Here is a 115,343-nt window from a genome sequence, read left to right on the forward strand (position 1 = left end):
CCTGCGACGCGTCGCTGGCCAGCGAGCTGGCGTGCTGGGCGTTTGAGGTGTTTTGGCGCACGGTAGCGGTAAGCTGCTCCATGCTGGCGGAGGTCTCTTCCAGCGATGCCGCCTGCTGCTCGGTGCGGCTGGAGAGATCGATGTTGCCGGTAGCCACTTCTTTCGCGGCGTTATCGATTGAGGAGGCCGCATTCTGGATATCGGAGACCACGCGGGTGAGCTGAGCCTGCATTGTCGCCAGCGCCTCGATCAGCACGCCGGTTTCATCACGGGAGTTCGCCACCAGACGGGTGGTTAAATCGCCGGTGGCGATGGCCTGTGCCGCCAACACCGCGCGTTGCAGCGGCGCGGTAATAGCGCGCGTCAGCAGGTAGCCCAGAGTGATGGCAATCGCCAGACCGAGCAGGGAACCCAGAATCAGGGTGAGGGTGGTTTGCGACGTGGTTGAGGCGACGGCTTCCTGACGCTTCGCCAGCAGACCCTGCTCCTCGCCCGCCATTTCGCCGATAATCGTCCGCATGCCATCCATCTGCGTTTTGCCGGTGTTGGCTTCAAATTCGCTGATAAAGAGATCATACGGCATCGTTCCGGCCGTGACCGCACGACGATTTTCTATCAGACGCGCGGCGAAATCCTGTGTCCAGTTCTGCTGCTGCTGAAGCAGACGCGCCAGGCGATCCTGTTGCACTGGGTTATCCGAGGTCAGCTGTTTCGCTTTCTCCAGATGCTCCATAAACGCTTTCTGTCCCAGCGTGAAAGGCTGGAGCATATCTTCCTTACCGTTGAGCGCGTAACCACGCAGGCCCGTTTCCATATTGACCAGGCTTTCCACCAGACCGCGACTTTCGTCGATCACCTGGTAAGTGTGCACATTCCAGTCATTTGCTTTCACGATACGTGAAAAATTGCCATAGAAAGTGGCGCAGATAATCAGCATGACTGCAATGACCGCACCGAAAGCGAGGATGAACTTTCGCCGTATAGTTAAATTTTTAAACATAATGAATTACCTGCGTGTTGTATGTGGATCCCGTTATCTATCCAGGGGACGCCTGGATATCGGCGTTGGCAGGCAAATCTTTAGCTCAGCACGTGTAAGCCATTGTGAATGGCGCAGAAGCGAGGCGGCTTCAGTTTCGTCGCTGCTTTCCGTAGGCGGCGGGCGTGACGACGAGGGGGCGGAATGAGGCTGGCTAGATACGCGGAAAGGTGGCTGCCAGATGATCGATAAACGCCCGTACCGCGGGCGGCAGGCCCCGGCGCGTGGTAAAAACCAGATGCACGATCCCGGCCTGTCCGCGCCAGGGACGAAAAACCTGCACCAGCTCGCCGCTGTTCAGCTGGGCGGTGCAGCTGTGGTCCGGCAGCAGGGCGATGCCTAAGCCACTGACTGCCGCCGCGCGCACCGCCAGAAAATCCCCACAGCTCATGCGCGGCTCGTGTTTGATCAGGCGGCGCTCCCCCTGATGGTTTTCCAGCGGCCAGGTCAACTCGCCCGGCTCATCGCTGGTGCCAAGCGTGGGCCATTGATTCAGCGTATCGATATCATCGCTCAGACGCGCGGCAAGCGTCGGGCTGGCGACCAGAATGCGATGTGACACGCCGAGCGTGCGCATGATCAGATCGGCGTCGCTGGTCAGCTCCGTGCGCACCCGCAGGGCGATATCGATACGCTCGTGAATCAAATCCACCGGGCGATCGAGGGCGATGATTTGCAGCTTAACGTGCGGGTAGCGCGTCAGAAACGCAGGCAGGTGAGGTTGAATCACCTCCACCAGGCCGGTCGGACAGCTGAAGCGCACGCGTCCATGCGGCTCGGCCTTCGCTTCCGCCACGACTGCCTCCGCCTGTTCTGCGTCCAGCAGCAGAATGCGGCAGCGCTCATAGAACGCCTCTCCCACCTCCGTCATCCGAAAGCGTCGGCTGGTGCGTTCGATCAACCGCATCCCCAGACGTTCTTCCAGCGCGAAAATACGGCGGCTGAGGCGTGATTTCGGTACGCCCAGCGCCCGGCTCGCCGCAGCAAAGCCGCCATGAGAAATCACCTGCGCAAACCAGTAGTAATCGTTAAAATCTGCCCGCACTGTCGTTCTCCTTATAGAACGCTGCATCTTAATTTTGCCGTCTGTTCCCTCATCGTTGCACATATATGCTTTTCTTCAAGACGAAGGGTCGTCCTTACAGGAGAAAAATCATGAACGGCACATTCAGCAATAAAGTGGTTATCGTTACCGGCGGCACCAGCGGCATCGGCCTGGCGACGGCAAAGGCGTTTGCGCAGCAGGGCGCGGCAGTGTTTATTACCGGCCGCCGTCAGGAGGCGCTTGACGCCGCCGTGCGCGAGATTGGCGGACAGGTGACCGGCGTGCGCGCCGATATGAGTCGTCTGGAGGATATCGACCGCCTGTATGACGCGGTGCAGCAGCGGCATAGCCATATCGATGTGATTTTCGCCAACGCCGGCGGCGGCGATTTCTCGCCGCTGGGCGCCATCAGCGAGGCACATTTTGACAGCGCTTTTAACACTAACGTCAAAGGCGTGCTGTTTACCGTGCAAAAAGCGCTGCCGCTGCTGCGCGACGGCGGATCGGTGGTGCTGACCGCCTCCACCACCAGCATTTCCGGCACGCCCGCCTTTAGCGTGTATTCCGCTACCAAGGCGGCGGTGCGCAGCTTCGCCCGTAACTGGATACTGGACCTGAAAGATCGTCATATTCGCGTTAATGTCGTCAGCCCCGGCGTGACTGAAACGGCCGGACTGAATGGGCTGTTCGGCAGCGGCGAGGAGGCAGAGGCGTTTAAGTCTTCTCTTATCAGCCAGATACCGTCGGGCCGGGTAGGGCAGCCGAAGGAGATCGCCAACGCGGTGCTGTTCCTGGCATCTGAAGAGGCGAGCTTCATTAATGGCGTCGAACTGTTTGTCGACGGCGGCATGACGCAGATCTAACCTGCGTTAGAGAAAAGCAGGAGTGAGCAAGTAAAAATCACAGCAATATTAAGATAAATTTACTTTAATCCCGGAGTCCCTCTTTTATTATCAACGGGCTTGTTACCTTTATTAATAACAGGCTTGTTACCCTGCGCGTCAAATAATGGCGCGCAGGGTAATGTCCTTCCAGAAAAAAATTAATTCATCTCTTAAAAGGATTTTGAGTTATGAAGAAAACCACGCTGTTCGTTCTGTTATCGTCGTTGTTGACAAGTGGCGCCGCACTGGCCTCGCATCACTCTTTTTCTGTTGGGTACGCGCAGAGTAAAGTGGAAGACTTTAAGCGTATCGGTGGCCTGAACCTGCAATATCGCTATGAGTCTGTTCTTCCGGTCAGCCTGATCGCCGCTTTTAGCTGGCAGGAAGGCAGCGACAACATCGGGAATGGCAGCGGCTCGTTTGACGTTATAAATAAGCGCAGCGAAATCGATATAAAATATTACTCCCTGCTGGCGGGACCGGCTTACCGTATTAACAGCCTGATCTCACTTTATGCGGTCGGTGGTTTCGCGCGAACAAAGGCGACGGGTAATACGCAGCGACAGATGAATAACAACAGCATTAAACGACGTGCTCTTTACGGACGCGAAACGTCGTTTGCTTATGGCGCAGGGATTATTATTAATCCACGCGATTATTTAACCGTTAACCTGGGGTATGAAGGAACTCGCATCAATATGGCTGACGATCACCGCATCAATGGTTTTAATATCGGCGTGGGGTATCGTTTTTAAGTAGCCTGTAGTAAATTTTCTAAAAAACAAAGGCGGCCCTATGCGGTCGCCTTTGTTTTTTATTCAGGTGATAAGCAGATGGATAACAGTCGTTTCGTATAAAAATTCCAGTTGCGCTATTCAGGGTTCGGTGTGGAACTATCAAAGACGTCAAGAAAAGTATTAACTTTAATTTGAGATAACGGGTTGACAGATAATAACGAGGCAGACCGCCATCCTAAAAGGCATGGCTGAAAAAAGTGAGTTAAATAAAAACACTGTCGCATGAATAAGGTCAGCTCCCTCCGAAGGTAAGAAAAATGAAATTATTTTTATAAAACAGATTGTTGGCGATGAAATTTCTGAGTTTTATATTTGCCGGATAAAAGTTGAAGCCAGCTTTAGATCTGGCATTTGACATTGTCGGCGTTGGCGTTTTATTTTAATAGCGCATCGATAAGCAGATGGTCAATTAACGAAATTTTAACATAAATAGGGTTGGGTAGCTCTCCTTTGTCCGTTTTTTGAGGAGGCGGATTTCGTCGTTTTCCCCACACAAAGCGGCGTTTTATAGTGTCATACAACATTTTCATATTTTAGAGTTTCCATCCTTCCTCTGATGGATGCGTAAATAAATTAGCGCTTATTTCCGCGAATTTTTTTCATTTATTTAGATATTATTTTCTGTAAGGTTATGTCGAAATGGAATTCAACCTTCTCTTGCGCAGAAAGCAGTATCTTCTGCTGTCGGTCTGTTCAGTAATGGCGTTTGCTGTCGCGCCGCCTCTCCGCGCCGCTATCGGCGACGAACAGTTTATCCGACAGCAACAGCGCCAGCAGGCGCTGGAAGAGCAGCTGATCCCACCCGTTCCCGATGTGCGCTTATCTGCGCCAGCGCCTGATGCCATGCAGATTGTTTTTCCGGCCGAAAGTCCTTGCTTCACCATTCATCACGTGATGCTGGAAGGCCAGCAGGCGCTGCCGCACTGGCTGCCGTTACAAAAACTGGCGGATCGCGCGGTGGGAAAATGCCTCGGCGCGCGGGGAATTAACCTGCTGATGAGTTCGCTGCAAAACCGGATGATGTCCCACGGCTGGACCACCACGCGCGTGCTGGCTCCCGCGCAGGATTTGAAAAGCGGCCGTCTGCGGCTGACCATTCTGCCGGGTAAAATCCGCTACGTGGCCATGACGCCGGATAGCAGCCGCCGGTTCTGGCTGTACAGCGCTTTTCCCGCTCACGACGGCGATCTGCTTGATTTACGCGATATCGAACAGGGGCTGGAGAACCTGCAACGCCTGCCGACCGTCCAGGCGGAGATGGAGATCGTTCCGGCGGATCAAGCGGGCGGGAGCGACATTATGATTTCCCGTCGGCAACGCAAGTTCTGGCGGCTTGGCATGTCACTGGATGATTCCGGCACCACCGCCACCGGGCGCTATCAGGGCGGTTTGACGCTCTCCCTTGATAATCCGCTGGCGCTTAGCGACCTGTTCTGGGTTTCGCTCTCCCATGATTTGCAGCCAGGACATGAGAAGAGCAACCAGAATCTCAGCACGTACTGGTCCGTTCCGGTTGGCTGGTGGTCGTTTTCGCTGACCGGCAGCGACTACCACTACCATCAGACGGTCGCCGGTCTGACGGAGGATTACCGCTACGGCGGTAAAAGCCAGAGCCTTAGCGCCCAACTTAGCCGGATGCTGTACCGCAACGACGCGCAAAAAACCACGCTGACGTACGAAGTGCAAACCCGCACTACCCGCAATTATATCAACGATACCGAAATAGAGGTGCAGCGCCGCCACGTCTCCTCATGGAAGGCGGGGCTTCAGCATCGTCACTATATCGGCCCGGCGACCCTGGACGCGGGCATCAGCTACCAGCGCGGCACTCGCTGGTTTGGCGCGCAGCCTGCGCCGGAAGAGCTGTTTGGTGAAGGCACCGCGCTGAGCCGCATACTGCGTACCGAAGCCCGCCTGAGCCTGCCGTTTGTTCTGGCCGGAGAAGGCTTTCGTTATGACGTGGCCTGGCAACGCCAGACCAGCAACACGCCGTTGACCCCTCAGGATCGGTTTTCCGTCGGCGGTCGCTGGACCGTGCGCGGCTTTGACGGCGAGCGCACCCTGAGCGCCGATCGCGGCTGGACGGTGCGCAACGATTTATCCTGGCGCCTGCCGCTGTCGGACACCAGCCTGTTTAAAACGCACCCGCAGCCGGAGGCGAGTTACCTGGTAGAAACCGATCCGCGCTTCACCAATAACAAACAGTGGCTCGGCAGCGATTATATGCAGAACGCCTTCTCGCTGAACGGCGATAATATGCACAAACGCCTCGGCGACGGCTATTACGAGCAGCGGCTGGTGCGCGAGCAAAACATTGCCCTGACCGGGGGCCGTTATCTGGCCGATTACCGTGACGATGAGGCGCAGTTTAAGGGACTGATGAACGCGGGTATCGCTTTCGGTAAGGAACATAACCTGATACCGGGGGTGGCGCTGACCGCAGAGCAGATGAGCCTGCTAACGGAAGATATGGTGTGGCTGGTGAACGCCGATGTGGTGCTGCCGGACGGAACCCGGCAGACGGTGTTGGTGCCGCAGGTGTATGTGCGGGTGAAGGAGGGGGATATCGACGGTTCGGGCGCGTTGCTGGGTGGGCGACAGGTGGCGATGAACCTGAGCGGCGACCTGCTGAACAGCGGCGCGATAAACGGGCGCGAGACGGTACAGCTCAGCGCGGAGAATATCACCAATAAAGCGGGCGCCATTAACGGGGCGGATGTCAGCCTGCTGGCGCGTACGGATATCAACAATATTGCCGGAATGATAACCGGTAATGATTCGGTGCTGGCGAGCGCCGGACGCGATATCAATATCGTCACCACCACGCGCAGCGCGCAAAGCGCGGCCGGGCAGAACAGCTTTGCCCGCACCACTCTGGACCGGGTGGGGGGCATTTACGTTCAGGGCGAAGAGGGCAAACTTTCGCTCAGCGCCGGACGGGATATCACCCTGACCGGTGGGCAGGTCGTCAACAGCGGAAGCCTGAGCCAGACGGTGCTGAACGCCGGACGCGATCTGAACCTTAACGCGGTGGCGACCGCCGTCAGCGATAATCTGACGTGGGACAAGGATAACTGGCTGAAACAGTCCGCCACTCAGCATATGGGCAGTGCGGTGAACGGTGCGGGGTCGGTGTTGCTGACTGCCGGGCAGGATGTGAAGGCGCAGGCGGCGACAGTCAACGCAGGCGACAGTCTGGGAGTGCAGGCAGGACGGGACATCAGCCTGACCGCCGCGACGGACAGCAGCAACTTTGCGTCGCATCATAAATCTACCGGCGGCAACGGCGCATTATCAAAAACCACCGTCACCACTCATGATGTGGTCAACCGCGAGACGGCGCAGGGTTCAGCGTTCAGCGGCGCCAGCGTAACGATGCAGGCGGACAACAATCTGCTGATTCAGGGAAGCAGCGTAGCGGGCGATGATGACGTGCGTCTGGCGGCTGGCCATAACCTGGCCGTCACTACCGCAGATGAGCAGAGCGAGGAAAGCCATCAGCGTCAGGAGAAAAAATCGGGTCTGTCCGGTACCGGCGGCCTCGGACTCACCTGGGGGAATCAGAAGCTGAAGGTGACGGATACCGCGCAGGACGTGACGCAGCAGGGCAGCACCGTCGGCTCGGTGAATGGCAACGTCTCGCTGACTGCGGGTAATGAACTGACCGTGAAGGGATCGAACCTGGTGGCTGGCCGGGATATGGCGCTCAGCGGGAAGCAGGTAAATATCCTGGCGGCGGAAAACCAGAGCAGCCGGACGCATTCGGTGGAACAGAAAAGCAGCGGACTGACGCTGGCGCTGTCCGGCGCGGCGGGCGGCGCGATTAATCAGGCGGTGACGCAGGTGAAGTCGGCGAAGCAGGGGAGCAGCGGACGGCTGGCGGCGCTGCAGGGCATACAGGCGGCGCTGAGCGGTGTGCAGGCGGGTCAGGCAGTGGCGATGAACGCGGCGCAGGGCAGCAACCCGGATAACAATAATGCCATCGGGGTCACGCTCTCCTGGGGCAGTCAGTCATCAAAATCGGAGCAGACGCAGAGGCAGAGCATCTCGCAGGGCAGCAGCGCGATGGCGGGGAATAACCTGACCATCCGGGCCACAGACGGGGACATTACCGTCCGGGGAAGTGAGCTTCAGGCGGGGAATAATGCACTGCTGGCCGCCAGCCGGGATATCAATATGATTTCCGGCGAGAACACCTCTTCGCTGAGCGGAAAGAACGAAAGCAAAGGCGGCACGGTGGGCGTGGGGATCGGCGCAGGTTCAGGCGGCTGGGGTCTTCAGGTATCGGCAAGCGTGAATAAAGCCGGCGGTAAGGAGAGCGGTAACGGCACGACGCATACAGAAAGCATGCTGACCGCCGGTAATCACGTCACGCTGAAAAGCGGGCGCGACGCGACGCTGACGGGCGCGCAGGTGAGCGGGGAGAAAATTACCGCCGATGTGGGCCGTAACCTGACGCTGACCAGTGAGCAGGATACGGATAAATACGACAGCAAACAGCAGAGCGCCGGCGCGGGGGCACGTTCAGCATCGGCTCAATGAGCGGGGCGGGCAGCCTCAGCCTGAGCAAGGACAGGATGCACTCGACGTATGCGTCGGTGCAGGAGCAGACGGGCCTTTTTGCGGGCAGCGGCGGGTTTGACGTGACGGTGGGCGGACACACGCAGCTGGACGGGGCGGTTATCGCCTCCACGGCGACGGCGGAGAATAACCGCCTTGACACCGGCACGCTGGGATGGCGTGATATCGGGAACCGGGCGGACTATAAGGTCGAACATCAGGGCGCGGGCATCAGCACGGGCGGCAGCATTGGCAGCGAGTTTGCGGGGAATATGGCGAACGCCCTGCTGACCGGGGCAAACGGCAGCGGCAGCGCCAGCTCGACGACCCGTGCAGCGGTGAGCGGGGGCAACATTGTCATCCGCGACGCTGAAAAACAGCAGCAGGATATGGCGAACCTGAGCCGGGATACGGCGCATGCGCACGGGGCGTTAAGTCCGGTATTTGACAGGGAGAAAGAGCAGACCCGGCTGCGGGAAGCGCAGCTGATTGGGGAAATCGGGAATCAGGTGAGCGACATCGTGCGCACGCAGGGGAAAATCGCGGCGACGAAGGCGGCGACCGAAAAGATGGCGACTGCGACCGACGCGGACAGGGCGAGGGCGAAAGCGGACCGGGAGAAGGCCCATCCGGATAAAACGGCGACGGCGGAAGATATCACTGCTCAGATGTACCAGAATTTCTATAATCAGGCGTTCGCGGAGACCGGGCTGGGCACGGGCGGCGCCGTCCAGCAGGCGATACAGGCCGCGACGGCGGCGGTACAGGGTCTGGCGGGCGGCAATCTCGGCCAGGCCATCAGCGGGGCGGCGGCGCCGTATCTGGCGGAGCAGATACACAAGCTTGCGCCGGACGAAGCCAGCCGCGCCATGGCGCATGCGGTGGTGGGCGCGGTAACGTCCTGGGCTGCGGGCAACGGTGCGGCGGCAGGCGCGGCGGGCGCCGTGACCGGAGAGCTGATGGGGCAGCTGGTCATGGACCAGCTGTATCCGGGTAAAAAAGTCAGTGAGCTGACGCAGACGGAGAAGCAGACCATCAGTGCGCTGGGTACGCTGGCGGCGGGCCTGGCGGGCGGGCTGACCGGAGACAGCACGGCGGGAGTGATGGCCGGGGCGCAGGGCGGGAAGAATGCGGTTGAGAATAATGCGCTGGGCAGTGTGCTGGCAGCGGCAAATAAACAGAAACCCGGAACCACAGCGAATTACGAATCGGGAACACAGGCAGCAATAAAAGAAGCCTGTAGTGGAGGAACACCGGTATCCTGTCAGTTGGCTGTCGCAGCGATGGGAACAATAATATCTCCATGGATCCTCCCGGAGGCTGTGGCTATATCTGGAGCTATCGGGACTGGGGCTGTCGGTGCCATTGATTATGGATTAACCGGCTCTGTTGATCCTAAAAATGTTATAGGCGCTTACTGGACTGGCGCTTTAACCCGATACACCGGATTTAAATCAACAGTAGCTATAAATGCTGCTGGCGGCGCTATAACCAGTTATATAGATGGTAAAAATCCTTTCCTTTACGGCACGATTAGTGGAGTGGGTGGTGCGATTGGTTATGGAATAGGAAATAAAATCATTACACCAATAGCAGATGATATCTTCAATCCGACATGGAAAACTTTACGTTGGGATGATATTGGAATGGGAATATCTAGACCTTCTACATTGAATCCTATTCCTGCTATCACAGGAACAGCAGGTGGAGGTTTAGCTGGGGAAACTTTCAACGTTCTTACTGATCCAAACGCCTCACTTGGAAACGAAAAGGAAATTCGTAATGAAAAGTAAGAAATGGATATTATTATTATTTTTATTTTTGCTGCTATCAATTTTAACCATGAACTTCATAGGGTTGGTTGTATATGCCTTTGCAAAAATATATCTGTATTTTGTCCGTGACGTTCCCTTTCTGACATATTTGCCCGGGCTATATAAAATCATCAGAGGCGCTTCGTTTGGAGGTATAGTGGTTGGAATAGGTTGTTGGTACGTTTATTATCGAAATGAACATTCATAATGATCTTCAATAAGTTCAACCTAAACCTTAGGTGCGATGACTAAATATAAATTCTCCGCTCTCAAAAGCGGGGAGTTTTACTTTATAACCAGCACGTTATCTTCTTCGCGGCATATCTACTCCTCCCCGAGCAGCCGGATGATCAACTGGCCCGGCCCGGTGATCACTTCGACAACCGCTTCAGACGTGGACGAGGAGCTGCTGAACCGCTGCCTGGTGCTGACGGTGAACGAGTCCAGAGAGCAGACGGAAGCAATACACGCGCAGCAGCGGCGGGCGCAGACGCTGGAAGGCTTACTGGCGCAGTCGGAAAAGGGTTATCTGGCCCGGTTACACCGGAACGCGCAGCGGCGGCTGCGCCCGCTGAAGGTGGTGAACCCTTACGCGGAGCAACTGACGTTCCTGAGCGACAAAACGCGCACCCGGCGCGACCATATGAAATACCTCACCCTGATACAGAGCGTTGCGCTGCTGCACCAGTACCAGCGGACAGTGAAGCGGACGGAGCATCGCGGCAGCGTTATCGAGTATATCGAGGTGCAGCCGTCAGACATCCGGCTGGCGAACCGGCTGGCGCATGAGGTCCTGGGCCGGACGCTGGACGAGATGCCGCCGCAGACGCGGAAGCTGCTGCTGCTGATACAGGCGATGGTGCAGGAGACTGCGCAGCGGCAGAACTGCCTGCCTTCAGAGGTGCGGTTCACGCGGCGGGACATCCGGGCGTGGACGAACTGGAGCGACAGCCAGCTCAAGCACCACTGCCTGCGGCTGAGTGAAATGGAGTACCTGTTAACCCACGGCGGCAGTCGCGGTCACCTGCTGCGCTATGAGCTGCTGTGGGACGGCGGCAGCGGTGAGGAAAGCCACCTGTGCGGGCTGCTGAGCGTGAATGAAAAAGCCGGAGATGACGAAGGCGGTAAACGTAAGTTCGGGCCGGAAGAGAGTAAGTCCGCCTTAAGTTCGGGTCAGGTTCGGGATAAGTTCGGGCCGGGAAAATCGGCGTCAGGGCAGGCAGGAGAAGGCCCGGCGGGTGAAGCGGTTCGGGTTGCTGAAAACGCAGTAATAAGAGAGAAAAAGAAAACCCCGCTGCCGCCTTCGCCTTCGTCAGTCAGCCTTCCTTCTTAGCCGCCTGCCGCAGACAGCGCCCGTTCTGACAAAGGAGTGTCATCATGGCCAACCGCAAACCCCGTTCAGACCGCCTGCTTACCGTCGATGAAATCTACCGCCAGCCGGTTGGCCCGGCGTCCGACCCGAAAAGCCTGTATGCGCTGCTGCGGTTCGTGCGGTGGCGGCGGGAGCGCAACTGGTCAGAGACGACGCTGAAGGTGCAGACGCATCACAGTTATCGCTTTATCTGCTGGGCGGATGAACGGGGTATCCGGTACGCGGCGGAGGTGACCCGTCCGGTGCTGGAGAGCTGGCAGCGCTGGCTGTACGGCTACCGAAAAACGAACGGGGAGCCGCTGAGCAGCCGGACGCAGCGGACGGCGCTTCAGCCGCTTCAGGTGTGGTTCTCCTGGCTGACAAAACAGGGGCTGATACTGGCGAATCCGGCGGCGGACCTGGAGCTGCCGCGGCTGGAGCGGCGGCTGCCGCGCACGATACTGAGCGTGGAGCAGGTAGAAGACATCCTGGCGCTGTGCGACCTGACGACGCTTCAGGGCGTGCGCGACCGTGCGCTGATGGAGCTGCTGTGGTCAACGGGCATCCGGCGCGGCGAGGCGGCCAGGCTTGAGATATACAGCACGGACTTCGTGCGGCGGACGCTGAGCTTACAGGGCAAGGGAAACCAAGACCGGGTGGTGCCGGCGGGAGAGCGTGCGCTGTGGTGGCTTGAGCGCTACCTCAGCCAGGTGAGGCCGGAAATAGCTGTCACGCCAGGCTGCCGGGCGCTGTTCCTGGCGATGGACGGCGTGGCGGGGCTGACGGCGAACGGCATCACGCAGGCGGTGGTGCCGTACCTGAGAGCGGCGGGCATCGACAGGGGAAGCTGCCACCTGTTCCGTCACGCAATGGCGACGCAGATGCTGGAGAACGGCGCGGACCTGCGGTGGATACAGGCGATGCTGGGTCACAGGAGCGTGGAGAGCACGCAGATATACACGCAGGTGAGCATAAAGGCGCTTCAGGCGGTCCATGCGTCAACGCATCCGGCAGAGCAGCGGGACAACCAGAAACCAGACAGGATGGAGTAAAGGTGATGATAAGGTATATACTTGGTCAGTACTTAAGCAGAGTGGGAGAAAGAGCCATGCCTAAAGAAGCGGTGTTCACGATGAAGCTGGAAAGCTCGCTGCGGGAAGAGTTCATCGCCGCTGCGAAAGCCAGTGACAGACCGGCCTCGCAGGTAATACGCGAGCTGATGCGGGAATACATCCGTCGCCAGAGCGAGAGTCGGGCTTACGATACTTACCTGGCGCAGAAAGTGGAGAGAGGACGGCAGGATATACGAGCAGATAACGTTGTGAGCAACGAAGAGGCTGAAGCGCAGTTCGCCGCGCGTCGGGCAAAACTGGCGGGGAAAGCGTGAAGGTGCTGTGGGCGCAGGAGGCGCTCAACGACCGTACAGCAATATGGGATTACCTCGAGGAACGAAACCCGCTGGCTGCGGCGGAGATGGATGAGCGGTTCAGTGAAGCCGCGGCCAGGCTGGCAGAGCAGCCGCTGATGGGTGCGCCGGGAAAAATAGCGGGTACGCGGGAGCTGATACCGCATGAACATTACCGGCTTGTGTATGAGCTGGATGAAGAAGCCGGTATCGTCTGGATAGTGACGCTGATCCACACGGCCCGATGCTGGCCGCCGGTCTCGCCGGAAAGTTAGCAGAGTTAGCGGAGCCCTCTGTAAGCCGGGCTGTTCGCTGTGCGGCAGGGCGCGCCATCCGTGGCGCGATCTGCCTTCATCCTGTTCCGTGCGTCGCGGGGTAAATGGCCGTGCGGCGGCCGGTCCGCTGTGCAATATGCAGGTACGGGATGGCCGCCGCGCGTCCATTAACCATAATGCGGGAGATTACACGCACTCTCGCGATTCACACCTGACTCCTTCCTGAAACAACGTCATGCGCTCGTATGCGTATAATCTGCATTATGGCGTGCGCCCCGCGTTCAGCGCCGGGGTGCGGCCGCCATCCCAGGCGGCGTCAGCCGCGTCATCGCCGGTAAGTAACCCCAGAGGAAGTCGGCCTGACGGCCTCCGCTAAAGGGCTTAATGCCCGCCCGGCGTCGTCTGTCTGCGACGGCTCGCACTGCGCTGCGCTGCGTTGCTCGTACCCGCCTCGCCAGCTTCCGCTTCCCACCCCGGCCTGGTGTGGCCATGCAAACCCGTTCGTTCCCTCAGCCTTCCGTGCCTCAGAGCGCTGTACAGCGCTTGCGGGCTTCGCCAGCCCGCGCCCGGCAGACGGTTCACCGGGTCACAGCAAGCTGTGACCCGGCTCCCGCCGCGCTGGACCGGTAATGACAGGGGAGAAGATGCTGTTAAAATGCGCAGCAGGATAACGCAGGGAAAGCGGAATGAAACGGATAAGGAAAGCCCTCACATGGATGCTGTGCGCGGTGATGCTCAGTGGTGCGGTAGCGTGTACGGGCGAAAAAGGCGCGTCGGGGCAAAAAGTTGTAGCTCAGGAAATGCCTCAGCCAGAATCATCTGTAAGTGGCGGAAAGAACAGGGAAAAAGCGGTTGCGGCGGCTGACTGTACAACGGAAGAAGTTGTTGTTGAGAATAATTTACTCGGCGGTAGTGAAGATGCTCAGGCTGCATGGATACGCCAGCATGGCGTCGATATGGCGACCTGTTCTGACAATCCGAGTGGGGCCGCATGTCAGAAAGCAATGAATGAACGTGATGCCGTAGGGTTGGCGCTTGCTACAGGTAGTGTTGCCCTGTTACCGGGTGGCGCTCAGGCTATGTGGGGTCTTGGAGCCGGTGCGAATGCAGGTATCAGTTATCTGGCGGATAGCACGATAGATCCGGCGAATGCGGCTATTGCTGGCTGGGTGAACGTTATCAGCATGGGCAATGGCCTGGCGGGTACTGTTGGCTGGAATGCTGCGGGCGGTGCACTGGGTAACTGGCTGGATGATAAAGCTCCACTATCTGGAGCAATAACAAACGGTGTTGGTGCAGGCATTGGTTACGGTATAGGAAAGGGTATTTCTTGGGGGACTAATACAGGGGCAAACTGGTGGAAGGAGGGCTGGGATCCGAAATTCAATTCAACCTTACAGAAATATACAGAGATAAAAGGTGATTTTGGCATTTCGAAGGAAATGACACCAAGTAATTTCCCTGGTTTGATTGGTGATATTGGGGGAAGTATCACTTCAGAGTTAGGGGGGAAGTATACAGAACAAAAAATGAAGCAAGAGGGAAATAAGAAATGAGGTCAATATTACTTCTTGTTTTCTTTGTTTTGATTAGCATGCTTTCTATCTTCCTGACTGGTCTTGCTTTATATGCCTTTGGAGAGTTTTTCTTCCTTTTTTATAAACAGATTCCAGTATCTTTTACTACGTATAAATTTTTTCTCATATGTAAAATCAGTGTTTATGTTGGTGGCTTTGTAGGAATGGTTATGTGGGTTGCAAGGTTATTAAAAGTAAAAGGTTTTTAACATTTGTAAAAGCTCCCCGACCCCTGAGTCGGGGAGCTTACTTTATAGTGGAGAATAACTTTCTTGGAGCAACATCCTCAGACAAACTCGATAAGGCCGTTGAGAAAATTAAGAATGGTGACAAGTCATTAGCTGCTGCGAATGAGCTGATTACGCTGGAAAATGCCGATAAGCGCAGCGATGCCCTGGTGTCTAAATTTACTAAAGACCCTTCACAAATGAGCAGCACGGAACGCGCTGAACTGGCGGGATATCAGCGGGTTTATGCGGCTGAAATGGAGAAGAAATACGGTTCCGCCGTCTCGCAGGAGCTGGTTAAGGGACTGCTGTCAGGCCAGGACTATATAAAACATAATCCTGACTCTGAGGCAATGGCGAAGGCGCAGAGCATCATGAACACCTGGGGCTACCATAAATCGAATGCCAGTAGTGGGGATGCACCGCTGATATTTGGCGGAAGTGTGCTGGGTCTTACCGTGAAAGAAATGACGACGAATGCGGCAATCGGTGTGGAAGTTAATACTGGTGTTCAGCTTGCCGGAAAAGATCCGTTCAGCTATGTGGATGCGATTATGGCGGGGGTAACAGCGGCAGCAACGACAGGAAAAGGGATCATAGCTTCAACTCCTGTCAATATGGGCGGGGCGGCAATCGGAAGCGGATTTAAGGGAGAAGAACCACTTAACTCTATGGCTGGTGCGGCTGCGGGTACTGTCGTTGGTGGCTTAGGCGGTGAAATAATAAAAGGAGTCGGCTCAAAGCTTGGAAAAGATGCAGCGTCTGATTTAACAGGTACGGTTCTTGGAGGCTACATCGGCGAGAAAACAGGGAGTGCTGTTAAAGATGAACTCGATAAGAAGGATAAAACCGATGCTAAAAAATAATCTTTTTAGTTTGGTCAAACTGATATTGAGTTGCCTGATTTTATTACTCATTGGCGATGTTGTAGCTGAACTACTTGCATCAGTGATTATTTATTTTAAAAAGGGTTTTTTCCCCTTTAATTGGGGTGATGTTTTTGCCTCTTTCTTTGAATCTGGATATGTTGGTGGCCTTATTTTGGGTATCGGGATTTGGATAAAAATCTGGTTAAAGGAGAGAAAAAGCCGGAAAACTCCACCTGAATGAAAGTTCTATCCCAACCCCTGCTGCGGGTCTTGTTGTTGAGAATAACCTTCTGGGCGGCAATGAATGGACGCAGGGAGAAAAAGCCAGGGAGCATGGTAAGGATGTGCTGTCATGTGCAAACAATCCTTCAGGAGAAGCCTGCCAGCGAGGCCTGGCGGAAAACAAAGCCTATGCGGGAGCGCTGGCTACAGGAGGCGTGGCGTTATTGCCCGGTGCCGCGCAGGCGATGTGGGAGTTGGGCACAGGGGTAAACGCAGGTGCTCAGTATGCTGAAGATGGCAAGGTGAATCCGGTTAACTCTATTGTTGCTGGCTGGATAAACGTTGCCAGCATGGGGAATGGCTTATGGGGAACAGTGGGCTGGAATGCAGCCGGTGGCGCGCTAAAAAAAGCACGATAAAGAGAACAGCTTAAACCCATGCCAAATAAAGCCGGTGTTGATGCGCAAAAAAACGGCAGTACAATAGCCGGACATGAGGATGCGTTTTCCTCTCCTGACCGCAGGCTGCCATGATCTCCATAAAAACCTTTTGTCTGAGCTTTCTTTGCATTATTTTGCTTTCGCTTGTCGCCAGCCTTGCCCAGGCCATGCATCAGCGGGATTCGCGCCAGCTGGAGGGCTGGTGGTCTGCCCGACGTGATTCCGCCGGAATAGCGCCCAACGCCCGGCAAAATGCCGGACTGGCGATTGTCCAGGTCTATGCCGCGCCTACATGGGGCTGGAAAGGCGTGGTGGCAGTCCATCCGTGGATCATTTTTAAACGCGCCGGTGAAACGGAATATAATCGCTACGAGGTGATCAGCTGGGGCGCGGGAATAAAAGTGCGTCGCAATCGCAACGCGCCGGATGGTTACTGGTATGGCGCAAAACCTCGCCTGCTGGTGGATCATCGTGGCCCAGAGGCTGAAGCGATGATTCCGCAGATTGAAGCGGCCATCGCCTCTTACCCGTGGCCGGATACCTACCGCGCCTGGCCCGGACCTAACAGCAACACCTTTATCGCACATATCGGGCGCGAAGTACCCGCTCTGAAACTGGATCTGCCAGCCAATGCGGTAGGCAAAGATTTTCGCTCGCTGCTTAATCCCGTTGGCCTGCCGCCGTCGGGGCGTGGATTGCAGGTTTCGGTGCTGGGCGTCGCCGGCATCACGCTGGGGGCAGAGGAGGGGTTCGAGGTCAACGTGCTGGGGCTCAATCTGGGGCTGGATTTTTCGCCGCTGCGTTTACGACTGCCGTTTATCGGCGGGCTGGGACGCGATAATTTGCAGAAGAAAGATCCGGTCAGCCCGGAGTGATAGTGAAGTTTAACCGGCTCGATAAAAGAAAAATCCACGCGCCTGCGTGGATTTTACAGCGATGGCGTGTTTATAAGATTTCTACTCATTGCCCCATTGGTTGAGGAACTCAGCGATCTCATCGATACGTCGCGCGTCAATGCCGGCTTCGCTGGCCATCTCCTGCTGCGCGTCCTCACCAATCTCTTCGTTATTCATTAAGCGGGTAATCAGTAGCTGGAAATAGCGCGCCAGGGGCTCGCGTTCTGATTCACCCACTGCTTTTGCGGATTCGGTCGAGTACTCATCCACGATATCATAATATTTCAGTGGTACTTCATTGTTCATAAGGCGTCTCCTGGGGTATGCCTGTATCAGGTGAGGGCTGCTGCATCTGTCTGGCCGTTGCCAACCCTTCTTCCATGAACGGGCGCAACATATCGTCTCAGTGAAAGCCTGAAGACCCTTTCACCGATACGTATCGCAAAAGCGTTCATTACCACATTAAATCATCGGGCACTTTAAAATCAGCGTAAGGATCTTCCTCATCCTGCGCTTCCTGGCTCAGTGCGCTATTTAAAACAATACTGTTAGCATCGCGCTGCGCGATTTTGTCGGCTACGCTTGCGGGAATAATAGCGTATGTACTCTCATCGCTGTTATCAGCGGCCAAACGAGCAATGGCGAGACGTCCGCTAATCAACTGAGCCTGTGTCGCCTTATCCACCATCATTTCCTTAATTAACTTCCCATCGGTGAAGTTAAAGCGAATCGTCCCTTTTACAATCTCGATCTTGTTCATTTCAATGAGCTGCTTCACCTGAGCTTTATACGCTTTAGACAAGGCAGCCTGTTTTTGCTGTTCGTTTAGCTGCTTATCTCGCTCAAGCTGCGCTTTTTTGTTTTCTTCTACAGCCGCTCTTGCCTCACGTGCCTGAACGCGTGATTTTTTCGCCGTTCTTTGCACTTTTTCCATTTTCTTGCTGGTTACTAATCCAGCCTTGAGCATCTGTTCCTGTAGGGTGAGTTTTGTCATCTTCGTTTCTACACCAGTTAAATAATTGTGGAATGATACCTGTTATTTTTGTAACCGTATCAGGTTGCAGAGCCTGAGCGCCGTGCGGCTTGCATGTGCTGCCGAAAGGGGGAAAGCGCCCTCTGGCGAGGCTTAACGCGGTCTGTAAGCGATGCCGAAACCCTGCTTATGAGCGATGCAGAATTTCGGCAGGATCGGGCCGGGTGATTCAGACCTTGAGCAGCTTTACCGTGCTCTCTATATCGATCTCATCTTCCGAGAAGATTAAGGTCGTGCCCTGAAAGGTGGTGATCGCCAGTTTTTTCACCGAGCGCATTTCACCGGGCTTCTCAGCGCTTTTCGGCCTGATATTGTTCATCAGTATGCCCACCGACAGTATCGGCTTTTCTTTATCGATGCCGCTCGCGACAGGCTCCTCTTCGCTGTAAACCACGTAAGATTTAATTGAGGTAAGCTTAAGGCGTTCGCCCGCGATATAGATGTATTTGCTTTCCGGGATGACTTTCACAGCATACGCTGATAAACCCTTATTGTTGGTTGTCGGTTCAAAAGTCACCGCCGCATCTTTCTTAATCAGTTCCGGGTTGGCGACCTTAATCACATGAAAATAACGGTTATCGCCGTTTTCATCTTTGATAAATCCAAAACCTTTATCCTGAAACCAGGTTGTGATCGTTCCTTTCATCGCCGTTACCGCCTACTTAATCGTTTATTAACTGAGATTTTGCAGCGCGCAGTGTAAAACACAACGCCGGTGCAGACTACGCCTTTGGTTTAAGTCTGGCTGATAAATTTTGTTCCGGCGAGCGGCGCTGCTGTTCGTCAGACTGAATAGCCTGTGCGCTTATTTGGCGCCGTGCTTTTATGAAAGGGTGAGGGCATAAAATGAAAAATCCACGCAGGCGCGTGGATTAGCTGTTGCTTGATTCCATGCCGGGCATTACCGCAGCGCATTCCTGCTGAACTAAGTCAGGTTCTGAGAGAGCGCCTTACGTACATTACTCGCTTCAGGTGCATCAAGCGGTGTGACCATGGCATAGTTATAATGTTCGTCGCTCCAGTATTGCGCCATAACATTTTCTGCTTTACGCTCCCCTTGCGATATTTTATTCTGGCTAAGCGGCCGGATATACCAGGCGACACGGATGCCGCGTGGATCCTGATACATCACCACGGCGGCTGGCCCCTGCGCCGTCGCCATCAGGCGAGCGCCGAGCGGTTTAAAGCCATAGCGTTCAAGGTTGGGCGGCAGCGCGCCGCGAATAAAATAGCGCGTCACCCAGCCTGCCAGCTCTGCATGCTGACTGGCGCTCACGTCGAGCGGAAGCGTTGTCTCATCGCCAAACAGTTTATAGGCCTGAACGGCATCTTCCATTGGCAGAGGCGCTGACATTTGCGCATCTTTAAGTTGCCATCCGGTCATTCCGCCGACGCTGAGGGAGAGAACAAACAGACAGGCCAGCGCCACCTTTCTTTGCCGCTGCTCTCGCACGCGGCGATGAAAATAATGGGGTTCGACACTATTCATGTGCAACGGCTGCCGGTTTATTGCATGACGTAGATGCTGCATTTCATGACGCAACGCGGCCATTTGTGCGGCAACCTGGGGATTTTCCGCCAGGTAGCGCTCTACCTGCTGCGCCGTCGCCTCATCAAGCTCGCCATCCATCCAGGCGTGCAGTTGCTGTTCGTCGGGGGTCATTTTAGCCTCCTCAGTGACATCGGACTCACTTTGCCTTCCGATTTCTCATGTAACAATTTACGCGCCCGGGAAAGACGAGACATGACGGTTCCCAGCGGGATATTCAGTGCCATAGCGGCCTCTTTATAGGTGAGCTCTTCCACGCTCACCAGCAACAAAACAGCGCGATAGTCGGTCGGCAGCGTAGCAAACAGCGCCAGCGTATCGTCGGCTATTGCCATCGCTTCGACAGAGGGGCCCGGTAGATCTTCGCCGGTGAAAAAAGCCAGAATCGCGTGGTAGCGTTTTCGTCTGCGTTCCCCGTCAATAAACTGCCGGTAAAGCACAGAAAACAACCAGGCGCGCAAACTCTGGTCACGGGTATTTTGCGCCCTGTGGGTCAGGGCTTTCATCAGACAGCTCTGCACCAGGTCGTCGGCGCTGTGCGGATTACGGGTCAGCCACAGTGCAAATCGCTGCAAATGCGGCATCATCTCCCGGATTTCATCATCAGTCAGATTTGACACAGCCGCCTCTCAAGGTTTGCGCTGTCCGGTCATACTCTCAAACACACCGTCACGCAGTATTAGCGCATGCAGTAATGCCGCCGCCAGATGTCCCATGATGGTCACAAACAGCAGCAGAGCGACGAGAGAATGCAGCGGACGTAACAGAGCATAGACATCATTATTAACCGGTAACAGTGGCGGTAAAACAATTCCAGCACCGATGGTGATCGGATAGCCTGCCGCCGACAGCATCGCCCAGCCAATCAGCGGCTGAGCCAGCATCAGCGCATACAGTATCCAGTGTGAGAGATGCGCCAGCCCGCGCTGCCAGCCGGGAATCGAGCGGGGCAAGGGGGCGTTGCGGTAAAGAAGCGTAACCATAAACGCACTAACACCAGCAGCAATATCATCAGCCCGAGTGGTTTATGCAGAGAGACCAGCAACGCATGCAGTGACGACACAGTGGAAACCATCGCAACGCCAATAAACAGCATAGCCAGTATGGCGGTAGCCATTAGCCAGTGCAGCACGCGCAGCGCGGGATGAAAATGCGTAACCTGTTTCATAATGAGTGCCCTGACTGTTCAGACTGCTCGCGGGTGCGAAGATTGTAAGATTTGGCATAGGCAGCCGATCGCGCATTAAGGAGCGGATCGCTGGAAGCGGCTATGCCATCCGGCAGAATCAACGGATCGTAATTAATGTCATTACAGGCTCCCTGCTGTTGCGGCATGGCGCGAGTGACTGTCAGCGTTCCGGCATTAATCGTCTGCCGATCGGCGGGCCAGACTTTGGAGGCGTCGTTCTCTGGATCGCCCGCTCCGGCTACCGTGATAATCAAATCCCATCTAAGCGGCGCGCTGGCGAGGCGTTGCTGCAAATCTTCCTGCAAAAACTGTTTATCCGTTCGCTGCGCCGCGGTTATCGGCTGACGCGGCATTCGCGGCACCATGCTCCAGCGGACCAGATGTTTATTATTCGCTTTATCGACAAAGAAGAAGGCGTTAAGGCTATTAAACTGGTCACTTCCCCAACTGGAGGAGGGAACATAATGCTTTAACCAGCTCAGGAAGGGGACAATTTCTGGATGCTTATCAATAAGGTTTTTTATATTTTCTGGCCTGGGTTTTCCGGTTGCGGGATCGGGTCGTGAAGCGACCTGCTGGTCGTAAAATCCCTGCACCGTCGCTACCGGAAAAAACGGAATGGCATTCATCCCGGTACGCCATTGTTCTCCATCTGCTAACTGGAACAGTAGCGCCATACTGCGAACAGGAACGGCATAATCGGGCGCATCTGCATTACCGCCGGCAAACGCCAGTCGTCCTGTCACCGGGGTCGTCATCCCCTGAGCAAAAAGCGCTGCGTGGGAAATCGCGCTGGCGTTGCCACTGGAAATAAAATTGCCCACCACACATACCCCTTTGGCATGGTTACGACGGTAACCAGGATGTTTTCCGCCGGATTGCTCCAGCGTGACAATCAGCTTATCGGCGGAGAGACGTTGCGGGGTCAGCCATCCTCCTGCCCATAAAATCAGGAAGGTGAGTGACAGCGGAACGGCGGCAATCAGTGAAAGGCGCGTCAGTTTCTGCCTGAGTAAAAGAGAAGAATGCGGCATGTTAAAGGCTCATCTGTGTGCTAAGAATGCATAAGACGAACCACAGGAAGAGTTATTCCCGTCGCCAGATAATTTTTTTGCGCTATTTTGCGCGGGCTGCGTTTTAGTGCTGAGGTGTCTGTTAAACCCGTGACGATTCACGTTACGGTAAATGTGTTACCAATGCGGTAGGCCAGCCTTTCAACATCACCTGGAAAGATTTGGCAGCGTGTAAACGTTGGAAGTCGGATGTGATGCGACGCAAGCTGCTTTTGCACATGTTACAGAGACTGGAAAGTCAGGCTGTATACGATTACGTTACCAGCCATAAGGGCGTTTGTGCGCTAGAGCATGATGGATTTGTTTCTTATGAATAGATCACTGACTGGTCCCATCCATACCTTTTGATTGAGAAAAAGCATTAAGGGGAGCCACTCAGTCAATTACAGCTTATCCGGGTTGATAAACTAGACGGGACATTTAGCTCTTTCATGATGTGCATAGCCAGCAGGTGATCCTGGCCTACTTCAGCGAGAAACTAGCTTTTAATTTATATTTTTTCAGCTGGTTACATTCAGTAATCTACTACATTTCCTCATTATCAGCTTCTCCGCAGCAAAATCGCCCACAGCTGCACCCAAAAGAAATTGTCACTATTATTAGCCGAGAGGTACTGGCTGTGGGCTGGAAAGCGTTAAGAGGGCGACGAACCACAATATATACCCCTTTTGTTACTTTGATACGATTGCTCAAAATGGGTGGGACACTAAGATCGTTGATATGACTGTATGTTACATTCTTACTTTTGTTACCGTTGAAAACATCAAGTAGGAGAGCTAAATGGATTGGCCAAAGGAGTACAGCAAGACGACTCAAGCGGTAAGAGATGCGGCGTATAAACGCTACTATGTTGAAGCAATCACCCGGTCGGTTCTGCTACCGGGACAGGCGAAAACCGCTTATCACGATGGACTAATAACGACGGATTATTATCTTTTCCTGTTTACCAGCAGGGAGAATCCGAAGCTTAAAGGGTATTTTACCTGTGGCTTGTACGCTGCAAAGGGGTGGTTCGATTTGAATGGACAGCGACCTGAGGAAATTCCATCATACAACCCCCTTACGGGCGAGTCCTCTGGTGGTAGTAAAAAGAGTGGCTGCGGGATTACTAAACCGCTGAAAGCTGAATCAGATCCAAGAATGAAACGTCTTATCAGGGTACTCCAGACGTTCATTTCTCTGACGGACGATGAGAAAAGGAAAATCAAAGGCGAATCAACCACACTGACTATCCTACAGAAGCTCATAAAAGCGTCAAAAGATGCTCCCAGCACGTCAAATATCAGAGCGGTAAATACCACTCTGTACAAAGCGCTCAAAGATGGTCGTCATGGTGGTGCTCGTACATTCACTCAACTAGTTGAGCATTACGAGGTCCTTCTTAGTGTGACTTTCAAGAAGATATCTATTGATGATTTCAATCAGGAGATCGACGATACCCGCAACAAGTCAGCGACATATCCGTATATCCCTTTGGCTTCATTCTGAAATGAAGGGCTACGGCCCTGTCTGCTATTGGCCCATCGATCAAGCGCAGTGGGCGAAAGCTCTGCTAGGAGCGAGGGGCAGGGCACCGCTTCTGGTACGAAGCGGCCGAAGTCACTGAGCAGAAGGTCCGCTGTGAGCGAAAAGCGGACGTTTAGCTCATGGCGTTTGAGTATGCCCATTACATCAAACATAACACCCCGGCAACGAAATCTATCTCGAACGTTCTTGGGCATTCAGCGCCAGTCGTAGATGATGCTCTATAAAGTTCGCTTTAAGCGCGCTATAGCGATGAACATCGTTTTTACTGAGTAATGCTGCCGAGAGTTTTATCTCAGCATACTCCCCAGCAATGACTCTGTTTTTTCTTAGGTAATCACGGAAAGCAAGATGTCTTACTACCTGCATATCACCAACAGCAAACGCATGCACTTGATGACTACGCTGATCACCGCCCTTAATGAAATATCTACGTCCCGAAATCCCGTTCTCACCGCGAGCAATATACCCGGCGTGGTTCATTGCAGAGTTGTATCTATCCAGTTCATTAATGTCGGAGACTTCCAGCAGTATGTCGATTACGGGTTTTGCTGAAAGACCAGGCACAGATGTACTGCCAATATGATGGATGCTTTTAGCCACTCCACCGAGCAATGTCTTTAACAATAAACTTTCAGCTTCAAACATCTCAGGCCATTTATCATCGTATGGCACAACAATAATTGTCCGCATATACACCTCTTCCTTAGCCCTGAGTATTTAACATTAGATTTCGCTCACGAATCCCACATCAATCCTCACTATGTTATGTTTAAAACCCTTCCAGAACATATAGGTAGAAACATGATTGTAAGAACATGGCACGGATGCGTACCAGTCAAGCATGCAGAAGGCTTTGCAAACCATTTACAAAAAACCGGTGTTGAACATTCAGAGAGGACACCGGGAAATCTGGGGACATATGTACGCAGAGAGACGCAGGGTGATTGGGAGCATTTCTTCCTGGCAACTTACTGGAAAGATCTTGAGGCAGTGAAAGCATTCGCAGGCGAACAGTACCAGATTGCAATTACCTATCCGGATGACGAGCAATTTCAGCTGCTATCCGATCCTTACGTCTTCCAGCATAACGTCCAAACCGTATCCCCTTTATAGTAATTTGCTGGCTGATGCCATGAGGCGGCCTCTTCCCTTTTGGGGGAGCCCGGTACTCATATCTTACATAACAGTGTGGGTGCCTACAGTTGATATGAACGTCCGCTTTTGGCACAAAGCGGACAATTGCGAAGGTCCGCTTTGAGCGAAAAGCGGACCATATGACCGTTATTACAACGCTCAACCCTCAAATTTCAACCACATTGCTACGCGCCGCGTTGGAATGAAACCTCTCTCCATTTCCTCTGCTTTCTGTCTTATCAGATGCAGTGGACACGAAGGGCCTTCAACAATTTCAAAACCCAGCCTGGCGTAAAATCTGGCATTGAAGGCCGCTATATTATCTGTGGTGAGTGTGGCGCCAGCCAGACCGCGTTGCTGCGCGGATGAGAGCAGAGTCTGCATCAATAATCTCCCGATGCCACGGCGCTGCCAGTGTGGATGCACATCCATTTCAGCAATGTGCAACCATATATCCTGGAATTTGCCCGCGATAAACCCTACGGGTTGAGAATCTGGCGCAAAGGCGGCAAGCAGCAGACCGTCGCGGCTGAAAACACAAAATTCTTCCAGACTATTTGCGACAGCCTGACCTGTTACCGCACCCGCTTCACGCAATGTTTCAAAAGCAGCCAACTCAATGGCGCGCAGATCGGCAAAATGTTCAGGCTGTGCAGCGCTGATAGTGATGTCCAACTGTACGTTCTCCCTGTGCTTTATCCATTCAAACAGCCCATCATAACTGGCCTCTTTGTATAACGGAAAATTGTGTTGCTGGCACGATGCGGCCAGACAGAAGGAAGGCAGGGCAAAGCCCGCTTTGAGCGAAAAGCGGACATTATTGTTAGGGCTGGATAGTCGCGGAATGTCGTACCCTTTATTATCTCACTGCGTCGAACAATACAGCTACATAATGAGGTGCCAACGTCAGGCAGTTTTTCTCAATGATCTGCCGACAGGCTCGCCATAATAACTAGTAAAAAAATTAACAGGTTACTTTAGTTATACTGCCTTTTCTCTGGCCGATAATATCAGTATCGTTATCTTTACTCACAGGGAGCAATTATATCAGGCAAATTATTTAAAAGCCTGCGCCTGTTTAGGAAGCCAGGTTACCGGTATTACCTAAGGTGCCAGCTGTAGAGCTATGGCCGGACAGTACGTTATCCGCCGCTATTAGCTTCAGCGAAAACCTGTAGGCTCAACTCCATAACGCTCCGTAAACTGCCTGCTAAAGCTCGCTGCAGAGTTGTATCCCACCCGTGCGGCGATAGTTTTTACCGGCAACTCCGACGTCATCAGCAGCCTGAGCGCTGCACCAATACGTGCATCCGCAATGACTGAACGCAGGCTAGTAGATTCGCTCGCAAGATGGCGGCGAAGCGTTGGTCCACTGAGACCCGTAATTTCCTCTATTTCCGCAGCGGTCCATGAATGACCCGGTTTTTCGGCTACCATCTGGCGGATCTTCATGGCCAGGCTGGGCTGCCTGGCACGCAATAATGCATGGTGTCCCATGGCATACAGCCACAGCACAACCTCAACCATTGCATGCAGGGAGAGCGGCCGCTTTCCTTCACGCATAGCCTGAGTCCATCTGGTCAGAGGGGAAAGCAGTGACGACACTGAAACAGCTGCAATACTGCCAGTATCCTGTGGGGGCGGAGCCGACAGCAGCAATCTTGCTGCTTCAAGCTGCTCTTCGGTAAGAACCACGCTCAGGGCAACGAATTCACCGCTTTGATCAGACGGCGCATATTCGATATCAATACTGCGTGCATTGGGGATAACAAGGATCTCACCGGGAAGCACGCTGCGCCATTCGTCGTTTTCACGGTAACGAAATTCCCCCTCAAGTGGGAAGGAAAGGGTAGCGCCTTCTACTTCGAATTTTTTTACCTGATGCGTCTGCTCCGCTCTCAGGCAGTCACAGGGTAATGGAAAGTGTGAACGTGCCAGAGTAAGAAGCTCGGCAAGTAGGTCATCTACAGGAGAGTCTGATAATTTTACAGTTTGCATGCTCATCGGGAAGATATTCAATTTTGCCTCAATTTTAAGCCGCCATATGGAAAAGCATAGAGCGGCTGGTGCGATTGCCTATTCCCGGATGACAAAAACCAGTCCGACAACGGTTACAGCCATGCCTGTCAGCATAGGTAACGTAATAGCTTCCCCAAACAGCAGCCAGGCTTCAGCCGCAGTCAGTACGGGTACCAGGTAAAAATAGGTCGCCACTTTTGTTGCTTCACCACTACGAATCATAAATATAAGAAGCATCACTGCCAGAACTGATACGCCAATAACCAGCCAGGCAAGCCCCAGCGCAAATGACAAACTCCATTGTGTAGATGTTGATTCAAACAGCAGGCTTATCAGGCCCATAGAGACGGTCAGCGTGACGTACTGTAAAAACGTGTTAGCGAAGATATGGCCTTCGCCCTGTGCGCGACGCTGATAAAGCGCACCAATGGTCACACCCAGCAGACCGATAATTACTGATCCAAAAGCCGCTGGATTTAATGAAAAGCTGTGCTGGCCAGGTGAGAGAACCAGATATACTCCGGCAAAGCCGACCGCAATTCCGGACCATTTACGCGGGCGGAGGTGCTGACGTTGCAGCACTGATACCAGTATGGCCGTCAGCACCGGCTGAAGACCCGTGATAAGAGCCACAATCCCTGCCGGCATACCCCGGCGAATCGCGTAAAAACACCCTCCGAGGAAAAAACTCTGCAGAAACAGTCCTACAATCAGATTGCGCACAATACCTGCACGGGAAGGGAAGTGTGACCTGAATGCCAGTGCAAGTAACAGGAATATCAGGCAGGAAAACGCCCCGCGTAAGAACAGCAGGTGAAAGGGCCCGCTGAACTGAACTGTGAATTTAGCTGCAACAAAGCCTGTGCTCCAGAGAAAGACAAACAGCCAGGGCGTTATGGCAATAAGCCAGTTCTTTTGTGAGGATGTCATATTCATGAGGTAACAGAAGATATCCGGGAAAGGAGCCCTCCCCGGCGGCTCTGCCGCACAAGGAAGGCGGAAGGTCAGACTGCGGGTGACCAGAGGTCGTAGTTCAGTGCATAGCTGCTGCCGTCACGTACAACCTTACCGGTCGTCGGCAGGTTAAAATGCATTCCACTCACAGCCAGATTATCACTCGCCGCACGGTCAAGCAGTTTGCCGCGAACAGCAGCAGCGGCAACAGGATCGCTGTCGAATGCGATGGTGACCTCAGGCTGAGCAATCTGGACATGTGGGAAATGTACAATATCGCCCCAGATGAGCAGAGACTCTTTTTCATCGCCCAGTAGGTATCCGCTGTGGCCCGGTGTGTGCCCAAACAGTTCTACAGTCTGAATGCCCGGCAGGATAGCTTCCTCACGGAACGGCATCAGCTTGTCGCCGTAAGCGTTAAAAGCGTTTTTGGCTACTTCAAAGAAAGGTTTAAATACATCAGGTGCGCCAGCTGAAATAGTTTCGTCTCGCCAGAATGCGAGCTCTTTCTCATGAACATAAAGCTGCTGAACATTACGAAAAACCGGCGTCTGCAGAGGACCGGCAAGGCCACCAATGTGGTCCGGGTGCGCATGAGTCAGCAGGATGGTATCAATAGCGAGCGGGTCAATACCTGCTGCTGCCAGGGCAACCTGAAGACGACCTCCCCAGCCATTAATACCGCCTGCGCCACTGTCTACCAGAATGGTACGCTCAGGTGTCTGGATGACATAAACATTGATATTGATACGAGGCAAGGCCGGAGCGCCGCGCTTCTGAAGTAGCGCTTCAGCACGAGAGCCATCAATGCCAGACAGCAGCTCAAAGGATACGTCCAGGTAACCATCACTGAGCATAGTCACAGTCATGTCGCCCACTTTTTTGCGATTTATGGCCGGTGCCTGCCAGTTAAGTTGTGAAGTCATGTGTTACTCCGTTTCGATGATGTGATTACAGGGAAATTACCGGGATAATCGTACCGTAACTGATAAAAGAAACTGCTCAACATGGTACGTGAAACGCTCAAAGTGGAATGCCAAAGCACTGAGCACTATCATAATGAGGGCAAGATAAAGCAGCTGAATTGATAAAGTGCTGCTGGTCAGGATGAAGAAATAAGAAGCATTGCAGCCTGCTGCAGCCAACACACTATTTCTGCCGTCAGCACTGAAATCATCATTAAAAAAGCCCGAATATTTCCGGGCTGCAGCAGGTTTATTTATAAATTTCAGCCGTGCCGTAATAGCGGTTACCGGCCAAGGCTGACGTCAGCCTGAAGCTTTTCGCTCGATGGGCGACTCCGCCGCATATGTCGCTGAAACAGATAATAACTAGGTAAATAATACGATCGGTGAGTTCAGATTTTTCATAGTGGATTAGCTAATCACTCAACGACCACGATGATTTTGCCTACCTGCCCGTTAGACTCCATGTAGCGCTGTGCGTCTGCAATGTCTTCAAGCGGGAACGTTTTATCAATGACAGGCTTCAGTTTGCCGGAACGTAAGCCTTCAGTAACGAACTGCTTTGCACGCGCCATTTTTTCAGGGTTCGTTGTGATTTCAAACAGCTCATACCCACGCAGAGTCAGATGCTTGCCGAGAATATCAAATACGGGCACAACCATGTCACGGCTGTCGAGCGCGCCATACTGGAAGAACATGCCCTGCGGTGCCATCACCTTAGTCAGTTTTGCCACGTCAGGGCCGCCAACGGGGTCAAAAACAATGTGAGCGCCCGCGCCATCTGTCACACGATTGATTTCAGCAACCATATCCTGCTCCGCAGTGGCGATGACAGCGGCGGCACCGGCTTTCAGAAGCATTTCGCTTTTTTCTGCAGTGCGCGTCAGCGCAATGGGTTTTGCACCCAGCATATTAGCTATCTGAATAGCAGCCAGGCCAACACTGCTGGAAGCTGCGCGGATCACGACATTCTGTCCGGCCTGAAGGTTGCCATATTCAACCAGCGCGCCATAAGCAGTGACATACATCATCCAGCTTGCTGCAGCTTCTTCAAAGGAAAGGTTTTCAGGATGCTTCACAACTGCGTGCGCAGGTGCATTAACCAGTTCGCCGTACATGCCATACTCGTTAAACATGAATGAAGGGATCACGCTGACCAGATCGCCAGTAGCAAACTCTTCAACATTCTCACCCACAGCCTGAACAATGCCAGCTGCTTCATAACCAAGACGAGCAGGGAATTCCGGCTCAATTACATATTGCCCGTTGCGGTACATTATTTCTGCCCGGTTGAGGCCTATCGCTCGTACGCGGATCTGTACTACTCCCGCAGCTGGTGCGGGCACATTTACATCAACAACTTCCAGCACTTCCGGACCACCGGTGCGGTTAAAGGTAACTACTCTGGACATATTAAGCTCTCATCTGGTTAGTGGCACGTCTTCAGAACAGTGTTAAAGGCGTGCCCGAATCATTTACGAACAATCTACGTTGTTCTAAACGCACCAAAAATAGCTGACAGAGAACTTCAGTATTAATTATCGATTAACAATCTGTCTGTCTCAGCTGATCTGTTTAGCCAGAACGTTACTGAACCAGTCGATAAAGACCCGTACTTTTGGAGACAGGTAGCGCCTGTCCGGATACATCACTGAGACAGGCTTAGATACTGAAGGGTACTGCGGAAGAACTTCTTCAAGAGCGCCGGAAGCGATATGGGGGGCGAGGGCGTCAAATGTGGCCTGGATAATGCCTAAACCGGCCAGGCCACAGGAAAGCAGAATATCGGAGTTATCAACCAGTATGCTGTTCACAAGGCGTCGCGATACGATGCTCCCGCCTTCGATAAACGTCCATTCCATCACGTCGCGACTATGAACGTTGAAAAAGTTAACCGCCCGATGCTGCTCCAGATCCGCAAGTGTTTCCGGCCTTCCGTGCTGTTGCAGGTAAGAGGGAGCCGCGCATGTGACCATTCTGATATAACCAATGCGCCTGGAGATGAAGCTTGAATCCTGAAGCACGCCCAGTCGAACAAGGCAGTCTACGCCTTCCGTAATTAAATCAGTTTTTCTATCCGATGAAACCAGCACTACTTCAATATCCGGATAGAGTGTCTGGAAATGCTTGAGGTTTGGGATTAATACAGTATGAGCCAGCGCCAAGGGAACATCCAGCCTGAGGCGTCCTCTGGGTGGAAGAAAGGGAGAGAAACTGGCCATCATGTCGTTAACTTCGGCCAGAACGTGCCTGGCATGATGATAAAACTCGTCCCCTTCTGCCGTAACGCTCAGTTTGCGGGTTGTACGATGAATAAGTTTTACACCCAGATCATGCTCTATTTGCTGTATCGCTTTGCTCACGGTGGGGCGATGGATTTGAAGCACGTCAGCGGCTTTAGAGAAACTCCCCTGTGAATCGCCACGGGTTTAACAGACACCTCAGAGTCATTTAAGATGGCTTAAAGAGAGGTGCCCATGAGCGGTAAGCGTTATCCCGAAGAGTTTAAAACTGAAGCAGTCAAACAGGTTGTTGATCGCGGTTATTCTGTTGCCAGCGTTGCAACACGTCTCGATATCACCACCCACAGCCTTTATGCCTGGATAAAGAAGTACGGTCCGGATTCTTCCACTAATAAAGAACAGTCAGATGCTCAGGCCGAGATCCGCCGTCTCCAGAAAGAGCTGAAACGGGTTACCGACGAACGGGACATATTAAAAAAAGCCGCGGCGTACTTCGCAAAGCTGTCCGACTGAGGTACGCCTTTATCCGTGACAACTCCTGTTGCTGGCCTGTTCGCCTGCTCTGTCGGGTGCTGGATGTTCATCCCAGTGGTTTTTACGCCTGGCTTCAGCAGCCGCATTCACAACGCCATCAGGCAGACCTGAGACTGACAGGACAGATTAAACAGTTCTGGCTGGAATCGGGATGCGTCTATGGTTATCGCAAAATCCATCTGGATCTGCGTGACAGCGGGCAACAGTGCGGAGTAAACAGAGTCTGGAGACTGATGAAACGTGTCGGAATAAAGGCTCAGGTCGGATACCGAAGCCCGCGGGCACGTAAAGGCGAGGCCAGTATCGTGTCACCCAACAGGCTCCAGCGACAGTTCAATCCGGATGCTCCTGATGAGCGTTGGGTAACGGACATAACCTACATCAGGACCCACGAAGGCTGGCTGTATCTTGCCGTTGTTGTTGATCTGTTCTCACGCAAAATTATCGGCTGGTCCATGCAATCCCGGATGACAAAGGACATTGTCCTGAACGCACTGCTGATGGCTGTATGGCGGCGTAATCCCGAAAAACAGGTGCTGGTTCATTCGGATCAGGGCAGTCAGTACACAAGCCATGAGTGGCAGTCGTTCCTGAAATCACACGGCCTGGAGGGTAGCATGAGCCGTCGCGGTAACTGCCATGATAATGCGGTTGCAGAAAGTTTTTTCCAGTTGTTGAAACGTGAACGGATAAAGAAAAAGATCTACGGAACGCGGGAAGAAGCCCGCAGTGATATTTTTGATTACATCGAAATGTTTTATAACAGTAAGCGTCGGCATGGTTCCAGCGATCAGATGTCACCGACAGAATATGAAAACCAGTATTATCAACGGCTCGGAAGTGTCTAGATTATCCGTGGCGATTCACTGCTCAACAACCTGGATGAAAATATTTAGGTATTCAATCATGTTGGTATGCACGTGATTACCCGGCTCAATTTAAGTTGTTTGTAGTTGGCATTGTAAAGTAAACAATTCCGATGGGCATCAAATTAAGGGCTTAATGGCTTTCAAAATGTCCGCTTCTGGCACAAAGCGGACAATTGCGAAGGTCCGCTTTGAGCGAGGAGCGGACCTAAAGCCTCATTGATAACAGCGTAGAATTAAATTATTCCGAAGCAGTGCTGATAGTACGATTTAACATCAAATGATATGGTCATGTTACCCGGACTTTTATAAACAGGAGCGTATGTGAACATTTCAGAGAAGCAGGAGTGGCATAAGGATAACTATCTTGTAAGTACAGACAGGAAAAAACTGGATGTGCAGGCCATCCATCGCTATCTGACGAGGTCGACCTGGGCTAAAGAGATTGATCTGGCTACTGTCAATGTATCAATCGAAAACAGCCTTAATTTTGGCGTTTATCATGATAAAACCCAGATAGGTTTCGCGCGTTTGATAACAGATTACGCTACGTTCGCTTACCTTTGTGATGTTTATATTCTGGAGAAATATCAGGGAGAGGGGCTGGGAAGATGGGTGATGCAGTGTATTCATCATCATCCTGTCTTTGAGCAGCTTCGTAGAATTATGTTGTTTACAACGACAGCTCCCTGGCTCTATGAAAAATTTGGCTACGAACCTGTTAATCGGAAAAACTACGCATGGAGCATTACCCGGCCTGATATTTATAACCACGAAAAAAAACCTGACTAACCTGCGCTCATACTCATCTCCAGGCTGGCGTATTAGCTCCTGAGTTTGCATAGTCCGCTTCTGGCACAAAGCGACCTTTGTCATGAATCCTGACTCACTGTCTGAGGCAGGAGCAGGCCCGCTGAATGCGGCTTTAGCGGCAGGAAGCGTTAGATAACGTTGAGCTGAACGGCGCCGTAAGCCCGGCTCCGCCGGTTATATTCTGATATATGGCGCTCCCCATTCCTGTCAGTGTATCGAATCTCACAGGTGAACCAGCCGCAGACTGCTTCCATAGGCTGCAGGTTAAAACGTTTGCTTACTTTCTGAATCATGAGGGCTTTTCTGGTGGCCCAATATCCGGTTAACGATAACTTTCAGAAAATGAACCCTGCCTCTCTGGGATGATTAGGATTAACTAATCATCTTATGGAATTGTAAAATCCCGTATGAAATTAAAAAATCTGTGCGGGATTGCCGTTTTATTAAGGCTGCACTGCAGTCAATTAAAGAGAGGGAGACTGAATATGCGTGTTCGCCTGACCACTGAAAACGATGCTATATCCCTGATTACTATCGACATTGTTGCCCAGAGCCAGCCAGAAGGTGCGGCGCAAATCCGCATCTGGTGTGCCTGGTCTGTCTGTTATATTGCCGAACTGCAGGGAATAGCGATGGGATATGGCGTGCTGAACTACCATTTCTTCGGCTACGGCTTTATTGAAATGCTGATGGTAGGGGAACACTACCGCCGCAGGGGTATCGGTCTGGCGTTGATTGCAGCATTGAAGTCCCGCTGCCAGCACCCGAAGCTGTTCACCTCCACCCATCGTTCTAACCTGCCAATGCAACGGCTGCTGTTGAACGCCGGATTTATCCCCAGCGGTCAGGTCGACAATCTCGATGACGGGGACCCGGAAGCGATATTTTTTATTCCAGCCTTAACGTAGCGCAGAGAGAAGGGTACACAGACACCCATATCCAGGGTGCCAGGCTCAGCGAGGCCAGGGTTTTAGCGACCTCTGTATCTAACGGGAAGTGCCTCTCTGAGAAGGTTCTGGCAGTGAATCAGGCAAAAACTGGCCGGGTGTAAGGTAAATCATCTTTCTGATAAATCGGGTCTTTACCTTCAGGCTGCGTCTGAGATTGCTGCCGATAATTGATAACTGTTTTACGCAAATATTCCCGCAACGCTACCGGCTGCTGCCGCTCGGCTTGATGCGGCATGATCCTGACCTTTTCCCGGCTGTCTTTGACCGTCATCCCCGGCCAGCATTCCTCAACGTATCCGATAAGAAACCTCCCGATTGCCTTGCTGTCGATTGCGTTATCAATCATGGCAGCTAAACTTAGTTGACACTTACCCGGTAGGGCAGCCACACCTTTCCGGCCGCAAGCAGGAGAAGATCATGAAAGCAGTTATTTACAACGGTCCCTATGATGTAAAAGTTAAAGACGTGCCGGATGCAAAAATTGTTCGCCCCACCGATGTGCTTGTCCGCATTACCACCACCAATATTTGTGGATCGGATTTGCACATGTACGAGGGTCGGACCAGCTTTGAGCAGGGACGTATTTTGGGGCACGAAAACCTGGGTGAGGTGGTTGAAATTGGCTCAGGAGTGGAGCGTGTTAAGGTCGGTGACTATGTCTGTCTGCCATTTAATGTCGGATGCGGTTTTTGCGAGAATTGTGAAAAAGGTCTGACCGGTTTTTGCCTCACCACCAATCCCGGTACTGTGGGCGCGGCCTATGGTTTTGCTGAAATGGGCTCCTGGGAGGGTGGTCAGGCGGAACTGCTTCGGGTCCCCTTTGCAGACTTTAACTGCCTGGTGCTTCCGCCTGACGCAGTAGAAAAAGAAGATGATTATGTGATGCTCTCTGACATTTTCCCTACCGGCTGGCATGCGACAGAACTCGCCGGATTAAAGCCTGGCGAAAGCGTAGCCATTTACGGCGCGGGGCCGGTGGGTCTGATGGCCGCACACTCAGCCATGATAAAAGGCGCTTCACAGGTATTTGTAGTGGATACACACCAGGACCGTTTAGCGCTGGCAGAGAAAATGGGGGCGACGGGCATCAATGCGACCGGCGATGAAGCCGTGCAACGAATTCTCGACTTAACTGACGGACGCGGCACTGACTGTGGCTGTGAATGCGTGGGCTATCAGTGCTGTAACAAACATGGCCATGAAGATAATTCGGTCACTATGAACAGCCTCGTTGCATCAACCAAAGCAACCGGGGGAATTGGTGTGGTTGGCGTGTTTATCCCGCAGGATCCGGGAGCTGCATCAGACCTTGCCAAAGAAGGTAAGATGCCGTTTGATTTCGGCAGTTTTTGGTTTAAAGGACAGTCAATCCGCACCGGCCAGGCGAACGTCAAAGCCTATAATCGTCAGCTGGCCCGTCTGATCCATCAGGGTAAAGCCAGCCCGGGCGGCATAATCTCACACCGTCTTTCACTTGCTGAGGCGCCTGAGGGATATAAGCACTTTGACGATCGCGATGAGGGATGGACGAAGGTTATCCTTAAGCCTTAACTGACGCTGATCGGTTATAAAAGTTAAATCGGAACAATTAAACCGGAACAATGTAGAAATATCGACGGGATACCATTGCGTATCCTGTCATAATATTTATCTTCTGCTGCCAGGCTCGCCCCTGTATCTATTGTGATGTTTAATGACGCATTATGAATATTATCAGGACCTGTGAATAGCGCCCGATCTTCTTCAGGCATAAACGAAATAAACGCTATTCATGTAATAACGATGAGAGTGGGTGAGAATGAAGTGCGATATTATAAGGATTCTATGTAACATCATGTCGGGATAGATCCAGAGTCAAAGCCACCTGAGTATTACAGGTGGCTTTTAAACGATTCTGAGCTGCGTTTTTACCTTAAGCTGGTTTTGAAAAACTGTTCAAACCTGGCAAAAGGGATCTTACCTGCAGCGTTGTCGTATAAGTCCACGTGGTTTGCGCCGGGGACGATCACAAGCTCTTTTTCAGTGCTGCCAACCGCTTTGTAGGCATCTTCTGCAAAATAGCGCGAGTGCGCTTTTTCACCTGTAACAATCAACACAGGAATAGTGATTTCATTTGCGTAGCTAAGCAGCGGCATATTCATAAACGACAAGGGCATCGTTGCATTCCATGCGCCATTAGAGTTAACAGAACGCCCATGGAAGCCGCGTGGCATTCTGTAATAATCAAAAAACTCTTTCAGTACCGGGTGTGGATTCGCGGGTAATGTTTCCGGCAGAATTCGCTCAGAAGCGCTTACGCTGCCATTCTTATCCACATTAATATCGTGACTACCGCGGGCGATAGTTCCGCTTTCAGCATCTTTCCAGCGCTGCTCGTTCAGGTACTGTAATACGGCACGGCGATCGGCTGTTGAATAACGGTCTTTGCCATCACCAACGCCATGTCCCATCGCCCGGCTCATGTCGTACATCACGCTGGTCGCAACTGCTTTTACGCGTGTATCCATCGCCGCCGCATTGAGTGCCATGCCTCCCCAGCCGCAAATACCGAGTAATCCAATACGATGGCGATCCACCTCTTTTTGTAATCCAAGGAAATCAACCGCCGCGCTAAAGTCCTCAGTGTTGATATCCGGAGAGGCAACATTACGCGGATAGCCACCACTTTCACCCGTGTAAGAAGGATCGAATGCCAGCGCAACAAATCCCTGTTCGGCCAGGGTCTGTGCATACAGGCCGCTTGATTGCTCTTTGACCGCACCGAAAGGACCACTTAATGCAATCGCAGCCAGTTTACGTTCGCCCCGGTTTTTGGGGATGTAAAGATCCCCTACTAATATGATCCCGTAACGGTTCTGGAATGCCACCTTGCGATGATCAACCTTATCGCTCTCTGCAAAGGTTTTATCCCATTTTTCTACCATTGAAACAGGCGAGTTCGGATTAGATGTGTCAGCATAACTCATTGTCGTAACTCCACTTAATGATACGCATAGCAGCGTAGCGGGTAGCGCGGCTGTCAGCTTTCTGGTGAAAACATTCATTTAAATTCCCCTGAAAAAGAAAAGTGAGGTACCGGTTTCATACGGAGAGTACTGCTGTGCTTTGATGCAATGCGCTCATTATAGGTAGCAGAAATAGTGCTGATTAGAGGGTAAAAATTGCTAGGATTAATAGCATATTGTTATAAATGAAGGGCCGCAGCAGACATCATTTGCGGCCAGATATTCTGAGGACGCGCAAATGGCAAAACGGGAAAACTATAATGAGCTCTACTTGTTTATGCAGGTGGTGCGGGAGGGCAGTTTCACTGCAGCGGCACATCGTCTTGGACTTGCACAATCAGGCGTTAGTCGTTCTGTCCGTGAACTTGAAGAAAGGCTGGGTATACAGCTTCTGGTTCGCACTACGCGCAGGCTGTCGTTAACACAGGCAGGTGAGCAACTGTATCAGACAACAGAATCCGGATTTGATGCTTTAGATACGGGTCTTGCCACGCTGGCGTATTACCGGAATACCCCGTCCGGTACGGTACGCATCAATGCCAGCCAGCATGCTATTGATAAAGTTCTTTTACCGAAGCTGGCGCTATTTAAGCACCGTTACCCCGATATCAGGCTTGAACTCATCAGTGAAAGCCGGTTCGTCGATATTATCGCTGAGCGGTTTGATGCCGGCGTGCGGCTGGGGCCGGAGGTAGGACAGGGCATGGTCGCGGTGCGTATTACACCTGACATGGAGATGGTTGTTGTAGCTACGCCCGAGCATTTTCGTCGCTATGGCTTTCCACAAACACCGGCTGATTTAGTGATTCATCCTTGTATAGCCTACCAGTTTGCCGATGGTAGCCTTTATCAGTGGGAACTCCTTCAGGACGGTAAAAAAATAACGCACCGACCACAAGGACAGTGGGCCTTTTCTGACAGCTACATGGAAGCAAAAGCAGCCAGACTGGGGCTGGGGCTGGCTTATGTCCCGGAGGAACTGGTCGCTGATGATTTAGAGCAAGGCAATCTTATCAGGGCGTTGCCACGTTACAGCCAGCGCCTGGAAGGTTCATTCCTGTATTATCCTCACCGCAATGTGTCGCCGGCACTGAGAGTCGTCATTGATATACTGAAAATCTGAAGTTTAGCTATTTATATTCTTCGTTGTTCCGCTCTTTGTTATCGGAATAACGTCCGCTTATGGCACAAAGCGGACGTTATTGTTCCAGCATTGCTCCTTTGCCGTGGCTATACAGCGCGTATTCTAACCTCAAAACAGCAACTGCCATGCGTCTGTTCAGCCAGTGGCGCAGAGAAACTTACAGGCTGACCCTGTGGCAGCAGGTAAACTACACCTGTTAAGTCGGGTGATAAAACGAAGGTGGCTGGCCCGTAACCCGACGGAACATTGTCGCGAAGGAGGAGCCATTTTCATAACCGAGCGACAACGCGACTTCATTCACCGGTGTGCCCGTTAGCAGCAATGACAGCGCGCTGACCACACAGGCTCGCTGACGCCAGGCGGAAAACGACATGCCGGTTTGCTGCCGGAAATGGCGACGAAATGTGCTGCCACTCATAAACAGCGCGCTGGCCCAGCGCTCGGCCTGATCGTGGATGGCTGGCGCGAGTAAAAAAGCCTGACACAGCGCCAGCAGCGCGGGCTGCTGCGGCAAAGGAATATCGAACGCGCGCACCGGCATTGCCGCCAGTTCAAGCAGCATCAAATCTGTCAGCGCCCGATCGCGTACACTGTCATAGCGCGGCGGCAAATCCACCGCCTCCAGCAGTAGCTGCCGCAACAGCGGCGATACGCCAATCACTTCACAGCGGCTGATGTTACGCAATCTGGCCGCGCATGCGGGTTCGATATACAGGCTACGCGTAGTGACGCCCACAAACTTTACGGCATGCAGGGTTTTGGGGGGATCCATACCGCATGCTGGGGCGGCACCACCCATTTCCCGTCACGGGTTGAGACGTGCATCAGGCCGGTTGCGCCATACAGAAGCTGCGCGCGGCGGTGCTGGTGTTGCGGCAGGATAAATCCCTGCGCATAGTCGTTGCCGAGCGCCACAACCTCCCGATCCAGCCGATCGAAATCGTCAATTTTTCCGTTTCGCACTTCCGCCTCCATCTGACCAGTTTGCAAGGGTAATTGAGCGCTGCGCAAATGGGAAGCGGGGCGCTGGCGCGATAAGCTACTGCCTCATTTTCAAACGGGACACTTCTTTGAACGATCTGATGATTATTGCACTGGCCGGTTTTACTACCGGCATAACAACGGTACTTTTTGGTTTCGGCGGCGGCTTTGTGGTGGTGCCCTTTGTTTACCAGTTGCTGGTGCGGCAGCCGCAGCTGGCAGGCAGTGCGATGCATATTGCCGTCGCCACCTCGACTGCGGTGATGATTTTTAACGCGGGCTGGGTCAGCTACCAAAACTGGCGTGCGGGCAGGCTTTCTTCATCCATCTTGTTCCCGCTGCTGTGGTTTATCGCCATGGGCGCGGTGGCCGGTTCGTGGCTGGCGGGAATATTGAGCGAAGCGCTGGTTCGCGCGCTTTTTATCCTTTATATGCTGGCGACGATTGGGGACTGTCTGTTGCGCAAAGGTTTCTTCAGCGGCAGTGCGCCGCGTCGCTTAACACTTTTAACGGTCACCGTTGGCGGTATGCTAATCGGCATGATTGCTGCACTGCTGGGCGTGGGCGGCAGCGTAATGACGGTGCCACTGTTACGACGACACGGCCATGCGATGCGCGCGTGTATTAGCGCGGCCAACCCGCTTTCCCTGCCGGTGGCGCTGTGCGGTGCGGTGACCTATGCGATAAGCGGCTGGCACAAAATTCCGGCAGGCGGCTTTGTGGGATTTATCAGCCTGAAAATCCTGGGCTTGCTCCTGGTTACCGGCTGGGCGGGTATAGTTTTCAGCCGCAGGACGATCCCCGCCGTCCCCGATGTCTGGCATGCGCGAATCTACGTGATGCTGCTGTGCATAGTACTAATGGCAATGTTGCTTTAAACAAACCCTGTGTTGCGAGTTCGGTTGCTATTACAGCAGCAATATCTGCATGAAGAGTTGCTTCTGGCACAAAGCGGACCTTGAGGAATGAGTTCTATGCTCTTGGCTCACTAAATGCAATAAGTTCTAACTGAATTCTGCTGCCCATTTGTCCAACATATCAGCCCAGTCCTGCATCATCACTTTACGTTCATCAAGATAGGTTGCATGGTTGTATGTGCGACGAACATTGTTGGTATCAGCGTGCGCAAGTTGGGCCTCAATAGCATCAGGCCGATAGCCCATCTCGTTTAAACGGGTACTTCCTGTGGTTCGGGTTGCATGCGGGCTATAATGGCGATCAGCTCAAAGGTGTTAGAAGCGTCATTGACCTTGCGGATCTTATCTAGCTAACGAGCCCTTGCCGGGCTAACTCCATCCGCGACTTGCTTACGAGCTTGCTCACATTTCTACGAGCTTTACTGCTGGATACTCACCCAATGCAAACATGCTTGATTTGCCATTGAGCTTGAATCGGTAATGCCTCGCCTTTTTGCCGTTGGGTTTGACTTCAAGGTATAACCCATTGAAATCGTTGAGGCGGTAGAGCTTTTCTTTGGTTTTGCTGTACGGCATTGAGTATCTGTGAGCATAACGATTCCTTGTATATTTATTATACCGTTATTGTACTCACTTAAAATGAAGATGAAAGTTTGATGTACTTACCTGCGTACTCATTTTGGAATGCGCTTCTACGAAACCATTTGCGACACTATGAAATGAAAAATCCACGCAAATGCGTGGATTTAATCAATTTTTGTGAAAGTCATGAGATTCAATGAAACCTCATGAACAACAAAATTTATTTAGACGTTAAACAGGAAGTTCATAATATCGCCATCTTTAACGATATACTCTTTCCCTTCAGAACGCATCTTGCCCGCTTCTTTCGCGCCCTGTTCGCCTTTGTAGGTGATGAAATCTTCAAATGCGATGGTCTGCGCGCGGATAAAGCCTTTTTCGAAGTCGGTATGGATTTTACCCGCCGCCTGCGGCGCGGTAGCGCCTACCGGGATGGTCCATGCGCGCACTTCCTTCACGCCTGCGGTGAAGTAGGTTTGCAGGTTCAGCAGCGCATAACCCGCGCGGATGACGCGGTTCAGGCCCGGCTCTTCCAGACCCAGCTCCGCCATAAACTCGGCGCGATCTTCATCGTCCAGCTCGGCGATATCTGACTCAACGGCGGCACAAACCGGCACCACGACGGAGCCTTCCTGTTCGGCAATCGCGCGCACCTGGTCCAGATACGGGTTGTTCTCGAAACCGTCTTCATTAACGTTGGCGATATACATCGTCGGCTTCAGCGTCAGGAAGCTGAGGTAGCGAATCGCCGCTTTCTCTTCAGCGTCCAGCGGCAGAGCGCGCAGCATGCCGGCATTTTCCAGGTGCGGCAGGCACTTCTCCAGCACCGCCTGTTCCAGTTTGGCGTCTTTATCGCCGCCTTTCGCTTTTTTCTGCACGCGCTGCAGCGCGCGTTCGCAGGTGTCCAGGTCGGAAAGCGCCAGCTCGGTATTGATGACGTCAATATCTTCCGCCGGGTTTACTTTTCCTGAGACGTGAATGATATTGTCGTTTTCAAAGCAACGCACTACGTGGCCAATCGCTTCGGTTTCACGGATGTTGGTCAGGAACTGGTTGCCCAGGCCTTCACCTTTGGAGGCGCCTTTTACCAGACCGGCAATATCGACAAATTCCATCGTGGTCGGGATGACACGCTGCGGTTTGACGATTTCCGCCAGCTGGTCGAGACGTGAATCAGGCATTGGCACCACGCCGGTATTTGGCTCAATGGTACAGAACGGGAAGTTAGCTGCTTCGATGCCCGCTTTGGTTAACGCATTGAACAGAGTGGATTTCCCCACGTTAGGCAGGCCCACGATACCGCATTTGAATCCCATGTTTGAATCACCTTAATTGCTGAGATAACCGGACAATAACCGTTGCCGGTAATGACATGAAAAATTTGCCGCTAGTATACACGTAATTATGGCCCGAATGCGGCTGATTTCATTTTCCGGGCGCGGGAAAAAGCGTTTTAAATCTGCAATTCCGCAGATTGTTGTTGATACTATTCATGAGGCGTAACGTGAGCAAAGAGGCGCAACCGGTTTTATGATGACGTTGCAACAGCCGCTGGAAATAATGTGCGATGTGCTGCATACGCCGGAAGGCCGTATTGTTGCGCTCGATCTGCATTACGATGAGCCGCATAACGGTTTATTCCAGCGTGTCGTGCGGCTGCAACTGGAATCGCTGACGACGACGCAGCGCGAAGAGCGGCTGATCCATCAGCTGTTGAGCCTGGAAAGCATGGCTGGCCTGCTGCGCGAACGGCAATGGCTCTGCACGATTACGCTCGATTTTACTCTGGCGCAGATGGTAACCGAATCCACCTTTATTCGCCAAATCCTGCATCAGCTGCCGTTTTTACGCCTGTCGCTGTCTGAGGCGTTTCCCAACCTGCATGACGGCATGGATAACCCGCTGATCCGCGCCCTGTGCGAGCAGCTGAATATTTTGTGGCTCAACGATCTCGGCGCTGGCTACGCGAATCTGCATGCGGTGCAGAGCCAGTTATTCGAGGCGGTCAGGCTCGATCGACGCTTTTACGCGGAAAACGTGCATAAATCGGTGTTTATTATGCTGCTGCGGCAGATTATGCAGATGACCAGCCGGCTGATAATCGAAGGCGTTGAGAATGAAACCCAGCGTGAAATGCTGGCGCAGCAGGGGGTATGGGCATTGCAGAACTATCGCTACGCGCCGGTGCCGCTGCGCCAAATCGGCGGCCTGCCGCATTAACGGCAGGCGCCGGCATCAGCCCGCCTTATAACTGTGCAGGCGGTTCATCGCCTTCAGTAAATCGTCTTTTAGCCAGACTTCGGTGCAGCGCGCCGCTTCATCCACCGCGTTGTCGATCAGCGTTTGCTCCGAGGCGGGCGGCTTGCCCAGCACAAAACCAACCACCTTATTGCGATCGCCGGGATGACCGATGCCGATGCGCAGGCGATGGAAATTTGGGTTATTGCCCAGCTTGCTGATAATGTCTTTCAGGCCGTTGTGTCCGCCGTGGCCGCCGCCCAGCTTAAACTTCGCCACGCCCGGCGGCAGATCCAGTTCGTCATGCGCCACCAGAATTTCTTCTGGCGCGATGCGGTAGAAAGTCGCCATCGCCGCCACCGCTTTGCCGCTGAGGTTCATAAAGGTGGTGGGCACCAGCAGGCGCACATCTTTGCCGCCGATATTCAGCCGCGCGGTATAGCCAAAAAATTTACTCTCTTCTTTCAGGGACTGATTATGGCGCTCTGCAAGCAGATCCACATACCAGGCGCCGGCGTTATGGCGCGTTGCGGCGTATTCCGCGCCGGGGTTGGCAAGGCCAACAATCAGCTTAATCTCACTCACGGTGGTTATTTCCTGCTAAAAACCGAAGGGCGATAGTGTAGCGGCCTGCGTGGGAGAATACAAAGCGTCGAAATGGTTTAATTACGGTCGGAAATAATAAGATTTCTATATAAATACAGCGGGTTAGCCGTAAAGAAATGTCAAACGGCAGTTAAAATGTGTGATCGCACACGCAACGAACAGTCGGGTCATCTCCTAAGCTTATGGTGATTTAGCACTCTGTGCTGTACAGCCGCTAACAAGGAGGCGAAAGATGAAACGCAAAACTGCCATGGTCGCAGGCAACGTATTGATGGGGCTGGGTTTACTCACGATGATTTCGGGCATCGGCTATGCGGTGCTGAATCAGCTGCCGCAATTGCAGCTTTCCTCTTTGCTGACGCAAGCCTCTATCCTTGGCATCTTTATCGGCGCGCTGATGTGGTTGGTCGGCGCACGTATCAGCGGACGGGAGAAGGTCGCGGACCGCTATTACTGGCTGCGTCACTGCGATGAACGCTGCCGTCGTTCTTCACACCATCATTCCCACACGCGTTAATTTTTCCCGCTAAGGCGCCGCAGGCAGCGGCGCTGGCGCGATCGTCTCCGTGCGGTTGCGTCCGGCCGCTTTGGCCTGATAAAGCGCTTCGTCTGCCGCCATCATCAGGGATGAAAAGGTATGCGGAGCGTAGCCAGCGGCGATCCCGACGCTTACGGTATACTCGATATTATCCGGCCGCGAAATCATTGCCAGCAAACGGATCTCCTCGCACATCGTCTGCGCTTCCTGCACGCTGCCGCTAAACAGCGCGGCGAACTCTTCACCGCCAAGGCGTGAAAACGTGCACTCCGGCGGCAGGATCTTTTTTACGATACGGCAGAAATCGAGCAGTACCCGGTCGCCCTGGCTGTGGCCGAAACGATCGTTGATGCTTTTAAAATTATCCAGGTCGAATATCAGCGCTGCCAACATCTTTCGTTGCTGACGGGCGTTCTTTTCGGCTATTTTCGCCTGGGCGAACAGCGCGCGGCGGTTCCATACGCCGGTTAGCGGGTCATGCAGCGAGGCCTGTTTATAGCGGATCTGCGTGCGTTCATTCACCATTGCCAGAATCGTCAGGGTCAGCCCGATGACGAACAGAATTGATTCCAGAATCACGTAGCCTGAAAAGGTGCTGCCGCCAATAGCGCCGTGGTCATGGCTGGGCGTTCCGCCGTCAAAGCACATGCGCGTCAGGTGAAATCCAAGGTGGATCCATAACAGCAGCTGCGCGGGCCAGAAGGTGATTTGCAGGCAGGCGCGCGAGCGGGTCAGCAGAATGATTAACGCCGCGGTATAGCTGATGCAGAGCAGACAGCTCACCATAATGCGCTTCGGCATAGAGTTGAAAAAAGAGGGAAAACAGCAGAGCAGCACCCAGAGCAGGGCGCCAAACAGCCAGCTGAAGCCTGGCCGTCGTCCGGCGAAAACGCGAAACGCGCACAGCAGCATGCCGTACGCCAGCATCACCAGCGTATTGCCGACCACAACAGGCAGAAACAGCTGCCCCTGGCTGCGCAGGCTGCTGAGCCAGACGGCGGCCATCGTTGCTATAATGCCGATGGCCGTATAGCCGAGCACCCGATCGTATTGCGCGCCGCTCCATGCGAAAAGCATAATGATGCTCAGGAAGCCCAGCACATAGAGTTCACAAATAAAAAGTGTGTAGACATCAAGTGCCATAACGCGCTTCTCCATAAAAAACCGCAGCAAAATAGCATGAGTGACCAAGAGTAAAAAGCGGTGGTTAACGCAGCGGTAAAAAAAAGAGAATATCGATAACATTACGCCCTTTGCTGGCGAACGATCGGGAAATTAGCCATGCTGTCGACAGGTTTATCTGCGGATGGGGCAGAAGCGAGGGCAAAAAAAACCGGGCCTGAGCCCGGTTTTCGACATTTCAGCGATTAATGTTCAAACATCGCAGAGATGGATTCTTCGTTGCTGATGCGGCGAATCGCTTCAGCCAGCATGCCGGAAAGCGTCAGCGTACGCACGTTAGGCAGCGCTTTGATCTCGTCGGCCAGCGGGATGGTGTCGCAGACCACCACTTCGTCGATCACCGAGTGACGCAGGTTTTCCGCCGCGTTGCCGGAGAAGATCGGGTGAGTGGCGTAGGCGAAGACGCGCTTGGCGCCGCGCTCTTTTAGCGCTTCCGCCGCCTTGCACAGCGTGCCGCCGGTATCGATCATGTCGTCAACCAGCACGCAGTCACGGCCAGCCACGTCACCGATAATATGCATCACCTGAGAAACGTTGGCGCGCGGACGACGTTTATCGATGATAGCCATATCGGTATCGTTCAGCAGTTTGGCGATAGCGCGGGCGCGCACGACGCCGCCGATATCCGGAGACACCACAATCGGGTTCTCAAGACCAATCTGCAACATATCCTCCAGCAGGATCGGGCTGCCGAAGACGTTATCAACCGGGACGTCGAAGAAGCCCTGGATCTGTTCTGCGTGCAGGTCCACTGTCAGCACGCGGTCAACGCCGACGCTGGAAAGGAAATCCGCCACTACTTTTGCGGTAATCGGCACGCGCGCGGAGCGCACGCGGCGGTCCTGACGAGCATAGCCAAAGTAGGGGATCACAGCGGTAATACGACCGGCGGAAGCGCGACGCAGCGCGTCTACCATAACAACCAGCTCCATCAGGTTATCGTTGGTAGGGGCACAGGTGGACTGGATGATGAAAATATCACCACCGCGTACATTTTCATTGATTTGTACGCTCACTTCACCATCGCTGAAACGACCGACGGCGGCGTCGCCCAGGCTGGTGTAAAGGCGGTTGGCAATACGTTGTGCTAGTTCCGGGGTGGCGTTACCAGCAAAAAGCTTCATATCAGGCACGAGAAGAACCTCAGGCTTTGCGTCCAGAGAATGCACACAGGCGAGCGGCAACGGGCGCGCTCTGTCCGTCGCGTGCGTGCATACGAGTGTATTAAAGCGCGATGTGCAGCGTCAGGAACGGGGTGACGCTGTCACATTCACGCCAGTTGCCCTGAAAGTATGCGGTGAAGAGGCGAAAGGTTTACGCCCTGCGCAACGAATCCCTGCATCCAGTTCGGGGCCAGCTCAAGCACCTGACGGGCAGCGGACTCGGTGTCGAATTCTGCAAACACACAAGCGCCGGTTCCTGTCAGGCGCGACGGCGCGTATTCTAGCAGCCAGGAAACAAGCGCATCAACCTCACGAAAACGTTTTCTTACGACTGACTCACAATCATTGCCGAAAGGCGCCTGTAACAGCGCATCAAATGAGCGTACCGGCGAATTTCGCGTCAGCTCCGGGTCGCCAAAGACCTGCGGCGTGGAAACGGCCACGCCGGGATGGGCCACCAGATACCATTTTTCCGGCGGCGAGGCGGGCCGCAGCGCCTCGCCGACCCCTTCGGCAAAGGCCGCGTGGCCGCGCACGAACACCGGCACGTCGGCGCCGAGTTTTAAGCCGAGCGCGCAGAGCGTCTCGCTATCCAGTCCGGTATTCCAGAGATGGTTCAGCGCCACCAGCACCGTCGCGGCATTCGACGAACCACCGCCGAGACCGCCGCCCATCGGCAGACGTTTGTCAACGGCGATATCCGCGCCAGCCTGCGGCGGCAGGGCGCCGCGTTCGGCCGCGGCCTGCATTAACAGCCGCGCGGCGCGTACGATCAGGTTATCCTCGTGCGCCACGCCGGGCACCGGCGTCAACAGACGAATCTCGCCGTGTGAACACGGCGTAATATGCAGGCTGTCGCCGTAATCGAGGAACTGAAACAGCGTCTGTAGATTATGATAGCCGTCGGGACGACGGCCGGTGATATATAAAAACAGATTCAGCTTCGCGGGCGCGGGCCAGGTGGTCATCATTGTACGGTCCAGCTGTCCATGCGCAGTTTGATGCGTTTGTCGCCCTGTTTCAGCTCAATGCTGGCGGGCAGCGCCGGTTTAACCTTGCTGTCATAGCCCTGGATATTGACGTCCCACGTCTGACCGTTGCGGCTGTAGCGCAGGCTGCGCAGCTGATACTGGTCGTTGAGAGTGAAATCGGTGGCGTCGCCCGGCAGGCCGAGCATCCACTGACGCAGGTTGGCCAGCGGAATATCCATGCCTGTCAGCTGTGAGATCATCTTTTCGGCGTCGTTGCTGACGTAGCGCTTACCTTTGTTATCGACCAGCTGCACCACCGAGCCCTGCGCGTCAAGTTGCAGCTCGGTGCTGCCGAGCGGGTTGGTCAGCAACAGGCGATAGCGGTCGGGCGCGGTCTGCTGCCAGTTAAAGCGCGCGTAAACTTTCTGCTGGTCGGAAAGCCAGGCGAACGCGCCGCGCGTTTGATAACGCGTGATCTGTTGTACGGCCTGCTGGTGTTGCTGCCACTGCGGGGAGGTGGGGCTCTGGCCGGGGCCTTGCGGTTTATTGACGGTACAGGCCGCCAGCAGCACGCTGGCCAGTGGGATCAGCCGCAAAGAACGGCGGGTTAGCGAATCAAACACCAGGTCATCTCCTCAGACACTTTTTTCTATCCAAACGGTTAACGCTAATCATTCGCCTTTTAACCGTCAACGTTGAATTGCCGAAATTCAGTCTTATCAGCTATATCTTATTACAGTCATAGTCTTTGTATGGCTTTTCTTGATCTCCCGCATCTTGTAGAATGCGCACCATAAATCCCCAACAACATTGGGATAACCCGATCTGATTCACCATGACGCTGCTGGCCCTCGGAATAAATCATAAAACGGCACCTGTTGCCCTACGCGAACGCGTTACCTTCTCGCCGGATACGCTGGACGAGGCTTTAAATAGCCTGCTGGCGCAGCCGATGGTGCAGGGGGGCGTCGTGCTGTCTACCTGTAACCGCACGGAACTTTATCTTAGCGTAGAAGAGCAGGAAAACCTGCAGGAGCGTCTGGTGCAGTGGCTGTGCGAATACCACAACCTGCGCGAAGACGAAGTGCGTAAAAGCCTGTACTGGCATCAGGGCAATGCCGCCGTGAGCCATCTGATGCGCGTCGCCAGCGGACTTGATTCGCTGGTGCTGGGCGAGCCGCAGATCCTGGGGCAGGTGAAAAAAGCCTTCGCGGATTCCCAGCGCGGCCATTCGCTCTCCAGCGAACTGGAGCGCATGTTTCAGAAAACTTTCTCTGTCGCCAAACGGGTGCGCACGGAAACGGAGATCGGCGCCAGCGCCGTCTCGGTCGCCTTCGCCGCCTGTACGCTGGCGCGCCAGATTTTCGAGTCGCTTTCAACCGTGAACGTGCTGCTGGTCGGCGCGGGCGAAACCATCGAACTGGCAGCGCGCCATCTGCGCGAGCATAACGTCAAAAAATTGATTATCGCCAACCGCACCCGCGAACGCGCGCAGCTGCTTGCCGATGAGGTGGGAGCGGAAGTGATCGGCCTGACGGAGATCGACACTCGCCTGGCGGAAGCGGACATTATTATCAGCTCCACCGCCAGTCCGCTGCCGATCATTGGCCGCGGCATGGTTGAGCGGGCGCTGAAGGCGCGCCGCAATCAGCCGATGCTGCTGGTGGATATCGCCGTGCCGCGCGACGTGGAGCCGGAGGTCGGCAAGCTCGCCAACGCTTATCTCTACAGCGTGGACGATCTGCAGGCGATCATCGAAAACAATATGGCGCAGCGTAAAGCGGCGGCGGTGCAGGCGGAAACCATCGTGGCTCAGGAGAGCAGCGAGTTTATGGCCTGGCTGCGCGCGCAGAGCGCCGTCGAAACCATCCGCGACTACCGCGATCAGGCCAGCCAGATACGCGCTGAGCTGGAGGCCAAAGCGCTGGCCGCATTGCAGCAGGGCGCGGATGCGGAGGCGGTGCTGCACGATCTGGCCCATAAGCTGACCAACCGGCTGATTCACGCCCCTACCAAATCCCTGCAGCAGGCCGCACGCGACGGCGACACCGAACGCCTGCAAATCCTGCGTGACAGCCTCGGGCTGGACTAGATAATTCCTATACCAATACAGGGTAAACCATACCAGATGAAGACTTCTATTGTTGCCAAACTGGAAGCCTTGCAGGAGCGCCACGAAGAAGTGGAAGCGATGCTCGGCGACGCCAGCGTCATCGCTGAACAGGAGCGTTTCCGCGCGCTGTCGCGTGAATATGCGCAGCTGACCGACGTTAGCCAGTGTTTCCGTCAGTGGCAGCAGGTGCAGGAAGATATCGCCACCGCCGAGCAGATGCTCAGCGACGCGGAAATGCGCGACATGGCGATGGACGAGCTGAAAACGGCGCGCGCGCAGAGCGAACAGCTGGAGCAACAGCTGCAGGTGCTGCTGCTGCCGAAAGATCCTGACGACGAACGCGACTGCTTTGTGGAAGTGCGCGCCGGCGCGGGCGGCGACGAAGCGGCGATTTTCGCCGGCGACCTGTTCCGCATGTACAGCCGTTACGCGGAAGCGCGCCGTTGGCGCGTTGAAATGATCAGCGCCAGTGAAGGGGAACATGGCGGCTACAAAGAGGTGATCGCCCGCGTGAGCGGCGACGGCGCCTACGGCCGACTGAAATTTGAATCGGGCGGCCATCGCGTACAGCGCGTGCCGGAAACCGAATCGCAGGGGCGCATTCATACCTCCGCCTGTACCATCGCGGTGATGCCGGAGCTGCCGGAGGCGGAAATGCCCGATATCAACCCCGGCGACCTGAAGATCGATACCTTCCGCTCCTCCGGCGCGGGCGGCCAGCACGTCAACACCACCGATTCCGCTATCCGCATCACCCATCTGCCGACCGGCATCGTGGTAGAGTGCCAGGATGAGCGCTCGCAGCATAAAAACAAAGCCAAAGCGCTCTCGGTGCTGGGCGCGCGTATTCATGCCGCCGAAATGGCGAAGCGCCACGCGGAAGAGGCTTCCACGCGCCGCAACCTGCTGGGCAGCGGCGATCGTTCCGACCGCATCCGCACCTACAACTTTCCGCAGGGCCGCGTGACCGACCACCGCATCAACCTGACGCTTTATCGTCTGGACGAAGTGATGGAAGGGAAGCTGGATATGCTGATTGAACCTATCGTGCAGGAGCATCAGGCCGATCAGCTGGCTGCGCTTGCCGGGCAGGATTAATGGATATTCGCAGCTGGTTGAAAGCCGCCTGCGCCACGCTGTGCGGCGGCGAAAGTCCGAAGCGCGACGCTGAAGTGCTGCTGTCGTTTGTCACCGGCAAACCGCGCAGCTGGCTGATCGCCTTTGACGACGCGCCGCTCAGCGAAGCGCAATTGGCGCAGCTCAATGTTTTACTGGCTCGTCGCGCCCGCGGCGAGCCAGTGGCGCATCTTACCGGCGAGCGCGAATTTTGGTCGCTGCCGCTGACCGTCTCGCCGGTTACGCTTATCCCCCGTCCCGATACCGAAATCCTCGTTGAACAGGCGTTGGCGCGCCTGCCTGACCACGCGGTCGATATTCTCGATCTCGGCACCGGCACCGGCGCCGTGGCGCTGGCGCTGGCCAGCGAACGTCCTGACTGTCGGCTGGTGGGCGTCGATCGGGTGCCGGAGGCGGTGACGCTGGCGCAGCACAACGCGCGTAAGCTCGGCATCGACAATGCGACTTTCTTAACCAGCGACTGGCTCAGCGCGCTGGCGGAGAGGCGCTTTACGATGATTGTCAGCAATCCGCCCTATATCGACGCCGCCGACGCGCATTTGCAGCAGGGCGACGTGCGCTTTGAGCCGCTCAGCGCGCTGGTGGCGCCGGAAGAGGGATTAGCGGATATCCGCCATATCGCAGAGGCTGCGCGCCGTTATTTACTGCCGGGCGGCTGGTTAATGCTGGAGCATGGCTGGCAACAGGGCGAAGCAGTGCGTAATATTCTCGCTGCCCATGATTATCAGGCAGTAGCAACCTGCCAGGACTATGCGGGTCACGATCGCGTGACTCTCGGCACATATTAACAGGGAGAGCATCATGGCTGCTTACTACGGCGTGATTAAACACCTTCACCTGCTTACCGTCGCGATTACGGTAACGCTGTTTATCCTGCGTTTTATCTGGCTGCAAAGCGGCTCGGCGATGATGACGCGGCGTTGGGTACGCATCGTGCCCCATATCAACGATACGCTACTGTTTGTGACCGGCATCTGCCTGGTAATAATTACCCATTTTTATCCGTTCACGCCGCAGGGTAACTGGCTGACGGAGAAGCTGTTTGGCGTTATTATCTATGTCGCCCTGGGCGTTGTGGCTTTCGGCCGTCGCCCGCGTGAGGCTAAAGTACGCTGGATTGCCTTTATCGTGGCGCTGGCGGTGCTGGGCATCATTATTAAGCTGGCCGTCACCAAACTGCCGCTTTTGGGGATTGTATGACATCAGTAGCAAATATCGATTTTAGCGAAGCGCCGCTCTGTGAAATGGTGATCGCCACGTCGCGCGCCATCCGTAACGACTTTCCGGCGGATGCGGTCAATGCGCAGCTGCAGGCGCTGGTCGAAGAGGCGCGCGACTACGTCTCGTCGGTGGACGGGCCGGATCTCCGGCTGGAAAAGCTGCTGGAGCTGTTTTATAAAAAGTGGAAATTCGGCGGCGCCAGCGGCGTCTACAAACTGTCGGACGTGCTCTGGCTGGATAACGTATTGAACACCCGCCAGGGCACGGCGGTTTCGCTTGGCGTAGTACTGCTGCATATCGCGCACCAGCTCGATCTGCCGCTGATGCCGGTGATTTTCCCGACGCAGCTTATTCTGCGCGCCGACTGGATGGATGGCGAAATGTGGCTGATCAATCCGTTCAACGGCGAAACGCTCAGCGAACATACGCTGGAAGTCTGGCTGAAAGGCAATATCAGCCCCACCGCAGAGCTGTATGAAGAGGATCTGGACGAGGCGGAGCCTTCCACCGTTATCCGCAAAATGCTGGATACGCTGAAAACGGCGCTGATGGAAGAGAAGCATATGGAGCTGGCGCTGAACGTTTGCAATCTGCTGCTGGAAATCGATCCCGACGACCCATATGAAATCCGCGATCGGGGGCTGATTTACGCCCAGCTGGACTGTGAGCATGTCGCCCTGACCGACCTGATCTATTTTGTCGAGCAGTGCCCGGAAGATCCGGTCAGTGAAATGATTAAGGTTCAGATTCACTCAATTGAACAGAAACAGGTGACGCTGCATTGAGCAGCGTCTCCCTTCAATAAAAAGGCGAAGGCATGAAAGAAAAAGTTGTCAGCATCGGTGATATTCAGGTCGCCAACGATCTGCCGTTTGTACTCTTTGGTGGAATGAACGTACTGGAATCGCGCGATCTGGCTATGCGCATCTGCGAGCACTACGTTAACGTGACCAATAAACTGGGTATCCCGTACGTATTCAAAGCCTCTTTCGATAAAGCGAACCGTTCCTCTATTCACTCCTACCGCGGCCCAGGCCTGGAAGAGGGCATGAAGATTTTCCAGGAGCTGAAGCAGACTTTCGGCGTGAAAATCATTACTGACGTTCACGCGCCGGAGCAGGCGCAGCCGGTGGCGGACGTCGTGGACGTCATCCAGCTGCCCGCCTTCCTGGCGCGTCAGACCGACCTGGTAGAAGCGATGGCGAAAACCGGCGCGGTGATTAATGTGAAGAAACCACAGTTCGTCAGCCCTGGGCAGATGGGCAATATCGTTGAGAAATTCGCCGAAGGCGGCAACGATAAGGTGATTCTGTGCGATCGCGGCGCGAACTTCGGCTACGACAACCTGGTTGTGGATATGCTGGGCTTTAACGTGATGAAGAAAGTCTCCAACAACAGCCCGGTGATTTTTGACGTGACGCATGCGCTGCAAACGCGCGATCCGTTCGGCGCCGCGTCCGGCGGTCGTCGCGCCCAGGTGGCGGAACTGGCGCGCGCGGGGATGGCGGTGGGCATCGCCGGTCTGTTTATCGAAGCGCACCCGGATCCGGCCAATGCGAAATGCGACGGCCCGTCCGCGCTGCCGCTCGACAAACTGGAGCCTTTCCTGGTGCAGATGAAAGCGATCGACGATCTGGTGAAAAGTTTCCCGGCGCTCGATACCAGCAGCTAAGCCTCTGGCTGGCGCAATAAAAAAAGCAGCGGGGTTGCTCCGCTGCTTTTTTTTTATCCTGACATTTGACGGAAATCACCCGTAAAAGCGAGAAAAGGCGTATTTCTCCGTGAGGTGCTTCCATGACGCCGCTGACGCCTGCGCGTAAAAAGGCGGCGGGAGCGTTACAGCATAATGGTCATCAAATAGCCGACGAACAGCGCCAGGTGGGCCGCCCCGTTCAGCACATTAGTGCGCCCGGTCGAGAACGAAATATTACACAGGATCAGCACTGCGCTCATCATTACCATATGTGGCGGTTCCAGACCAAAAATCAGCTCCTGTCCGGTCAGGGCGGCGATCAGCGTGACCGTCGGCACCGTTAAGGAGATTGTCGCCAGCACCGAGCCGAAAAAGAGGTTCATCGCGCGCTGCACCTGATTGGCCAGCACCGCTTTTATCGCGCCCAGCCCTTCCGGCGAGAGGATCAGCAGCGCGACCAGGAAACCGGTGAACTGTTGCGGCGCGTTCAGCTCGGTCAGCAGATGCTCCAGCGGCCCCGCATTCATTTTCGTGACGCTAATTACCGCCACCAGATGAATCAGCAGCCAGAAAGTATGCCACAGGCTGCTGTGCGCCGAAGGCTTGCCGTGATGCGGATCGCCGTCGTCGCTTTCATCTTCATGCTCGTAAACAAACAGGCTCTGGTGCGTTTTAGTTTGGATCAGCAGGAACACGCCATACATCGCTGCTGAAATCGCGGAGATCATCAGCGCCTGAGCGGTGGTGAAGTTGCCGTTCGGCAGGGCGTTAGGGAAAACCAGCACCAGAATGGCCAGTGGGAAGATAGCGATCAGATACTGCTTTACCCCGGCGAGATTCACATACTGCGTGGCGAATTTGCGACCGCCCAGCAGCAGCGCAAAGCCCACGAGACCTGCCGTCACGATCATAATGATAGAGTAGAGCGTATCGCGCATCAGCGCGGGCGCGGCGCCGCCGGTCGCCATCAGCGCGGAAATCAGGCTGACCTCCAGAATCACCACCGACAGGCTTAAAATCAACGAGCCGTACGGCTCTCCCAGCCGGTGCGCCAGCACGTCGGCGTGGCGAACGACGCTAAAGGCGCTGCTGAGGATGCCGACCAGCGCCAGCAGGTTAATGGCGACCACCAGCGGCATTGAGGTGGTATCGCCGTAAAACCACAGGACGGCCAGCGCCGCCAGAGGAAAAAAGAGCGAATATTCGGTATGGCGGGTTTTTTTGCTGTCATGCGTCCCCATAGGCAACGTTCTCCTGTCTGTTGCATTACATCCTGAATTACAGAAATCTCATTGCGGATCCCTAAAGATTAAGTGCTGTTATTATTTTCACCAGCGCGCACAGTTTAGCCAGCTGAAATAAATCCGCATGTTATTTTACTTTATTTTACTTATACGCTGAAAAAGGATGAAGTGGCGCAATAAACACAATAAATTAAATAAATGCCTCATTTATCAATTTATTATTTTCTCTCTTCTTTAAGTAAAGGCCGCGTTAAGGCCGCTTTTTTTCTGAGAAACCATGCTTTTCCGTAGGGGATTTTATCGTTTCGACGTCATGTAAGCGGCTAATGGCACTGGCGAAATATCGCCGCTGAGCCACACTTTATCTGTACGAAAAAAGGAGGAGCTATGCCCTACAAAGATCGAAGTTCACTGCCCGATAACGTGAAAAACGTTTTGCCGGCGCACGCGCAGGATATTTATATGGCCGCGTTCAACAGCGCCTGGGATGAATATCAAGATAAGAAAGAGCGTCGGGGCGACGAATCGCGGGAAGAGGTGGCGCACAAAGTGGCCTGGGCGGCCGTAAAAAGCAAATATGAAAAGGGTGACGACGATAAGTGGCATCCTAAAAAGTAGCCTCTGGGCCGGGCGCGTCGGTGGCCGTACCAGACGCGTCCGACATAGCGGTGCGCCAGGCGTGCGCCCGCGCATTTTCTGCAAAAATTCCCCTTAAATCACTCAAGAGTTGCCTTGAACCGCCGATGCTTTTTATAGCGTCATTTCCTTTTGTGATCGGTTTCACACTTGAAGGCGAGAGCAAAAATGAATAAGGTCATTTAACGTTAGCGAAACGACAGATAAGCCAGCGTTCTGGCTGAGGATAGCGTCTGTTCGTCACCGGGACGTGGTGATGCGGTTGAGGAGGCAAGGTTGTTAACACGCGAATTCTTATTAAAAGCAGACTGTAAAACCGCTTTTGGCGAGATTGAAGAGTCGCTGTTATGGACCTGTGAGCAGCGCGCGGCATCGCTGGCGGCGACGCTGGCCTGTCGGCCTGATAACAGTCCGGTATGGATTTTTGGCTATGGTTCCCTGATGTGGAATCCGGTATTTGAAGCGGAGGAAATCGCCGCCGCCACGCTGCCGGGTTGGCATCGCGCTTTTTGCCTGCGCCTGACGGCGGGACGCGGCACGGCGCAGCAGCCAGGCCGCATGCTGGCGTTGAAAGAGGGCGGCACCACCACCGGGCTCGCTTTTCGCCTGCCGGACGATCGATTGCATGAGGAGCTGGAGCTGTTATGGAAGCGTGAGATGGTCACCGGCTGCTATCTGCCCAGCTGGCGCGAGCTGACGCTCAACGACGGCCGTCAGGTGACGGCGCTGGTGTTTGTTATGGACCCGCGTCATCCGCTTTATGAGTCCGATACCTGCACCCGGACCATCGCGCCGCTGATTGCGCGCGCCAGCGGTCCGCTGGGCACTAACGCGCAGTACCTCTTTTCACTGGCGCAGGAGCTGAACCGACGCGGCATGGAAGACGCGGCGCTGACCGATCTGGCGGAGCAGGTGCGGGAATTACAGGTTTGCCATCATCATTTGCAGGGCTAAAAAAGCCGCCCGGGAAGGGCGGCGAACAGACCTTTACTTATCGCCGCGAGGCGGGTTGATCAGCCAGGTCCCGGCGCGATTAATCTCCAGCTGCTGGGCATGGACGCCGTCCTGCTGCTGCACCTCGATGCGGTAATTACCGGCGGCCAGGTTCAGCGAGGCATAGCCGTTATTGCTCGGCTTCACGTCCAGCACCTCTCCGTTCAGCTTCACCGTTTCATTACTGCGCAAACGCAGATAGACGGTCGCCAGCGTCGGCCCGTTGCCCTGCGGCGGCGAGGTTTGCGTAGCGGCAGGCTGGGCTTTGACGGCCGTGGCGGCGGGCTGCGTCTGCTTATCGCCGCTATTGAGCAGCACGGCAATGGCGATCGCCGCCAGCAGAGCGCCGCCGCTCAGCAAAATCAGCGGCAGTGAAAGGCGGCGCGGCGGGCGCGTAGTGAGCGGCTCGGCGCTGGCGGCGCCATGGTTGACCGCCAGCACCACCGGCTCCGGCGTTGTCTCGATCGGCTCTGGCTCCGGCGCTTTCTCCTGCGCGACGCTGACCGCGCTCACCAGTTCCTGCACATCGCTGACCGGTAGCGAGATCAGCGTCGCCAGCTCATCAATGGACTGCGGACGTTCGGCAGGCTTCATCTTCAGCGCGCGATCCACCGCATGCAACAGCGAAAGCGAGTAGCCGGCGGGCTGACGCTGCGCCAGCGGTTGATAGTGATCCTCAATGCAGCGCACCACGCTGGCTGGCGGCGGACTGCCGGTAATCAGCGTGTGCAATACCGCGCCAAGCGCGTAGATATCGGTCCATGGCCCCTGTTCGTTGTCAGCCTCTTCGCTGTACTGCTCTATCGGCGCATAGCCGGGCTTCAGCATAATCTCCGTCTCATCGGAGAGGTTGCCGATCTCCTTGCGCGCTGACCCGAAATCGAGCAGCACCGGCAGCTGGTTATCCTGGATCTGAATATTGTCGAGCGCGATATCGCGATGCAGGTAGCCTGCCTGATGAATCGTGCTGATGGCGCCGAACAGCGGCGGCAGCAGCTGACGAATCCAGGCTTCATTAATCGTATCGGGATGCTGCTGTTGCCACGCCTTCAACGACATGCCGCTGTACCATAGCGTGCCCATATAGGCGGTGCCGTTTTCTTCCCAGAAGCGCAGCACATGCAGCAGACCGGGATGGTTAAAGCGCGCCAGCAGGCGCGCCTCCTGAATAAAGCTGTTCAGCCCGGCGTTAAACAGTTTGCCGAAGCGTTCGCTGCGCAGGCCCAGCGAGAGATCGTCATTACGTACCGCCAGCGACGCGGGCATATACTCTTTAATGGCGATGGTGCGCTCCAGCAGATGATCCCAGGCGCGGTAGACGATGCCGAAACCGCCGCCGCCAATCACATCCTTGATTTCAAACTCATTGAACCGGTGGCCCGCCGGCAGGGCGCCAACCACCATATTCTGTTCTTCTTTTGCCGACATAGTTGCCACTCTCTGAGCGTTTACGGCCTGTTTACTGCAGGCACGCGCCTGCGTTTAATTTAGGGTGCGGTATGCGCCAATCGCCGGATCGGCGAGATCGGGATGGAGCGCATCCACCAGCATCACGGTAATCTTCTGGCTGGCTGGCAGCTGGCTCGCCCAGGCTTTGCGCGCCGCCTTCACGCGATCCCTTACCGCGCTCAGATCCTGCGCCGCGCTTTTATCCATCTGTATCAGCAGCGTGCCGTTAAAGCGCCAGATGTGCAGCTGGTTATCGAACGGCAGCAGCAGCCAGCTGGCTTCCGCGCTATCCTTCGCGATCACCATGCGCTGATTATTAATGCTGACCACGCTTAGCGTCTTATCGTTAGTCTTCAGCCCGGTCAGGGGATAGCCCTGCCAGAACGTCACCGCCACCGGCTGACTTTTGCCGTTATTGACCAGCGTCAGTTCGCTGTCGCCCTCCAGCCAGCCTTCGGTCGAACAGCTGGCATTGCGGTTATCGGGAATAAACAGCGACTGACCGTCATCGTCCCACCAGGTACGGAAATGGCAGCCGCCCGGCAGCTCAAAATGTTGCAGCGGCTCGCTGTTGGCCGGACGCGACAGATCGAGCGGCGCCGCGTTGTTGGCATTCGCCGCCGCAGTGGCGTCGGCGGTCACCACTGGACGCCAGTTCTGCGCTTTTACCGCGGTGCCGCTGGCCAGCGAAGCGCCCGCCTTATCGGTCATCTCCCACGGCAGCTCCTGTAATTTTCCGCACTGATTGGCGAGCAGGGTACCGACACGCGGTAAAAAAGTCGTTAACACATCGGACGTTTTGCTTTCGCCGGAAACAATACGCAGGTGCAGCGTATCCTGACACCAGTCCTGCGGATCGTTGCTGGCGACATTATCAATAAACACCTCCAGCGCCATGCTGGGGGAGTAGACCACGCGATAATTCTCCGCGCTGGCTGCGGAAGCCAACAAAAGCGTAATTACGCCGGACAACCAGTATTTCATAACGTTCCTTGATGTTAACCGCGAGGCGGCAGCAAGCGTGCCGAATCAGCCAGTGACTGTAATAAAGTGGTTTCCTGAGGCGATCCGATCCAGATGGCGACCGCGCTCAGATTGTCATTTTTCCGCGTCCTGTCAACGGCCTGCTGCATCAGGGTCAACCACTCTTCGCAACTGTTCACCATCCGCAGCGCCTGTTCCATCTCGGCGACGGCCAGATGAAGCCAGAAACCGTCGCTGCAGACCAGAAAAGCATCGCCATCCTCCAGCGCGACTACGTCGCTGTAGCTGGCCTCGCGCATCGTTTCGGCGCCGAGCGCATTATAGAGTAAATTACTGTTAATGCCGGTATTTTCATAACCGGCATCCTTCATTCTCTGCGCCAGGCTATGGTCGCGCGTCACCTGTTTCAGGTAGCCGCGACGGAAGTGATAAATACGGCTATCGCCCGCGTGCGCCCACCAGGCGAGCTGTTGCTCCCGGTCGATAAACAGCGCCGCAAGAGTGGTGCTCATACGCTGCAGTTTCGGATTAATCTGCTGCGCTTCGCGGATGGCGCGATCGCTCTTTTCGATCGCCTGACGACTGTCGTCGGCGCTGAAGCGATCGGTGGTCGCCAGCGTTTCCAGCAGCGTATCGCAGGCGATATGCGCCGCCTGCTCGCCGCCGGGCAGACCCGCTACGCCGTCGCACACCACAAAGCAGGCGTTGCGGTCGGTAAGTCTGTGTCCGACCCGGTCCTGATTATGGCTGCGCTCGCCCTGTTGCGAGGTAATGGCAAAGGCGATATTCATTCGTTCTCCATCCGCATTTGAGAATCTTTATACTGGTTTACTTCCATATCATAGGCGTGCAGGAAGGCTTCGCCGAACAGTGAATGGAAATCGTCCTCCAGCTCGCCCGCCGTGCGCTGATAGCTGCGCATAAAGTAGTCCCAGAGCGCCGCCTTGCGGTGCGGGGTAAAGCGCATTTTCGGCAGCTGTCCTTCCTGGCGCGCATTCTCCTCCAGGCGCTGCGGGTTAAAGGATTGCAGCATGGCGGCGATAATCGCGCGGATGCCGGCAATCATCCCCAGCTGGTGCGCCTGGAGGTCGACCAGCGCGTCGCGCACCGCCTGTTCCGGCTGCATAAAGCCGGGCATCTGGCTCTGGTACATCTGCATCAGCACCGTTTTGCCGGAGGGCAGAATTTTAAACGGGTTATTCGCCTCATTCAGGATCATGGTCATCTCCGCTTTGACCCCGCGTTTCAGGATGGAACGCGAGGAGAGCAGCGCCACGGTGCCTTGTGAAAACAGGCTGAGCATACGTCCCGTCATGCGCATTTGCTCTTCCGTCAGCCCTTCATTGCCGTGATTATCCAGCCCCATGCCGTCCAGCAGCGCCCGAATCAGCTTTTCATCGCTGGGCGCCTGTTGGTCGCTCCGTTCGCTGTGCTCGGCGCGCTCCACGCGATCGCGCGGTAGCGGATCGATATCCAGGCGCGCGCCGCTGTGGGCACTGGCGCGACCGGCCGCGCTTTCCGGCGACAACGGCTCAAGCGTGGCGGTGGCCACCGGCGCCGCGTCGTTTTGCAGGATGCCGAGCGGATCGCCGCTCAGGCTCTGCTGCTGGAACAGCGACAGCGGATCGAGGCTGCTGGCGAGATTCTCGCTCATCGTTTCATGCTGCGGATCTTTCACTTCAATCTGGTAATCGCCGATGGTCAGCATATCGCCATGATGCAGCGTCACCGGACAATCGCGCTCCAGCGGCTGGCCGTTCAACACTACCGTGGTGACGCTGCCGCGATTGGTAAGGCGACATTCGCCCTGCGCGGAGACATGCACCACCGCCTGCAGGCGCGAAATCGCCCGCGCTTCGTCCGGCAAAACCAGATCGTTATCCTGACTGCGGCCAATGGTGCCGCCGGGCGGTAAAAAATCGACCGTCTGATGGGGCACGCCTGTCTGTTGCACAATGGTAAATCGCATGATGGTTCCTGCATCAAAAGTCGGGATAAAAAGCGCTACTCAAACATCGGTGGATAAAGGCCGTTACGCCCCGGCTGCGCGCCGGCCGCCGGGTTAAACAGCAGGGAAAACAACTGCGCGTTCAGGATGCCGCTGTGCTTGTGAGTGGCATGCGGAAAGCCGTCGCTGCGGTTGCTCCACCAGTAGCTGATAAAGTGCTGCGGATTAAAGCGATCCCCGACTTCGCGCCAGCTCAGCGTACAGGGCAAATCCTGATAGCCGATCACATCCATAATCGGCGAACGCGCTTTTTCCGGCGCGGGCAACGGCGCCAGCGCCAGCAGGTTCTGCTCCAGCGTCTCGACCGCCAGCGGCTCGCGCACCGCCTGCAGCAGACTGGCGCCCAGCTGACGATACCAGTCGCCCGCGATAATCAGCTGCGCCGGATGCCACTGTTCAGGAGTAAAGGTTTTCACCGCCACCAGCGGCCAGATGCGGCCGACGCGATCGCGCGAGGGAAGCAGGCAGCCCATCTGAATGCGCTGAAAACCGGGCGTAACGGGTATCACGAAATTCCACACCGGCGCGCGCAAAAAGGCGTCCGCGTCGGCCGTCTGCTGATGCCACTGCGTGACGCCCTGTTGAAACCAGTTAGACCAGCCGGTGACCAGGCTCTCCGCCAGCCGCCGTTGCAGGAAATCGCCGGTGACCGGTAGTTTGCCATACCAGCCCGGCGCTAATTTCTGCGCCATAACAGTTACCTCACTGATACCGATTGTCCGCCGCTGGAGGTCGGCGCCTCGGCGGCCGCAAACCTGTTGCCGTCACGGCCCGAATCGGCCAGGCTGGCGGCCAGCTTGCGCATCATCAACGCATTGTCGCGTGCGAAAGGCGACGACTGAATCTGGCGATCCAACAGCTGGCTGAGATGCCAGTCAAGCTGCTGCAGATCGTGCGTGGTGACGCTGGCAGGCAGGGTCCGCTGTAAGTTTTGCATCAGCCAGCCGCGCAGGAATTCGCCATCATAGTTGCGCGGCTGATAGAGCATCTGGTAGGCGCGCAGCGCATTGCGGCTGAATTCGCTGTCGCCGCCCTTATCGCTGCCCAGAATGCGCGTGATTTCCTGTGCCACGCGCGGCAGCAGCAGCGATTTCAGCGCATTCTGATACAGCACCCAGGCGGCGTCGCTCACCTGATCGCCGCGGTAAAGCCCGGCGCGCATGCTGAGCGGCGGATTGTCGAGCGAAAAGCTCTCCACCTGCGGCAAATTCACCAGGCTGTTCAGATAGGGTAGCAGATCGAAAATGGTGCCGGTGTTTTGCCGGGCAAGTTCCGCCCCCTGGCGCGTCAACGGTGGAACACGTTCGGCAATCTGCTGTAAATAGTGCTGGTTTTGATAATAACTGGTGAACCAGAAGCCGCAGGCCAGCACCAGCGCAGCGGCCATCGTGCCGTAGCTGAACCAGTGCAGCAGGCGATTGCGCTCTTCCCAGCGGCTGTCGCTGCCCGCCAGGCCGCTCTCTTCAAAAATCAAATCGCTCAGCAGATGGCGAATAAAGTAGCTCTGTCCCTTGTTGCCGGGGATTGGCGCGGCGCGATTAACGCTGTCCCAGGCGGCGATGGAGTGCTCGCCGGTGCGCGGCAGTTGCAGCTTGCGCGTCAGCTGACCCATGATGCGATCGAACGGCAGGCCTTCCTGCGTGCCGCTGGTGAAGAACAGGCCGCGCGGCGACCAGCCGACCGCGCCGCCGACCGGCGCGAAGACGATCTCAAGATATTCCGCCAGCAGCGGACGCAGCGAGGCGAACTCCTGTGGAAAGAGGAAGCAGTCGGCGCGCTGCACTAAATCGTTCTGCTGGTCCATGCGGTGCGCCACGTCGCGCTGCAATTGCTGCTGCAACAGGGTGAACTGCTGTTCAAAATGGGCGTTCAGCGGCTGGTTGGCTTCGCGTCCCGGCTCCCAGGGGAAAGTAAAACCCCAGATGCGGTCGCGCTGCTGCTTATCCAGCGTGGCGAAATAGCCCATAAAGCCTTTCAGCAGGTCGGTTTTGGTCACCATGATATAGACCGGGAATTGAATTCCGGTGTGCTGGTGCAGCTCCTGCATGCGCTGCCGCAGCGCGGTGGCCTGGGCGTAGCGCGCCTCCGGCGCGTCGCTGAGCAGATCGGCGACGCTGATGGTCATGATCACGCCATTGACCGGCTGACGCGCGCGATAGCGCTTCAACAGAGCGATAAAGGTTTGCCATTCGCTGGCGTCGCGGGCGCGCTGGCTCTCCTGCAACGTATAGCGTCCTGCGGTATCCAGCAGCACCGCGCGGTCGGTAAACCACCAGTCGCAATGGCGCGTGCCGCCAATGCCGCGCACGGCGCTTTTGCCGAGGCTGTCGGTCAGCGGGAACTCCAGCCCGGAGTTGAGCAGGGCGGTGGTTTTACCGGCGCCCGGCGCGCCGACGATCACATACCAGGGAAGTTGATAGATCCAGGGGGCGCTGTAGCGCTGTAAGCGTCCGCCGCGACGGCGGCCGAACTGCGTTTTTTTCAGCAGCGTCATCGCTTCGTTAAAGCGATCGGTCAGCATATTTTCCGTGGCCTGCTGCTCTGCCGGATCGAGCGCCGCCTGCTGTTGCAGGTTGGTCAAAAGGCGACTATTAAACCAGGCGTTATAAAGCCGCGGTATCAGTTGCAGCAGTATCCACAGGAAATAGCCGAGACCGATCGCCAGCTGGCGGTTAAACACCGACTCCAGCGGACGGCTGTTGCCGATGGTCAGCAATGGGCCGACAATCCAGATCAGGCAGGCGAAGGCGCTGATGCTGATAAATCCCCAGGCCAGACGGCTGGCGAACAGCGGGGGCCAAACCTTCTTCATTACGGCGTCTCCTTTTGCGCATGGTTGACCGGCGCCGGAGCGGCGAACAGGGTAATTTCGATACGGCGGTTGCGGGCGCGGTTCTCTTCGCTGTCGTTGGGCAGCAGCGGATCGCTGTCGCCGCGTCCCTCCGCTTTAATCTGGCGGCCCGGCGGCAGTTGCTGATCGAGCAGGGCGCCGATCGCTTTGGCGCGCGCCAGCGAGAATTCATAGCTGGAGGAGAAGCGACTATTGCGTGACGCGCGGTTATCGGTATAGGCCGAGACCAGCACCGTGCCTTTGATATCCTGCATCGCGGCGGCAACGCGCATCAACAGCGCGCGTCCGACGCTGTTCAGCGCAGTAGCGCCGGGATCGAACAGTTTATCCGCAGGCAGAATGATTTTGCTGCCAAACGGGCCGTCGCTCACCTCCAGCTGTCCGGCGGCCAGCACGTCGCTGAGACGCTGACGCAGATTAAGCAGCGACTGCGGCGTATCGGCTGTACGTGACAGTGTCACTTCAGGCAGCGGCGCCTGATAGATGGCGCGCAGCAGTGGTTCCGCCTGATTGCCCAGCCGCCAGTTCAGTCCGCTGTAGATCAGGCTGGCAATCAGCGCGGTCATAATAAGGCAGGCCCATATCGGCACCGGCGGGCGCCAGAATTGACTGGCGAGCGGGCGGGTTTCAATTGTGACGCGGTCGGGCGCGGCGCCGCCCTGACGCGTTTCGTCGATCAGCTGGCCGAGACGGGCAACAATCGTGTCGCGCTGCTGGCGACCATTCTCCATGCCGCGATAGCGGCCTTCATAGCCGAGCAGCAGACAGTAGTGAATCACCTCCAGCAGCGCCAGATGCTGGGCAGGGGTTTGCGAAAGCCGGGAAAGCAGCTGAAAGAATTTTTCGCCGCCCCAGCTTTCGTTATGAAAGGTAACCAGCAGGCCGTTGCCCGACCAGACGCCGCGAATGCCCCAGGGGGTTTGCGCCGCGGCCTCATCAAGCGCGCTGCACAGACAATAACGGGCGCCGATAATGGTTTCAAACGGCAGGCCCGCGCGCTTGCAGCGGTTTTCAAACAGACGCACTTCTTCGACCAGTTGCAGGCGCAGCCCGGCCGGATCGTCATGCGTGGCGGCCATACGAATATGCACAATGCTATTCAACAGCGGCGAAGCCGCTGCCAGTAATATGTTCTCATTGCTCGTGTTGTGTGCGTCACGGGCAGCGTCTACAGGCGTCATTGAATCACATTATTCCAGACTGAAAATATCCCATCTTCAGCAGTAACCGGGAGTTCCTGCCGGACTGCGCGCCGGCAGGCGTTGCTTAATCGAGGATCCAGGTGGCGGTATTCGCTTTGCGACAGGCTTTGCTGGCGCCGCCTACATCAACACAGACCTGCTTACTGGCGCGACGCGGACGCGGACGATCGTTGCGCAGCGCCTCTTCGTAGCGATCGGCGGCGACTCCCGCTTTCATCGGCACGTAGCCGATAAGCTGGGTATCATCCGCGTCGGCGATCGCCAGCCAGTTGTTTTCCACCTTGCCCAGCACCTGGAAATGTTTGCCGTTTTCCAGATAGCGCACCACTTTTCCGCCGTAGTCGGGCGAGGTCATTACGGAGGCGTCGTAGAGCGCGCGCCAGGTCTCATCAACCGGCGTGAACTCCGCGGGCGGATTCACCGCATGACGATGCACCAGCGTCACGCCGTTGACGGTGCTGCTGACCAGCGTATCGTCATTAACGGGCGGCGGCGGCGGTTTACAGCCGGCGACGGTCAGAACAGCGAGCAATGTCAGCGCGAAACGAATTTTCACTTTGATCCTCACGATCTCATCAGGTTATCTGGACAAAAGCCAGACCGGGTAGCGCAGAAACGCGGCGGGCAAGCCTGACGCTTGCCGGGCTGTGACGCGGCTGGCTGGAAAAAATTGCTCAGATTTACAGAAAGATAAAACCAGGCTCAGTCTACCTGACACTTTTGAGATTTCAAACTATTGCACGGGTCTGTTTCTCATGTTATTTGCCGCCGCGCGCAAGGCGGAACGGCGTTTTATCAGGTAACGCTTTGCGAAGTATAGTCAAGGCGTCAGGCGCAGCGCGGGCTTAATCAGGGGAGTGAAAAAAGTGGACAGAAGAAAAGGCGAGACGGCGATAAAGCGTCCCGACGACGCGGGCGCGTAGTCGGGCCAGTAATTTCAGAATTTACAGACGGAAGTGACCGGCGGTTTCCGCCAGCTCGTTGGCCTGGAACTTCAGCGCGCCGGCGGCAGCGGTTGATTCCACCACCAGTTCGGCGTTCTGCTGCACCATTTCGTCGAGCTTGCCGATCGCCAGATGCACGCCCTGAATGCCGCGCAGCTGCGTTTCGCTGGCGTGGGTGATGCTCTCCATAATATCGGAGACGCTGGCGACGCTGCTGACGATATTGGTCATGCTTTCGCCCGCCATACGCACGTAGCGCGAACCGGCCGCCACGCTCTCCGTGGTGCTGTCGATCAGGGTTTTGATCTCTTTCGCCGCCTGGGCGCTGCGCTGCGCCAGATTACGCACCTCGCCCGCCACTACCGCGAAACCGCGCCCCTGTTCGCCCGCCCGCGCCGCTTCCACCGCCGCGTTCAGCGCCAGAATATTGGTCTGGAAAGCGATGCCGTCGATCACGCTGATAATATCGCCGATTTTACCGGAGGCCTGTTCGATCGTCTCCATGGTGGCGATCACGCTGGAGACCACCTCGCCGCCGCGCCGAGCGGCCTCGGACGCCGAGGCCGCCTGCTGATTGGCCTGCATCGCCGACTGGGTAGAGTCGGTCACCGAATGACTGATGGCGTCCATGGCGCTCACCGTCTCGCGCAGGTTGTTGGCCGCCTGTTCGGTGCGCCCGGAGAGATCGGCGTTGCCGCTGGCGATCTCATTGGCCTCGACCTGCACCGAGGCGCTGGCGTCGCGCAGCTGCGTCATCACCGTCGCCAGCTTGTCGGTAAAGGCGTTAAAGGCGCTGGCGATCTGCGACACCTCATCATGACCGGTTACCGGCAGGCGTTGGGTCAGATCGTCGTCGCCGGAGCTGATGGCGCGCATCGCATCGCGAATAGAGATCAGGCGGCGCATCAGCGCGCCGATCAGCAGGCCGATGATCAGCGCCGCGACCACGACCAGCAGCACCAGCGATACCGCCGAGGTGGAGAGCAGGGAGCGCATCCCGGCGGAGGCTTCATTTTTATCCAACGCCACCACCAGATACCAGTCGGTGCCGTTGACCGGCTTCGCCAGCAGCAGCTTATCCACACCGTTAAGACGTGCCGTCATCGGCTTCTGGCTTGCCAGCAGAGCGGGCACGTCAAGGTCGGGCAGCAGGTTTTTCACCGGCTTCAGCGCCATGCCAGCATCGCTGGTGGTGACGATGGTGCCGTTTTTATCAATCAGCAGGCCGCTGCTGGCGGGCGTCGGCCGGATCGCGCCGACGTTCGCCACCACGCTGTCCATCGCCACGTCGCCTGACAGTACCGCCTGCAATGTACCGTTCTGCACGACCGGCACGGCAAAGGCGACCACCAGCTTGCCGCTGGCGACATCGATATAGGGCGGCGTCACGATCGGTTTGCCCGCCGCCTGCGCCTGCAAATACCACGGACGGCCGGTCGGATCGAAATCGGGCGGAATGCCCGCCGCCTCGGAGAACTTCGCCACTTTGCTGGCATAGCCGGCATAGACGTTGGTAAAGCCGCCCGCCGCGGCGATCTGCTTAAAGGCGGGCACCGGATCGGCGCTGAGCGCTACCGGCGTTAGCGAGGCGATCATCGTCGACTTGCTGCTTACCCATTCGGCAATCGCCGCGTCATGGCTGTTGGTGACCGCTTCCAGCGTATCGGTAATCGCCTGCTGGTTATATTTTTCCGCCACCAGATAGTTGAGCGTGGTGTTGATGATAAGCGCCACCACCACGCTGGCAGTAGTAATGGCGACGAGACGAGCGCGTATTGAAGAGAGCATGGTGAAGCCTCATGTCACAGGGTTTTACCTGATATCGGTCGATAGTGAAGCCAACTTGAGGCAAACATGCCGGATATAAGTAAATGTTATCGCTGCGTCACAACGTTAAGTGGCACGCACTTTGCTTAATCTGAATCATCAGGGCAACGGAGCAAAAGATGATGAATACCATGGGGTACGCCAGGCGTTATCTGTCGGCATCGCGTGAAAGCGAGCTTTCCGCCCTGCGGGAATTGCTGACCAGCGGCGCGTTGCTGAGCGGCATCAGCGCGCTGATCCATGCATTACAGCGCGAACGCGGCGCCTCGACGCTCTGGCTCTGCGCTGAAGCGAGCCTGACGGCAGAAGCGCTAACCGCGCGTCGGCAGGAGGCGGACCAGGCGCTGGCCGCGATGATCGACCTGCTGCCGACGCCGCAGCGGCGCGCCGACGGCAGCCGATTTTACAACCGCGCGGCGCTGGCGCTGCATGCATTGAGCGGGCTGTCGACGCTGCGCGCGCAGGTGCGCCAGCGCCAGCTGCCGCACGCGGAGGCGATGCAGCAGTTCAGCGAAATTATCCGCCATCTGCTGCACCTGATTGTCGAGGCGGCGGACACCGCCAGCGACCCGCAGATGTCGCGCGCGCTGCTGGCGCTGTTCAGCTTTATGCAGGGCAAAGAGCTGGCCGGTCAGGAGCGCGCGCTCGGCGCGGCAGGGTTCGCCGCCGGTACGTTCAGCCGCACGGCGCAGCGGCAGTTGATCGCGCTGCTGGAGGGCCAGGATCGCAGCTTCGCCACCTTCGTTCAGTTCGCTGACGACGACAGCCTGCGGGCATGGCGCGCCGTGGCCGAAGCGGGACAGGAGATTGAAAAGCTGCGGCGCATCGCCTGCGGCGGCATGACGACGCGCGGCGTCGAGGCGCAGCGCTGGTTCCGCCTGCTGAGCGAACGGCTTGATGCGATGAAGCAGATTGAAGAGCGTCTGGAACAGCGGATTCTGATCGTCTGCCGCCGCTGCATCGAAAGGATCGACCAGGCGGAAGACGACGACTGGCCCACTGCGCACGTCGGGCTGGGCTACAGCCTCTACGTGGCGGCCGCACCCTGGCTGGAGGAGGGCGACGGCGCGCTGGATGCGGGCGGCGTCGCGCCGCAGCTGAGCCGCTCGCTGCTGACGATGCTGGAACAGCAGGCGCAGCGGCTACAGGCGCAGAGCGACGAGCTGGCGGCGATGCGCGTCGCGCTGACGCAGCGTAAAGAGATCGAGCGCGCCAAAGCGCTGTTGATGCAGCATCACCAGTGTGATGAGGAGCAGGCGTGGCATACGCTGCGCAAAATGGCGATGAATCAAAATAAACGGGTCTGGGAGATCGCGCAGGCGCTGGTGGCGGTCTCTTCCGCTTTTTCGTTAACTCAAAAGAGTTAGCTGCACAAACAATGTGCGTCCGCTGTGCCACGAAAGTGCGCCAGAAGACGACAGCGGCGGCAAAGCGCGCGCTGTAGGCCTGAAAAAGCTGGCACGCGGTTTGCAACCTCATGAAGACACTATGTGCATTTGTTTCGCCAACGGCGGTGAGATGAGTGCTTTGGATAAAGGCGTCCGGTCGCAGGGTTCAGGCTCTGCGGCGGACGCCTTTTTTTATTCCTTTTGCTGGAGCCACTGAATGAGCAACGCGGATTTTATGTCGTCACGCCGCCGCTTTCTGATTGGCGGCGCTTTTGCGGCGGGCGGGCTGCTGATGCCGGGATTGCGCAACGCGGTATGGGCCGCTGGTTCCGACGCGCCGGAAAAGCGGTCGCTGCGCGTCGGCTTTATCCCGTTGACCGACTGCGCGCCGCTGGTTATGGCGGCGCTGAAGGGCTTTGATAAAAAACATGGCGTCAGCCTGCAGCTGTCGAAAGAGGCGAGCTGGGCGGCGGTGCGCGACAAGCTGGCCTCCGGCGAGCTGGATGCGGCCCATGCGCTCTACGGCATGATCTACGGGCTGCATCTTGGCATCGCCGGGCCGCAGCGGGCGATGGCCAATCTGATGACGCTCAACAACAACGGCCAGGCGATCACCCTGTCGAACCAGTTAAAGGCGCAGGGCGTCACCGACGGTGCAGCGCTGCAAAAGCGCGTCGCCGCCAGCGAGCCGGGCAGCTATCGCTTCGCCCACACCTTTCCGACCGGCACCCACGCAATGTGGCTCTATTACTGGCTCGCCAGCGTCGGCATCGATCCGTTTCGCCAACTGCGTCTGCTGGTGGTGCCGCCGCCGCAGATGGTGATGAACATGAAGATCGGCAATATGAGCGGCTTCTGCGTCGGCGAGCCGTGGAATCAGCGCGCCATCAGCGACAACGTCGGCTATACCGTCGTCACCAGCCAGCAGGTTTGGCCCGATCACCCCGAAAAGATCCTCGCCACCCGCGCGCAGTGGGTCGGCGAGAACCCAAACAGCGCGCGCGCCCTGACCGCCGCGGTGCTGGAGGCGGCGCGCTGGATAGACGCTTCCGAGGCCAACCGGCGCGAAACGGCGCAGGTCATCGCCGGGCGCGCCTTTCTCAACACCAAAGCGGAAACCATTACCGGGCGCATGCTCGGCCACTATCAGGATGGATTGGGGCGACGCTGGCAGGACGCGCACGGGCTGCGCTTTTTCCACGACGGCGCGGTCAACTATCCCTGGCTCTCCGACGGCATCTGGTTTCTCACCCAGTTTCAGCGCTGGGGCCTGCTGAAGCAGCAGCCCGACTATCTGGCGGTGGCGCGCGCCATCAACCGCACCGACATCTACCGCCAGGCCGCCAGCGCGGTGGGCAATATCGCCGTGCCGCAGAGCGAAATGCGCAGCAGCACCCTGATCGACGGCAGAGTCTGGGATGGCAGCGATCCTGCCGCCTGGGCCACCGGTTTCGCCATTAAACGCTGAGGAACGCCGCATGAAAAATGAAGCTCAGATCGTCCCCCTGACCAGCGAACCGACGCGTCGCGCGGCGCCGGTGATAGCGCTGCCGCCCGCGCCGCCGCGTCCGCGTCGCCGCGACAGATCCCTGAAACCGTTGCTGCGGCGGCTAATCCCGCTCGGCTGCGGCCTGCTGCTGCTGCTGACCGTCTGGCAGATCGCCGCGATGAGCAGCAGCGGCTTTCCCACGCCGCTGAAAACCTGGCAGGCGGCGCTGCCGCTGTTCGCCGATCCCTTTTATGACGGCGGTCCGAACGATCGCGGCATCGGCTGGAATGTGATCGCGTCGCTGACGCGCGTGGCGGTCGGCTTCGGCCTGGCGGCGCTGGTGGGCATTCCGATGGGCTTTTTGATTGGGCGCTTTCGCTTTCTCGCCGACATGTTCAACCCGTTGATCGCGCTGCTGCGTCCGGTCAGCCCGCTCGCCTGGCTGCCGATCGGCCTGCTGCTGTTTCAGCGTGCCGAGCCCGCCTCAAGCTGGACCATTTTTATCTGTTCCATCTGGCCGATGATCATCAACACCGCCGAGGGCGTGCGGCGCATCCCGCAGGATTACCTCAACGTGGCGCGGGTGCTGAACCTGCCGGAGTGGACGGTGATGCGCAAAATCCTGTTGCCGGCGGTGCTGCCGGCGATATTGACCGGCGTGCGACTGTCGATCGGTATCGCCTGGCTGGTGATCGTCGCCGCCGAGATGCTCACCGGCGGCATGGGCATCGGCTTCTGGATCTGGAACGAGTGGAACAACCTCAACGTGGAACACATTCTGATCGCCATCTTCATTATCGGCGCGGTGGGCCTGCTGCTGGAGCAGGGGCTGATGCTGCTGGCGCGTCGTTTCAACTGGGATAAATAGGGGGCCGCACATGCAACACATTCTACAGGTGCAAAACGTCAGCCAGCGCTTTACCACCAGCGAGGGCGAATTTCTGGCGCTGGACCGCGTATCGTTCGATGTGCGCATTGGCGAAACCATCAGTCTGATCGGTCACTCCGGCTGCGGTAAGTCGACGCTGCTGAACCTGATCGCCGGTCTGACGCTGCCCAGCGAGGGCGTGCTGCTGTGCGACAACCGCGAAATCGCCGGGCCGGGGCCGGAGCGGGCGGTGGTGTTTCAGAACCACTCGCTGCTGCCGTGGCTGACGGCGCACGAGAACGTGGCGCTGGCGGTGGATCAGTTGTTTAAGCAGAGCATGAGCCGCGCGGAACGGCAGGAGTGGATCGCGCATAACCTGGCGCGCGTGCAGATGAGCCACGCGAGCCATAAGCGGCCCGGCGAGCTGTCGGGCGGCATGAAGCAGCGCGTCGGCATTGCGCGCGCGCTTGCGATGAAGCCGCGCGTTCTGCTGATGGATGAGCCGTTCGGCGCGCTGGACGCCCTGACACGCGCCCACTTGCAGGAGAGCGTGATGCGCATCCAGCAGGAGCTGAACACCACCATTGTGCTGATCACCCATGACGTCGATGAGGCGGTGCTGCTGTCGGATCGCGTGCTGATGATGACCAACGGCCCGGCGGCCACGCTGGGAGAAACGCTGACCATCGATCTGCCGCGTCCGCGTTCGCGCGTGGCGCTGGCGGATAATGCGCGCTATCACCAGCTGCGTCAGCAAATCCTGCATTTCCTCTATGAGAAGCAGAGCCATGCGGCCTGAGGAGCGGCAGATGCCTGAAGAACTGGTGATTATCGGCAACGGCATGGCGGCGACGCGACTGCGGGAGCGGCTGCTGACGCTGGCGCCCGAACGCTGGCGCATCACGGTTATTGGCCGTGAGGCGCAGGCGAGCTACAACCGCATTCAGCTGTCGCCGGTGCTGAGCGGTGAAAAGCCGTTTCACGCTGCGCTGCTGCGGACGCCGGACGAAGATGCGCGGCAGGGCGTGACGCTGCTGCTGGGGGAAAGCGTGCTGGCGATTGACATCCGACTGCGCACGCTCACCACCGACCGTCGCCGCCTGCGCTGGGATCATCTGGTGTTCGCCACCGGCGCCGAGCCGACGCTGCCCGCCATTCCCGGCGTCGCGCAGCCGCACGTCGGCGGGTTTCGCACCCTGCGGGACGTAGAGCGCATGCTGAGCATTCCTGGGCCGGTGGTGGTGCTGGGCGGCGGGCTACTCGGCATCGAGGCGGCGGCGGCGCTGCGCCTGCGCGGACGCGAAGTCACGCTGGTGCATCGTCACGGCTGGCTGCTGGATCGCCAGCTGGACGCCGCCGCAGGCGACCTACTGGCGCAGGCGCTACAGCGGCGCGGCATTGTTTGTCGGCTGGGCGAGAGCATGGCAAAGATAGATATTGACAGCGTCACTTTAACCAGCGGCGATCGGCTGACGGCGGCACAGGTGTTGATCGCCATCGGCATCACGCCAGCGGCCGCGCTGGCGCGCGCGGCAGGCGTTCCCTGCGGACGCGGCATCCTGACGGATCGCCAGCTGCGCAGCGCCGTGCCTGGGGTATCGGCGCTGGGCGAATGTTGTGAAATCGACGGCGAGACCTTTGGACTGGTAGCGCCCTGTCTGGCGCAGGCAGAGGTGCTGGCGCATCGACTGGCGGGCCTGGCGACGGCGGATTTTCACTACCGGCCGCCGGGGACGCGGCTTAAGGTCACCGGCATCGATATTTTCAGCGCGGGTGAAACCAACGATGCGCCGGGCAGCCGCGTGCTGACCGCCCTCGATCCGCTCAGCCAGCGCTATCGACGGTTGACGCTGCGCGACGGTCGTCTGTCCGGCGTCATCCTGTACGGCGATACTTCAGCGGCGGGGCCGCTGCTGCAAAAACTGCAACGCGGCGCGGCGGTGGACGCCTCCACGCTATTTGATTTCGATAACGATGGGCAGCCTGAGGCTGTGGAGAGTAAAACGATGAGCAAACCGGTTCTGGTGGTGATTGGTCACGGCATGGTTGGCCACTATTTTCTTGAACAGCTGGTGCAAAAAGAGCTGCATCTGCGCTATCACATCGTGGTGTATGGTGAAGAGCGGCACAGCGCCTATGACCGCGTTCATCTCTCCGACTACTTCTCCGGTCGCGACGCTCAGGCGCTGTCGCTGGTCAGCGAAAATTTCTTTGCCGAACACGGTATTGAGTTACGTTGTCACGAAAAGGTTATCGCCATCGATCGTCAGCGCCGCTGCGTGCGTGATGAAAAAGGCCGCGAAATGGCCTGGGATCGGCTGGTGTTGGCCACCGGCTCTTACGCCTTCGTGCCGCCGATCCCCGGCCGCGAGGCGCAAAACTGCTTTGTCTATCGCACGCTGGACGACCTCGACGCGATTAAAGCGCGAGCGGCACACGCGCGAAGCGGCGTGGTGATCGGCGGCGGCCTGCTGGGGCTGGAGGCGGCGAACGCGCTGCGGATGCTGGGGCTGGAAACGCACGTAGTGGAATTCGCGCCGCGCCTGATGGCGGTGCAGCTGGACGAAGGCGGCGCGCAAATGCTGCGGCGTAAGATAGAAGCGCTGGGCGTGACGGTGCATACCCAGACCGAAACGCGCCAGATCGAACCGCAGGCGGACGGCTCCCTGCTGCTGCGCTTCGCCGACGGCGCGACGCTGCAAAGCGACCTGGTGCTGTTTTCCGCCGGCATTCGTCCACGCGACGACCTGGCGCGCGCCGCCGGCCTGACGCTGGGGACTCGCGGCGGCATCGTTATCGACGACAGCTGTCTCACCAGCGATCCGGCGATTGCGGCGATCGGCGAATGCGCGATCTGGCAGGGGCAGATTTTCGGTCTGGTGGCGCCGGGCTATCAGATGGCGCGCGTGCTCGCCAGCAACCTGGCGCAGCAGCCCGCCGCCTTCAGCGGCGCCGATATGAGCACCAAACTGAAGCTGCTGGGCGTGGAGGTGGCGTCGCTGGGCGATGCGCACGGGCGCAGCGCAGGCTGTCAGAGCTATCTCTGGACCAACGGTCCGCAGGAAATTTACAAGAAAATCGTTGTTTCCGCCGACGGCAAAACGCTGCTGGGCGCGGTGCTGGTGGGCGACAGCAGCGAATACAGCGAACTGCAACAGATGATGCTGAACGGCATCGCGCTGCCGCCGCAGCCGGAAAGCCTGATCCTGCCGCGCAGCGCCGATGCGCCGACCAGAGCATTGGGCGTGGCGGCGCTGCCGGATACGGCGCAGATCTGCTCCTGCCATAACGTCAGCAAAGGCGATATCTGCCAGGCGGTCAGCGCGGGATGCGGCGATATGGCGTCGCTGAAAAGCTGCACCAAAGCCGCCACCGGCTGCGGCGGATGCAGCGCGCTGGTGAAGCAGGTGATGGAACATCAGCTGGCGGCGCAGGGCGTCGAAGTGAAAAAGGATATTTGCGAGCATTTCGCCTTCTCCCGACAAGAGCTCTATCACCTGGTGCGCGTCGGCAATATCAAAACCTTCGACGCGCTGCTGACGAAGCATGGACGCGGCCACGGCTGTGAAATCTGCAAGCCGCTGGCGGCGTCGCTGTTCGCCTCCTGCTGGAACGAATATCTGCTGAAGCCGCAGCATCTGCCGTTACAGGAGACGAACGATCGCTACTTCGCCAATATCCAGAAGGACGGCAGCTACTCGGTGGTGCCGCGCATTCCCGGCGGCGAGATCACTCCGCAGGGACTGATCGCCATCGGCCAGATCGCCGAACGCTTTAACCTCTACAGCAAAATCACCGGCGGTCAGCGCATCGACCTGTTCGGCGCGTCGCTCGACAAGCTGCCCGCCATCTGGCAGGCGCTGCTCGACGCCGGTTTCGAAACCGGCCACGCCTACGGCAAATCGCTGCGCACGGTGAAATCGTGCGTCGGCAGCAGCTGGTGCCGCTACGGCGTGCAGGACTCCACCGCTTTCGCCATCCGGCTGGAGAACCGCTACAAGGGGCTGCGCGCGCCGCACAAAATTAAAATGGCGGTTTCCGGCTGCACCCGCGAATGCGCTGAGGCGCAGAGTAAAGATATCGGCGTGATCGCCACCGAGAAGGGCTGGAACCTCTATGTCTGCGGCAACGGCGGCATGAAGCCGCGCCACGCCGATCTCTTCGCCAGCGATCTCGACGATGAAACGCTGATTCGCTATGTCGATCGCCTGCTGATGTTCTACATCCGCACCGCCGATCGCCTGCAACGCACCAGCGTCTGGATGGATAACCTCGAAGGCGGGCTGGCGTATCTGCGCGAAGTGGTGATCGGCGACAGCCTCGGCATCGGCGCCGAGCTGGAACGCGAAATGCAGCAGGTGGTGGAGAGCTGGCAGTGCGAATGGCGCACCACGCTCGCCTCGCCGGACCGGTTACAGCTGTTCCGCGCCACCGTTAACGACGAGCGCCCGGATGAAACCCTGCGCTGGCGTGAGGAGCGCGGCCAGATCCGGCCTGCGGGCGCGCCGCGCGTCAACGCGCCGTCGCTGCCCGCCGAACTCTGGAGTGATATCTGCGCGCTGGAGGCGATTCCGCCTCAGGCGGGCATCGGCGCCCGGCTTGGGACGCAGCGCATCGCGCTGTTCCGCTTTGACGACCGGGTTTACGCCCTTGACGACCGCGAGCCGGAGAGCGACGCCAGCGTGATGTCGCGCGGGCTGTTGGGCGATGTGGCGGGCGAGGCGATCGTCATTTCGCCGCTCTATAAACAACGCTTCCGCCTGCGCGACGGCATGGCGCTCGACAGAGATGATTTACAACTGCGCTGTTGGCCGGTGCGCATCGTCGGCGGGCGGGTGCTGGTCGCCAGCGCGCCGCTGGCGGTGGAAGACCTGCGCGTGGCGGAGGCGTCATGAAAACCACCTGTCCTTACTGCGGCGTCGGCTGCGGCGTGGAGGCGAAGCGGGAGGGCGAAAGCTGGCGCGTCAGCGGCGACGGCGACCATCCGGCCAACGCGGGCCGCCTCTGCGTGAAAGGCGCGGCGCTGGCGGAGACGCTGACGCCGTCGGGGCGGCTGCTCTGGCCGCTGGTCGCCGGACGGCGCGTCCCCTGGGAAAGGGCGCTGGATGAGGTCGCTCAGCGGCTGCGCGCCATTATTGCGCAGCATGGCCCGGATGCCGTCGCCTTTTACGCCTCCGGTCAGCTGCTGACCGAGGATTACTACGTCGCCAATAAGCTGATGAAAGGCTTTATCGGCAGCGGCAATATCGACACCAACTCCCGGCTCTGCATGGCCTCGGCAGTCAGCGGCTACAAACGCGCGCTGGGCGCCGATGCGGTGCCTTGCTGCTATGACGACTTCGATCGCGCCGATCTTATCGTGCTGATGGGTTCGAATGCCGCCTGGACGCATCCGGTGGCGTTTCAGCGGCTGGTTCAGGCGAAACGGCTTAATCCGGCGCTGCGCGTGGTGGTCATCGATCCGCGCCGCAGCGCCAGCTGCGATCTGGCCGACCTGCATCTGCCGCTTACGCCCGGCAGCGACGGCGCGCTGTGTAACGGTCTGCTGCGCTGGCTGGAGGTGCACGGCGGCGGCGACAAATCCATGTTGCCGCATCTTGCCCAGGTGGAGGAGACGCTGGCCGCCGCCGCGCCCTGGACGCCGGAGCGGGTGGCCGCCGCCTGTCAGCTGCCGCTGGCGCAGGTCGAGCAGTTTTACCGTCTCTTCGCTGACAGCGAACGGACGCTGACGCTCTGGTGCATGGGCATCAATCAATCCGCCAGCGGCAGCGACAAGTGCAACGCCATTCTTAACGCGCATCTCTACAGTGGCAAAATCGGTAAGCCGGGCTGCGGGCCCTTTTCACTGACCGGCCAGCCCAACGCCATGGGCGGACGCGAGGTGGGCGGCCTGGCGAACCAGCTGGCGGCGCATATGGATTTCACCCCGGAAAATGTCGATCGTCTGCGGCGTTTCTGGCGCAGCGATCGCGTGGCGACCGCGCCGGGGCTGAAGGCGGTCGATCTGTTTCAGGCCATCGGCCGCGGCGAGGTGAAGGCGGTCTGGATCATGGGCACCAATCCGGCGGTGTCGCTGCCCGACGGTCACGCCGTGGCGCAGGCGCTGCGGCGCTGCGAGCTGGTGATTGTCTCCGACGTGATGCGCAGCACCGATACCGGCGAATTTGCCGATATCCTGCTGCCGGCGCAGGCGTGGGGCGAGAAGAACGGCACCGTCACTAACTCGGAGCGGTGCCTCTCGCGCCAGCGCAGCTTCCTGCCGCCGCAGGGCGAGGCGCGGCCCGACTGGTGGATGCTGGCGCAGGTGGCGCAGCGGCTTGGCTACGGCGACGCCTTCGCCTGGCGTCATCCGGCAGCGATTTTCCGTGAACATGCCGCGCTTTCCGGTTTTGAAAATCACGGCAGGCGCGCCTTCGATATCAGCGGGCTGGCGCAGTTGAGCGATGAACAGTGGGATCGGCTGACGCCGGTCCAGTGGCCGGTGAACGCCGATTACCCGACCGGCTGCGCTCGTCTGTTCAGCGCGCGCCGCTTTTATCATCCCGACGGCAAGGCGCGTCTGCTGCCGATGACTCCCGTCGGGCCGCGTCAGGCTGTAAGCGAGAGATGGCCGCTGACGATGAATACCGGCCGCATTCGCGATCAGTGGCACACCATGACGCGCACCGGACTGGTGCCGCGCCTGATGCAGCACGACGCCGAACCGTTTGTTGCGCTGCATCCCGACGACGCGGCGCGCTACGGCATTCAGGCCGATGCGCTGGCGCGTATCCAGTCGCGTCACGGCTGGATGCTGGCGCGGGCCATTCTGACGGAGGATCAGACGTCCGGCTCGCTGTTCGTGCCGATGCACTGGAACCAGCGCTACTGCGCGGAGGGCAACGTGGGGCGCCTGGTAGCGCCGTGGCGCTGCGCCATTTCCGGCCAGCCGGAAAGCAAGCAGACGCCGGTGCGCATCCATCCCTGGCGCTGCGGCTGGCAGGGAATATTATTTGTTAGTGACAACGTCACGCTGCCGCCTGTGCAGTGGTGGTGCCGTATTCCGATGCCGGAGGGGGTCACGCGCTTTAGCCTGGCGAACGATGGGGACCCGCGCCGCTGGCTTCAGGCGCTGCTGCGCCCTGACTGGATTGTGCAGCAGGCGGAGGACGGCCAGGCGTTTCACCATCTGATCGCCTGGCGCGAAGGTAAGGTGATGCTGGCGTTTTACAGCGCCGCACGGCGACCTCAGACCGACGATGCGCTCATCGCCGCCGCCTTTCGGCAGCCGCCCGATACGCCGGAGGCGCGTTTCGCGCTGCTTGCCGGGCGCGCGGCGCAGGGCGAGGCGCGCGGCAAAACCATTTGCAGCTGCTTTGGCGTCGGGGAACGGCAGATCGCCGCCGCCGTGCGCCAGGGAGCGCTGACCTGCGCTGCGTTGGGTCAGCGGTTGCAGTGCGGCACCAACTGCGGCTCCTGCATACCGGAGCTGAAAAAACTGATTGAGCATTACGCGCCTCAGCAGGCTGAGGCGGCAGAGGAGAGAGGATCATGACGCAGCGGCTACCTTTACTGAACCAACTGTTAAACGGCCCGGAAGAACGGGCGCCATCAGCGCAGGGCTGCGTCTGGCTTGTCGGCGCCGGACCGGGCGACCCGGAGCTGTTGACGTTAAAGGCGCTGCGCCTGATTGGCGAGGCGGATGTGGTGGTCTACGATCGGCTGGTCAGCGAGGAAATTTTGGCGCTGATCCCGCCGACGACGCTGGCGCTCGATGTGGGCAAGACGCCCGGCTTTCACGGCATGACGCAGCAGCAGATTAGCCAGCTGCTGATCGACCTGGCGCGCAGCGGACGACAGGTCGTGCGGCTGAAGGGCGGCGACCCGTTTATTTTCGGTCGCGGCGGCGAAGAGATGCAGCAGTTGCAGACGGCGGGCGTTCCCTGTCATATCGTGCCGGGCATCACCGCCGCCATCGGCTGCGCGGCGGCCTGCGGCATTCCCCTGACGCACCGCGACTACGCGCAATCGGTACGCTTCATCACCGGACACGGCAAAGCGGGCCGCCCGCAGCTGACGGGCGCAGGCTGGCAGGACGCCAGCCAGACGCTGGTGTTTTATATGGGGCTGACGTGGGGGCGGAGTTGAGCAGCCAGTTACGTCAGCATGGGCGCGCGGCGGACACGCCGGTGGCGATTGTCGAACGCGGCACGCGACGCGATCAGCGCGTGCTGATCGCCACGCTGGCGACGCTGGAAGAGACGCTGCACCGGGAGCAGCCACAGTCGCCCGCGCTGATAATCGTCGGCGAGGTGGTGTCGCTTTACCGGGCAGAGGCGGAACCGCGGATGGAAAGTATGGCGGTGCGAAACTGATCATCAATGCCGCGATTTATTATCAGAACAGCGCGTTTTTCGGAGCCACGCCGCGCCGGGATAATCATGATCCAGTTCACAATTATGCTAAGCTAAGGGCTTACTCAACGCTGGACGGCCACCCATCATGAGAGATTAAGCTAATCCTGACGCCGCTATGTTATTAACGCATCGACTGATAAAAACCACCTTCACACTGCTGCTGAGCAGCGCCGCCTGGCTGCCTGACGCCCTGGCGTTCCAGACCGAGACGCGGGTGCCCGACGCGCCGTTCGACGATCCGGCGCGCTTCAGCACCATGCAGCAGCAGCTGCCGACGCTGGGCGTGGCCGACGATTCTCACGCTTTCTCCACCCGCCTGGCGCAGATCGCCAAAAGCATCGGCGAGGCGAGCAAAGAGGCGAGCGATGTCTCGTTCGGCGAACAGGCGAGCGTCTGGGCCTTTAACCACTTTCGCGACGAGATCGCCGACCGGCTGGTGAATGAAGGGCAGTCGCTGCTCTCTCCCTACGGCACGGCGCAGCTCTCGTTACAGGTGGACAGGGAAGGCAACTTTAACGGCAGCGGCGGACAGCTGCTGACGCCCTGGCAGGACAACTATCAATATCTGACCTTTTCCCAGCTGGGCGTTACCCAGACCGATGACGGTCTGGTCGGCAATGCCGGACTGGGGCAGCGTTGGGCGGCGGGCAAATGGCTGCTGGGCTATAACGCGCTGGTGGATCGCCAGTTCGATTCCGGCCTGCAGCGCGCGTCGCTCGGCACCGAGGCCTGGAGCGATTTCCTGCGCCTGTCGGCTAATTACTACACGCCGCTCAGCGGGTGGCGCAACAGCAGCCTTACCCAGCAGAGCCGCATGGCGCGCGGTTACGACATCACCACTCAGGGCTATCTGCCGTTTTATCGTCAGCTCGGCGTATCGGTCACCTGGGAGCAGTATCTCGGCAATAATGTCGATCTGTTCAATAACGGCAGCCCGGAGAAAAATCCGGTGTCGGTGAAGGTCGGCGTCAATTATACCCCGGTGCCGCTGCTCACTTTTACCGCCTCGCATAAAGAGGGCGAAAGCGGTCAGTCGCAGGATCAGCTGGGAATGCGTATCAACTATCGTCCCGGCGTGGCGTTGAGCAAGCAGCTTTCCGCCGACAACGTGGCGCAGGCGCGCTCGCTGCGCGGCAGCCGTTACGATCTGGTTGAACGCAACACCACGCCGGTGCTGGAGTTCCGCCAGCGTAAAACGCTGTCGGTGTTCCTGGCGACGCCGCCCTGGCAATTAAGTCCCGGTGAAACGCTGCCGTTGAAATTACAGATCCGCGCCGCCAATCCCATTACCGCCGTCAGCTGGCAGGGCGACACGCAGGCGCTGAGCCTGACGCCGCCGCCCGATAACCGCAGCCCGCAGGGTTGGACGGTGATTATGCCCGCCTGGGACAGCACGCCGGGCGCCAGCAATCAGTATCGCCTGTCGGTTACGGTGGAGGATAATAAACAGCAGCGCGTCACCTCAAACTGGATCACGCTGCAGCTGACGCCGCCGATGGCGCTGGAGTCAGGGCACGATCGCTTCGACCTGATGGCGCCCGCGGCCGACGCCGCGCCATCGCTCTGAATGCGCTGCAATAGCAGACATAAGAGAAGGGCGATCGCCCTTAAAAAAGCGGGGCCGCTGTGAAACGGCCCCGTTGAGTTTAATGCACTTTTAGTCCCGCTGCGGTCATCAACAGACGGAACAGGCTGGCGACGACAAACAGCGCCAGCACGCTGCCCGCCCAGATCGCCGCCATCCACAGCAGCCGCCGCCAGAGCGGCTGCTTCGCGGTTTTACGCGTCATGCGTTGCATTTCCATCCTTTCCTCCTGTCAATGATAACCCTGCTCAGGATCGATCTTGCCGCGGAACACGTAATAGCTCCAGAAGGTGTAGACCAGGATTAACGGGATAATAAACAGCGCGCCCACCAGCATAAAGCCCTGGCTCTGCGGCGGCGATGAGGCGGCGCGGAAGGTGATATCCGGCGGGATCAGGTTCGGCCAGATACTGATGCCCAGCCCGCTGAAGCCGAGGAATACCAGCGCCAACGTCAGGATAAAGGGCGCATAGTGCGCATCCGGCAGCCAGGCGTTGCGCCACAGCGCCCACGACACCAGCAGCACCAGAATCGGCACCGGCAGGAAGAAGAACAGGTTCGGCGTTGTGAACCAACGATCGGCGATCGCCTGGTGCGTCAGCGGCGTCCAGACGCTGACGATGGCCATCACCACCAGCAGCGCCAGCAGCAGCGGACGCGCCAGCTTGCGCATGGTTTGCAGCAGATGCCCTTCGGTTTTGATAATCAGCCAGCTAGCGCCCAGCAGCGCATAGGCGACGACCAGTCCCAGACCGCAGAACAGGCTGAACGGACTGATCCAGTCAAACACGCCGCCCGCCCATTCGCGGCCCTCCACCGGGAAGCCGTTCAGGAAGGCGCCCAGCACCACGCCCTGCGCGAAGGTGGCGAGAAAGGAGCCGGCGATAAACGACTTATCCCAGAAGGCGCGGTGCGATTCGGTCGCCTTGAAGCGGAACTCAAAGGCGACGCCGCGGAAAATTAGCCCGATCAGCATAATCGTCAGCGGGATCGCCAGCGCGTCCAGAATCACCGAATAGGCGAGCGGGAAGGCGCCGAACAGTCCCGCGCCTCCCATCACCAGCCAGGTTTCGTTGCCGTCCCAGACCGGCGCGACGGTGTTCATCATCACGTCGCGGTCCTTGCTTTCGCGCACCATCGGATAAAGCAGCCCGATGCCGAGGTCAAAACCGTCCATCACCACGTACATCAGAATGCTGAACACGATGATGATGAACCAGATCAGCGGAAGATCGATACCCATTATTTAATTCCTCCCAGTTCATCTTTCTTACGCTCATCAAGCGATTCATCGGCGGCGGAGAGCGGGCGCGCAGGGGTGCGCGGCGTGCCTGGACCGCCTTTCGGCGGATGATCGACGAACGGCTGCGGGCCACGGCCAATCAGCTTCAGCAGATAGACGACGCCGACGCCGAACACCGAGGCGTAAACCAGAATAAAAGCCAGCAGGCTGAGCGACATATGCAGCGTGCCGTGATGGGAGACCGCGTCGCGGGTGCGCAACAGCCCGTAAACCACCCACGGTTGACGTCCCACTTCGGTGGTGAACCAACCCGCCAGGATGGCGATAAGGCCGGAAGGTCCCAGCAGCAGCGCGAAGCGGTGGAACAGGCGCTGGTCATACAGGCGACCGCGCAGACGCAGCACCAGACTCCAGACGCCCGCCAGAATCATCAGCAGGCCCATCGCCACCATAATGCGGAAGGACCAGAAAACGATAGTGGAGTTCGGACGATCTTCCGGCGGGAAGCTTTTCAGCGCCGGGATCTGCTTAGTCAGGCTATGGGTCAAAATCAGGCTGCCCAGCACCGGGACTTCGACAGCGTATTTCGTTTCTTCCGCTTCCATATCAGGCAGGCCGAACAGGATCAGCGGCGTCGCTTCGCCCGGCGGGTTTTCCCAGTGGCCTTCAATCGCGGCGATTTTCGCCGGCTGGTGCTCCAGGGTATTCAGGCCATGGGCGTCGCCGATGCCCGCCTGAATCGGCGCGACGATCAACGCCATCCACATCGCCATCGAGAACATACGCTTAATGGCCGGGCTTTTATTGCCGCGCAGCAAATGCCATGCGCCCGATGCGCCGACGAAGAAGGCGGTGGTAAGGAAAGAAGCGGTCGCCATATGCAGCAGACGGTAAGGGAAAGAGGGGTTAAAGACCACTTTAAACCAGTCTGCCGGAATCAGCTGACCGTTAACCACTTCATAACCCTGCGGCGTGTGCATAAAGCTGTTGGAGGCAAGGATCCAGAAGGTCGACATCAGGGTGCCCAGCGCCACCATACAGGTAGAGAAGAAGTGCAGCCCTGGCCCGACGCGATTCCAGCCGAACATCATCACCCCAAGGAAGCCAGCTTCCAGGAAGAAGGCGGTCAGCACCTCATAAGTCAGCAGCGGGCCGGTGATACTGCCCGCAAAGGCGGAGAATCCGCTCCAGTTGGTGCCGAACTGATAGGCCATCACCAGACCGGATACCACCCCCATACCAAAGTTCACAGCGAAAATCTTCAACCAGAAATGATACAGATCGCGCCAGGTTTCATTACGGGTTTTTAGCCACAACGCTTCCAGCACCATCAGAAAACTGGCGAGGCCAATGGTGATTGCCGGAAAGATAATGTGAAAAGAGACCGTGAACGCGAATTGTATCCTTGCCAGTTCGAACGCGTCTAAACCGAACATAGCCACCTCGAAATGTTCATTATTTAACTTCCAAAAAAGGATGAGTCCTTGCCATAACACAACAAGTGTAGAAGAGGGTTCAGTAAAACACAGAAATGATAGGTATAACAGACACAGAAAATAACGAATCAGCTATAACAGTAATCGGTGGCGTTGCACCATAGCGAGGCATCACGCCTTTTTATCGCGCCTGTTTTGCCCTGTTTTAACAGCAAATGTTATTCAGGATCACAAAAGCAATATTTTATTTTCTCTCTGCATAATTCCGCTCTCGGATCTCCCGCCAATGCCGACGCCTCAGATAATTATTCACTATTTATGCATTAAGAGTGAATATCGCTGGGTTGTAAGTGATTGATTTTAGGTGTGGCGGATCGGTTTATGCATTTATAACGCTGGCTGGCATGAAGCGTGCAATCTAGAGTAGAGCTGCAATGAATCATTTCATTAACATAATTTAAACTTTTGATTCACCCTTGGGGTGATGCTATGAGGCCGCTATGCAACAGTCAGTTTCTCGTCAGGATTTTGATCGCTGGATGGTTCCCGCTTATTCTCCTGCCAGCTTTGTGCCCGATCGCGCTGAAGGTTCGCGTCTGTGGGATCAGAACGGCAAGGAATATATCGATTTTGCCGGCGGCATCGCCGTGAACGCGCTGGGACATGCGCACCCGGAACTTCAGCAGGCGTTGCAGCAGCAGGCGGCCAAACTTTGGCATACCGGCAACGGCTTTACCAATGCGCCGATTCTGCGCCTGGCGAAACAGCTGATTGACGCCACCTTCGCCGATCGCGTCTTTTTTTGTAACTCCGGCGCGGAAGCGAATGAAGCGGCGCTGAAGCTGGCGCGTAAATATGCCCATGACCATTTCGGCCCGGAGAAAAGCAATATCGTCGCGTTTAAAAACGCTTTTCATGGCCGCACGCTGTTTACCGTTACCGCTGGCGGCCAACCCGCCTATTCAAAAGATTTCGCGCCGCTGCCGGGCGGCATCGATCATGCGGTGTTCAACGATCTCGATTCGGCGGCGCAGCTGATCAATGCGCAGACTGCCGCGGTGATCGTCGAGCCGATTCAGGGCGAAGGCGGCGTGCTGCCGGCGGAACCCGCTTTCCTGCGCGGCCTGCGCGAGCTCTGCGATCGTCACAACGCGCTGCTGATTTTTGATGAAGTGCAGAGCGGCGTCGGCCGCACCGGGTCGCTCTACGCCTATATGCACTACGGCGTGACGCCGGACGTACTGAGCACCGCCAAGGCGCTTGGCGGCGGTTTCCCCATTGGCGCGATGCTGACCACGGAAAAGCTGGCGTCGGCGCTGAATGTCGGCAGCCACGGCACCACCTACGGCGGCAACCCGTTGGCGGGCGCGGTGGGCGGCAAGGTGCTGGAACTGATCAACCGCCCGGAGGTGCTGGAGGGGGTGCAGTTGCGCCACCGCTGGTTTACCGAGGGGCTGAACGCCATCAACCAGCGCCTGCGCCTTTTTAAAGAGGTGCGCGGTCTCGGTCTGTTGATCGGCGGCGTGCTGAACGAAGATTTCAGCGGCAAAGCGAAGCAGATTAGCCTGGCGGCAGCCGAGGAGGGCGTGATGGTACTGATCGCCGGCGCCAACGTCGTCCGTTTCGCGCCTGCGCTGATTATCAGCGAAGAGGATGTGAAAGAGGGGCTGGCCCGTTTTGAGCGCGCCTGCGAAGCGATAGTAAAAGGAGGCGCCTGATGATGTATATCCGTCCCGTTGAGCGCGACGATCTGCCGCAGCTGATGGCGCTGGCGGGTAAAACCGGCGGCGGCCTGACCTCGCTGCCAGCCGACAGCAAAACGCTGGCGGCGCGCATCGAGCGCTCGATTCAGACCTGGCAGGATACGCTGCCGCGCGCCGAGCAGGGCTATGTCTTTGTGCTGGCGGACAGCGAAACCCACCTGGCGTGCGGTATCTGCGCCATTGAGGTGGCGGTCGGTCTGCAGGACCCCTGGTACAACTTTCGCGTCGGCACCCAGGTGCACGCCTCGAAAGAGCTGGATGTTTATAACAACCTGGCGACGCTGTCGCTGTGCAACGATCATACCGGCAGCAGCGAACTCTGCACGCTGTTCCTTGACCCGTCGCGGCGCGACGGCAAAAACGGCTATCTGCTGTCGAAATCGCGCTTTCTTTTTATGGCCGCCTTCCGCGATCGCTTTATGACCAAAGTGGTGGCGGAGATGCGCGGGGTAAGCGATGAGCAGGGGCGTTCACCGTTCTGGGAAAGCGTGGGCAGCCACTTCTTCTCGATGGACTTTACCCAGGCCGATTTTCTCAGCGGCACCGGACAAAAGGCGTTTATCGCCGAGCTGATGCCGAAGCATCCGCTCTATGTGCATTACCTTTCGCCGGAGGCGCAGGCGGTAATCGGCCAGGTGCATCCGCAAACCGCGCCCGCGCGCGCGGTGCTGGAGGCGGAAGGTTTCCGTTATCAGAACTACGTCGATATTTTCGACGGCGGTCCGACGCTGGAGTGCGATATTGACCGCATCCGCGCGGTGCGCAAAAGCCGCCTGATGACCATGGAGGAAGGCGAGGCGAGCGGGGACGATCTGCCGCTCTGCCTGGTCAGCAACGACAACTATCACCACTTCCGCGTGCTGCTGCTGCGCGCCGATACGCAGCAGAACAGGCTGCGCGTGCCGGCGGACGCCGCGGAAATTTTACGCTGTCAGCCCGGCGACGCGCTGCGGGTTGTACCACTGTGTGGCGAGGAGAAAAAAGCATGACGCATTGTATTAATGGACAATGGATCGCGGGCGGCGGCGAGAGCTTCAGCAAAGCCGATCCGGTGGACGGCGCCCCGCTGTGGCGCGGCAACGCCGCCGACGCGCAACAGGTGGCCGCCGCCTGCGACGCCGCGCGCGCCGCTTTTCCCGCCTGGGCGCGGCTGCCGTTTTCGGCGCGTCAGACCCTGGTAGAAGCCTTTGCCGCGCAGCTGGAGCAGCATAAAGGCGAACTGAGCGAGACCATCGCACGCGAAACCGGCAAGCCACGCTGGGAGGCGCAGACGGAAGTGCAGGCGATGATCAACAAGATCGCCATTTCCGTGAAGGCGTACCACACGCGCACCGGCACCCATCAGGAGGCGGAAAGCGCGCTGCGCCATCGGCCGCACGGCGTACTGGCGGTGTTCGGCCCTTATAACTTCCCCGGCCATCTGCCCAACGGTCATATCGTTCCGGCGCTGCTGGCGGGCAACTGCGTAGTATTTAAACCCAGCGAGCTGACGCCGCTGACCGCGGAAAAAACCGTGCGTCTCTGGCTGGAGGCGGGCCTGCCTGCGGGCGTGCTGAATCTGGTGCAGGGCGGCCGCGAGACCGGACAGGCGCTGGCGCAGCAGCCGCAGATTGACGGCGTGCTGTTTACCGGCAGCGCCAACACCGGCTATCAGCTGCATCGCCAGTTCGCTGGCCAGCCGGAGAAGATGCTGGCGCTGGAGATGGGCGGCAACAACGCGCTGATTGTCGAGGATGCGCCTGATACCGACGCGGCGGTCTGGATCGCCGTGCAGTCCGCCTTTATTACCGCCGGTCAGCGTTGCACCTGCGCGCGTCGGCTGCTGGTAAAGCGCGGCGCGGAGGGGGACGCCTTCCTGCAGCGGCTGGTTGAGGTGACGCAGCAGCTGCGCATCGGTCGCTGGAACGATGAGCCGCAGCCTTTTATGGGCAGCGTAATTTCACCGCAGGCGGCGGAGCATATTTATCAGGAGTGGCAAAAACGCATCGCCCTCGGCGGCAAGGTGCTGTTGAAGATGCGCTGGCCGGCGCGCGACAGCGCGCTGCTGACGCCGGGGATTATCGATCTCACCGGCGTGAAGCAGGTGGCGGACGAAGAGGTGTTCGGGCCGCTGCTCGCCGTGGTGCGCTACGACAGTTTTGACGAGGCGATTCGGCTGGCGAACGCCACGCGTTACGGTCTGGCGTGCGGGCTGATCTCGCCGCAGCGCGAGAAATTCGACCAGCTGCTGATTGAGGCGCGCGCGGGCATTGTCAACTGGAACAAGCCGTTGACCGGCGCCGCCAGCACCGCGCCTTTCGGCGGCATTGGCGCCTCCGGCAACCACCGTGCCAGCGCCTGGTACGCGGCGGACTACTGCGCCTGGCCGATGGCCTCGCTGGAAACCCCGGAACTGACCCTGCCCACCACGCTGGCGCCGGGCGTTGATTTCAGCCATCGCCAGGAGACGCGCTGATGAAAGCCAAAGAAGTCAACTTTGACGGGCTGGTGGGGCTGACGCACCACTACGCCGGACTGTCGTTCGGCAATGAAGCCTCCACGCGTCATCAGCATCAGCTCTCTAATCCCCGCCTGGCGGCGAAGCAGGGCCTGCTGAAAATGAAGGCGCTGGCGGACGCCGGTTTCGCGCAGGGGGTGATCCCACCGCATGAGCGGCCGAATCTGCCGGTGCTGCGCCAGCTCGGTTTCAGCGGCACGGACGCGCAGGTACTGGAAAAGGCGGCGCGTCAGGCGCCTCAGCTGCTCTCCGCCGTCAGCTCCGCCTCGGCAATGTGGGTGGCGAACGCCGCTACCGTATCGCCTTCCGCCGACAGCGCCGACGGCAAAACGCACTTTACCGTCGCCAACCTGAACAACAAATTCCACCGGGCGATCGAAGCGCCGACCACCGGCGCGCTGCTGCGTGCGATTTTCCGCGACGATCGCTATTTCGCTCATCATCATGCTCTGCCGCAGGTGGCGCTGTTCGGCGACGAAGGCGCGGCGAACCATAACCGCTTCGGCGGCGATTACGGCGAGCCGGGCGTGCAGCTGTTCGTTTATGGCCGTGAAGAGGGGCACAGTGGACTGGTGCCGGCGCGCTATCCCGCACGTCAGACCCGCGAAGCGAGCGAGGCGGTGGCCCGACTGCATCAGCTCGATCCGGCGCGCACGATCTTTACCCAGCAGAATCCGGCGGTGATCGACCAGGGCGTGTTCCATAATGACGTTATCGCCGTCAGCAACCGTCATGTGCTGTTTTGTCATCAGCTGGCGTTTCTGCATCAGGAACGCCTGCTGGCGGAGCTGAGCGAAAAAGTGCCCGGTTTTACGCCGGTGATCGTCCCCGATGAGCGCGTATCGGTCGCCGACGCGGTTTCTACCTACCTGTTCAACAGTCAGCTGCTGAGCCGCGACAACGGCGATATGCTGCTGGTGCTGCCGCAGGAAGCGCGTCAGCATAACGGCGTCTGGCGTTATCTTTCCGAACTGGTAGAGAACGGTGGGCCGATTCGTGAGATGATGGTGTTCGATTTACGCGAAAGCATGTGCAACGGCGGCGGGCCAGCCTGTCTTCGCCTGCGCGTGGCGCTGAACGCCGTTGAGCAGCAGGCGGTGAACCCGGCAGTGATGATGAACGATCGTCTGTTCGACACGCTGAACCAGTGGGTCGACCGTTATTATCGCGATCGGCTCTCTCAGGCTGACCTGGCCGACCCGCAACTGCTGACCGAAGGACGTGAAGCGCTGGACGCGCTGACGCGTTTGCTAGACTTAGGAAGTGTTTATTCATTCCAGCAGGAATAAAATCGATGCGGCGGCGTCTGGCCCGACGCCGCCGGCTTCCGCGTCACAGGAGATGTCATGCAGGATCTGTTACAACAAACGCTCTCCGGCCATGCGCCGGCCGTTACCAGCGGGACGCTGCCGCATCTGCGCTGGCAGTGGCTGGATGAAGGCATTCTTGAACTGACCCCCCTGACGCCAACGCAGCACGCGGTGGCGATTTCCGCTGGCATTCACGGCAATGAAACCGCGCCGGTGGAGATAGTTAATCAGCTTATTACGCAGCTGCTGCAGGGCGAGACGCCGCTGGCGGTGCGGCTGCTGGTGCTGCTGGGCAATCCGCCTGCGCTGCGCGCCAACAAGCGCTATCTACGCTGCGATCTGAACCGGCTGTTCGGCGGCCGCTGGCAGCAGTTTGAAGAGTGTCCCGAAGCGCAGCGCGCCTGGCGTCTGGAGCAGGCGCTGGAAACCTTCTGGCAGGCGGGCGCGCATCAGGAAGTGCGCTGGCATCTCGATCTGCATACCGCGATTCGCGGCTCTTACCATACGCGCTTCGGCGTAATGCCCCACAGCCAGCGCCCGTGGCCCGACGATTTTATGCACTGGCTGGCGGCGGCAGGCATGGAGGCGCTGGTGTTTCATCGCGCGCCGGGCGGCACCTTTACCCATTACAGCTGTGAACATTTTCAGGCCGCCAGCTCTACGCTGGAGCTGGGCAAAGCGCTTCCCTTCGGGCAGAACGATCTGACCCAGTTCGCGGCGGCGCAGCAGGCGCTGGCCGCGCTGCTGTTCGGCGACGCGCTGCCGGATGGCGCCGCGCCGCCGCGCCGCTATCGCGTATCGCAGCAGATTACGCGCAACAGCGAACGTTTCGCTCTCCATATGGGACCGGAAACGCTGAACTTTACCGCCTTTCCGCAGGGAACCCTGCTGGCGGAGGATGGCGAAACGCGCTATTTCGTGCAGCAGGCGCGGGAATATGTGCTGTTTCCCAATCCCAACGTGGCGACAGGGCTGCGCGCCGGACTGATGCTGGTGGAAGATAACGCCCACAACGCCTTGCTTAGCGGCGAAAGCCTGAAATAACCACGCCGCCGGACAGGGCGACGCTGTCAGCCGGGCGGCAGGCTCGCCGCCGAAAAACGGGCGCTGCCTTTCTACTCAGCGCGCGTTAACTTTTTCTTTCCTCAATTCTGTCCCAGGGGTTACACTTCTCCACAATTCCCGCCAAATTCCGCACAGTGTCATATTTTTTTGCAATTCCTCACCTTAATCTTCTTATTCTCTCCAGGATTGCTGCATTTTTATCTTCTATGCTTTCAGGGCTTTACTCATGAACTGAGTACTTGACGTTAGGTGTCGTAAACTCATTTCCGTAGCAGCGACACAGCCTGTCGTCATAAAACTGATAAGTAAGGATATTATTATGCGTAAACTGACATCTCTTTTTGTAGCGACTTCCCTGGCTTTCGGCGCAGCAAGCATTGTTCATGCAGCGGATACGCTGACGCCGGCGCCGGCAGGCAGCGAAAAACCGATGCATCATAAAGGCCCAATGCAGCATGGTCCGATGGGGCTGTTTAAGAATCTCAATCTGACCGATGCGCAGAAGCAGCAGATGCGCGATATCATGAAAGCGTCGCACAAAGAGATTAAGCGTCCTTCTCTGGAGGAGCGCCGCGCTAATCACCAGATTATCGCCGCCGACAGCTTTGACCGCACCAAAGCGGAAGCGCAGGCTGAGAAGATGACCGCCAATGCGAAAGAAAACGCCGTGGCGATGATGGAGGTGCAGAACAAGATGTATAATGTGCTGACGCCGGAGCAGAAAAAACAGTACAACGCTAATTTTGAGAAACGTCTGACTGCAAAAGAGAACCATGACGGTAAGATGACGCCTCCGCCAGCAGATGAATAATCGCCGCGCGGCATAGATATTGAGACCGCCGACGTTGCCCACAACCATTTGGCCGTGGGCAGCGTCGGCGGTTTTGTTATATCAGAAGGTACCGGTGCCGCCGTCGGAGCACCAGACCTGGCCGGAAGTGAAGCTGGTTTCCGCCGAAGCCAGCGTGACGTAGAGCGGGGCGATCTCCGCCGGCTGACCCGGACGGCCAAACGGCGCTTCTTCGCCAAACTTCATCACTTTTTCCATCGGCTGACCGCCGCTGGACTGCAACGGCGTCCAGTAAGGCCCCGGCGCGACCGCATTCACCCGAATCCCTTTTTCCGCCACCTGTTTCGCCAGCCCTTTGGTAAAGGCGACGATCGCCGCTTTGGTCTGCGCATAGTCAAGCAGAATCGCGCTCGGTTTGCCCGCCTGTACCGACGAGGTGTTGACAATGGCCGCGCCCGGTTTCAGATGGGCCATCGCCGCCCTGGTGATCCAAAACATGGCGTAGACGTTGGTTTTAAAAGTCTTGTCGAATGACTCGGTGGTGAGATCGGTGATCGATTCCACATACTGCTGGCGACCGGCGTTGTTGACCAGAATATCCAGCCCGCCCAGCTGCGCGGCGGCGTCGTTGACCAGTTTCTCGCAGAAGGCTTCGTCGGTAATATCGCCCGGAATCGCTACCGCCTTACGGCCCGCCGCTTTGATCAGCGCGATCACCTCTTTGGCATCCGATTCCTCTTCCGGCAGGTAGTTGATCGCCACGTCGGCGCCTTCACGCGCGTAGGCGATGGCAACGGCGCGGCCGATGCCGGAGTCGCCGCCGGTGATGAGCGCCTTGCGTCCGTTAAGTCGGCCGCTGCCGCGATAGCTCTCTTCGCCATGATCAGGACGCGGCACCATTTTGCTGGCCAGTCCCGGCGGGTCCTGCGGCTGACGTTCGAAAGGGGGTTTTGGGTAGAGCTCGCGCGGGTCTTTGCCGGTTTGAGGCGGGGCGCTGCTTTGCGACGCACCGCCGTTTTCTGCGGCGCTGGCGCTGCCCGACATCGCCATGCCGGTAACCGCCATGCTGCCCATCAGTCCGCCAACCACCTGGCGACGAGAAAATCCACTGTGATCGTGTTGAGACATGCGTTCTCCTTTTCATCAGTAAAAGTGCCCAACAAACGGCGACACAACTGATTAAAAGGTAGACGCGGATCACCTATGGCGCGAAGCGAAGCGGCAGGGCGCTTACAGCGGAATCACGGGATATTTGCCGCTCAGCAGCGGACGGCAGAGATATTTGTAGCCGTCGTTATCAAACCCTTTCGGCGGGCTGGTCAGGTTTTTCGCCTCGTCGAGATGACTGACGGAGCCGAGATAAAACCAGTTATGAATAATATGCATCTGCGTCTCTTTCGGACCTTCCTCTACCAGCGCCACGGCGCCAGGCCACGGCCAGCAGACGACGCGCACTTTCTCCAGCGCCTCCAGCAGACGGCCATGATGGTCGCCGATCGGCTCTTTGCCGCAGCAGGCGCCGGCGCAGCGGCCCAGGCTGGCGCGGAAGCAGGCGCGGTTTTTACTGTGGCTCTCCAGCCCCAGCAGGCTGTAGCAGAGCTGACGTTCGTCAGCGATCTTCTTCAGCGTCTCCAGCGCGGCGCGGCGACTGGAATAAAGCCCGAACAGATCCGGCGAAGCGGAGAAATCGAGATCGCGCGCGTAGACCACATCCGGTCGTCCCACGCCGTCCCACTGTAAGGAGCAGAGCTGCCGGTTACGTCGCAGACGCTTGTTAAACAGCGGCTGCTGGTTTTTGATCATCTGCGCTTCCAGCAGCAGGGCGCCCAGCTCGCCAGCGGTGGTGATCCAGCTGATGCGGCGCGTCAGGCGCAGCATTTTCGCTTCATCCGGCGTGCGGAAGTGGGACATAACGCGCGTGCGCAGGCTGATGCTTTTGCCGATATAGAGCGGCATCACGTCGCTGTCGCCGTGAAAAATATAGACGCCGGGCAGATTGGGAATATCGGCCAGGAAAGAACGCAGATGTTCGGGATATTCATAAATAGCCGCTGGTTCAAATTCCAGGCGGTGACTGGCAGCACGTCTTACCACAGGTGACTCCGTTTTACTGGTTGCATATCCAGTTTATCAGCCGGAATGGAAATTGAACAGTGCGAAAAATCGGCGCTGAGGCGCAGTGAAAACCGCTGGAGCGGCGGGCTGACGCGATAAGTTCACAGTGCGCCCCGTTAAGCGGCGGCGTAATTCATTCCCTTGGGACATCAGAAAAAAATGATGCCCGCAGGCGGAAGACGGGTCTGCGCAGACAAGCAACAGGGCGGGAAAAGAGAGGAGCGCAACAGAATTCTGCGTAACGTTAAAGCGGAAATAAACGGGGCGGACGGGCGATAAAAGAGCGGACCGACGGTCCGCTCGCGCAAAATTTATTTCTTCCAGTAGTCGTCAAATACGGTCACCGGCAGGCGGCGCTTATGCTCGGTTTTCTGATACCAGCCTTCAATGGTTTTAGCGGCGGACTCCTCGATCTGCTGCCCTTCCAGATAGGCGTCGATCTGACCGTAGCTGACGCCCAGCGCCACTTCATCCAGCAGGCCCGGACGATCGTCTTCCAGATCGGCGGTTGGGTGTTTCAGCCAGAGATGCTGCGGGCAGCCCAGCTCTTTCAGCAACATTTTGCCCTGGCCTTTATTCAGGCGATGAATCGGGTTGATGTCGCTGCCGCCGTCGCCGTACTTGGTAAAGAAGCCGGTCACCGCTTCCGCGGCGTGATCGGTGCCAACCACCAGCCCTTTGGTCATCCCGGCGATGCTGTACTGCGCCTTCATACGCTCGCGCGCTTTCTCATTGCCGCGCACAAAATCGGAGAGTTCAATGCCTGCCGCTTTCAGCGCGCGCTCGCTCGCCTGCACCGCCTCTTTGATATTCACCACCAGCACGCGATCGGGCTGAATGAAATCGAGCGCGTCCTGACAATCTTTCTCGTCGGCCTGCACGCCGTAGGGCAGACGCACCGCGATAAACTGATATTCCTGGTCGCCGGTCTCTTCACGCAGTTCGCTCATCGCCAGCTGGCTCAGCTTGCCGCACAGGGTGGAATCCTGACCGCCGCTGATGCCCAGCACCAGCGTTTTAATAAAAGGGTGGGCTTTCAGATAGGATTTCAGAAACTCAACGCTGGTACGGATCTCTTGTTTGGCATCGATGGTGGGTTTGACGCCCAGCGCCTCAATGATTTCCTGCTGCAGTGACATAAACCTCTCCTTGAATCAGTAGCCTGTTGGCTCGTTGCGAATGCATATTCTGTTAAAACTAACGCGCATCCGGCAAAACGACAAGCCGGTTTGCGCCTGAGCCGGCTCAGGCGCGGCGATTTCAGACAGTCTGCGGTTTTTTCGCCAGCAGCAGAAACATCGTGATGGCCAGCAGGTAGCAGCCGAAGATGGTCAGCGTCATGGTCAGCACCGAGGTGCCGCCAATGCCGGTGACCGGCACGCTGATGGCGCCCAGCGTGAACATGGTAACGCCAATCACCGCCGACGCGCTGCCGGCGCGTTGGCCCTGGCTCTGCATCGCCAGCGACGCTGCGGTCACCGAAATTACGCCGTTGCTGGCGACGCTGAAGAACAGCGCCGTCAGCACCAGCGGCAGGGCGGCGCCGGACAGACCGGCCAGCACCAGCGTGCCGGAAGCGATAAACGCCAGCGTCAGGCCGCCCTTCAGCACGCGATATTCGCCCCACAGCGGGCAGAGGCGCGCGCTGGTCTGCGAAGCGATCACCAGCCCCAGCCCGTTAAGGGCGAAGCAGAAGCTGAACGCCTGCGGCGACAGGCCGTAGATCTGCTGCAGCACGAACGGCGAGGCGCCGATATAGGCGAACATGCCGGACATCATAAAGCCCTGCGTCAGACAGAAGCCCATAAACGGACGATGGGTGACGACCTTGCCCAGCGCCGCCCAGGCGGAAAGCAGCGATCCCTGGCTGCGACGTTCCTCCGGTAGCGTTTCATGCAGCTTCAGGCGCGCCAGCGCCAGCAACAGCAGGGCGATCAGCGCCAGCGCCATAAACAGGCCGCGCCAGTCGAGAAACGTCATCAGCGCGCCGCCCATTACCGGCGCGGCGATCGGCGCCAGGCCGTTAACCAGCATCAGCATGGCGAAAAAGCGGGTTAAGTCATGGCCGCTGTACATATCGCGGGCAATGGCGCGCGACAATACCGCGCCGCCCGCGCCCGCCAGGCCTTCAAACAGCCGCGCCAGCAGCAGTTGGTTGATATTCTGCGCCAGGGCGCAGCCGACCGAGGCGATAAACAGCAGGATCAGCGAAAGCGTCAGCGGGCGCAGACGGCCGGTTTTATCGCTGAGCGGCCCAAAAATCAGCTGACCCGCGCCCAGCCCCAGCAGGCCGGCTGTCAGGCTGAGCTGGGCGGTCGCCGTCGGCGTTTGCAGGTCGGCGGCCAGCGCCGGCAGCGCCGGCAGGTAAAGATCGATGCAGAGCGGCCCCAGCGCCGCCAGTAAACCCAGGCTGATGGCATAACCAATACGGTTAGGATGAATAGAGGTCATGGTGTTGTTTGTCTCCCTGTCAGGAATGGTGAGGCTCTGTTGCGCGCGGATTTCTTAAGATCCGCGTCAGGCTGTGATGTCGGGCGGCCGAATTATACGAAGAAGCGCCGCCTCGCCCTACGGTTTTCCGCCGCGACAATCGCTGCGGGCAATCACCGCTGCGGCGGAAGCGCGCGTAAAAGACCGAATAAAGAAAAATGCACGCCATAAATTTGATAAATCAGCAATTATGTTCCACGCTTATGCCTACATGGACAATAAATGAGGAACAACAAGATGAAAAAATTCACAGGATTAGTTGGTGCTGCTGTGGCTCTGGCCGTGTTATCTGGCTGTAGCGCTTACGATCGTGCTGAAAGCTATGTGACTCAGCCGGTTGTTAAGGATGTGAAAAAAGGTATGACCCGCGAGCAGGTACGTCAGATCGCGGGCCCGGCGTCGACGGAAATCACCATGGTGCACGCGCGCGGCACCTGTCAGACCTATGTGCTGGGTGAGCGTGACGGCAAACCGCAGACCTATTTCGTCAGCTACAGCGATACCGGTCGTGTAATGAACTACGGCTTCCAGAGCTGTAAAGAGTACGACACCGATCCGCAGGCCAACCAGTAAGGCCGGATAGCACATTAATGGGGGCGGTCTGCAAAGGCCGCCCCCGTTGTTTTACGCCTCGTCCGTTTACAGTCCCGGCGGTCGCGGCACCTCAAGATATTCTCCATCGATATTGCGTTCATAGTAGTGCCCATCCTGCACATAGTAACGACGCCCGTTGTAATCCAGCGCGCGCATCGCATCGCCCATCGTCATCCGCTCCGTTGGCGGCTGCACCATGACATAAGTCTCGCCCTGACGCTGATAGACATTGCCGTTCAGCAGATAGTAAGTCAGCCCGCCAATCAATACCGCCGTTGCCGCCTCAGGCAGAAAGCGGAAGGGCGCAGGACGTCCCCAGCCGTGTCCGCCCCATTCGCCGCCGTGACGCCAGCCGGGGCCAGGAGCGGGACCATAAGGGTGCGCGACGGCCACGGCGGGCGCCGTCAGGGTCAGAGCCAGTAGCGATGCGATAACCTTTTTCATGGTGATTCTCCTGCATTAACTGCTGGCAGGATTGACGCGGTAGCGGAAAAAAACAAGCGTAATCAGGCCGTTTTTGCGGCTGCTTACCACGCTTAACGCTTCCTTAACGCTTGGGGGAAATTGTGAAGAGAAAAGGCGGGCCGGGCGGCCCGCCTGAGCATCATCAGGCTGGCACGCTCAGTGCTTTCTGACTACGCGACCAGATGCGGTGCGCGCCGAGAAAAGCGATAAATTCGCTCATCAAGACGCCTTCCGCTTTTACATCTTCGATCACGCCTTCTTCAGGCTCATCGTCGCCAAGACCGAACTGCGCCTTAAAGCGACGCGCGTCGCCGCTCAGGGCAATCACTTTCAAGTGCTTATAGGCTTCAAGCAGATAGTAGCGGGCGTCGCCGCTCAGCAGCAGCGCATCGATATTGCCATCCGGCACGATAACCGCATCGACCGTTACCGACGGCAGGCCGCTGAAGGTGCCGTCAATGGGCAGGGTAGAGCCGTCGTCAGCGCGTACCTGGCCCATATGCGCCGCCAGCAGCTTAGCGTGCACGCCGTGCGCCTTCAGCTCTTGCAGGATCGCCAATACGTCGGCGGCCTTAACGCCGTCGCTCAGCAGCAGGGCCACCTGGCGGCCTTTAATGTTGCCGCTCGGCACCGCGTAGAGGCTCAGGCTGGCGTCTTTGCGCAGGCCATTGACATCTTTCGGCGGCGCCGTGTGCAGTTTATCGTCCGACAGCGCGATACCGAGGTTCTGCGCCACGCCGTGCGCCAGCGACACGTCGATATGCAAAAGGTGATCGACCACGCGCTCGCGGATGTAGGCGCGCGCCACTTTACCCAGCTCAAACGAAAAAGCGTCGATAATATGCTGCTGCTCTACCGGCGTCTGGCTCAACCAGAACAGGCGCGGCTGCGAATAATACTCGCCGAAAGAAGGGCTGCGCTCGCGCACCTTATGGCCTTCGATTCGCTCCTGATAGCTTTCAAAGCCGCCGCGACGTGGCTGCGGAGGCGTTTCTCGCGGCCAGTTATCGTTAATCGAGTTTGGCTCATAATTTGCCGGGTTGGTGTCGATATCCATGCGATGCATGCCCTGACGCTGAAAATTATGGTAAGGGCAAACCGGACGGTTAATCGGGATCTCATGGAAGTTAGGGCCACCGAGACGGCTGATTTGCGTATCGGTGTAAGAGAACAGGCGTCCCTGTAGCAGCGGATCGTTGGTGAAGTCGAGTCCCGGCACGATATGGCCCGGATGGAACGCCACCTGTTCGGTTTCGGCGAAGAAGTTGTCTGGATTGCGGTTCAGCACCATTTTGCCGATCAGCTCTACCGGCACCAGCTCTTCCGGGATGAGTTTGGTGGCGTCAAGCAGATCGAAATCGAATTTAAACTCGTCCTCTTCCGGGATCAGCTGTACGCCCAGCTCATATTCCGGGTAGTCGCCCGCCTCGATCGCTTCCCAGAGATCGCGGCGATGGAAATCGGGATCGCGTCCGGTCAGCTTCTGCGCTTCATCCCACAGCAGAGACGCTTTGCCCGCCACCGGCTTCCAGTGGAAGCGCACAAAGGTCGCTTTGCCCTGCGCGTTGATCATGCGGAAGGTGTGAATGCCGAACCCTTCCATGGTGCGGTAGCTGCGCGGAATGCCGCGATCGGACATTGCCCACATCACATTGTGCAGCGTTTCCGGCTGGAGCGAAACATAGTCCCAGAAGGTATCGTGCGCGCTTTGTCCCTGCGGGATCTCGTTATGCGGTTCAGGTTTTACCGCATGGACAAAGTCAGGAAATTTATGCGCGTCCTGAATAAAAAATACCGGCGTGTTGTTGCCCACCAGGTCAAAAACCCCTTCCTGGGTATAAAATTTAGTGGCGAAGCCGCGAATATCGCGCACGGTGTCCGCTGAGCCAGCGCCGCCCTGAACAGTGGAAAAGCGGACGAATACCGGCGTGATCTGATCGGGATCGCGCAGAAAATCCGCTTTCGTCACCTCGCTCATGGAGCGATAGGGCTGAAAGTAGCCGTGGGCCGCCGAACCGCGCGCGTGTACGATGCGTTCCGGGATGCGCTCATGGTCAAAATGCGTGATTTTTTCACGCATAATAAAATCTTCCAGCAGCGTCGGGCCGCGCGTGCCGGCTTTCAGGGAGTTTTGATCGTTGGCGATGCGCGTACCCTGATTAGTGGTCAGCGGGAAATTCTCGCCCCCTTTACGGTGCGCATCCAGCTGATCGAGCTTGGCGTTGCGCGTATCAGGCGACTTCAGGCTGCCAGGGGCGGTAGGCTGTTTGCCCGGCGGCGTCGGTTCGGCAGAAGGCTTATGGGAACCATCCTCAGGGGCCAGGGAATCAAGGCCAGGCTTGGCGGATTCAGGACCTGTAGCCGGCGCGCTGTGGCTCAGTTCCTTATTATCAGTTTCTTTCGACATTAGCATTGCTCCTGTTGATGTCGTTCAAGGCTTCATTAACTATAGAACAGCACGCAAGGTACGCCTGGAGTTTCCGGGGATTTGTGTTATATCAGGCAGCCTTTCGGAATCGCGGAAAAGACGAAAAGGGAAGGCGGAGACGAAAAAAAAGGGCCGGATTATCCGGCCCTTAGCGTGTTGATGCGGATTTCGCTGGCGTTAGCGATGCACCAGCTCGCGATGCTCATCACTGTTGAGCAGCGCGTTGTCAGTCTGCTTCATCCAGCGGCTGGTCAGAGAACCTGCGGTCATTGAACCGTTCACGTTCAGCGCGGTGCGGCCCATATCGATAAGCGGCTCGATAGAGATCAGCAGGGCGACCAGCGTCACCGGCAGGCCCATCGCCGGCAGCACAATCAGCGCGGCAAAGGTTGCGCCGCCGCCCACGCCCGCCACGCCGGCAGAGCTGAGCGTCACGATACCGACCAGCGTCGCAATCCAGACCGGATCGAGCGGGTTGATGCCCATCGTGGGCGCAACCATCACCGCCAGCATTGTCGGATAGAGACCGGCGCAGCCGTTCTGACCGATGGTGGCGCCGAACGAGGCGGAGAAACTGGCGATCGATTCCGGCACGCCCAGACGCTGCGTCTGCGCCTCCACGTTCAGCGGAATGCTGGCGGCGCTGGAGCGGCTGGTAAAGGCGAAGGTAATGACCGGCCACACTTTGCGGAAGAAGCGTAGCGGGTTGATGCCGTTGACCGAGAGCAGCAGGGCGTGCACCGCAAACATCATCGCCAGACCGAGGTAAGAGGCAACGACAAAGCTGCCGAGCTTGATAATATCCTGCAGGTTGGAGCCAGCCACCACTTTGGTCATCAGGGCCATCACGCCGTACGGCGTCAGCTTCATGATCAGACGCACCAGCTTCATCACCCACAGTTGCAGGGTGTCGATCGCTTTCAGTACGCGTTCGCCTTTTTCCCGATCGTCCTTCAGCAACTGCAGCGCCGCCACGCCGAGAAACGCGGCGAAAATCACGACGCTAATGATGGAGGTCGGGTTAGCGCCCGCCAGATCGGCAAACGGATTTTTCGGAATAAACGACAGCAGCATCTGTGGCGCGCTCAGATCGGCCACTTTGCCTGCGTAGTTTGACTGGATAGCGGAGAGACGCGCCGTTTCCTGCGCGCCCTGCACCAGACCTTCGGCGCTCAGGCCAAACAACGTGGTGACGAAAACGCCGACCAGCGCGGAAATCGCGGTGGTGAACAGCAGCACGCCGATGGTCAGCACGCTGATTTTACCCAGCGAGGAGGCGTTATGCAGACGGGCCACGGCGCTAAGGATAGAAGCGAAGACCAGCGGCATGACGATCATCTGCAATAGCTGCACATAACCGTTCCCTACCACGTTGAACCACGCGATCGATTCTTTCAGCACCGGCGCGCTGTCGCCGTAGATCAGCTGAAGCGCCAGACCAAACAGCACGCCGATCACCAGGCCGACCAGTACTTTCTTCGACAAACTCCAGCCGTTGCGGCCCAGCCTGGAGAGCACCACCAGTAAGGCGATAAACGCCAGGACATTAAGAATAAGCGGAACAGTCATCCTGTTTTCTCCATAAATATGCCCCACAGCGGGGCGGTAACGCCGCTGTGAGGCAGGGTGAAGATATTTTTATCCACGCATTAAGTGGCGTAACTGACGGAATGGTAACAGCCCGGAACGAAACAGGATTAGATCCGAATGGAATGGGTTATAACTTTTTGCATTGATTCGTCTAAAAATCAGCCTGCCCGCAGGCTAATTAACCGATCGATGCCCGACTGAACGTTATTCATTAATTTGGCGGGCCAGTCCTCCGCGCCGAAATGAGGCATGCCGGGCGGAAACCACAAGGCGCCCATCACCAGCGCCAGGCAAAAAATGCGCTCCAGCTGGTTTCCCGCTTTGGTGGTCAAGAGCGGCAGACGAAAACGCCAGCGGCAGGGCCAGAGCAGCGGCACGCCGGCGGGCGTCAGCATATCGGCGGCGATATGGCTCAGATAGCCCAATACCATGCCGTGCATGGCGTCGGTCGGCACCGGCCAGCCGTGCGGTAGATTCATCCGCAACAGCGTGACGCCGCCCAGCACCGCCAGCAGGCTATGGGTAAAGCCGCGATGGCCGAAGGCGCGCGCAATGGGCTGCGATATCCAGCGAAAGCGCTGGCCCAGCGTCGAACGAGGATGATCGATATCAGGCAGCAGGCAGGTCAGCAACACCGCCGGAATAATATGCCACCAGTCGCCGTTGGCCAGCTCTGGCGTTAACTCTGCACGTTTGGCAAATATCGCGCTGGCAATGGCGAAAATAACGTGGCCTTCGGCCGTCATGAGGATAACCTGAATACATAACTGTCAATGTATCCAGTATAGGGGATTTATACAGTAGATGGGAAGTTGTGACGCTGTAACCAAAAGTGAATATCGGACGGAGCCAGGCCCCGTCCGGTAAGGTTTAGCGCGCCAGCCAGCCGCCATCGACCGCCAGCGTATAGCCGTTTACGTAATCAGAAGCGGATGAGGCGAGGAACACCACCGGCCCCATCATATCGTCCGGCTTGCCCCAGCGCCCGGCCGGAATGCGACCGAGAATTTCCTGGCTGCGGCCTTCATCGTTGCGCAGCTGTTCCGTGTTGTTGGTCGCCATATAGCCCGGCGCGATGGCGTTCACATTGATATTATGCGCCGCCCACTCGTTAGCCATCAGGCGCGTCAGGCCCATCACCGCGCTTTTCGATGCGGTGTAAGAAGGCACGCGGATGCCGCCCTGGAAAGAGAGCATCGAGGCGATATTGATAATCTTGCCGCCGTTGCCCTGCTTAATAAACTGACGCGCCACCGCCTGCGACATAAAGAATACCGTTTTGCTGTTGATATTCATCACGTCGTCCCAGTCTTTTTCGCTGAACTCAATCGCGTCCTGACGACGGATGATGCCAGCGTTGTTCACCAGAATGTCGATGCGGCCAAAAGCCGCCACCGCCTGTTCCACCACCTGCGGAATGCAGCTGCTGTCCATCAGATCGGCATTAATGTTGACGAAGCGGCGGCCGGTCGCTTCAACCAGACCCGGCGTGTCGTCGGCGCCGGAGTGGTTCACGCCGACAATATCGCAGCCCGCCTGCGCCAGCCCGACGGCCATGCCCTGGCCCAGACCGGTGTTGCAGCCGGTGATCAGCGCGACTTTGCCTTCCAGATTAAATGCATTGAGAATCATGAGTTCGCTTCCTTCTGTCACCATTAACGCAGTTCACTGACTTTGACGTGATCCATATCGTCAAACACCTGGTTTTCACCCACCATACCCCAGATAAAGGTATAGCGTTTGGTGCCGACGCCGGCGTGAATCGACCAGCTGGGAGAGATCACCGCCTGTTCGTTATGCACCAGCAGGTGACGCGTCTCCTGCGGCTGGCCCATCATATGAAACACCGCCGTTTCATCATCCATATCGAAGTAAAAATAGACTTCCATACGGCGTTCGTGGGTATGGCAGGGCATGGTGTTCCACAGACTGCCTTCATCCAGTTTGGTGAGGCCCATGGTCAGCTGACAGGTGGGCAGCACGTCCGGCACGATAAATTTGTTGATGGTGCGGCGGTTGCTGGTGGCGGCGTCGCCCAGCGTCGTGGGAGAGGCTTCCTCCAGCGTGATTTTCTTGTCGGGATAACGCGTATGCGCCGGCGCGCTGTTGTAATAGAACTTCGCGGGACGGCTGGCGTCGATGCTTTTAAACACCACGGACTGCGCGCCCATGCCGACATAGAGCGCCTGCTCGTTGCCGATCTCCCAAGCTTTGCCGTCAACCTCGATCAGGCCCGGCCCGCCGATATTGATTACGCCCAGTTCGCGACGCTCCAGGAAGTAGCTGACGCCGAGCTGCTTGCCCACTTCGCTGCCGATGGCGACGCTGTTGCTGACCGGCATCACGCCGCCGACGATAATGCGGTCGATGTGGCTGTAGGTCATGGTGTAATTATCGGCATCGAAAATCTTTTCGATGAGGAATTCACGCCGCAGGCCAGCTGTATCAAGCTGACGGGCATGGTCGCTGTGAATGCTTTGACGGACTTGCATGTCGATGCCTCTCTGACGTTACAAACGTGTAAAGGTGATGTGTAACCTGTGTCGTGAGCAGCATGATAGGCCCGACGGGAACGCAATTCAATAAAAATGAAATGCTGTTTTATTTATTTTGTATGCTGGATCATATTTGCGAGAAAAAGTCCCGGCGGCTTATCTGAAAACGGGGCAGAGCGGAGGAGAGGCTGATTACCGGCTGCGCTGAAAAGAAAATCCCGCCTGTCTTGCGGCAGACGGGAACAGAAAGACGATTAATAACCTTTGATATGCTGCGGGGTTAACGCAACAAGCGAATCGAGTTTGACATCGGCCAACGCCCAGCGCGGATCATCGCGGTACTCTTCCGCAGGCACCACGATAGATCGCATACGCGCCGCTTTGGTAGCGATCATGCCGTTAAAGGAATCCTCCAGCGTCACGCAGTTTAACGGATCCACGCCCAGCTGGGCGGCAGCGTCGAGATAGACCTGCGGATGCGGTTTGCTCCAGGGCAGCGATTCCGCCGAAGCCAGCGTGTCGAAATAGTCGCGCAGATTAAACAGCGTTAGTACTTTCTCCAACATATGCAGCGGCGAAGCTGAGGCCAGACCTACTTTCAGCCCCTGCGCCCGGCAGAGCTGCAGCGCCTGCTCTACGCCCGGCAACAGCGGTTTTTTCTCTTCTACCAGATTGATGGCGCGCGCAATGATGCGATCGGTGACTTCCTGTTGGCTCGGCCCGCTCCACGGCAGCGTTTCATACCACATGCGCACCACCTGATCGATACGCAGCCCCAGCGTATCGGGCAGTTCGCTCCGGCGCGACAGATCCACATTCAGGGTGGCAAATACGTCCAGTTCGGCCTGATCCCACAGCGGTTCAGAATCGATCAGCAGGCCATCCATATCAAATATTGCAGCCAGTACAGGTCGGGTATAGGTCATACAAAGCTCCGGTTGACAGTTTAATTCACCATAGCATGAAGACCATCAGCAGGCATGCCTGTCGAAGCAGGATAAAAGTGTTTGTCGGCGTTTTTTTCAGGCACATTTCACTGACAGCAGGTAGACTTACTGCCAGACAACAGGTGCAAGGAGAAACCATGACTTATCAACAGGCTGGCCGTGTCGCCATTATCAAACGCATGGTCGGCTGGATTATTTTTATTCCGGCTTTTATTTCCACGCTGGTATCACTGCTGAATTTCATGTTCAGACACAGCGAAAAGCGTCCCGGCATCGATGCGGTGCTGATGGATTTTATTCACGTGATGATCGATATGATCCGCTTTAACACGCCTTTTCTTGGCTTTTTCTGGCGCAATTCGCCGGTGCCCGATTTCAACGCTGGCAGTAATATCGCCTTCTGGCTGATCTATATTCTGATTTTTGTCGGCCTGGCGCTGCAGGCGTCCGGCGCGCGCATGTGGCGTCAGTCGCGGCATCTGAAAGAGGGCGTTGAGGATATGCTGATTCTGGAGCAGGCGCGGGCAGCGAAGGCCGCACCCGCCAGCAGCTGGAAGAGAAGATAGTCGTGCCGCGACATACTATCTTCCTGCAAATTTTCCCGCTCTATATCCTGCCGGTGATTATCGCCGTCGCAGGCTACTTTGTGCTGTCGCTGCTCGGCTTTGTCTGAGCGCGCCGCCGGGCCTCAGGCCCGGCTTTTTTCCCGCTCATCCCGTTCCAGCAGCGCGCCGACCGCGCGTTGCGCCTCCTCAAGCCAGCTGCCGCCAAACACGTTCGCGCGGTTAAGCAGATAGTAAAGCTGATAAACCGGCTGACGCTGTGGGTAATCTGACGGTAGCGGCCAGACCGACTGATAACCTTCCAGCACCTTTTCCGCCAGCGCGGGCGCATGGGAAAGCATCGCCAGTTCGCATTCACGATCGCCCCAGTAGCAGGCGGGATCGTAAATCCACGGGCCGCTGTCACTGCCGGCGCAGTTGGCGGGCCACAGATCGCCATGCAGCAGCGAAGGCTGCGGATGATGCGTCGCCAGCGCGCGCTGAACGCAGTCGATAATCAGCTCGATATTGCCGTACTGAATCCCTTTTTCTGCCGCCAGCTGCAGCTGCCAGCCGATGCGCTGCTCTGAGAAAAAGCGCGACCAGCGTCGCTGCCAGCCATTAGGCTGCGGCATGCTGGTGATGTTGTTATCGAAATCGAGGCCGAAGTGAGGCTGTTCGCTCCACTGATGCAGGCGGGCAAGCTGCTGGCCGAGCAACAGAGCGCTCTCCGGTTGCAGCGGCCGTACCGGAATATATTCCAGCAGCAAAAAGCTGTAGTCGCGATCGCTGCCGATGCCGTAGACCTTCGGCACCCGCACTGTCCGGCTGCGCGCCAGCAGCGCCAGCTGATCCGCCTCGGAGGTAAAGGCGGGCAGCATCTCCTGGTCATTGCATTTTACAAATACCCACTGTTCGCCATAGCGAATGCGCCAGGCGGCATGGACTTCGCCAGCCGGCAACTCTACACGATGGCTGATTTCAGCGTTCCCTAACTGCTCACTCAACAGACGACTTATGGCTGACCACATGGGGTTATCCTCATTTTCGCTGCGTAATGATCATTTTAACGGGTAAAGGTTGCGTAAACCTGGCGCAAACGCACAGGCCGAACGTTATGACTTAAAACGGTTCTGCTGACGATATTCGTCGAAAGTTTGCACCTCGACTTCCGGCGTCGTCTCCAGCGTAGCTTCGCCCACGCCCAACGCCTGAGCGCGGATCTCCGCAGCGCTTTTCGCGCTGATGATGCCGTAGCTGTTGGTGCCCAGCTCGTGCGCATGGCCCTCATCGTCGTGCAGCGTGGTGGAAAAACCGGCGCCGGTCATGGCGCTGTTCAGTGCGAGACCGGCCGCCAGACCGGTATCCTGGTAACGAAAGGTAACAACATAACGGGTTACGCCTGAAGGAGCCATATTCACCTCATTGTTCCCGAAAGAATTTTCAGCTTAGACCACCTCTGTCAAAGGGGCGAGTCGATAATAAAAGCGGTTTGATAATGCAATTAATTATCATTACTATTATGGCGCTAACCTTATGAATAATAATCCAACAGGCGACGCCTGTAACAAGGAGAACGATGTGCATCGCGCGATTAAAGTTTCTGTTTCCGTTTTGATGCTGGCCGCTTCCGCCTCGGCCGTTGCGACAACTTATCCAATCACGCTGACGGATTTCGACGGACAGAAAATCACCCTGAAGAAGGAGCCTGAGCGCATTGTGGTGCAGGATGGCCGTGACATTCTGGCGTTGGCGCTGCTGGATCGGGCGAATCCTTTTCAACGCATCGTCGCCTGGAATAACCTGTTAAAGAAAAGCGATGGCGAAACCTGGCGGCTGATGCTGAACAAATGGCCGCAGGCGGCGCGCATTACCGATATGGGCTTCAGCGATAAAGGCGAAGTGAATCTGGAAAGCGTGATCGCGCAGCAGCCGGATCTGATGATTGCGCAGCTGCGATCCAAACCCTCCCTGACGCAGACCGGCGTGTTGGAAAAGCTGCGGCAGCTGGGCATTCCGGTGATGTTTATCGATACCTTTAACAATCCCGTTAAAGATGCGCCCGCCAGCATCACGCTAATGGGTGAAGCGCTTAACCGCGAGCAGGAAGCGCAGCAGTACACGCAATTCTACCAACAGCACTATCAGGCGATTCAGGAGAAAGTGCGCGCCGTTTCACCGAAGCCGCGCGTCTTTATCGAAGCCAAGGCGGGGCTGGGCGGCCTGGAGTCCTGCTGCTTTACGCATGGTCATGTTGGCTGGGGGGCGATGGTGGAAGCGGTCGGCGCCGCCAATATTGGTTCAGAGCTGTTGCCGGGCGCCACCGGCGACGTGTCGCTGGAGAAAGTGATCGCCATGAAGCCGGACGCTTATATCGTTTCAGGCTCCCAGTGGGCAAGTAAAAATAATGCGGCGGTGCCGTTTGGCTACGGCGTGACCCAACAGCAGGTGGACCGCGCTTTTGATCGTATGAAGCAGCGTCCGGGCTTTGCCGAGTTGCAGCCGGTGAAAGAAGGGCGCTTCTACGGCGTATATCACAACTTCTACAACCATCCGTGGAATATCGTCGGCATCGAATATCTGGCGAAATTCATCTATCCGCAGCAGTTTGCGCAGCTTGATCCCGCAAACAGCTGGCATGAGATCGTCACCCGTTTTACCACCATTCCTGAAGGAAAGGGCGTATTAGGCGCGCAGGCGCCGCGATCCTGATAAAGAAGCACGCCGCTCGGCGTGCTTCTTATTGATAATTCATAGAAAATTCTATTTATTCCTGCCCTGATGCGCTTCGCCTGAATACCCTTTATAATGCGCGCCGTTAATAAGAAAATTCCCATTCGTAGTCCTTTCTCATCAGGATGTTTAGGAATTCGGGCTGTTTAACGCTTGTTTACAAAGTTTACGGTAAATGACGTTGATCGCCGCGTAAAACGCTTCAGACTCTCCCTTTTTTAAAACTGTCGTACGGATCACACATAATGAAAGTGTTTAATAAGCTCTCTGTTGCGCTGCTGCTTTCTGCGGGCGCGTTTGGTCACCAGGCCATGGCTGATAACAATGTCTTTACCGTCATGGACGATCCTTCTACCGCCAAAAAAACCTTCGAAGGCAACGCGGCAGCAGGCTACCTGGCGCAGACCGGCAACACCACCAGCTCTTCGCTGACCGCGCAAACCAATATGACGTGGTATCAGCCGAACACGGCGTACAGTCTGTGGGGCAACGCCGCCAACACCTCCTCAAATGATGAACGCTCATCAGAGACCTATCAGATTGGCGGACGCACCCGTTACAATATGACCGATAACGACTATCTGTTCGGTCAGGCGAGCTGGCTAAGCGATCGATTCAACGGCTACGATTCCCGTGATGTGCTGGCTGCCGGTTATGGTCGTCAGGTATTGAACGGACCGGTACATTCGCTGCGCGTCGAATTTGGTCCGGGCGTGCGCTATGACGATTTCCACGACGGCGGCCATGAAACCCAGGGGCTGGGCTACGGCGCACTGAGCTATCAGTGGCAGATGACCGATACCACTAAATTTATTCAGGGCGTTTCCGTGCTGAGCAGCTTTAACGACAACACTACCGTTAACTCTGAGACCGGCCTGCAGGTTGCTATCAATGCGCACTTCGCGCTGAAGCTGGCTTACAATGTGACCTGGAACAACAATCCGCCGGAATCGGCATCAGAACACACCGACACCAAAACGCAGATTTTGCTCTCCTACGCGATGTAATGTTCCATACTGCAATAAAAACGGGCCGCCTGTCGCGGCCCGTTTTTTTGTCCTGTTGTCCTGCGCCGCTTCAGCGCACGCGCGCGCGAAATACCCAAAAGGCCCAGCTGTTATAGGCCAGCGTTACCGGCAGGACCACGGCGTAGCCGCTTAGCAGAAAAATTTGCGTCGCTGGCGCGGCGGCCGCCTGTTGAATAGTCAGTTTGCCCGGCAGCAGCCAGGGCCAGAGACCGGCGATCAACAATCCCCAGCAAAGCGTTACCAGACTGAGCGCCAGCATCAGCGACAGCATGGGACGGCGATAGCGCATTGCCGCCAGTAGCGCGACGAAGGCCAGCAGCAGCATCAGCAGCAGGATCTTGCCCGGCACACGCTGCCACGCCTGCAAAAAGGGGCGGCTGTCCAGCAGGTTGATGCCGATCAACAACGCCAGACTCAGCACCAGAAACAGCCAGGCAAGATGATGCGCCAGCACGATCTCCGGGCCTTTAACCCGCCACTGGATCCAGCAGCAGCCGCAAAGCAGACAGGCGGCGATCAGGCCAAAGCCGCACAAAACGGGATAGAGAGTAAGCCAGCTGAACGCGCCTTCCTGGAAACGCCCGCCGATCACCACGCCCGCCAGCGCGCCCTGAGTAAAGGTGGCGATAAGCGAGCTGAGGATATGGGTGATATCCAGCGTGCGGTGCCAGCGCGCATCAACATGGCCGCGATATTCCACCGCCACGGCGCGCATCACCAGCGCCATCAGCATAATAAACAGCGGCAGATAAACGGCGCTGAACAGCACGCTCCAGGCGACGGGAAAAAGCGCCAGCAGTCCGCCCGCCAGCAGCACCAGCCAGGTTTCGTTCGCGTCCCAGATCGGCAGAATAGTCGCGGTCAGCCTGCGGCGCGCTTCGCCGCCGCGGAAGAAAAACAGCAGCATCCCGACGCCGAGATCGGTGCCGTCCAGCAACAGATACATCAGCAGCGAAAACGCCAGCGTGGCAGCGGAAATATCGGCCAGCGTCATTGCTTACCTCCGGGCGCCATCTCCGGCGCCGGGCCCGGCTCGCCGACGCGCGTTTCACGGTTGGCGTAGCGCAACAGATAGCGCAGCCCGATATAGAACACCGTACCGTAGATAAGCAGAATGGCGCAGCCTGACGCGATAACCAGCCGGAAAGAGAGGGGAGAAACGCTGTCGGCAGTGCGCAGCAGGCCATAGACCGTCCAGGGCTGACGCCCCACTTCCGTCACCACCCAGCCCGCCAGCAGAGCGATAAAGCCCGCCGGCCCCATCAGCACGATGGATTTCAGCAGCCAGCGCGATTGCCACAGACGGCCGCGCAGCCGCTGCGTCAGCGCCGTCAGGCTAACGGCTATCATCAGCAGACCCAGCCCGACCATCACGCGAAAGGCGAAAAACAGCGGCGCCACCGGCGGAATATCCTGCGGCGGAAACTCACTGAGGCTTTTGATCTGCCCGGTCAGATTATGGCGCAGATAGAGCGAGCCAATAGCGGGTATTGCCACCTCCCAGCGATTGCGCTGTTGCTGCGCATCGGGCAGGGCGAACAGCCGCAGCGGCTCTCCCTGGCCTGGCGGCGGTCGATGCCAGTCGCCTTCCACGGCGGCGATTTTCTGCGGCTGATGCCGCAGCGTATTCTCGCCGTGCAGATCGCCGACGACCGCCTGCAACGGCGTCAGGATCACCAGCAGCCACAGGGGGATTGAGACCATCAGCCGCGCCCGCGGGTTTGCGACGTCGCGCAAAAGCTGCCAGGCGCCGACCGCCGCCACCATAAAGGCGGTGCCAATCAGCATGGCCAGCGTCATATGCGCCAGCCGCCAGGGAAAAGAGGGGGTAAAGATAATATCCAGCCACGACTGCGGCTGAAACCGCTGCTGTTCATCCAGTACAAACCCGGCGGGCGTCTGCATCCAGGCGTTCGCTGCCAGTATCCAGAAGGCGCTGATCAGCGCGCCGACCGCCACCAATACCGTGACCATAAAGTGCAGGCGCGGACCGATGCGCTCCATGCCGAACATCATCACGCCGACCATGCCCGCTTCGAGAAAAAAGGCGACCAGCACCTCATAGAACATCAGCGGGCCGATCAGCCCGCCGACCCGCTCAATAAAAGGCGCCCAGTTGGCGCCGAACTGAAACTCCATCACCACGCCGGAAACCACGCCAACCGCCACGTTCAGGGCGAAAATCTTGAGCCAGAAATGATAGACGTCGAGATAGCGCTGCTCCCGGCGCCAGAGCCAGACGCCCTCCAGCAATACCAGCCACAGCGACAGGCCAAAACTGAAGCCGGCAAGGATAATATGCAGGCCGATAGTCACCGCGAACTGCGCGCGGGAGAGCAGCAGCGTCAGTTCCGCATCAGGCATTACTGTCTTTACCGGTATAGGCGCTGATCGGTTTATCCGGCGTCGGCTGCTCCATCGCGCTGGCAAACGCTTTCAGGCCAGCCACCAGCGGCATCACCGCATGCCAAAGATCTTCATCATGCAACAGCTTCCAGGTGCCGCTGACGCCCGGCGCCACTTCATGATGCTGCTGCGCCTCCGCATGTAAATTAACGGCGTTGATCGCCGACTTCACGGCGAATACCGTTTTATGAAACTGTCCCGGCGGCATATCGCCCAGCGCCATCATCAGCGACGCCAGGTTTTGCATCGCGTTTTGCGAGCCGGGCTTATTCAGTCCGTCCACCAACACTTTGGCGATCTGCGTATTGGCTGAAACCACATCGTTGGCCAGGCGTAAAAAACCGTGGTGATGCAGGCTGTGCAGCAGCTCCTGCAAGGCATCCTGCGCGTCAGGGGCGGTTTTCGTGGGCGGCACTTCATAGTTCATACGTTCAGCCATTAAAATTTCTCCGGGTGTTGAGTATGTTCAGGCGGCAGGGTATAGCCCTCCTGACGCCATTTTTCTTCTATCGGCAGATGCGCCAGCGGGGTGCGCTTGCCATAACGGAAGTTCTGCGGCGGCAAGGCATCGGTCTGCGGCGGCCGCGCCAGCTTTTGCAGCCTGACGGCAATCTCTTTGTAGGCGGGCGTATTGACGTCAGGATCGTGATGCTCGCCGGTCAGGCCGTTTACGCCCGGCTTGCCGTGGTGAATAGGAATAAACAGCTGGTTGCCTGCGACGCGCTCGGTGATCACGACCGGTACCTGAAGCTCCCCGCGGCGCGACGCGATGCTGACCCAGTCGCCTGGACTGAGCTGACGCTCGGCGGCCAGCTGCGGGCTGACCTCCACGAACCCGTTCGGCGACAGCGACAGCATGCGGCCGCCGCGTCCGGTCTGGTTGGTGGACTGAAAATGTTCCAGCATGCGGCCGTTATTCAGCAGCAGGTCATACTCGGCGTCAGGCGCCTCAAGCGGTGGCTGCCATTCAATGGGCGTCAGCACCGCTTTGCCGTCCGGGAATTTAAAGCCGTCGGTATAAAGCAGCGGGGTGCTGCTGCCGTCCGGCTTCACCGGCCACAGCTGCGACTGCCAGCCGCTGAGGCGCAGGTAGTCGACGCCGGCGAAGATATCAGCGATGCCGGCCGCCTCGGCCATAATTTCTGCCGGGTGAGAGTAGTTCCAGGGATGGCCCAGACGCGCGGCGAGATCGGTCAGGATGCGCCAGTCGGGGCGGCTGTCGCCCAGCGGCGGCATCACTTCGTAAAAGCGCTGAATACGCCGCTCGGTATTTACGTAGGTGCCCTCTTTTTCCACGCTGGGGCAACCAGGCAGCACCACGTCGGCGAATTCGGCGGTGCGGCTCATAAAGATATCCTGCACCACCATAAACTCCAGACCGCTGAACGCCTCATGCACTTTGGTGGAGTCGGCGTCGGAGAAGGCGGTCTCTTCGCCGATGATATACATCGCCTTCAGCGTGCCTTCATGCGCGTGCTGCACCATCATAAAGTTATCGGAGCCAGCCTTGTCGGAGAGCGCCTGCGCCTCCACGCCCCAGGCGCGCGCCCATTTTTCGCGCACGGCGGGGTCGGTGACTTTCTCATAGCCAGGATAGACATTGCTCAGGCAGCCGAAGTCGCTGGCGCCCTGCACGTTATTATGACCGCGCATCGGGTAGCCGCCGGTACCGGGGCGACCGTAGTTGCCAGTGACCAACAGCAGATTAGAAAGCGCAGTGCTGGTATCGGCGCCGTGGCTGTGCTGGGTGATGCCCATCGCCCACAGCAGGCAGACGCGCTGCGCCTGGCCGATGGTTTCCGCCGCTTCGATCAGCTGCTCGACGCTCAGCCCGGTATGTTCGCTGGCGTAGTGCAGAGTAAACGGGTCCAGCGAGGCGCGATACGCTTCAACCTGATTGACTTTTTCGGCCAGGAACGCCTCGTCGGCGTAGCCATGTTCGAACATATAACGCGACATCGCCGAAGCCCACAGGCTGTCGCTGCCGGGCTTGATGCGCAGCCAGATATCGGCGCGCTCCGCCATTTCATTCATGCGCGGATCGACCACCAGGATTTTCTGTCCATGATGCTTTTGCGCCGCCTTGATGCGTGAAGCGATCACCGGGTGGTTCTCCGCCAGATTGCTGCCGACGATAATCACCAGATCGGCCTGTTGCAGATCCTCCAGCGTGCCGGCGTCGCCGCCGTAGCCGACGGTGCGGAACAGCCCTTCGGTCGCCGGGTTCTGACAGTAGCGTGAGGAGTTATCGACATTATTGGTGCCAAAAATCAGGCGGGCTATTTTTTGCGTCAGGTAGGCTTCTTCGTTGCTGCCTTTGCTGGAGCCGATAAAGCCGATACTGTCGCCGCCGTGCTGCGCGGCGATCTCTTTCATTCGTTGCGCCACCCGATCCAGCGCCTCGTCCCAGCTGGCGGGACGGAAGCGGCCGTTCTCCCTGATCAGCGGCGTGGTTAAACGCTGCGGACTGTTGACGAAGTCCCAGCCGAATTTGCCCTTAAGGCAGGTTGAGATACCGTTGACCGGCGCGTGAGCCACCGGCTGCACCTTCAGGATATGGCGGTCGCGCGTCCACATTTCAAAACTACAGCCGACGCCGCAGTAGGTGCAGACCGTTTTGGTTTTTTTGATCTCTTTCTGCCGCATCGCCATATCCATCATCGATATGCCGGTGATGGGCGGCGCGCCGATGGTATTCTCCAGCGTCTTGACCAGGTCGATCATCGGGCGCTTAAGATCTTCAGGCATGGCGGTGAATGGCCCCGCATTGGGCTGCATAGTCTTTTCCAACAGGGCGTTGCAGGGGCAGACGGTGACGCAGTGACCGCAGCTAACGCAGCTGGAGCCAGCGATCTGGGTGCCGCCGTCCCACAGCACGCGCGGATGGTCGGCCGTGTAGTCGATGGAGAGCGTTTCGTTGACCTCGACGTTCTGGCAGGCTTCTACGCAACGGCCGCACAAAATGCACTGATCCGGGTCATAGGTGTAGAACGGGTTGCTCTCATCCTTTTGATAAGGTTTGCGCTGCCAGGGATAGTACTGAATCGGAATATGCATATCGGCGACGGTGTTATGCAGCGTGCAGTCGCCGGTGTTGTGTTCGCAGAGCGTGCAATAAAGTTCGTGGCGCGCCAGCAGGCGATCCATGCCTTCCTCCTGCGCCGCCTGTGCAGCAGGCTGGCGGCTGGAGATCTCCAGCCCCTCGTGCGTGCGCAGCGTACAGCCGCGCACCAGTTCGCCCTGATACTCCACCCAGCAGACATCACAGGATTGCAACGGCGGCAGAGCAGGATGATAGCAGACGTGCGGCAGGATTTTCCCCTGCGCCTGTAAAAAATCGATTAGCGGTACGTCGACATCGCCGCTCAACAGCTCGCCGTTATAGCGGATGGTACAGGTGTTTTGGCTCATCAGATGTTCTCACAATGACATTGCGCGTTGTCCACTTCCTGTGGTTGTTCCCTGTTTTCGTAAAGTTATGTCATTGAAGGTAGACCGTAACGCCAGTCCCGGCAAAGCGAAGCGGCAAAAAGCCCGACTTATCAATCCTGAATAAAAAACAGCGCCGTACTTGCACGCCTCTGACGGCGGCCTACGCTTAAAAGAAAAGCCTGAGCGGAGGGCGTGGCCATGAATGAAATAATGTCGTTACTGTCCGGGGCTGGAGCTGGGTGCTGGGAGGACTGGCGATTATCGTCGGGCTTGCTGGTTCTTACTTCGGTGGAAAAAAAATTGGCAAAACGCAGGAGAAGGCCAGGGCGGATGTTGCGGCGGCGCAGCAGCAAACCCGACAGGCTGAAG

General features: G+C 57.5%; 98 protein-coding genes and 9 pseudogenes (2 of these 107 running past the window's edge). 51 read left to right on the forward strand and 56 right to left on the reverse strand.

The annotated features are described in order from the left end of the window. Window positions 1–1,000, reverse strand: partial view of a methyl-accepting chemotaxis protein gene (locus C2E16_RS09210; protein ID WP_052133904.1) — the 5' portion only. It extends 557 nt beyond the left edge of the window; 1,000 of the gene's 1,557 nt are visible here — the first part of the coding sequence; its start codon is at window positions 998–1,000; the stop codon falls past the left edge of the window. A 193-nt stretch (window positions 1,001–1,193) separates the two neighbouring features. After that, a complete protein-coding gene (locus C2E16_RS09215) occupies window positions 1,194–2,084 on the reverse strand; it encodes a LysR family transcriptional regulator (RefSeq protein WP_038626529.1) in 891 nt (296 codons plus the stop codon). 110 nt (window positions 2,085–2,194) lie between these two features. Between C2E16_RS09215 and C2E16_RS09220 the strand changes: the two genes are divergently transcribed. From C2E16_RS09220 to C2E16_RS09285, 13 genes and pseudogenes are all read left to right on the forward strand, one after another. Further along, window positions 2,195–2,947, forward strand: a complete 753-nt coding sequence (locus tag C2E16_RS09220; protein WP_038626527.1) for an SDR family NAD(P)-dependent oxidoreductase — start codon at window positions 2,195–2,197, stop codon at window positions 2,945–2,947. A 209-nt stretch (window positions 2,948–3,156) separates the two neighbouring features. Then, entirely contained in the window at window positions 3,157–3,723 is a 567-nt protein-coding gene (locus C2E16_RS09225; protein WP_038626525.1) for an Ail/Lom family outer membrane beta-barrel protein, read from the forward strand. Between the two features lie 741 nt (window positions 3,724–4,464). Beyond that, on the forward strand, window positions 4,465–8,307 hold the full coding sequence (locus C2E16_RS21485; RefSeq protein ID WP_167401687.1) for a ShlB/FhaC/HecB family hemolysin secretion/activation protein: 3,843 nt from the start codon (window positions 4,465–4,467) through the stop codon (window positions 8,305–8,307). Further along, on the forward strand, window positions 8,304–10,118 hold the full coding sequence (locus C2E16_RS21490; protein ID WP_104951481.1) for a VENN motif pre-toxin domain-containing protein: 1,815 nt from the start codon (window positions 8,304–8,306) through the stop codon (window positions 10,116–10,118). Before C2E16_RS21485 ends, C2E16_RS21490 begins: the two co-directional genes overlap by 4 nt. 382 nt (window positions 10,119–10,500) lie before the next feature. Continuing rightward, window positions 10,501–11,472, forward strand: a pseudogene (locus C2E16_RS09240) (DNA primase); the annotation flags it as partial. Between the two features lie 44 nt (window positions 11,473–11,516). After that, entirely contained in the window at window positions 11,517–12,542 is a 1,026-nt protein-coding gene (gene xerC, locus C2E16_RS09245; RefSeq protein ID WP_084970824.1) for a site-specific tyrosine recombinase XerC, read from the forward strand. Window positions 12,543–12,598: 56 nt separating this feature from the next. Next, window positions 12,599–12,877: a hypothetical protein gene (locus C2E16_RS09250; protein WP_038630021.1), complete on the forward strand. Its 279-nt coding sequence runs from the start codon at window positions 12,599–12,601 to the stop codon at window positions 12,875–12,877. Next, window positions 12,874–13,170 carry a type II toxin-antitoxin system RelE/ParE family toxin gene (locus C2E16_RS09255; protein ID WP_038626512.1) on the forward strand — a complete coding sequence of 99 codons (297 nt, stop codon included), beginning with the start codon at window positions 12,874–12,876 and terminating at the stop codon, window positions 13,168–13,170. The genes C2E16_RS09250 and C2E16_RS09255 overlap by 4 nt, the downstream gene beginning before the upstream one ends. 686 nt (window positions 13,171–13,856) lie before the next feature. Then, window positions 13,857–14,726, forward strand: a complete 870-nt coding sequence (locus C2E16_RS09260) for a hypothetical protein (protein ID WP_306552691.1) — start codon at window positions 13,857–13,859, stop codon at window positions 14,724–14,726. Between the two features lie 277 nt (window positions 14,727–15,003). Next, window positions 15,004–15,840: pseudogene (locus C2E16_RS09270) on the forward strand (filamentous hemagglutinin N-terminal domain-containing protein); the annotation flags it as partial. Next, a complete protein-coding gene (locus C2E16_RS09275; protein WP_038626507.1) occupies window positions 15,827–16,084 on the forward strand; it encodes a hypothetical protein in 258 nt (85 codons plus the stop codon). The pseudogene C2E16_RS09270 and the gene C2E16_RS09275, both read left to right, overlap by 14 nt. A gap of 34 nt (window positions 16,085–16,118) precedes the next feature. Further along, window positions 16,119–16,478: pseudogene (locus C2E16_RS21400) on the forward strand (hypothetical protein); the annotation flags it as partial. A gap of 116 nt (window positions 16,479–16,594) precedes the next feature. Beyond that, complete coding sequence (locus C2E16_RS09285) at window positions 16,595–17,380, forward strand: DUF3750 domain-containing protein (RefSeq protein WP_084970826.1); 786 nt, start codon at window positions 16,595–16,597, stop codon at window positions 17,378–17,380. An 81-nt stretch (window positions 17,381–17,461) separates the two neighbouring features. On the opposite strand, the gene C2E16_RS09290 is transcribed toward C2E16_RS09285, so the two are convergent. The 7 genes and pseudogenes from C2E16_RS09290 to C2E16_RS09320 form a co-directional block, all read right to left on the reverse strand. Continuing rightward, window positions 17,462–17,707 carry a YmjA family protein gene (locus C2E16_RS09290; protein WP_038626504.1) on the reverse strand — a complete coding sequence of 82 codons (246 nt, stop codon included), beginning with the start codon at window positions 17,705–17,707 and terminating at the stop codon, window positions 17,462–17,464. A gap of 148 nt (window positions 17,708–17,855) precedes the next feature. Next, window positions 17,856–18,395 (reverse strand): DUF2058 domain-containing protein, encoded by a 540-nt coding sequence (locus C2E16_RS09295; protein WP_038626503.1) that lies wholly within the window; start codon window positions 18,393–18,395, stop codon window positions 17,856–17,858. 208 nt (window positions 18,396–18,603) lie between these two features. Further along, window positions 18,604–19,080 (reverse strand): cold-shock protein, encoded by a 477-nt coding sequence (locus tag C2E16_RS09300; protein ID WP_038626502.1) that lies wholly within the window; start codon window positions 19,078–19,080, stop codon window positions 18,604–18,606. Window positions 19,081–19,359: 279 nt separating this feature from the next. Beyond that, complete coding sequence (locus C2E16_RS09305; protein WP_038626501.1) at window positions 19,360–20,097, reverse strand: anti-sigma factor family protein; 738 nt, start codon at window positions 20,095–20,097, stop codon at window positions 19,360–19,362. Continuing rightward, complete coding sequence (locus tag C2E16_RS09310; RefSeq protein WP_174705314.1) at window positions 20,094–20,603, reverse strand: sigma-70 family RNA polymerase sigma factor; 510 nt, start codon at window positions 20,601–20,603, stop codon at window positions 20,094–20,096. Before C2E16_RS09310 ends, C2E16_RS09305 begins: the two co-directional genes overlap by 4 nt. Window positions 20,604–20,612: 9 nt before the next feature. Further along, window positions 20,613–21,151: pseudogene (locus C2E16_RS09315) on the reverse strand (cytochrome b). After that, window positions 21,148–22,206: a catalase family peroxidase gene (locus tag C2E16_RS09320; protein ID WP_084970828.1), complete on the reverse strand. Its 1,059-nt coding sequence runs from the start codon at window positions 22,204–22,206 to the stop codon at window positions 21,148–21,150. Before C2E16_RS09320 ends, C2E16_RS09315 begins: the two are co-directional and overlap by 4 nt. A gap of 137 nt (window positions 22,207–22,343) precedes the next feature. Between C2E16_RS09320 and C2E16_RS21405 the strand changes: the two are divergent. Together C2E16_RS21405 and C2E16_RS09325 are read left to right on the forward strand one after the other, a co-directional pair. Next, a pseudogene (locus C2E16_RS21405) lies at window positions 22,344–22,562 on the forward strand (hypothetical protein); the annotation flags it as partial. 463 nt (window positions 22,563–23,025) lie between these two features. Then, window positions 23,026–23,733, forward strand: a complete 708-nt coding sequence (locus C2E16_RS09325; protein WP_084970830.1) for a hypothetical protein — start codon at window positions 23,026–23,028, stop codon at window positions 23,731–23,733. Window positions 23,734–23,943: 210 nt separating this feature from the next. Here the strand turns inward: C2E16_RS09325 and C2E16_RS09330 are convergent, their stop codons facing one another. Then, window positions 23,944–24,462, reverse strand: a complete 519-nt coding sequence (locus tag C2E16_RS09330) for a GrpB family protein (RefSeq protein WP_084970832.1) — start codon at window positions 24,460–24,462, stop codon at window positions 23,944–23,946. Between the two features lie 111 nt (window positions 24,463–24,573). On the opposite strand from C2E16_RS09330, the gene C2E16_RS09335 reads away from it, so the two are divergent. Then, entirely contained in the window at window positions 24,574–24,885 is a 312-nt protein-coding gene (locus C2E16_RS09335) for an antibiotic biosynthesis monooxygenase (RefSeq protein WP_084970842.1), read from the forward strand. Between the two features lie 180 nt (window positions 24,886–25,065). Here the strand turns inward: C2E16_RS09335 and C2E16_RS09340 are convergent, their stop codons facing one another. The 6 genes from C2E16_RS09340 to C2E16_RS09365 form a co-directional block, all read right to left on the reverse strand. Further along, window positions 25,066–25,581: a GNAT family N-acetyltransferase gene (locus C2E16_RS09340; protein ID WP_038626648.1), complete on the reverse strand. Its 516-nt coding sequence runs from the start codon at window positions 25,579–25,581 to the stop codon at window positions 25,066–25,068. Window positions 25,582–26,067: 486 nt separating this feature from the next. Further along, on the reverse strand, window positions 26,068–26,904 hold the full coding sequence (locus tag C2E16_RS09345; protein ID WP_084970844.1) for a helix-turn-helix transcriptional regulator: 837 nt from the start codon (window positions 26,902–26,904) through the stop codon (window positions 26,068–26,070). Between the two features lie 78 nt (window positions 26,905–26,982). Continuing rightward, a complete protein-coding gene (locus tag C2E16_RS09350) occupies window positions 26,983–27,861 on the reverse strand; it encodes a DMT family transporter (protein ID WP_244947422.1) in 879 nt (292 codons plus the stop codon). 68 nt (window positions 27,862–27,929) lie between these two features. Further along, window positions 27,930–28,805 (reverse strand): MBL fold metallo-hydrolase, encoded by an 876-nt coding sequence (locus C2E16_RS09355; RefSeq protein WP_084970834.1) that lies wholly within the window; start codon window positions 28,803–28,805, stop codon window positions 27,930–27,932. Window positions 28,806–29,263: 458 nt separating this feature from the next. Continuing rightward, window positions 29,264–30,256, reverse strand: a complete 993-nt coding sequence (locus C2E16_RS09360; RefSeq protein ID WP_084970836.1) for a zinc-dependent alcohol dehydrogenase family protein — start codon at window positions 30,254–30,256, stop codon at window positions 29,264–29,266. A 150-nt stretch (window positions 30,257–30,406) separates the two neighbouring features. Next, window positions 30,407–31,207 carry a LysR substrate-binding domain-containing protein gene (locus tag C2E16_RS09365; RefSeq protein ID WP_257152267.1) on the reverse strand — a complete coding sequence of 267 codons (801 nt, stop codon included), beginning with the start codon at window positions 31,205–31,207 and terminating at the stop codon, window positions 30,407–30,409. Between the two features lie 114 nt (window positions 31,208–31,321). On the opposite strand from C2E16_RS09365, the gene C2E16_RS09370 reads away from it, so the two are divergent. The 3 genes from C2E16_RS09370 to C2E16_RS09380 all read left to right on the forward strand — a co-directional run bounded on the left by C2E16_RS09370 (window position 31,322) and on the right by C2E16_RS09380 (window position 34,208). Then, window positions 31,322–32,469 (forward strand): IS3 family transposase gene (locus C2E16_RS09370; RefSeq protein ID WP_104951483.1). Its coding sequence is split into 2 segments (ribosomal slippage): window positions 31,322–31,559 and window positions 31,559–32,469, totalling 1,149 coding nucleotides; the frame shifts between segments, so codons are not numbered across the junction. Window positions 32,470–32,811: 342 nt separating this feature from the next. Continuing rightward, entirely contained in the window at window positions 32,812–33,279 is a 468-nt protein-coding gene (locus tag C2E16_RS09375; RefSeq protein ID WP_084970547.1) for a GNAT family N-acetyltransferase, read from the forward strand. Between the two features lie 506 nt (window positions 33,280–33,785). Continuing rightward, window positions 33,786–34,208: a GNAT family N-acetyltransferase gene (locus C2E16_RS09380; protein WP_084970548.1), complete on the forward strand. Its 423-nt coding sequence runs from the start codon at window positions 33,786–33,788 to the stop codon at window positions 34,206–34,208. Window positions 34,209–34,326: 118 nt separating this feature from the next. Here the strand turns inward: C2E16_RS09380 and C2E16_RS09385 are convergent, their stop codons facing one another. After that, window positions 34,327–34,596, reverse strand: a complete 270-nt coding sequence (locus C2E16_RS09385) for a hypothetical protein (RefSeq protein WP_133052070.1) — start codon at window positions 34,594–34,596, stop codon at window positions 34,327–34,329. A 71-nt stretch (window positions 34,597–34,667) separates the two neighbouring features. On the opposite strand from C2E16_RS09385, the gene C2E16_RS09390 reads away from it, so the two are divergent. Next, window positions 34,668–35,801, forward strand: coding sequence for a glutathione-independent formaldehyde dehydrogenase (locus tag C2E16_RS09390; RefSeq protein WP_038626485.1), 1,134 nt, complete (start codon window positions 34,668–34,670; stop codon window positions 35,799–35,801). 356 nt (window positions 35,802–36,157) lie between these two features. Here C2E16_RS09390 and C2E16_RS09395 read toward each other — a convergent pair whose 3' ends face one another. Further along, a complete protein-coding gene (locus C2E16_RS09395) occupies window positions 36,158–37,294 on the reverse strand; it encodes an alpha/beta hydrolase (protein WP_084970549.1) in 1,137 nt (378 codons plus the stop codon). A gap of 199 nt (window positions 37,295–37,493) precedes the next feature. On the opposite strand from C2E16_RS09395, the gene C2E16_RS09400 reads away from it, so the two are divergent. After that, window positions 37,494–38,378, forward strand: a complete 885-nt coding sequence (locus tag C2E16_RS09400; RefSeq protein WP_038626483.1) for a LysR family transcriptional regulator — start codon at window positions 37,494–37,496, stop codon at window positions 38,376–38,378. 217 nt (window positions 38,379–38,595) lie between these two features. Here C2E16_RS09400 and C2E16_RS09405 read toward each other — a convergent pair. After that, window positions 38,596–39,362 (reverse strand): annotated as a pseudogene (locus tag C2E16_RS09405) (AraC family transcriptional regulator). 107 nt (window positions 39,363–39,469) lie between these two features. Here C2E16_RS09405 and C2E16_RS09410 point away from each other — a divergent pair. Then, window positions 39,470–40,258: a sulfite exporter TauE/SafE family protein gene (locus tag C2E16_RS09410; protein WP_038626482.1), complete on the forward strand. Its 789-nt coding sequence runs from the start codon at window positions 39,470–39,472 to the stop codon at window positions 40,256–40,258. 126 nt (window positions 40,259–40,384) lie between these two features. On the opposite strand, the pseudogene C2E16_RS09415 reads toward C2E16_RS09410, so the two are convergent. Further along, a pseudogene (locus tag C2E16_RS09415) lies at window positions 40,385–40,890 on the reverse strand (integrase arm-type DNA-binding domain-containing protein). Window positions 40,891–41,103: 213 nt separating this feature from the next. After that, complete coding sequence (gene ychF / locus C2E16_RS09420) at window positions 41,104–42,195, reverse strand: redox-regulated ATPase YchF (RefSeq protein WP_038626479.1); 1,092 nt, start codon at window positions 42,193–42,195, stop codon at window positions 41,104–41,106. A gap of 214 nt (window positions 42,196–42,409) precedes the next feature. Between ychF and C2E16_RS09425 the strand changes: the two genes are divergently transcribed. Then, window positions 42,410–43,099 carry an EAL domain-containing protein gene (locus C2E16_RS09425; RefSeq protein ID WP_081981799.1) on the forward strand — a complete coding sequence of 230 codons (690 nt, stop codon included), beginning with the start codon at window positions 42,410–42,412 and terminating at the stop codon, window positions 43,097–43,099. Between the two features lie 15 nt (window positions 43,100–43,114). Here C2E16_RS09425 and pth read toward each other — a convergent pair whose 3' ends face one another. Next, a complete protein-coding gene (gene pth / locus C2E16_RS09430; protein ID WP_038626477.1) occupies window positions 43,115–43,702 on the reverse strand; it encodes an aminoacyl-tRNA hydrolase in 588 nt (195 codons plus the stop codon). Between the two features lie 253 nt (window positions 43,703–43,955). On the opposite strand from pth, the gene ychH reads away from it, so the two are divergent. Then, entirely contained in the window at window positions 43,956–44,240 is a 285-nt protein-coding gene (gene ychH, locus C2E16_RS09435; RefSeq protein WP_038626475.1) for a stress-induced protein YchH, read from the forward strand. 9 nt (window positions 44,241–44,249) lie between these two features. On the opposite strand, the gene C2E16_RS09440 is transcribed toward ychH, so the two are convergent. From C2E16_RS09440 to lolB, 4 genes are all read right to left on the reverse strand, one after another. Beyond that, window positions 44,250–45,404 carry a GGDEF domain-containing protein gene (locus C2E16_RS09440; protein WP_038630013.1) on the reverse strand — a complete coding sequence of 385 codons (1,155 nt, stop codon included), beginning with the start codon at window positions 45,402–45,404 and terminating at the stop codon, window positions 44,250–44,252. Window positions 45,405–45,628: 224 nt separating this feature from the next. After that, the gene (prs, locus tag C2E16_RS09445; protein ID WP_038626473.1) at window positions 45,629–46,576 is read right to left on the reverse strand and encodes a ribose-phosphate diphosphokinase; all 948 of its coding nucleotides are present in this window, start codon (window positions 46,574–46,576) and stop codon (window positions 45,629–45,631) included. A 137-nt stretch (window positions 46,577–46,713) separates the two neighbouring features. Then, window positions 46,714–47,577 carry a 4-(cytidine 5'-diphospho)-2-C-methyl-D-erythritol kinase gene (gene ispE, locus C2E16_RS09450; protein WP_038626471.1) on the reverse strand — a complete coding sequence of 288 codons (864 nt, stop codon included), beginning with the start codon at window positions 47,575–47,577 and terminating at the stop codon, window positions 46,714–46,716. Further along, window positions 47,574–48,200, reverse strand: a complete 627-nt coding sequence (lolB, locus tag C2E16_RS09455) for a lipoprotein insertase outer membrane protein LolB (protein ID WP_084970550.1) — start codon at window positions 48,198–48,200, stop codon at window positions 47,574–47,576. The genes ispE and lolB overlap by 4 nt, the downstream gene beginning before the upstream one ends. Before the next feature lie 212 nt (window positions 48,201–48,412). Here lolB and hemA point away from each other — a divergent pair, with 212 nt between their 5' ends. The 6 genes from hemA to kdsA are packed head-to-tail and all read left to right on the forward strand — an operon-like array spanning window position 48,413 to window position 53,720. Further along, complete coding sequence (gene hemA / locus C2E16_RS09460) at window positions 48,413–49,669, forward strand: glutamyl-tRNA reductase (RefSeq protein WP_038626467.1); 1,257 nt, start codon at window positions 48,413–48,415, stop codon at window positions 49,667–49,669. Between the two features lie 36 nt (window positions 49,670–49,705). Further along, window positions 49,706–50,788, forward strand: a complete 1,083-nt coding sequence (gene prfA, locus C2E16_RS09465) for a peptide chain release factor 1 (RefSeq protein WP_038626466.1) — start codon at window positions 49,706–49,708, stop codon at window positions 50,786–50,788. Next, entirely contained in the window at window positions 50,788–51,615 is an 828-nt protein-coding gene (gene prmC, locus C2E16_RS09470) for a peptide chain release factor N(5)-glutamine methyltransferase (protein ID WP_038626464.1), read from the forward strand. Before prfA ends, prmC begins: the two co-directional genes overlap by 1 nt. 13 nt (window positions 51,616–51,628) lie before the next feature. Next, complete coding sequence (locus C2E16_RS09475; RefSeq protein WP_038626462.1) at window positions 51,629–52,027, forward strand: SirB2 family protein; 399 nt, start codon at window positions 51,629–51,631, stop codon at window positions 52,025–52,027. Continuing rightward, the gene (gene sirB1, locus C2E16_RS09480; protein WP_084970551.1) at window positions 52,024–52,833 is read left to right on the forward strand and encodes an invasion regulator SirB1; all 810 of its coding nucleotides are present in this window, start codon (window positions 52,024–52,026) and stop codon (window positions 52,831–52,833) included. The genes C2E16_RS09475 and sirB1 overlap by 4 nt, the downstream gene beginning before the upstream one ends. Before the next feature lie 32 nt (window positions 52,834–52,865). Further along, window positions 52,866–53,720, forward strand: coding sequence for a 3-deoxy-8-phosphooctulonate synthase (gene kdsA, locus C2E16_RS09485; protein WP_038626460.1), 855 nt, complete (start codon window positions 52,866–52,868; stop codon window positions 53,718–53,720). Between the two features lie 164 nt (window positions 53,721–53,884). On the opposite strand, the gene chaA is transcribed toward kdsA, so the two are convergent. Beyond that, window positions 53,885–54,982, reverse strand: a complete 1,098-nt coding sequence (gene chaA, locus C2E16_RS09490) for a sodium-potassium/proton antiporter ChaA (protein ID WP_038626458.1) — start codon at window positions 54,980–54,982, stop codon at window positions 53,885–53,887. Between the two features lie 390 nt (window positions 54,983–55,372). Here chaA and chaB point away from each other — a divergent pair, with 390 nt between their 5' ends. Next, window positions 55,373–55,603, forward strand: a complete 231-nt coding sequence (gene chaB / locus C2E16_RS09495; RefSeq protein WP_038626456.1) for a putative cation transport regulator ChaB — start codon at window positions 55,373–55,375, stop codon at window positions 55,601–55,603. A 294-nt stretch (window positions 55,604–55,897) separates the two neighbouring features. Next, a complete protein-coding gene (locus C2E16_RS09500; protein WP_038626454.1) occupies window positions 55,898–56,575 on the forward strand; it encodes a gamma-glutamylcyclotransferase in 678 nt (225 codons plus the stop codon). A 33-nt stretch (window positions 56,576–56,608) separates the two neighbouring features. Here C2E16_RS09500 and C2E16_RS09505 read toward each other — a convergent pair whose 3' ends face one another. The 9 genes from C2E16_RS09505 to C2E16_RS09545 form a co-directional block, all read right to left on the reverse strand. Then, on the reverse strand, window positions 56,609–58,042 hold the full coding sequence (locus C2E16_RS09505; RefSeq protein ID WP_038626452.1) for a serine/threonine protein kinase: 1,434 nt from the start codon (window positions 58,040–58,042) through the stop codon (window positions 56,609–56,611). A 54-nt stretch (window positions 58,043–58,096) separates the two neighbouring features. Beyond that, window positions 58,097–59,047: a hypothetical protein gene (locus tag C2E16_RS09510; RefSeq protein ID WP_038626448.1), complete on the reverse strand. Its 951-nt coding sequence runs from the start codon at window positions 59,045–59,047 to the stop codon at window positions 58,097–58,099. Window positions 59,048–59,061: 14 nt separating this feature from the next. Beyond that, window positions 59,062–59,838 (reverse strand): PP2C family protein-serine/threonine phosphatase, encoded by a 777-nt coding sequence (locus C2E16_RS09515; RefSeq protein ID WP_038626447.1) that lies wholly within the window; start codon window positions 59,836–59,838, stop codon window positions 59,062–59,064. Further along, a complete protein-coding gene (gene tagH / locus C2E16_RS09520) occupies window positions 59,835–61,016 on the reverse strand; it encodes a type VI secretion system-associated FHA domain protein TagH (protein ID WP_084970552.1) in 1,182 nt (393 codons plus the stop codon). The genes C2E16_RS09515 and tagH overlap by 4 nt, the downstream gene beginning before the upstream one ends. 35 nt (window positions 61,017–61,051) lie before the next feature. After that, window positions 61,052–61,747: a type VI secretion system-associated protein TagF gene (gene tagF / locus C2E16_RS09525; protein ID WP_038626445.1), complete on the reverse strand. Its 696-nt coding sequence runs from the start codon at window positions 61,745–61,747 to the stop codon at window positions 61,052–61,054. A gap of 5 nt (window positions 61,748–61,752) precedes the next feature. Next, window positions 61,753–63,867: a type VI secretion system membrane subunit TssM gene (gene tssM, locus C2E16_RS09530; protein ID WP_038626444.1), complete on the reverse strand. Its 2,115-nt coding sequence runs from the start codon at window positions 63,865–63,867 to the stop codon at window positions 61,753–61,755. Continuing rightward, entirely contained in the window at window positions 63,867–65,087 is a 1,221-nt protein-coding gene (gene icmH / locus C2E16_RS09535; protein WP_038626443.1) for a type IVB secretion system protein IcmH/DotU, read from the reverse strand. Before icmH ends, tssM begins: the two co-directional genes overlap by 1 nt. Before the next feature lie 85 nt (window positions 65,088–65,172). Then, a complete protein-coding gene (locus C2E16_RS09540; protein ID WP_084970553.1) occupies window positions 65,173–65,664 on the reverse strand; it encodes an SH3 domain-containing protein in 492 nt (163 codons plus the stop codon). Window positions 65,665–66,052: 388 nt separating this feature from the next. Beyond that, entirely contained in the window at window positions 66,053–67,840 is a 1,788-nt protein-coding gene (locus C2E16_RS09545; protein WP_084970554.1) for a methyl-accepting chemotaxis protein, read from the reverse strand. A gap of 158 nt (window positions 67,841–67,998) precedes the next feature. Here C2E16_RS09545 and C2E16_RS09550 point away from each other — a divergent pair, with 158 nt between their 5' ends. The 8 genes and pseudogenes from C2E16_RS09550 (at window position 67,999) to C2E16_RS09585 (ending at window position 81,587) form a co-directional block, all read left to right on the forward strand. Then, complete coding sequence (locus tag C2E16_RS09550; protein ID WP_244947394.1) at window positions 67,999–69,246, forward strand: nitrate regulatory protein; 1,248 nt, start codon at window positions 67,999–68,001, stop codon at window positions 69,244–69,246. A gap of 238 nt (window positions 69,247–69,484) precedes the next feature. After that, window positions 69,485–70,735 carry a CmpA/NrtA family ABC transporter substrate-binding protein gene (locus C2E16_RS09555; RefSeq protein ID WP_038626438.1) on the forward strand — a complete coding sequence of 417 codons (1,251 nt, stop codon included), beginning with the start codon at window positions 69,485–69,487 and terminating at the stop codon, window positions 70,733–70,735. A 10-nt stretch (window positions 70,736–70,745) separates the two neighbouring features. Further along, window positions 70,746–71,624 (forward strand): nitrate ABC transporter permease, encoded by an 879-nt coding sequence (gene ntrB / locus C2E16_RS09560; protein ID WP_038626437.1) that lies wholly within the window; start codon window positions 70,746–70,748, stop codon window positions 71,622–71,624. A gap of 10 nt (window positions 71,625–71,634) precedes the next feature. After that, window positions 71,635–72,423 (forward strand): ABC transporter ATP-binding protein, encoded by a 789-nt coding sequence (locus C2E16_RS09565; RefSeq protein WP_038626436.1) that lies wholly within the window; start codon window positions 71,635–71,637, stop codon window positions 72,421–72,423. Between the two features lie 10 nt (window positions 72,424–72,433). Next, window positions 72,434–76,519 carry a nitrite reductase large subunit NirB gene (gene nirB, locus C2E16_RS09570; RefSeq protein WP_104951484.1) on the forward strand — a complete coding sequence of 1,362 codons (4,086 nt, stop codon included), beginning with the start codon at window positions 72,434–72,436 and terminating at the stop codon, window positions 76,517–76,519. Continuing rightward, the gene (locus tag C2E16_RS09575; protein WP_038626434.1) at window positions 76,516–79,158 is read left to right on the forward strand and encodes a nitrate reductase; all 2,643 of its coding nucleotides are present in this window, start codon (window positions 76,516–76,518) and stop codon (window positions 79,156–79,158) included. The genes nirB and C2E16_RS09575 overlap by 4 nt, the downstream gene beginning before the upstream one ends. Next, window positions 79,155–79,978, forward strand: a pseudogene (gene cobA / locus C2E16_RS09580) (uroporphyrinogen-III C-methyltransferase). Before C2E16_RS09575 ends, cobA begins: the two are co-directional and overlap by 4 nt. A gap of 157 nt (window positions 79,979–80,135) precedes the next feature. After that, window positions 80,136–81,587, forward strand: a complete 1,452-nt coding sequence (locus C2E16_RS09585; protein WP_081981797.1) for a YchO/YchP family invasin — start codon at window positions 80,136–80,138, stop codon at window positions 81,585–81,587. A gap of 79 nt (window positions 81,588–81,666) precedes the next feature. Here C2E16_RS09585 and C2E16_RS09590 read toward each other — a convergent pair whose 3' ends face one another. Genes C2E16_RS09590 through C2E16_RS09600 form a run of 3 tightly spaced genes read right to left on the reverse strand, consistent with a single transcriptional unit; the run spans window position 81,667 to window position 84,284 of the window. Further along, window positions 81,667–81,819, reverse strand: a complete 153-nt coding sequence (locus tag C2E16_RS09590) for a DUF2474 domain-containing protein (RefSeq protein ID WP_071883742.1) — start codon at window positions 81,817–81,819, stop codon at window positions 81,667–81,669. An 18-nt stretch (window positions 81,820–81,837) separates the two neighbouring features. Then, window positions 81,838–82,848 carry a cytochrome d ubiquinol oxidase subunit II gene (gene cydB, locus C2E16_RS09595; RefSeq protein ID WP_038626428.1) on the reverse strand — a complete coding sequence of 337 codons (1,011 nt, stop codon included), beginning with the start codon at window positions 82,846–82,848 and terminating at the stop codon, window positions 81,838–81,840. Then, window positions 82,848–84,284 (reverse strand): cytochrome ubiquinol oxidase subunit I, encoded by a 1,437-nt coding sequence (locus tag C2E16_RS09600; RefSeq protein WP_038626425.1) that lies wholly within the window; start codon window positions 84,282–84,284, stop codon window positions 82,848–82,850. The genes cydB and C2E16_RS09600 overlap by 1 nt, the downstream gene beginning before the upstream one ends. A 500-nt stretch (window positions 84,285–84,784) precedes the next feature. Between C2E16_RS09600 and C2E16_RS09605 the strand changes: the two genes are divergently transcribed. The 6 genes from C2E16_RS09605 to spy all read left to right on the forward strand — a co-directional run bounded on the left by C2E16_RS09605 (window position 84,785) and on the right by spy (window position 91,730). Beyond that, window positions 84,785–86,002: a bifunctional succinylornithine transaminase/acetylornithine transaminase gene (locus C2E16_RS09605; protein ID WP_038626423.1), complete on the forward strand. Its 1,218-nt coding sequence runs from the start codon at window positions 84,785–84,787 to the stop codon at window positions 86,000–86,002. Then, the gene (gene astA / locus C2E16_RS09610) at window positions 86,002–87,036 is read left to right on the forward strand and encodes an arginine N-succinyltransferase (RefSeq protein WP_038626422.1); all 1,035 of its coding nucleotides are present in this window, start codon (window positions 86,002–86,004) and stop codon (window positions 87,034–87,036) included. Before C2E16_RS09605 ends, astA begins: the two co-directional genes overlap by 1 nt. Continuing rightward, window positions 87,033–88,502, forward strand: a complete 1,470-nt coding sequence (gene astD / locus C2E16_RS09615; RefSeq protein WP_038626420.1) for a succinylglutamate-semialdehyde dehydrogenase — start codon at window positions 87,033–87,035, stop codon at window positions 88,500–88,502. Before astA ends, astD begins: the two co-directional genes overlap by 4 nt. Then, window positions 88,502–89,833, forward strand: coding sequence for an N-succinylarginine dihydrolase (astB, locus tag C2E16_RS09620; RefSeq protein ID WP_038626418.1), 1,332 nt, complete (start codon window positions 88,502–88,504; stop codon window positions 89,831–89,833). The genes astD and astB overlap by 1 nt, the downstream gene beginning before the upstream one ends. A 57-nt stretch (window positions 89,834–89,890) precedes the next feature. Further along, a complete protein-coding gene (gene astE, locus C2E16_RS09625) occupies window positions 89,891–90,898 on the forward strand; it encodes a succinylglutamate desuccinylase (protein ID WP_038626416.1) in 1,008 nt (335 codons plus the stop codon). 340 nt (window positions 90,899–91,238) lie between these two features. Next, window positions 91,239–91,730: an ATP-independent periplasmic protein-refolding chaperone Spy gene (gene spy / locus C2E16_RS09630; protein WP_038626415.1), complete on the forward strand. Its 492-nt coding sequence runs from the start codon at window positions 91,239–91,241 to the stop codon at window positions 91,728–91,730. 81 nt (window positions 91,731–91,811) lie between these two features. On the opposite strand, the gene C2E16_RS09635 is transcribed toward spy, so the two are convergent. The 4 genes from C2E16_RS09635 to C2E16_RS09650 all read right to left on the reverse strand — a co-directional run bounded on the left by C2E16_RS09635 (window position 91,812) and on the right by C2E16_RS09650 (window position 96,275). Beyond that, on the reverse strand, window positions 91,812–92,837 hold the full coding sequence (locus C2E16_RS09635; RefSeq protein ID WP_081981795.1) for an SDR family oxidoreductase: 1,026 nt from the start codon (window positions 92,835–92,837) through the stop codon (window positions 91,812–91,814). A gap of 102 nt (window positions 92,838–92,939) precedes the next feature. After that, a complete protein-coding gene (gene cho / locus C2E16_RS09640; RefSeq protein ID WP_038626413.1) occupies window positions 92,940–93,803 on the reverse strand; it encodes an excinuclease Cho in 864 nt (287 codons plus the stop codon). A gap of 332 nt (window positions 93,804–94,135) precedes the next feature. Further along, a complete protein-coding gene (gene nadE, locus C2E16_RS09645) occupies window positions 94,136–94,963 on the reverse strand; it encodes an ammonia-dependent NAD(+) synthetase (protein ID WP_038626411.1) in 828 nt (275 codons plus the stop codon). A 121-nt stretch (window positions 94,964–95,084) separates the two neighbouring features. Beyond that, window positions 95,085–96,275 (reverse strand): multidrug effflux MFS transporter, encoded by a 1,191-nt coding sequence (locus C2E16_RS09650; protein ID WP_038626409.1) that lies wholly within the window; start codon window positions 96,273–96,275, stop codon window positions 95,085–95,087. 276 nt (window positions 96,276–96,551) lie between these two features. Here C2E16_RS09650 and osmE point away from each other — a divergent pair, with 276 nt between their 5' ends. Beyond that, window positions 96,552–96,887 (forward strand): osmotically-inducible lipoprotein OsmE, encoded by a 336-nt coding sequence (gene osmE / locus C2E16_RS09655; protein WP_038626407.1) that lies wholly within the window; start codon window positions 96,552–96,554, stop codon window positions 96,885–96,887. Window positions 96,888–96,953: 66 nt separating this feature from the next. Here osmE and C2E16_RS09660 read toward each other — a convergent pair whose 3' ends face one another. The 7 genes from C2E16_RS09660 to hxpB form a co-directional block, all read right to left on the reverse strand. Further along, window positions 96,954–97,352, reverse strand: a complete 399-nt coding sequence (locus tag C2E16_RS09660) for a DUF6515 family protein (RefSeq protein ID WP_038626405.1) — start codon at window positions 97,350–97,352, stop codon at window positions 96,954–96,956. A 163-nt stretch (window positions 97,353–97,515) separates the two neighbouring features. Continuing rightward, entirely contained in the window at window positions 97,516–99,780 is a 2,265-nt protein-coding gene (gene katE, locus C2E16_RS09665) for a catalase HPII (protein ID WP_038626402.1), read from the reverse strand. 198 nt (window positions 99,781–99,978) lie between these two features. Then, on the reverse strand, window positions 99,979–101,370 hold the full coding sequence (locus C2E16_RS09670; protein WP_038626401.1) for an L-cystine transporter: 1,392 nt from the start codon (window positions 101,368–101,370) through the stop codon (window positions 99,979–99,981). A gap of 179 nt (window positions 101,371–101,549) precedes the next feature. Beyond that, window positions 101,550–102,137 (reverse strand): metal-dependent hydrolase, encoded by a 588-nt coding sequence (locus C2E16_RS09675; RefSeq protein ID WP_084970238.1) that lies wholly within the window; start codon window positions 102,135–102,137, stop codon window positions 101,550–101,552. A gap of 124 nt (window positions 102,138–102,261) precedes the next feature. Next, complete coding sequence (kduD, locus tag C2E16_RS09680) at window positions 102,262–103,023, reverse strand: 2-dehydro-3-deoxy-D-gluconate 5-dehydrogenase KduD (RefSeq protein ID WP_038626396.1); 762 nt, start codon at window positions 103,021–103,023, stop codon at window positions 102,262–102,264. Between the two features lie 23 nt (window positions 103,024–103,046). After that, the gene (gene kduI / locus C2E16_RS09685) at window positions 103,047–103,883 is read right to left on the reverse strand and encodes a 5-dehydro-4-deoxy-D-glucuronate isomerase (protein WP_038626394.1); all 837 of its coding nucleotides are present in this window, start codon (window positions 103,881–103,883) and stop codon (window positions 103,047–103,049) included. A gap of 257 nt (window positions 103,884–104,140) precedes the next feature. Next, window positions 104,141–104,812, reverse strand: coding sequence for a hexitol phosphatase HxpB (gene hxpB, locus C2E16_RS09690; protein ID WP_084970240.1), 672 nt, complete (start codon window positions 104,810–104,812; stop codon window positions 104,141–104,143). A gap of 158 nt (window positions 104,813–104,970) precedes the next feature. On the opposite strand from hxpB, the pseudogene C2E16_RS09695 reads away from it, so the two are divergent. Beyond that, a pseudogene (locus tag C2E16_RS09695) lies at window positions 104,971–105,506 on the forward strand (YniB family protein). Between the two features lie 15 nt (window positions 105,507–105,521). Here C2E16_RS09695 and C2E16_RS09700 read toward each other — a convergent pair. Both C2E16_RS09700 and ghoS read right to left on the reverse strand, forming a co-directional pair. Then, window positions 105,522–106,406: a fructosamine kinase family protein gene (locus tag C2E16_RS09700; protein ID WP_038626387.1), complete on the reverse strand. Its 885-nt coding sequence runs from the start codon at window positions 106,404–106,406 to the stop codon at window positions 105,522–105,524. An 84-nt stretch (window positions 106,407–106,490) separates the two neighbouring features. Next, window positions 106,491–106,790 carry a type V toxin-antitoxin system endoribonuclease antitoxin GhoS gene (ghoS, locus tag C2E16_RS09705; RefSeq protein ID WP_038626385.1) on the reverse strand — a complete coding sequence of 100 codons (300 nt, stop codon included), beginning with the start codon at window positions 106,788–106,790 and terminating at the stop codon, window positions 106,491–106,493. 202 nt (window positions 106,791–106,992) lie between these two features. Between ghoS and C2E16_RS09710 the strand changes: the two genes are divergently transcribed. Together C2E16_RS09710 and C2E16_RS09715 are read left to right on the forward strand one after the other, a co-directional pair. Next, window positions 106,993–108,087 (forward strand): ABC transporter substrate-binding protein, encoded by a 1,095-nt coding sequence (locus C2E16_RS09710; RefSeq protein ID WP_052134015.1) that lies wholly within the window; start codon window positions 106,993–106,995, stop codon window positions 108,085–108,087. A 266-nt stretch (window positions 108,088–108,353) separates the two neighbouring features. Further along, window positions 108,354–109,115 (forward strand): DUF481 domain-containing protein, encoded by a 762-nt coding sequence (locus C2E16_RS09715; protein WP_038626383.1) that lies wholly within the window; start codon window positions 108,354–108,356, stop codon window positions 109,113–109,115. Between the two features lie 70 nt (window positions 109,116–109,185). Here C2E16_RS09715 and C2E16_RS09720 read toward each other — a convergent pair whose 3' ends face one another. The 4 genes from C2E16_RS09720 to fdhF are packed head-to-tail and all read right to left on the reverse strand — an operon-like array spanning window position 109,186 to window position 114,953. Continuing rightward, window positions 109,186–110,130: a cytochrome d ubiquinol oxidase subunit II gene (locus C2E16_RS09720; protein WP_084970241.1), complete on the reverse strand. Its 945-nt coding sequence runs from the start codon at window positions 110,128–110,130 to the stop codon at window positions 109,186–109,188. Continuing rightward, a complete protein-coding gene (locus C2E16_RS09725) occupies window positions 110,127–111,500 on the reverse strand; it encodes a cytochrome ubiquinol oxidase subunit I (protein ID WP_084970242.1) in 1,374 nt (457 codons plus the stop codon). The genes C2E16_RS09720 and C2E16_RS09725 overlap by 4 nt, the downstream gene beginning before the upstream one ends. Further along, window positions 111,493–111,981 (reverse strand): helical membrane plugin domain-containing protein, encoded by a 489-nt coding sequence (locus C2E16_RS09730; RefSeq protein ID WP_038626377.1) that lies wholly within the window; start codon window positions 111,979–111,981, stop codon window positions 111,493–111,495. Before C2E16_RS09730 ends, C2E16_RS09725 begins: the two co-directional genes overlap by 8 nt. After that, a complete protein-coding gene (gene fdhF, locus C2E16_RS09735) occupies window positions 111,981–114,953 on the reverse strand; it encodes a formate dehydrogenase subunit alpha (protein ID WP_084970243.1) in 2,973 nt (990 codons plus the stop codon). Before fdhF ends, C2E16_RS09730 begins: the two co-directional genes overlap by 1 nt. Before the next feature lie 260 nt (window positions 114,954–115,213). Between fdhF and C2E16_RS09740 the strand changes: the two genes are divergently transcribed. Further along, window positions 115,214–115,343 carry the 5' portion of a hypothetical protein gene (locus C2E16_RS09740; RefSeq protein ID WP_104951485.1) on the forward strand. The gene runs 125 nt beyond the window's last position, so only the first 130 of its 255 coding nucleotides appear in the window; the start codon lies at window positions 115,214–115,216; the stop codon falls past the right edge of the window.

The sequence above is a fragment of the Mixta calida genome, assembly GCF_002953215.1.
GTDB lineage: Bacteria > Pseudomonadota > Gammaproteobacteria > Enterobacterales > Enterobacteriaceae > Mixta > Mixta calida.

Bases quoted from the DNA above. Each gene is read 5' to 3' on its own strand.
- C2E16_RS09220 (WP_038626527.1), top strand. From the start codon at position 2,195: ATGAACGGCACATTCAGCAATAAAGTGGTTATCGTTACCGGCGGCACC.
- C2E16_RS09225 (WP_038626525.1), top strand. From the start codon at position 3,157: ATGAAGAAAACCACGCTGTTCGTTCTGTTATCGTCGTTGTTGACAAGT.
- C2E16_RS21485 (WP_167401687.1), top strand. From the start codon at position 4,465: ATGGCGTTTGCTGTCGCGCCGCCTCTCCGCGCCGCTATCGGCGACGAA.
- C2E16_RS21490 (WP_104951481.1), top strand. From the start codon at position 8,304: ATGAGCGGGGCGGGCAGCCTCAGCCTGAGCAAGGACAGGATGCACTCG.
- xerC (WP_084970824.1), top strand. From the start codon at position 11,517: ATGGCCAACCGCAAACCCCGTTCAGACCGCCTGCTTACCGTCGATGAA.
- C2E16_RS09250 (WP_038630021.1), top strand. From the start codon at position 12,599: ATGCCTAAAGAAGCGGTGTTCACGATGAAGCTGGAAAGCTCGCTGCGG.
- C2E16_RS09260 (WP_306552691.1), top strand. From the start codon at position 13,857: ATGAAACGGATAAGGAAAGCCCTCACATGGATGCTGTGCGCGGTGATG.
- C2E16_RS09275 (WP_038626507.1), top strand. From the start codon at position 15,827: ATGCTAAAAAATAATCTTTTTAGTTTGGTCAAACTGATATTGAGTTGC.
- C2E16_RS09285 (WP_084970826.1), top strand. From the start codon at position 16,595: ATGATCTCCATAAAAACCTTTTGTCTGAGCTTTCTTTGCATTATTTTG.
- C2E16_RS09290 (WP_038626504.1), bottom strand. From the start codon at position 17,707: ATGAACAATGAAGTACCACTGAAATATTATGATATCGTGGATGAGTAC.
- C2E16_RS09295 (WP_038626503.1), bottom strand. From the start codon at position 18,395: ATGACAAAACTCACCCTACAGGAACAGATGCTCAAGGCTGGATTAGTA.
- C2E16_RS09300 (WP_038626502.1), bottom strand. From the start codon at position 19,080: ATGAAAGGAACGATCACAACCTGGTTTCAGGATAAAGGTTTTGGATTT.
- C2E16_RS09305 (WP_038626501.1), bottom strand. From the start codon at position 20,097: ATGACCCCCGACGAACAGCAACTGCACGCCTGGATGGATGGCGAGCTT.
- C2E16_RS09320 (WP_084970828.1), bottom strand. From the start codon at position 22,206: ATGCCGCATTCTTCTCTTTTACTCAGGCAGAAACTGACGCGCCTTTCA.
- C2E16_RS09325 (WP_084970830.1), top strand. From the start codon at position 23,026: ATGGATTGGCCAAAGGAGTACAGCAAGACGACTCAAGCGGTAAGAGAT.
- C2E16_RS09330 (WP_084970832.1), bottom strand. From the start codon at position 24,462: ATGCGGACAATTATTGTTGTGCCATACGATGATAAATGGCCTGAGATG.
- C2E16_RS09335 (WP_084970842.1), top strand. From the start codon at position 24,574: ATGATTGTAAGAACATGGCACGGATGCGTACCAGTCAAGCATGCAGAA.
- C2E16_RS09345 (WP_084970844.1), bottom strand. From the start codon at position 26,904: ATGCAAACTGTAAAATTATCAGACTCTCCTGTAGATGACCTACTTGCC.
- C2E16_RS09350 (WP_244947422.1), bottom strand. From the start codon at position 27,861: ATGAATATGACATCCTCACAAAAGAACTGGCTTATTGCCATAACGCCC.
- C2E16_RS09355 (WP_084970834.1), bottom strand. From the start codon at position 28,805: ATGACTTCACAACTTAACTGGCAGGCACCGGCCATAAATCGCAAAAAA.
- C2E16_RS09360 (WP_084970836.1), bottom strand. From the start codon at position 30,256: ATGTCCAGAGTAGTTACCTTTAACCGCACCGGTGGTCCGGAAGTGCTG.
- C2E16_RS09380 (WP_084970548.1), top strand. From the start codon at position 33,786: ATGCGTGTTCGCCTGACCACTGAAAACGATGCTATATCCCTGATTACT.
- C2E16_RS09385 (WP_133052070.1), bottom strand. From the start codon at position 34,596: ATGATTGATAACGCAATCGACAGCAAGGCAATCGGGAGGTTTCTTATC.
- C2E16_RS09390 (WP_038626485.1), top strand. From the start codon at position 34,668: ATGAAAGCAGTTATTTACAACGGTCCCTATGATGTAAAAGTTAAAGAC.
- C2E16_RS09395 (WP_084970549.1), bottom strand. From the start codon at position 37,294: ATGAATGTTTTCACCAGAAAGCTGACAGCCGCGCTACCCGCTACGCTG.
- C2E16_RS09400 (WP_038626483.1), top strand. From the start codon at position 37,494: ATGGCAAAACGGGAAAACTATAATGAGCTCTACTTGTTTATGCAGGTG.
- ychF (WP_038626479.1), bottom strand. From the start codon at position 42,195: ATGGGATTCAAATGCGGTATCGTGGGCCTGCCTAACGTGGGGAAATCC.
- C2E16_RS09425 (WP_081981799.1), top strand. From the start codon at position 42,410: ATGATGACGTTGCAACAGCCGCTGGAAATAATGTGCGATGTGCTGCAT.
- ychH (WP_038626475.1), top strand. From the start codon at position 43,956: ATGAAACGCAAAACTGCCATGGTCGCAGGCAACGTATTGATGGGGCTG.
- C2E16_RS09440 (WP_038630013.1), bottom strand. From the start codon at position 45,404: ATGGCACTTGATGTCTACACACTTTTTATTTGTGAACTCTATGTGCTG.
- ispE (WP_038626471.1), bottom strand. From the start codon at position 47,577: ATGATGACCACCTGGCCCGCGCCCGCGAAGCTGAATCTGTTTTTATAT.
- hemA (WP_038626467.1), top strand. From the start codon at position 48,413: ATGACGCTGCTGGCCCTCGGAATAAATCATAAAACGGCACCTGTTGCC.
- prfA (WP_038626466.1), top strand. From the start codon at position 49,706: ATGAAGACTTCTATTGTTGCCAAACTGGAAGCCTTGCAGGAGCGCCAC.
- prmC (WP_038626464.1), top strand. From the start codon at position 50,788: ATGGATATTCGCAGCTGGTTGAAAGCCGCCTGCGCCACGCTGTGCGGC.
- C2E16_RS09475 (WP_038626462.1), top strand. From the start codon at position 51,629: ATGGCTGCTTACTACGGCGTGATTAAACACCTTCACCTGCTTACCGTC.
- sirB1 (WP_084970551.1), top strand. From the start codon at position 52,024: ATGACATCAGTAGCAAATATCGATTTTAGCGAAGCGCCGCTCTGTGAA.
- kdsA (WP_038626460.1), top strand. From the start codon at position 52,866: ATGAAAGAAAAAGTTGTCAGCATCGGTGATATTCAGGTCGCCAACGAT.
- chaA (WP_038626458.1), bottom strand. From the start codon at position 54,982: ATGGGGACGCATGACAGCAAAAAAACCCGCCATACCGAATATTCGCTC.
- chaB (WP_038626456.1), top strand. From the start codon at position 55,373: ATGCCCTACAAAGATCGAAGTTCACTGCCCGATAACGTGAAAAACGTT.
- C2E16_RS09505 (WP_038626452.1), bottom strand. From the start codon at position 58,042: ATGTCGGCAAAAGAAGAACAGAATATGGTGGTTGGCGCCCTGCCGGCG.
- C2E16_RS09510 (WP_038626448.1), bottom strand. From the start codon at position 59,047: ATGAAATACTGGTTGTCCGGCGTAATTACGCTTTTGTTGGCTTCCGCA.
- C2E16_RS09515 (WP_038626447.1), bottom strand. From the start codon at position 59,838: ATGAATATCGCCTTTGCCATTACCTCGCAACAGGGCGAGCGCAGCCAT.
- tagH (WP_084970552.1), bottom strand. From the start codon at position 61,016: ATGCGATTTACCATTGTGCAACAGACAGGCGTGCCCCATCAGACGGTC.
- tagF (WP_038626445.1), bottom strand. From the start codon at position 61,747: ATGGCGCAGAAATTAGCGCCGGGCTGGTATGGCAAACTACCGGTCACC.
- tssM (WP_038626444.1), bottom strand. From the start codon at position 63,867: ATGAAGAAGGTTTGGCCCCCGCTGTTCGCCAGCCGTCTGGCCTGGGGA.
- icmH (WP_038626443.1), bottom strand. From the start codon at position 65,087: ATGACGCCTGTAGACGCTGCCCGTGACGCACACAACACGAGCAATGAG.
- C2E16_RS09545 (WP_084970554.1), bottom strand. From the start codon at position 67,840: ATGCTCTCTTCAATACGCGCTCGTCTCGTCGCCATTACTACTGCCAGC.
- C2E16_RS09550 (WP_244947394.1), top strand. From the start codon at position 67,999: ATGATGAATACCATGGGGTACGCCAGGCGTTATCTGTCGGCATCGCGT.
- C2E16_RS09555 (WP_038626438.1), top strand. From the start codon at position 69,485: ATGAGCAACGCGGATTTTATGTCGTCACGCCGCCGCTTTCTGATTGGC.
- ntrB (WP_038626437.1), top strand. From the start codon at position 70,746: ATGAAAAATGAAGCTCAGATCGTCCCCCTGACCAGCGAACCGACGCGT.
- C2E16_RS09565 (WP_038626436.1), top strand. From the start codon at position 71,635: ATGCAACACATTCTACAGGTGCAAAACGTCAGCCAGCGCTTTACCACC.
- nirB (WP_104951484.1), top strand. From the start codon at position 72,434: ATGCCTGAAGAACTGGTGATTATCGGCAACGGCATGGCGGCGACGCGA.
- C2E16_RS09575 (WP_038626434.1), top strand. From the start codon at position 76,516: ATGAAAACCACCTGTCCTTACTGCGGCGTCGGCTGCGGCGTGGAGGCG.
- C2E16_RS09585 (WP_081981797.1), top strand. From the start codon at position 80,136: ATGTTATTAACGCATCGACTGATAAAAACCACCTTCACACTGCTGCTG.
- C2E16_RS09590 (WP_071883742.1), bottom strand. From the start codon at position 81,819: ATGCAACGCATGACGCGTAAAACCGCGAAGCAGCCGCTCTGGCGGCGG.
- cydB (WP_038626428.1), bottom strand. From the start codon at position 82,848: ATGGGTATCGATCTTCCGCTGATCTGGTTCATCATCATCGTGTTCAGC.
- C2E16_RS09600 (WP_038626425.1), bottom strand. From the start codon at position 84,284: ATGTTCGGTTTAGACGCGTTCGAACTGGCAAGGATACAATTCGCGTTC.
- C2E16_RS09605 (WP_038626423.1), top strand. From the start codon at position 84,785: ATGCAACAGTCAGTTTCTCGTCAGGATTTTGATCGCTGGATGGTTCCC.
- astA (WP_038626422.1), top strand. From the start codon at position 86,002: ATGATGTATATCCGTCCCGTTGAGCGCGACGATCTGCCGCAGCTGATG.
- astD (WP_038626420.1), top strand. From the start codon at position 87,033: ATGACGCATTGTATTAATGGACAATGGATCGCGGGCGGCGGCGAGAGC.
- astB (WP_038626418.1), top strand. From the start codon at position 88,502: ATGAAAGCCAAAGAAGTCAACTTTGACGGGCTGGTGGGGCTGACGCAC.
- astE (WP_038626416.1), top strand. From the start codon at position 89,891: ATGCAGGATCTGTTACAACAAACGCTCTCCGGCCATGCGCCGGCCGTT.
- spy (WP_038626415.1), top strand. From the start codon at position 91,239: ATGCGTAAACTGACATCTCTTTTTGTAGCGACTTCCCTGGCTTTCGGC.
- C2E16_RS09635 (WP_081981795.1), bottom strand. From the start codon at position 92,837: ATGTCTCAACACGATCACAGTGGATTTTCTCGTCGCCAGGTGGTTGGC.
- nadE (WP_038626411.1), bottom strand. From the start codon at position 94,963: ATGTCACTGCAGCAGGAAATCATTGAGGCGCTGGGCGTCAAACCCACC.
- C2E16_RS09650 (WP_038626409.1), bottom strand. From the start codon at position 96,275: ATGACCTCTATTCATCCTAACCGTATTGGTTATGCCATCAGCCTGGGT.
- osmE (WP_038626407.1), top strand. From the start codon at position 96,552: ATGAAAAAATTCACAGGATTAGTTGGTGCTGCTGTGGCTCTGGCCGTG.
- C2E16_RS09660 (WP_038626405.1), bottom strand. From the start codon at position 97,352: ATGAAAAAGGTTATCGCATCGCTACTGGCTCTGACCCTGACGGCGCCC.
- katE (WP_038626402.1), bottom strand. From the start codon at position 99,780: ATGTCGAAAGAAACTGATAATAAGGAACTGAGCCACAGCGCGCCGGCT.
- C2E16_RS09670 (WP_038626401.1), bottom strand. From the start codon at position 101,370: ATGACTGTTCCGCTTATTCTTAATGTCCTGGCGTTTATCGCCTTACTG.
- C2E16_RS09675 (WP_084970238.1), bottom strand. From the start codon at position 102,137: ATGACGGCCGAAGGCCACGTTATTTTCGCCATTGCCAGCGCGATATTT.
- kduD (WP_038626396.1), bottom strand. From the start codon at position 103,023: ATGATTCTCAATGCATTTAATCTGGAAGGCAAAGTCGCGCTGATCACC.
- kduI (WP_038626394.1), bottom strand. From the start codon at position 103,883: ATGCAAGTCCGTCAAAGCATTCACAGCGACCATGCCCGTCAGCTTGAT.
- hxpB (WP_084970240.1), bottom strand. From the start codon at position 104,812: ATGACCTATACCCGACCTGTACTGGCTGCAATATTTGATATGGATGGC.
- C2E16_RS09700 (WP_038626387.1), bottom strand. From the start codon at position 106,406: ATGTGGTCAGCCATAAGTCGTCTGTTGAGTGAGCAGTTAGGGAACGCT.
- ghoS (WP_038626385.1), bottom strand. From the start codon at position 106,790: ATGGCTCCTTCAGGCGTAACCCGTTATGTTGTTACCTTTCGTTACCAG.
- C2E16_RS09710 (WP_052134015.1), top strand. From the start codon at position 106,993: ATGCTGGCCGCTTCCGCCTCGGCCGTTGCGACAACTTATCCAATCACG.
- C2E16_RS09715 (WP_038626383.1), top strand. From the start codon at position 108,354: ATGAAAGTGTTTAATAAGCTCTCTGTTGCGCTGCTGCTTTCTGCGGGC.
- C2E16_RS09720 (WP_084970241.1), bottom strand. From the start codon at position 110,130: ATGACGCTGGCCGATATTTCCGCTGCCACGCTGGCGTTTTCGCTGCTG.
- C2E16_RS09725 (WP_084970242.1), bottom strand. From the start codon at position 111,500: ATGCCTGATGCGGAACTGACGCTGCTGCTCTCCCGCGCGCAGTTCGCG.
- C2E16_RS09730 (WP_038626377.1), bottom strand. From the start codon at position 111,981: ATGGCTGAACGTATGAACTATGAAGTGCCGCCCACGAAAACCGCCCCT.
- fdhF (WP_084970243.1), bottom strand. From the start codon at position 114,953: ATGAGCCAAAACACCTGTACCATCCGCTATAACGGCGAGCTGTTGAGC.